The following is a 115,343-nucleotide window of genomic DNA, read 5'->3' on the forward strand; positions in this document are numbered from 1 at the left end:
ACATTTGCATGAAAAAGTTAAGTCTAACAGCCTAACTTTCATTCACTTACACTCAGAATAATTTCAATTTATTCTACTATACACTTTATAATTTGTGCAATTTTACTAACGTCCTCTAATGGTAACTCTCCATGTATTGGTAAAGTTAATACTCTATCTGAAATATACTTTGCATTTTTTAGGTTCTCATCTTTATATTTTCCTTTGTAACATTCGAAATCAGAAATTAATGGATAGAAATACTTTCTAGTAAAAATATTATACTCTTTTAATTTTTCATATAATTCATTTCTACTTATCCCTGATTTTTTTTCATCTACTATTATTGGAAAATATGAATAATTATGTTTTATTCCAACTTTATCTTCTAGAAATGATATCCCTGGTATATCCTTCAATACTTCTCTGTATGTTTCCGTTACAGCCTTTCTATTTTCAATTTGCACATCAAGATGTTTTAAATTAATTAACCCCATAGCTGCTTGAAACTCATTCATTTTAGCATTTAATCCTACTTGCTCCACACTTTCTAATCCAGTGATTCCAAAATTCTTAAAGGTATTAAAAGTTTTAATTAATTCACTTTCATTAAATGCTAAAACACCGCCCTCTATAGAGTTATATACTTTAGTCGCATGTAAAGAGAACATAGAAACATCTCCAAAATTTCCAATTCCAACGCCATCAACCTCTACTCCAAAGGCATGGGCAGCATCATAAATAACTTTTAGGTTATGTTTTTTTGCAATTTTTTCAATTTCACTAATATTACACGGATAACCAAATACATGTACAGGAATTATAGCAGATGTTTTTTCTGTTATTAATCCTTCAATTTTATCTACATCTATTGTAAAATCCTCCATATTAATATCACAAAAAACTGGTTCTAATCCATTCATTACTATTGCATGAGTAGTAGATGCAAAAGTAAATGGTGTAGTTATTACTTCTCCAGTAAGATTTAGAGACTTGATAGCTATATCTAGTGCTAAATGTCCATTAGTGAATAATATAGCATTATTGATATGTAAATAATTTGCAATTTTTTCTTGCAACTCATTATGTAAAGGACCATTATTTGTAAGCCAACTTCTCTCCCATATCTCTTTTACTAAATCTATATACTCTTCGACAGGCGGCAAAAAAGCTTTTGTAACCTGAATAGGCTCTTTAAATTTATCCATACTCCTTTATTCCTCCTATATACTGTTATTTTTTGTAATACTTTTCTTCTAGCTCTAATATGTTCTTCTTTCTTTTCTTAATAACTTTTGCTGGTGTTCCCACGGAAATAGTCCACGGTTCACATTTTTCGGTCACTAACGAACATGCACCAATGGCTGCTCCTTCACCAATGTCTACACCTGGTAGAATAACTGATGATGCACCTATTTGTACATATTTACCTAGTCTCACTTCTTCGCTGTAAACTTTCCTACATTCGTCATATACCATTGGATTAGTCATTGCTTCTCCAGTAAAGTCATCTGAAATGGCATATATAGTAGTTCTTGATGAAATTCCTGAAAAGTCTTCCATTACAATCCCTTTGTCTCCACCATACAACACTGAATATGCAGAAATGTGTACAAAGCTACCAACCTCTATTTTTCCACTTAAAATACAAAAATCATCAATTCTAACATGGCTTCCTAAAGCAATATTCTCCGCTCCATATATACTCGTTTTTCTACTTATAAGAACATTTTCACCAATACTTTTAAAACCTATATCCTTTAACTCTTGTTCGTTATAAAAGCTATTCATTTCCACACTATCCCTTCAAATTAAACTCTTCCTTTTTGTAGTAAATTGTAAATTGAATATAATTAATAAATATTGTTGATATTGTCGCTATAGCCGCTCCTATTGATAAATACTTAGGAATTAGTATAAAGTTTAAAATAACATTACCTACTGTACCAACAACATTAACCCATAAAACTTTTTTTTGTTTGCCATTTCCATTAAGGAATGTGGAAAGAAATGAGTTTACAAATATAAATGGAAATCCAACACAAAATACTCTTATAATATGATAACTGATTTCATATTCTTTTCCAAAGGCTAAAATTATAACAAACTTTGAAAATAGAAAAACCCCTATACTTACAACAACCCCAATACCAAATATATATTTAACAATTTTATTTGAATTTTTTTTTGTTATTTCTTGATTACTTATTTTAGGCAATAAAGCCATCGCAATAATTGATGGTGCCATTAAAACTATATCAATAATTTTTTTAGCAGTTGTGTAATAAGCAGTTTGCACATTTCCGCCAATATTTCCTATCATAACTACATCTAATTGAGTAGCAATCATTGTAATTGCTGTACTTAAAAAAAACGGAAATGCAATTTTAATTATATCTATGCTATCTACAAATCTTGTCTTAACCAATCTAACTTTATATTTATTAAATAACAGATAATAACTTAATACCAGGAAAATAGCACTTGAGAACAAATAAAGTGATGCGACACCAACTAATCCATAATCTAACTTCATTATTACAATTACACCAAGCAATAAAATCATTGCCCTTGCAAATTCAAACCATGCTATATACTTCAATTTTTCGATTGATTGAAAAAAGCCATCGCTCACTGTTCTAAAAGTGTCTATAATTGCTGTCAAATAAATTATTATAGCAACCTTGTCAAAAGAATAAATTGTAACAAAATTATTTAAAATAATAATGCTTAATGTTATAACAGCAATCAAAAATAATCTATTTACAATATTTATTGTAATTAACTTATTTACCTTCTCCGATTTTCTACTTTTCGATAATTGCACTATAATGTAAGTATCTGCACCCAAGGAAAATAACAATGTAATAATCCCAACAAGTGAAAAATTATATGAAATTATACCATAATCATTTGTTCCCAAATATCTTGCACATATTGACGTAAAAATAAACATAAGTCCATATCTTGTAAACCTAGCTATTGTTAGATAAATGCTATTCATTACTGCTACATTACCTTTTAATGAACTTAACATTTTACTTACTGTTTTCATATTTACCACTAATCCTATTCATATAAAATTTTACAGTTAATTTTAGTGTAGATATACTAATTCCGCTATACGCTACGGCCTTCTTATAATATTCTAATGCTGTATCATAATCAGATGCTAATTTTGCTACACTTCCATAGTAAAAAGCAAACTGTTTTTTCATTAAATTTTCATATTTATTATTGGATTCTTTATTAAATGACTCTAATATATCTGACATAACTAAATTCCATTGTGCAGTATTGCTTTTGCTAGATAATCCATTTCCATGAATTCTATACATACCAGTGAATTCATCTACAAATCCCAATTTACCATCCAAACTTCTTAATAAATGCATTGGATAATCTAATATATTATTTCTCCAAAGCCATTCTGGATAATCTTCAATATCTTTCCTTCTAAATAAACAAGTTAAATGGGGAATAAAATTTTCTCCAAACAAATCTTCTGTTGTATAATATTCTTTAATTAAAGAAGGATATATCTCTTTAATGTCTCCATTTTCAAATAACATTTTCGACTTTGTAAAGCACATGCTATAATCCTTGTTTGAATCTAGAACTTCAACCTGTCTAGCTAATTTAGTATCACTAATCCAATAGTCATCGCCCTCTAAAATAGCAATATATTCACCTCTACACATGTCTAAAGTACTTTTGAAGTTTTCAGCTGGTCCAACATTATTCTCATGGAAGTTTAACTTTATTATATCAGGATACTTCTCCCAATACTCCTTAACTATTGCTCTGGTGTTATCCGTAGAACAATCATCTCCTATAACAATCTCAATGGGAAAATCGACCTTTTGCATCAAAACACTTTCAATCGCTTCTCCTATAAACTTAGAATGATTATATGTAATCATGTGAATACTCACCTTCATATATCTTCCCCCTCTTCTTTTGTGTTCAAGCAACAAAACATTTGATATATAACCCTTCCCACAACCTATAAGTCAAATCTAGTATTTATACAATATCTCCAAACTTGAACCCTAATTTCAAATTCATAAGTTTAGAAAGAATTCATTTTCCGATATTTTTATACATAAAATTTCTCTATCATTGTTTAAGTAATAAATTTTTACATTTTACATTATAGCACTTACAACATAATTATACAATATTGTCATACGCTATAACTATTAGTTATAGCTCATTAAACATAGCATTTTACAATTATCAACTTTATTCTAATCTATTCCCAATGTATTTACATAAATATTCCTAAATGATACAATATACATTATGAAAGGACGTGTATATTATGTCAGAAGATCAGCGTAAAGTTAGAAAAAAAACTTCTACTGCTTCCAGTTCAAGAAATAAAAGAACTACTACAACTGTCAAAAATAACGCTTCTGCTAGTAAAAAGAAACGAAAAAGTAAAAAAGCGAAAAAGCGTAGAATTATAACTTATATTTTATTCACCTTAATATTTTTTATTACTATTGGATATGTGGTTATATCCAAAACCTTTGGAAAGCTTGACAATGTAGATTTAAACAAAGAAAATTTAGGGGTAACCTCTAAAGAAGAACTCTCAGTATATGATAACTATTCAAAAATTAAAAACATTGCTTTATTTGGTGTAGACTCTTCTGATGGAGTTGGTCGTTCAGATGCCATAGTAATTGCAACTGTCGATCCTGTTCATGATAAACTTAAAATCACTTCATTAATGAGAGATACTTATGTTAAAATCAAAGACAGAGGTTATGATAAGCTAAATCATGCTTATGCTTACGGTGGACCTGAATTAGCAATTAATACTCTTAACACTAACTTTGGATTAAATATTGAAGATTTCGTTTCGGTAGATTTTGCAAGCTTACCTCAAATTATAGATATTTTTGGTGGAATAGAACTAGATATAACCAATGATGAAATCTATGCAGATATAAATATTAACTCTCACATTGATCATATTAACGAAACTCTAGGTACTAATTCACCTAGAATTACTACTGCTGGCACTCAAACTGTAGACGGAGTTCAAGCACTAGCATATTCTAGAATTAGATATACCGATGGTGGAGATTATAAAAGAACTGAGAGACAACGAACAATTTTAAACAAGCTATTTGAAAAAGCATTGTCCATGCCAGTAAGCAAATACCCTAATCTAGTAAATCAAATTTTACCATTTATTCAAACAAACTTGACTTCAAGTTCAATACTTTCTCTTGCAACTAAAGTTGTAACTTTAGGAGACCATACACTAGAACAAGAACGTTTCCCAAGAGATGAGAATAGTTTAGGTGATACAATTAATGGTGTTTTCTATTTAACGCACGATGAAGAAATAACTAAAAAGCAAATAATGGATTATATTTTTGATGATAAAAAATAAAATACTATTTACTATGATAAAATCCCAGTGGAATTTCCACTGGGATTTTATCATTCATACACACTTATTACTTAATCATTTCATACAATTTCTCTAATTGATTTGTTATTGTAAATTTCCCAACATACCTTTTAGCCTCTTCTAATAATTCGATATGCTTCAAATTGTTTAAATTAACCAGTACTTCTTCAATTTTTTCAGCATAATTTACTGCATTCCATTCAGCCACTTTACAATACTTATAGTTATCAGTAATTTCTCGTATGCCTGCAACATCTGTTGAAATCAGTGCTGCTTTTAATCTAAGTGCCTCAATTGCGACTGTTGGAAACCCTTCATTGTATGAAGTAATCGCTAAAATATCAGCTCTTTTCACATATGGATAAGGATTATTTACATATCCAATCCATATCACATCATTATCCATCCCAATACTATTGCAGTACTTTTTCAATTCATGTTCATCTTCACCAGTTCCAGCAAACACTAAATTGAAACTGTATCCCTTCTGCTTCAATAAGAGAGCTGCATCTAGAATTAACTTTTGATTTTTATTAGCATCCATTCTTCCCACACTAAGAATTAATGGTTTATCCGTAGGTAAATCAACAGTTTCATAACTCATTCTTTCAATCTTATCAAGATCAAATCCATTATATATTATTTTACTCTTATATTTCATTTCTGGATAAACATCACAAAATGATTTATAATTCTTCTCTGATATAGCAACAATTTCATCACAATTAATGAATGCTTTTTTCTGAGCTTTATAATTTGTATAACTTTTTAACTTTTTAAGTTTAGATTTTTCTTTATTATAATCCAAATCATTTAACTCACAATGATTCCATGCAATTTTCTTTACATTATTCTGTTTTGACAATAAGAATGTAGGTATCATATAATTAAAAGCTATTTCAACATCATACTTATCTTTTATATAAAGCTTTCGAAATATATATGGAAAATATTTTACACTTACTCTTGCAAATTTAACTTTCAATTTGTTAATAAGTAATTTCATTTTATTGGTTCCATTATACTCTACTATTATAGGAGGTAACACTTTTATATCCGGAGGTATAACTTCCTTTTTCATATCAAATTTATGATACTCTAATATTGTCACATCATATTTTTGTGTATCAATTCCATTTAATATCTCTGCCAATACTTTTTCTGCTCCACCGCCCATACTAAATGTCCAAATTATAAATAAAAGCTTTTTCATCTTCTATCCTACCTTTACAAGCTTACGTTTAGCAATTGCCGATAACTTACCATATACTAAATTAAAGTTATATTTGCTTTTAAAAGAAAAACATAATAATCTAAAAATATTATTTGCTGAAAATTTTTCTTCAAGTTTCTCTACTATCATTAAATACCTTTCAGTATTTTTTAATAGATCTTCATTTTTTAATATATTCTCTAATTCAGTATTATCAAATTCACAGTTATCGCCCTTTAAGTTTTTATTATATATTTGCTTTATGTATTGGCTTACTAAAAATTGTTTTTCCTTATTTTCTTTAGATATTCCACCTTCTCTAACCCTATACATCAATAATGTTTCCTCTAAATTTGCTACTTTATATCCTTTTGTAATAACTTCTGTTGCTAAATAATAGTCCTCTGCTAAAGGAACCTCTTTATATCCACCAATATCCATTATCATATCTTTTCTATACATTAATGTTGGATGTGCAAAAGCATTCCCATGACGCAAGTGAGATTTTATTTCTTCATAAGAAGTAGGTCTATACTTATCTTTTGATAAACCTCTTCCATTGCCATCTATAAACTCTACTTTTGTTCCAACCATTGCAACATCTTTATTTTCCTCCATAAATTTCACTTGTATTGAAAATCTATTTTTTAACGCTATGTCATCAGCATCCATTCTAGCTATTAAATCTCCTGTACAATAGTTTAACGCTTTATTTAGAGTCTTAACTAAACCTAAATTCTCCTCATTTTTTACAACTACAATCCTCGAATCCTGCTTTTGCACATTTTCTATATATTTTTTCAACTCTTCATTATTAGGATTATCTAATACAATTATAAATTCAATGTTTTTATAAGTTTGTGTAAGAATTGAATTAATACATTCCTCTACCCATTGAATCTTTTCATTATATGTTCCCATAATTACAGAAACTTTAACCTTTTCCAATACTAATTACCTCCACAACGAACATTAGTTTAAAAGCTCATTTAATTTTTATACTGAATATATCCTTTTATTCTTCCTTTAATAGCAATTAAACTCTTTTTAAATTGTTCACTATTTCCTTTAAGTAAATTGATCATAGCTTTTACACTATGAAATCCAATAACTTTTAAGCTTAAAAAAGCAGTATCCAGATGTAAATTACTTTTTACAAATCCTCCAAAGCCTAAAGCATAATTATATATTTTTTCCTCAGTCATATTTTTCTTTGAATCATAGTGAGGATGATATATAGCTATACTCGGATTATAAATAACCTTACTTCCATTCGATAAACTTCTATATAAAATATCTGTATCTTCACAAGAACCAAAATAATTTCCTACACCTAATTTTTCATTCAACTTTAATTTTCCATTATTTTTGAAGAACATTGTAATTGAAGAACATCTTGTATAAAAATTTAATTTATTTATTTTATGAGTCTCCTTTGGCCAGCTTCTCAAAGAATCACTGCCATCCCTCTCAACAATACGGCCCATCACAATATCACATTTTTCTTTTTCAAATACCTTATCCACGTTAAACAAAGTTTCCATCAAATATTCACAGTCATCATCTGGAAATGCAATTATTTCTCCAGTTGCCTTTGCTATGCCGATATTTCTATTTTGTGAAAGCCCTTTAATTTTAGATTTAACATGAATAATATTTAGGTTTTTAAATTCATTCACTATTGCATCCAATTTTGAAGTTTCATTTTGATCTACAATAATAATTTCTATGTCTTTATTATCATAATTACATTGCTCTACACTTTTTAAAAAGTTTCCTACCTCTTCAAATCTTCCAAGTGTAGCAACAATTAAACTAAATTTCATATTTTTCACCATACTCTTTACTAATATTATTATAATGCATAGTTGCCACACTTAAAATTATCCATAATGGATAGTTAATAAATGTGTCTACATTCATTCCACTTATTAAACAACCAATAACACTTACGCCTATAACTAATGTATAAATATTATCTTTTTTGAAATACATTTTTACCAATCTAAATAATACTTTTCCCCATAAGATGCACCATAATGCAAAACCTACAAATCCTAATTCTCCAAATATCCTAGCATGCAATGAAAACACTGTTGGCCAATACTGAGTTTGAGTCTCATCTAACCAAAGAGTAATTTCATTTGATCTATATGCATCCTTATCAATATGTTCTTTAATACTAAATGCAAATTGTCCTATCCCTACACCAGTAATAGGATTATCCAGCCCCATACTTATTGCACCTTCTTGCAAGCTAAATCTTGCAACATTTGATAAATTATTAGGGTCCTTTAATGAGTTAATCAATGATGATATACTTACTCGAGATACTGTATTCTGATATGTGTTATTACTATAAAAAACAGTGTTAACAACCCCTACTAAAACTAATAAAAGAATAGCAATTCCAACTGTAATTTTTCTATGCTCTTTATTTTTTTTAATTAATAATCCAACAAGTAGTATCAAAAACTCTGCTGCAAATATAGCTAAACCCACTCTAGACCTACTTAAAAATATCAAGCTAATAAAATACATATTATATACAGAAAATAAAATCTTATTTTTAGCTTTTTTCTCAGTATATATATAACTAAAGATCCATGGGAAAACAAAAGCAGCATACATAGAGAAATATGAGGCCTCTCCTGTTACACTTCTTACACCTCTGCTATAGACTTCACCCCTACTATAAAGCTGAATAACCGATGAAACTTTTTCTAAAATAAAGCTTGTATCTACAATATTTAATAAATATAATACTTCAAAAACTGAATATACTGCTACAATTATCGTAGATATTAATATATATTTTCTAATTTTAAAAACACTAATTTTTTCTTTACTTAAAAAGTAATATACACAATAAGAAAAAACAAATACATACACTAGCATTGGATATTGGAAAATGAAGCGCTTTAAGCCTGATTTGCCCTTAAATGTATTGTTCATTATATTAGAAAAGTTAAATATACCACTAGCTAAAGCCCAAACAACAAACACGAGGAATATATTATAAACCCTATCATTAAACCTTAAAACATCTCTGTCTTTCAATAGTCGGTAGAAAAAAATACCAATCAATACTAAAGCTGCATAGGATGCACCACTATATGATAACTCCTTTAACACATTATTCAAGTAAGGCAAATTATCAAATGGTACTAGCACTAATACTAATGCTATCAATATTTCTATATAGTTTTTCTTAATAAAACTTTTCACATTCATATTATTTAATCTACCTCCATATATGATAAATGTTATAACATTTAGTTATAACATTTATCATAGTACTTATTATAGTAATTTTCGTATTCACCCGAAGTTATATTTTCCATCCATTTCTTATTATCTAAATACCATTGAATAGTCTTTTTTATTCCTACTTCAAATGTAGTTTCTGGATACCAACCTAATTCGTTTTTTATCTTTGTTGGATCAATTCCATATCTTCTATCATGACCTTTTCTATCTTCAACATATGTAATTAATTTTTCAGTTATTGCTTCATCAACATTTTCTTTTAGGTACTCAATAACAGTTTTTACTATTGTAATGTTTGTTCTTTCATTATGACCACCAACATTATATACTTCACCATTTTTTCCATTATTTATAACCATATCAATTGCTTTAGCATGATCTTCAACATATAACCAATCCCTTACATTCATTCCATCACCATACACTGGTAAATTTTTGTGTGATAAACAGTTATTGATTAATAAAGGTATTAACTTTTCTGGAAATTGGAATGGTCCATAATTATTTGAACATCTAGTAATGTTTATCGGCATTTTATATGTATCATGGTAAGCTTTCACCATTAAATCAGAGCCTGCTTTACTTGATGAATATGGACTATGTGGATCTATAGGTGTTGTTTCCATGAAATATCCTGTATCTCCTAATGAACCATATACTTCATCTGTGGATACATGTAAGAATTTAACTCCTTCTCTCCATGTACCATCTTCATTTTCCCATGAATTTTTTGCACAATTTAATAAATTTACTGTACCTAGCACATTTGTTTTAACAAATATTTCTGGTTCCCTTATACTTCTATCCACATGGGATTCAGCTGCAAAATGTGCTACGTAATCTATATGATATTTTTCAAATAAACTTTCAACTAAATCTTTATCGCATATATCACCTTGAACAAATATATGTCTATCATCATTTTCAATTGATTTTAAGTTTTCTAAATTCCCAGCATATGTAAGTTTATCTAAATTTATTATCTTTATATCTTTATATTTTTCTAACATATACAACACAAAGTTTGATCCAATAAATCCTGCTCCACCTGTAACTAAGTAAGTTTTCATTTTAATTCTCCTTTGATTTCATAAAACTTTTATAGGTTTTATGTATTTTTAATCTCTATTTTTCAAAAAACCTTTAAGTGCATCTTGCCAAGGTCTCATTTCATCGCCAATTGTATTTCTAAGCATCATATTATCTAATGAAGAATACTCTGGTCTTTTGGCTGGAGTTTTATACTCTTCTGAAGTACAAGGATGTACTTCGCATTCTTCACCAGATAGCTCCATAATTAATTTTGCAAATTCATACCATGTACACTCACCATTTCCAGTGCAATGATATACTCCATATTCCTCTGTTAAAATTAGTTTAAGTATATGATATGCTAAATCATTCGCATTTGTTGGATTACCTTTTTGATCATTTACAACTTGAATTTCATTCCTTTGTTTTCCTAAATTTATCATTGTATAAACAAAATTCTTACCTACATGCCCATAAAGCCATGCTGTTCTAACTATAAAATATTTTGTAGAGAAGTCTTTTACAAAATTTTCCCCCATCAATTTTGTTTTACCATAAATGCTATTAGGCATAGGTATATCAAATTCACTTAATGGTGTATCTCCAACTCCACTAAACACATAATCAGTAGATACTTGCACTACTTTAGCTCCAATTTCCTCAGCAACCATTGCTAAGTTTCTTGGTCCTAATGCATTTATTTTAAAAGCTAAGTCTCTATTTGATTCACAACCATCTACATTAGTAGCAGCTGCACAGTTAATCAAAACATCTGGCTTCTCTCTCCATAAAACAGCTTTAACCATATCTAAATTTGTTATATCTAAACCCTCAACATCTAGAGCTACAACTTCTGAGTTTTTTACTTCATGGCTAATCTCTCCAATTTCAGCTTTACCACTTCTTATTATACTCTTTAATTCATTTCCTAATTGTCCATTAGCTCCTGTTATTAGTATTTTCATATCTTTCTCCTATTCTATGTAAACAAAAGGCAACTCTAATTCTTTAAGCTTTTTCTGTTTCTTATCTTTTTCAGATAAAATTACTTCTTCAATATTATCTAAAGGCCATTCAATTCCAATATCAGGATCATCCCATAATACCCCACTATCATACTCTGGAGCATAAAAATTGGTACATTTATAATTAAAGATTGCTTCATTTGATAAAACTAGAAATCCATGTGCAAACCCCTCTGGAATATAAAATTGCTTTTTATTTTCCTCACTTAAAAGAACACCTTCCCATTTCCCAAATGTTGGAGAACCTTTTCTTAAATCTACAGCCACATCATAAACTGCACCTGAAGTTACTCTTACTAATTTACCTTGAGTGAATTTTGTTTGAAAATGCATACCTCTAAGTACACCTTTTCTAGATTTAGATTCATTATCTTGAACAAACTCCATTTTAAGTCCAGCTTCAAAAAAATCTTTTTTATTATAAGATTCCATAAAATAACCTCTATCATCCCCAAACAATTTAGGTTCGACTATATACAAATCTTTTATTTTCGTTTTAACAAAATTGAAATTTCCCATTTGACACCTCTCACACTACTTATCTAAAATAAATAGTAGTTACTTATTTGATTTCGCCTTCAAACTCCTCAACAACTTCCATTAAATACTTTCCATAACCTGTTTTCATTAAAGGTTTAGCAAGTTTCTTAACTTGTTCAGCTGTTATCCAACCTTTTCTGTATGCAATTTCTTCAAGACATGCAATATAAGTTCCTTGTGTGTTTTGTATAGCCTCCACAAAATTAGATGCTTGTAGCATTGAACTATGTGTTCCTGTATCTAACCATGCCATGCCTCTACCAAGTAAATTCACACTTAGCTTTCCATCATTCATATAAGCTTTATTCAAATCAGTTATTTCTAACTCACCTCTAGCTGATGGTTTTAAAGCTTTTGCCTTTGCAACTACCGAGTTATCATAGAAGTATAGTCCTGGAACTGCGTACTTTGACTTTGGTTTATCTGGTTTTTCTTCTAAGGAAATTACTTTACCATCTTTATCAAACTCTACAACTCCAAAAGACTTAGGATCTTGAACATAATATCCAAATACCACCGCTCCACTTTCAAGGCTTGCTGCCTCTCTTAAATGCTCTGAAAAGCTTTGGCCATAAAAAATATTATCCCCTAAAACCATTGCCACATTTTCTTCACCAATAAATTCCTCACCAATTATAAATGCTTCTGCCAATCCATTAGGTGATTCTTGTATAGCATATTGAATATTTAATCCTAATTCAGAACCATCTTGAAATAATTCTTGAAAATTAACTACATCTCTTGGTGTTGATATTATTAATATATCTTTAATCCCCGATAACATTAATACTGACATTGGATAATATATCATCGGCTTGTCGTATATTGGTACCATTTGCTTTGACATTGCCTTAGTTACAGGATATAACCTTGTTCCTGATCCTCCTGCTAAAATTATTCCTCTCATTTTAACAACTCCTATGTTACTTATTTATTTTACCTACAGTCATCCCTATCAATCTGGACGAAAAATTCACAAACAAATCTACAATTATTTTATAATTTTTATCTTGGATAGCTCTTTTTAGTACGTATTTTAACACACCCGCACCTTTCTTTGTTGCTTTAAAATCTCCAATATGAGGATTTTCAGCAAAAAACTTTCCAATACTTTTATATCTTGAATACACTTCCTTAGCCGAATATTCATGAGAATGGATTATCCTTGATTCAGCTTCATACTTTATTCTATATCCATTCATAATTAATTTATAGGCAAAGTACATATCCTCATTAGTAGGAAGTTTCTTTCCATCGTATCCATTTAGCTCTACAAAAACATCTTTTTTTATGGCACTTGATGCATCTGAAAAGAAAAAACACATTATTCCTAATTCTTCAACATCCATTTTGCTAACAATTCTAGATTGGTTAGGATAATTTACTTCCCTTATATATCTTTCCAAGCCGTGATTTTTATAACCAATCTGTCTACTAAAACTTGCTTCACATTCACCTTTAATAATTCCTTGAACTAATTTTTCTAGCCATTCTTCTCCATCTAACTGTATATCTTGAGTTATAAATACAATTATATCTCCCTTAGCTTCCATCGCTGACTTTTCTCTAACTAAGCTATGAGAAAAATCTTTTTTCTTAACAACTTCGTAGCTAGCTCCTATTTCATTTAGTATGAATTCAGTCTTATCCACAGATTCAGTTAATACAAATTTAATTTCTTCAATTTCAACATTTTTTTGCTTTAGTATACTCTCATACAAGTCTCCAACATATGCTTCAGCATTATATAATGGACATATTATTGAAACTTTCATAAGTCTTCTCCCCAATCTTATATAGTATTTTTAAACAGCACCGTCTTTTTTCACAACTGCAACTATAGTTTTCAATATTATTTTAAAATCCATTAAAAGTGAACGATTATCTATATAGTACATATCCATTTGAACCCTTTCATCATAGGTAGTATCACTTCTGCCATTAGCCTGCCAATACCCAGTTAACCCTGGCACAACAGAAAACATTTTGTTAGCATATATACCATACTTATCAATTTCTTTTTCAACTATCGGTCTAGGACCTACTATACTCATATCACCTTTTATGATATTTATTAATTGTGGTAATTCATCTAAGCTTGTCTTTCTTAAGAAGCTACCTATTTTGGTAATTCTAGGGTCATTATCTAATTTAAAGTTAATATAATACTCCCTTTTCTGTTCTTCTGAAAAATTCTCAAATATTTCACTAGCATTTTCATACATTGTTCTAAATTTATAAACCTTTATCGGTTTCCCATTTTTACCTATTCTCATATGCCCAAAAACTATCGGACCTTTTGAATCGACTCTTATTGCTAATGCAACGATTAAAAGAATAGGACTACCTAAAACTAACGCCAACAATGAACAAACTAAGTCAAGTACTCTCTTTACAAAAACATACATTCTTTTTTCGTCATTTCTTACTGCTTCATACTTTTCATTTAGCAGACTATATCTTTCCATTTTTACCTCCATTATACATCCCCAACTTGAACTATATTATTTTCATTCTATAAATTACAATAATTTTAGTTATATACAGTATATTTAATATAGTTGTATATTGAACTACTTGTCCTTTTAAAATAATACCATAATTCGAGTACACTTACCACATATTTACCTTTTTTTATCTGTCCTCTATCAATATCCTATAATCATGTCATATTTATACCATTAACAAATTTACACATAAAAAAACACCAAAGTAAACTTTAAAAGCCTCCTTCAGTGTTTTTTTACGAGATAAGTCTATAAGCCGAGTTCTGTATTTGACAATCATCTATCTAGGCCTATTATTACTAATAAGCTCAAGCGATACACCCGGGGACGAGACGGGCAGCCTCATAATGTCCCGCTTTCGATCTTGCTCCAGATGGGGTTTACATAGCCGCAAAGTCACCAATGCGCTGGTGAGCTCTTACCTCACCTTTCCACCCTTACCCTACAAGGGTTACCCCTTGCACGGCGGTATCTCTCTGTTGCACTTTCCTTAGAGTCGCCTCCACTGGGAGTTACCCAGCACCCTGCCCTATGGAGCTCGGACTTTCCTCTCCTGATTTCTCAGCAGCGATTGTCTGGCTTACTCGCAAGATTCATATTACCACAGATTATTTCATTTTGCAACAAAGATTTAATACAGTTTAAATTTATTGCAGTAAATCACAATTATTTTATATTTTTTCTTATTTATTCTACAATGTTATGCCACCATCATAAACTACAGTTGCAGAAATATTCAACGCTCATTCCTTTATTATATTTCTCATACACAAATAATTTCTTATTTATTAAAATCATAGTGCTAATAATTGTTTATTTTAGAATCTAGCTGCTGCCTGTTATATCATACTTATTAAATCTACACTCCAATCATAAAACTTTTCTTCTTTAAATTGTAAAATTTTAAAATGTCAAAGCTCATAATAAAAAAATAAGAAACCCAGCACCACTGGATTTCTATCTAAATCTTTTATTTTTAATCTTTCACTTATCACTAATAAAAATTGTACGGATCTCTTACCTTTTTAGAAATAACCACTTCAACACCTTCACTCTCAACCTGCTTCTTTATCTGCTTTGATAAATTCACAACTATTGGCCACTCAGAATTAAAATGTCCTACATCCATTATACAAAGACCCATCTCACTGTAATCAGAAACAAAATGATAAGTGGTATCCCCTGTTATAATTAAATCTGCACCTCTTTTAGCCGCCATATCCATAAAATCTTGGCCACTTCCATTTACAAAGGCAATTGATTTAATTGTTTTATTTAAATCTCCTGCAAAGCGTATAGTGTTTAAATCAAGCTTTTCCTTCACTGTTTCTATAACTTCACTTAAAGTCATTTCTTTGTCAAGGTTCACCATTCTTCCTATCCCTGCAGTAGGCTCCACAGGATTCTTAGCCATGATTTCACCTTTACCAAAGCCAAGATAAGCAACAAACTCATCATTTATTCCAGCACTCACCGAATCCCAGTTAGTGTGGCTTGAATAAAGAGCTATATCATTTTTTATAAGCTCTATGATTTTTCTTCCTAATAAAGTATCTGTTGTTATAGTAGAAGGCTTTCTAAATAAAAGAGGGTGATGACTTAATATTAAATCAGCTCCTAAGGCCTTAGCTTCCTCAATAACCTCTAAGGTGCAGTCTAAAGCCACAAGGATTTTTGCCACATCTGCTTCTCTATCTCCAACCATCAAACCAACATTATCATAGCTTTCCTTTAAATTAGGTGGAGCAATAGTCTCCATTATTTTAATTAACTTATCTATCTTCATGGTTCTCCTCCTAAACTACCTTAAAACTCCTTTAGAAATCCTTCAAGAGCCTCTAATTTTACCTTCAGTTCATTTTTTCTTGCTTTTGCATTCTCAGTATCTTCCTTTAACCCTTCATAGATTCTAGAATACTTTGCTACCTTATGCATTAAATACTCTTTATATACTGAATCCTTTTTCTTTAAAAGAATTTCACTTACTTCATTATATATTGGCTCCACAGTCTTAGGATTAGTTCCATAGCTCACCTTGAAGATTTCATAATACTTATCTTCATCAAAAATGATCCACTCATCCTCCAGGTTCCAACCTAGCTTATACACGTATTCTCTCAAAACTTCAGGATTTTGCACTGGCTGCACAATGACATAATTCAGCTGTTTAAACACTTCTTCACTTTCTAAAAGTATATCCCTGATTAAGTTTCCACCCATGCCAGCAATTACTGCTGCCTGAACTTCACCAGGCTTAACAGTTGTTAATCCACCGCCTAATCTGCACTCTATCTTATCACTTAAATTATGATCAGCCACATTCTTTCTTGCTCTTTCTACTGGCCCTTTATTTATATCACTGGCAATAGCCTTCTTAACTCTGCCTTCCTTTAATAAATCAATAACCACATATCCATGGTCTGTCCCAACATCAACAACGCTGTCCACATCTTTAACTAAATCGCTTATTAACTTTAATCTTCTGCTTATTATCATCTTTATCTCCTAAACTCTACTCACTTTATTTCATTAATCACTATTATTATTTACTTCTAATTATATATCATTACCATTTTATTTAAAACATTTTAACATATAAATACTAAAGCCCTCTAAAATAAAAAATGAACCCCTTCAAATTTCCACTAAAAGAATTTAACTACTTTCTAAACAGTAACTTTCACTATGACCAGCATATCCACATTTTCTCACTGAAACAAGTTCCTTAATTTAAAATTAATCATCCTTTTCAAAATTAAAGCTTCTCCAAGCAAGGCAAAGAGAAGCATCCATAATTCTTAATTTCAATTATACTCTATATGTTATTAAAACTAACTGTAAATATAAAAATGTTAGCGCAACCACAGCTGCTGCATAAATATAATTATATGCAGATTTCTTATCATATTTAGCACAAAATTGAGCTGCATAATATAAACAAAAGAACACTGCCATATTTAAAAGTCCATAGGTCATTTGACTAAAAGCAAACTGCTTATCTGTTCCTAGCTCTGATGCAACTCCTAATGCATCCAAAGATAAGGGAATAACATCAGGAAGCTTATTTAAAATATAAAGAAGTATTGGTCCAAAGGTAATCCAAAGAATACTTACAGCACATACAGCTATAGGCACCATGAACTTCCAGTCCTTATACATCTTCGGAGCCGTATTATAAGTTTTCTCCCATACATCATCTGGTATATTTAAAGCCTTTAACTTCTCTTCAAAAGCCTTTGGATTTATAGGCGAAATTCCATAGTTTAAATCCTTAGTTTCAATATAAATAACCTTAGAACTGTTTGTAACGAACATTCTTGTGGTTCCCAATCCCTTTACAGCTATTCTTCCAACAGCAAATTTGTTAGAAAATAAACCTGAAAGACCAATTCCTTTAATTTTCCCTTCTTCAGTGGTATAACTTAGCACATCTTCAATAGGAATTACTACCTTTTTAAAGCCTCCTAGTGCTGTTATTCTGATTTCTTCATCTGATATGAAATATTGAACTGTCAGCCATACACCTATATTATATATAAAAAATATATTACATATTAACAAAACTAATTTAGTTAAATTCAACATTATATATGAATCAATTGCATAAATCACAAATATTCCAATCAGATTTATCCCAATACAAGATAAAATTGAAGGAATTATCTCTAATCTCTTTCTTCCATGGAATCTTTCCAAAAAAATCCCCTCCTTAAGTGAGTATCCAAATCTTTGATTTGGTTAATACGAACTTACTCCACCGAATGTATATGAGGCGGAGTTTCCTATTCACCGTAAATCTATGATTTGGGTAGTGGAACTTACTCCTTCGAATGTATATGAGAAGGAGTTTCCTTATTAACTGCTTAATCTTAGATTTTGGTGCTCGATTTTACTCCGCTTAGTAAACCAAGTCGAAGCTTCCTAAAAATACATATATACATTTTATTATAATCTACCACACTTTGTCTATTGTTTTTCCTGTTTTTCATTTTATATCCAAGGAAAAAGTATTTTGTTCTTATATTTTTCGACATAAAATAAAGCCAAGAACTAAATAATTCCTGGCTTTGTTTATTAATCCAAATAATCTTTAAGTTTTTTACTTCTGCTTGGATGTCTTAATTTACGAAGAGCTTTAGCTTCTATTTGTCTAATTCTCTCTCTTGTTACGTTGAACTCTTTACCAACTTCTTCAAGAGTTCTTGCTCTTCCATCATCAAGTCCAAATCTTAATCTTAAAACCTTCTCTTCTCTTGGAGTAAGTGTTCTAAGCTGGCTAATCAGCTGCTCTTTTAACATTGTGAAGGCTGCTGCTTCAGCTGGAGCTAAAGCGTCATCATCTGGTATGAAGTCTCCAAGATGTGAATCTTCCTCTTCTCCAATTGGTGTTTCTAAAGATACTGGCTCTTGAGCAATCTTCATGATTTCTCTAACCTTATCAACACTCATATCCATTTCTTTTGCAATTTCTTCTGGAAGTGGTTCTCTTCCTAACTCTTGAAGTAATTGTCTAGAAACTCTAATTAATTTATTTATAGTTTCAACCATGTGAACTGGAATTCTAATTGTTCTGGCTTGGTCGGCTATAGCTCTTGTAATCGCCTGTCTTATCCACCATGTTGCATAAGTACTAAATTTAAACCCCTTACTATAGTCAAACTTTTCAACTGCTTTTATAAGTCCAAGGTTACCTTCTTGGATAAGGTCTAGGAATAACATTCCTCTTCCAACATATCTCTTTGCTATACTAACAACAAGTCTTAGGTTTGCTTCAGCAAGTTTCTTCTTTGCATACTCATCTCCATTTTCGATAAGCTTTGCAAGTCTCATTTCTTCATCTGCTGATAAAAGAGGTACCTTTCCTATTTCTTTAAGATACATTCTTACTGGGTCATCTATTGCAATCCCTTCTGGTATGGAGATATCAAGTTCTAATTCCTCTTCTTCTTCCTCTTGAGGGTCACCTATAACGTCTATTCCCATAGACTCTAATACTTCGTAGATTTTTTCTATTTGTTCAGGACTTAGTTCTATCCCTTCAACTTCTTCCATTAACTCTTTATAAGTTAAACTTCCTTTTTTCTTACCTTTTTCAATAAGCTTCTTTACTAATGTTACTTTTCCTACTTTATCTTTCATCCCTCTACCTCCTTTCAGTTTCTTACAGTTTTGCTATTTCCTTTTGTATATCCATAAGTTCTTTAGCTAATGCTAAAGTTTCTTCTACCAAACCTTTAGATTCACATTTTTTGATTTCATTCATAACTTTCCGCTTTGACTCCTCTAACTTGTATTTTTTAATCTTACCTATACAGTCACTTACCATTTTATCAAGGTCGGACTTATCTATATTAATTTTACTTCCTTGAATATTAACCCATTCTTTTGTAAAATCACTATCTTGTATAGTTTTCATTTCAATAATTTTCATAAGTTCTTCTTCAGCTATTCCTTGATTTTCAACAATAGTGTCAAAAATCATTGCATGTGAATTTAAGCTAAAATCTTTTGAGTTTACACTATTTAAAATCTTATCTCTAAGCTCTTTGTTTAAACTCAATTTTAATATAGTTCTACCGGCTTTAATGTATCCGGGCTCTAAATATAATTTTTGCCCAAATTTTTCATTAATATTATGATTTTCGCTATTTTTTAAAGAATTTGAACGATTTTCGCCCATAGTTCTTAAAATTGCCTCTTCATTCACTCCACTTCTTTCTGAAACCTGCTTAATATATACAGCTCTTTCAAGTGAATCTAGCTCTTTAAGTATAGGGCATACTATTTTCAAGTATTTCACAATCATTTCTTTTCTTCGAAAATCAATACCTATTTCGGCTGCCTTAAGTCTAAAATCAATAAGCCCTAAAGCATCATCTACAAGTCTTAAAAAAGCTTCTCTTCCATTTACCCTTATATACTCATCAGGGTCTTTTCCTTTTGGGATTTGAAGAATCTTTATTTCAAAACCTGCCTTTAGAAGTATATCCATTCCTCTTGCAGTAGCTTTTTGTCCTGCGGCGTCGGAGTCAAAGGATACAATTACCGTATCCACATATCTTCTTAAAAGTTTACACTGGCCTTCAGTTAATGCTGTACCTAGTGTTGCCACTACATTAGTAACGCCTTGCTGAGCTAGTGATATTACATCCATATAACCTTCAACCATAATGATAGTTCTACTGAAATTATTCTTAATAGCTAAGTTTAATCCATAGAGATTGGTTCCCTTATGGAAAATTGGTGTTTCTGGTGAGTTTAGGTATTTTGGCTTTGAATCATCAAGAACTCTTCCACCGAAGCCTATTACCCTTCCAGTAACATCAAACACGGGAAAAATGACTCTGTTTCTAAATCTATCGTAAATATTCCCTTTGTCGTTTTTTGTTGTCAAACCTAATTCTAAAATTTCATCTTCTTTAAATCCTATCTTTTTCAAGTAGTTTCTAGTGCCATGCCAATCATTTAAAGCAAAACCAAGGCCGAATTTTTTAATTGTTTCATCACTTATTCCTCTACGCTTTAAATAATCATATGGTTCTTTATTTTTCTTTAGGTTTGTATAAAAGAATCTACCTGCTTGAATATTCAAATCATACATTCTTTTATATTTTTCTTGAGTCTGAGAATTCTTTTTACTATATTCCTCATCCTCTAATTCAATGCCAACTCTTCTTCCTAAAAACTTTACAGCTTCCGGAAATGAGAAGTTTTTAGTCTTCATAACGAAACTTATGACATTTCCTGCTTCACCACATCCAAAGCATTTATATATCTGCTTTTCACTTGATACGGTAAAAGAGGGAGTCTTTTCATTATGAAATGGACATCTTCCCGAATAATTTTTACCTGTTTTTTTCAAGGATACAGTTTCCGAAACAATGTCCACTATATTATTTTCTTCCTTAATCCTTTGTATAATTTCTTCTGAAAACATTGTATCCCACCTTACGAGCAAGTGCTTTCTTTAAGTTTCATTCTTGATGTCAATTTCAATAATTCTTGAAATTTCTTCTTAATTTTCATCAAGGTTTTTAAATTTACATGCACCTTTCTACAAACTTAATCAATTCCCAGCACTTATAATTCGACATATATTTCGTATTTCCTTCTAATTTTCAAAAAATTTTTTTATTAATATATTGTTAACTATTCTTTCTATAATTATTTGAAGTATGCTTTTTAGTAAACTCCTCCTCAAAAACGGTACAAGAAGTATTCTCCTGAGCAAGTTCAATATCTAAATCAAAGATACATACTGTGAAAATTCTGCTTGCCAAATCAAAGATTTGAATGCTTACAGGGAAACTCCTTCTCACGAACAGTCGAAGGAGTAAGTTCGCCTTAGCCAAATCAAAGATTTGGAGGCTTACTTAAGGAATAAAAATATCTTTGAAAATACTTATACAATATTCATCACTCATTCCGCTTAAGTAATCTGCCACTCCTTGATGTTTTCCTTCATTTATAGATATATTTCTATAAAACTCTGGAAGCTTATCTTGGTGATTGTAAAAATACTTAAATAACTGTTCTAATATAAATTTTGCTTTATCTCTTTCATTTCTGAGAAGTTTACCATTATAAACCTCTTTAAACATAAAATTTCTAAGTTCTTTAAAACTTTCATCTATCTTTTTCGATAAGCCAACTTGAAGCTTTCCTTCTTCAATATTGGAGTTGGTCTGCTTTATACAATCCCTAACAAGGGTATCAATCCTTCTTCCATGAGTATCTCCTAAAACCTCCAATATATTCCTAGGTATGTCCTCCATAAAAAGTATCTTAGCTCTTAAAGAATCATCAATATCATGATTAACATAAGCTATCTTATCACTGTATTTAACTACTTGTCCTTCCAAAGTGTGTGACTTTTGTTCAGTGGACGAAAAACCACTATGAAATAATATGCCATCCAAAACTTCCTTCGATAAGTTTAGGCCTGTACCATTATTTTCAAGTTTGGTTAACACCCTTATGCTGTTCTCATTATGACTAAATCCATTAGGTAGAATTTCATTTAAAACTTCTTCACCGCTATGTGCAAAAGCAACATGTCCAATATCATGTCCTAAAGCAATAGCTTCAATTAAATCTTCATTAAGTCCTAATCCTCTTCCAATGGTTCTGCCAACTTGAGCCACTTCTAATGTATGTGTCAGCCTTGTCCTGTAATGGTCATTCCAGGTTTTAATATACACTTGAGTTTTTCGCTTCAATCTCCGAAAAGACTTACAATGTATAATTCTATCTCTGTCTACCATATAACAGGTTCGAACCTCATCCAGTTCTTCAAAGCTTTGTCGTCCCAAGGAGTCTTTAGATTTAGCGCCTGCGGGAATTATAAACTTTTCTTCTCGCTGCTCAATAATATTTCTAACATTCATACTCCATCACACTCCATTAATTTTAACAGAAGGCTCTTAATATATTTTTAGTATTCTATGTATTTTTATTCGCACTTTTAGAAAATATGAATACACAACATTATATACTAAACCACCCTCAAACTTCTATGGTAATTTATTCATGCTTGATATAAGACTATCTCGATCTTCTATTAATATATATTTCTTTATTCACCCTTAATTTCCTTTTTTTAAGATTTAAATATAATATTCTTATCAAATAAGCACACTGAATTAACAAATTACAAATATTTTTAAAATTATTGTAGAAAACTCCATAAATATTTTTCAATTCTAATTACTTCATTTTTAGCATACACATAAGATATAAGTTTATGTAAATATACATAAGTGAGAGTCTAAATCTATGAGTTACCAATTTAATTTATGATTATAAATCATTTTAAGGAGAGATGAGAAATGAGCAACCTAAATCTAGACACCTCCAATGCAGTCTTTTTAAGTCCTTCTAACATAAAAAAAAATGTATTACCTTACTATGGCCTTGAAGGTGCTAAGAACATTTTACAAGTTAAATTTAAAGATACGGATAAACAAAGAGCCGTATACCGTATTGAAACAGACCATGGTGATTACTGTTTAAAAAAAGTATACTATCCCGTTGAAGAACTTCTCTTTATTTATTCTGTAATCGAATGGCTTTACAGAAACAACATTAATGTTCCAAGAATTCTTTCAACAAAAAATCATGGAAGATATGTAACTTATAATGATATGCTTTTTATACTTACTCCATGGATAAACGGGGACAAGTGTGACTTTGACAATCTCGATCATTTAAATATGACTTCAAGAAATCTTGGACTTCTTCACCAAGTTTCTGAAGGGTTTATGCCAATTTTGGGCAGTAAAAACAAAATGGGTTTTAGTAATCTAACAGACTCTTTAAATAAACATAGACAACAACTTATCAATACCGAGGATTTAGCTAAAAAATATAATGATTATTTTTCTAAAATATTTCTTGCAAATCTTCCAAGCTCCATGATGCTGGCAAACATATCTATCTCAGTAGTTAATACTATCAACCTAGACAACCTTTCAAGGGCTATCTGCCATAATGACTATGTTAGTAAAAATCTTATAGTTAAGGATTCTGAAATTTATGTAATAGATTTTGATAAATGCAAATATGACTATAGTGCTTTTGATATATCCTACTGCTTGAGAAGACTTTTAAGAAGAGATTCAACCTGTTGGAATACTGACCTGGCTATTAACTATCTTCAGCAATATGAACAGACTAATTCCCTAACCCTTGATGACTACAAATATATTCTTGCTTATCTGGCTTTTCCTCAAAAATTCTGGAAGCTTTCAAGGGATTATTACAATAATATTCAAAGATGTAATAAGAAATCGTTTATTTCTTTATTAAATAAAGCAATCGCTGCAGATAAAGAACAAATTGAATTCAGTGAAAAACTTCTTAAATATGTTGAGCATAAATTTGATACAAAAATAATTTAGAATTTAAAATTATGGTGGAAATCCAGCTTTGCTGGATTTCTTTTTTTGTTAAGTAACAACTTCTAATCAAGTTATTACTTTTATGTAATATATATGAAGTAATTTCATTTCACATTGTACATTTTTCAATACAATTGTATACATTCATCTGAATCTGTTGACAATTTAAAATATGATAGTATAATTCAAGTATAAGTATCAAATTATGAAACCTTGTTTCACATTGTGAAACTTCTTTGAAGCATGAGGGGGTAAATTTTATCATGTCAACACAAAAGGAATTCGACTTATTAGCACTTGGCGAACTATTGCTTCGTTTATCGCCACCAAACAATGAACGTATTGTTAGAGGAGATTCTCTTCAAAAGCAAGCAGGTGGTGCTGAACTAAACGTAGTATCAGGTGTATCCTTACTAGGTCTTCGTACAGGAATAATTTCTAAGCTTCCTGATAACGATTTAGGTACATATATAAAAAATCGTATCCGTTTCTGTGGAGTAAGTGATGACTATCTTGTATATGACGGCAGCCGTGATGCAAGATTAGGAGTATATTATTACGAAAATGGAGCTCATCCTAGAAAGCCTAGAATAGTGTATGATAGAATGCATACTTCAATTAATAAAATAAGTACTGATGATTACGATGATAATCTTTACAGATCAACGCGCTGTTTCCACACTAGTGGTATAACTCTTGCGCTAAGTGAGCAGACTTATAAGACATCAGTTGCGATGATAAAAAAATTCAAAGAAAATGGTACAATCATTTCCTTTGATGTAAATTTCCGTAGTAATCTATGGGAGACTGCTGAAGCTAAAGCTAAAATCGAAGAAATTCTTCCTTATGTGGATATTTTCTTCTGCTCTGAAGACACAGCAAGACTTACCTTTGGAAAAGAAGGTACTATTGAAGAGATCATGAGAAGCTTCACAGAGGAGTATCCAATATCCATTGTCGCTTCAACTCAACGCACTGTACACACACCTAAGGTTCACTCTTTTAACTCTGTAATATACAGTGCTAAAGAAGATAAATTCTATCAAGAGAAGCCTTATGAAAATATAGATGTAGTAGACCGTATTGGTAGTGGAGATGCTTATATCTCAGGAGTTCTTTATGGACTTTTAACTCACCCTGGTGATTATCAAAAAATGCTTGAATATGGAAACGCTACAAGCTCAATAAAAAATACTATACCTGGAGATTTACCTTCTTCAGATTTAGCCGAAATTGAAAATATCATTAAAGGTCATAAAGCTACTGGAAAGCAGCTGGAGATGGACCGCTAATTACCTATATACAATTCGAAATATCCTAGCTAAAAAAACATCTATGTAGCTCTTGTTACATAGATGTTTTTTTATTAAGAAACAAAAGAAATCCAGCACCGCTGGATTTCCTCCTTCATTCTAAATTCTACATGCCACTTAAGTATATTCCTGCATTTTGATGATTCATATCAAGTTCAAGAGTCTTTTCTAAATACTCTTTCCCCTTCTCTTCATACCAAGTCCTATATTTTCAAGACCCATTAAATGGTAGTGGTGTGTTTTATTTCTTCTATTCCAATCTTCATTAAAAATCATGTCAGCATACTGGTCATTATAATACATCATTCCATCTGGTTCATCTGTTCAAATAGTTGCTGCCTCAAAGGCTTTCTTTGCCTTAGGATCTTGTCCTAAAGCTTCATAATAACTTCTACTCTCACCATAATCCCTTGCAATTTGAAGGAAGTTTTCATGGAAATTTCTCATCAATGAATTTAATTCTTCTAATTCTTCCTTCTTATCTCCACCTCTTAAAAGAATTCCTTCATATATATACATGTAATCAAATGGATCTATAGCTATCTCTTCTGGTTTTTCTCCTTAAATTTTAACTCCTAATTCAAAAAAGAAATCCCTAAGGATTTCTTTTTAGCTATGCTTATTTCTATATTCATTTGCTGAACATCCAGCAAATTTTTTAAACACTCTAGAAAAGTGAGCCATATCCATGAAGCCAACCTCTTCGGCAATATCCCCAATACGCATGGAAGGATTTTTTAGCAAATCTCTTGCTACATTTATTCGGGTTTGGTTAAGGATATCGGAAAAACTTTTACCTGTATGCTTATTTAAAAGCTTGCTTAAATACCATTGACTTACATATGTCTTTTCGGCAACCTCTCCTAAAGTAAGTTTTCGCGTATAATTTTCTTGAATATACTTAAGTGCATTTTTAACTATAAAGCTGCTTGCACCATTTACATCCACATCACATTCTTCAGCATCAGTATGTACATTCTTCTTTTTCAAATTGCCGACCATGGTACTAACAGCTTCTTCAATTTCTTTCATGCTTGAAGGCTTTAGAATTAATCTCGTTACCCCTAGCTGTATAGCCTTCTGTGCATATTCAAACTCTCTAAAACCAGTTAGAATTGAAATTTCCAGATCTGGAAACTCAGCTTTTAATCCAGCAATCATATTTAAACCGTTCATCCCCGGCATAGAAATGTCTGTTATAACTAAATTGGGCTTTACATTTCGTATAAGTTTCTGTCCTTCTATTCCATCGTAAGCTGTACCAGCCACAAGACATTCCCACTTATCCCAAGGCATTGTTCTTGTTAAACCTTCAACAATAATCGGTTCATCATCAATTATTACTATTTTATACATACCTTTCCCCCAATTAATTCAATGCTACCATAACAATTTTATCCTTTTATAGCACCAGCTGTCAATCCTTTGATAATGTTCTTTTGGAGTAGAATGTAAACAATGAATACTGGAACTAGGATAATAGTTACAGATGCAGCCATTAGACCATAGTCAGTTCCATATTTTGAACTAATCTCATTCAAAAGTGCACATACTGGATATTTTGTTCTTTTACTTATCATTGTAGTTTGAACAAATAGGTCATTATAAGACCACAAGAAGCTAAATATTGCTACTGTAGATATAGATGGCTTGCTGATTGGCACTATAATTCTGCTAAATACAGTAAATACTCCAGCACCTTCTATATATGCAGCCTCCTCCATATCAAGAGGAATAGCTCTCATAAATCCCATCATTACTATTGTTGCAAAACTTAAGTTGCTTGCTATCTGTGGAAATACCACTGAAGGTACAGTATTTAACAATCCCCACTTAATCATCATTTGATAAACTGGTATGATTGTTGAAAATACTGGAAACATTAAGCTTGCAACTAAAAGCGCATCTAATACGCCTTTCCCTTTAAAATTATATCTTGTTAAAGCAAAGGCCATCATTGAAGCCAATACTATAACTCCTATAGTTACACTTCCTGAAATAAGAAAACTCATTCCATATGCTTTTAATATGTTTAAATTATTAAAAGCATTTTCATAGTTTGCTAAAGTAAACTCCTTTGGAAGGCTAAAGGAAGAAGATAGCAGCTCTGCCGAAGGTTTAAATGAGTTTATTATAACCCATATAAAAGGAAATATAGTTGTTATAGCCCATACAATTAAAACTGCATATATGACAAACTTACCAAAACTAAAAGACTTCTCTTTTTTGTTTTTTAATGCTCTTGTTTTCTTACTTATATTGCTTTCTACCATATCTATCCTCCTATCTATCCTTATCTGGCTTAACTACAGCGTTAATTACCTTAGAAACTGCAATACCAAGAATAACTATAAGTACTGCTAGAGCTGAACCATAGTCAAAGTTATTCATTCCAAAGGTACTTTGATACATATAGGTTCCCAAGAAGTGTGTAAGTCCTTGTGGTGCTCCATTTGGAACTAATACCCACGGTAAGTCGAATACCTTTAATGCTCCAGTTACTGCTAAAACTATACAAGTACAAAGCACTCCTCTTAGCATAGGAATAGTAATATAAAATACCTGCTTAACTTTACTGCATCCATCAATTGAAGCTGCCTCATAGATATCATCTGGAATATCACTTAGTCCAGTTAAAATAATTACAAAATAAAACCCTACATAACTCCAAAGGGTTGGTATCGAAACCATAAAGAAAGCTAGTGTTGGCTTAAGCCAGTTAACTGGGTCTTGTCCAAACACAGCAAGAAGCTGGTTAAGCATTCCCCCATTATAGTTATAAAATAACTTGAATATTAAACCTATTGCAGTTGCAGATATAACTATTGGGAAGAAGTATACTGTTCTAAAGAACTGTTGTCCACGCTTAACATTGCTAACTAAAACTGCTAATACAAAGGCAATGCCAACTTGGAATATAATTGTTAGGCCCATCATTTTTAATGAGTTCCAAACAGCAATTTTTAAATCCGGGTCTGTAAACATTTTCTTATAATTTTCGAGTCCAATAAATTTCCATGTCTGTCCTGGCATTAATACAGGTGTAGTCATATCAAATAAACTGTTTTTTATATTTTGTAAAAATGGTATATATAAAAATACAACTAAAAATATAAGACTAGGTACTAAGAAGATTATAAGTGGCCATTTTTTCTTGTATAGCATCTATTTCCCACCTTTCCGCCCTTATTTGGGGTAAAAAACAGAGGGGTGGTTTCAGTACCCCTCTGCCACTGTCTTATTTTTTATTTTGCTCTTTCAGCACTCATTTTTAATGCTTCGTTAAGAACATCTTCTGCTTTAGCTGCTCCTGTTGAAATCTTAACTACATTAGCAATGATAGATTTGTAAGCTTCTGGATCAATTCTTGAATCTGTTGGTCCTGAAATTGATGTAGCAGATTTGCTGTACTCTAGTCCTGATTTTCCAAGTGCTGTCATGTCAGCTGGTGGATCTACTGCTACTGCAGCTTGACCTGTTGCTCCGCCTGCTTCCCAATACTTAGTAACTCCAGCCTTATCAGTGTGAGCTGTTACAAATTTAACTGCTGCTTCCCTCTTAGCTTCATCTTCCCATGCCTTTTTAGTGATATAGAATCCTGAAGACATTCCTCCAACCATTGCGCCCTTTTGAGCTTTTTGGTCTTCAACTCCTGGGAATGAAGTTACAACTGTGTTTTCTTGATCTGTAACTCCACCAATTCTCCAGTTACCATCTAAAATCATAGCTGCTTTTTTATCATTGAACAATTGAATAACATATGCTTCATCAACTGTATCTGTATCTTCTGGGAATGCGCCCATATCTCTTAAAGTTTTAATAGTCTCAAGTCCTTTTACCCATTCTGCTGGTGCCTTCTCTGGAATAGATGTATAACCTTCTTCACCTGCAGTGTAAAGCATTAAGAACTCAACGAAGTAGTGAGGTACATTGTTTAAAGATACTGCAAATGGAATGATTCCATTAGCTTTGAAAGTTTCTATAGCCTTAACTAAAGATGCCCAATCTGTTGGGATTTCAACTTTATATTGTTCAAATAAATCCTTGTTGCAGAATAACCCTTCCCAGTATCCTGTAGTTGGTACAGCTCTCTTAACACCGTCTGTGTTAGTTACTGCATCTAATGCAGCAGGAAGTGTATCCTTAGCATAATCTGGATATTCCTTTTGAATATCTGCAATTGACATTAATTTGTCTGTTTGTACAACAGCGTTTGCAGTTGCATCTGTGAAGAATTGGATTACATCTGGTTCATTTCCTGAAGCGAAGTCTGTAGCAACCTTAGCTTTCCACTCTTCATCTGAAGATTGTGAATTATCTTCGATTGTTATGTTTTTATTTGCTGCCATAAATTCTTTGTTGATTTCTTGATAAGTTGCAGCATTAGGGTCTGTTCCACCAAACATTGATACTGTATTTAAAGTAACCTTCTGTGATCCAGCTTCTCCGCCTTGTTCCTGTGAGCTTCCTCCATCTGCTGGTTTCTCTTCTGAATCTTTGCTAGAACATCCAGCAACCATAGTAGCAAGCATTGTTGTAGTAATAACTGCTGCTAATATTTTTTTCAATTTAACCATTCTGTTTTCCCTCCCCATTATTAAGTACCCCTGATTTAAATGTTTTCATTGGGTAACCTTATAATATAATTATACTAACTCTTGGAAATATTATCATTGAACCGACTTGACATTATTTGTTTAATTTTGCTATATTTGAAATTATTTCCTCTCGAGCCTCGTCATCTTCCTCAGTATAAGGAATAGTAATTAGGGACCTGGTCTTATCCTCTGCTATGGGCTCAATAGTCAACCCATACCTTTTACCGTATATAAGCTTAATTCTTTCATTCACATTTCTAATGCCAAGGGATGCATGTTTTCCTGGAACTGGCTTTATAGCATCTGGATCACCAGATAGAATTTTCTTCACTCTCTCCTTATCCTCTTCAGTCATCGGCTTTCCTGTGTTCACAACTTGCACATATATTTTTTTATCATCATGATATATTTTTATTTCTATTACTCCTGTACTAACTGTCTCAATTCCATGAACAACAGCATTTTCAAGAATAGGCTGAAGAATTAATTGAGGCACCATTGCCTGAAGTAAATCCTCATCAATTTCCTTTTCAACCACAAGTCTTTTACCAAACCTCATAGATATAATATACAGATAGGCATCTGCACATCTTAATTCTTCAGATAGTCTTATTAATCTTTTATCTTCTCTATCCATATGATAATCAAGGACAGTACCAAGTGATTCTATCATCTTTGAAAGAGTAACATCTCCAGACATACGAGCCTGCCAGTTCATAATTTCTAAGGTATTATTTAAGAAGTGTGGATTAATTTGTGCCTGTAAAGCTAAAATCTTTGCATCCTTCCTTGCCAGTTTTTCATCATAAGCATAATCAAACAGGTATTGAACCTGCTTGGACATCCTATTAAAGGAATTCTGAAGATACTGGAACTGATGATTAGGCATATCTTCTCCATCAATAGCAACACCAAGCTTTCCACTTTCCATCTCCCTAGAAGCCTCCACCAGCTTACTAATTGGTGCCGTAATCTGCTTTTTTAGAAAATATATAATAAAAATCAGTATTGGTCCCATTATTAAAATAAGTATATAAATCATACTGTATAAATGATTAAGCTCTGCATCAATTACAGCCTTATCCACCATAAGTAAAAGCCCTAAATGATAATCATCATGCTTTTCCTCTAGAAAATAAGCATAATAATCATTGTCTTGTTTAATTATCAATTTATCTCTATAAATCGAAGAGTATTCCTCAAGCACTTCTTTCGCTAGATTAAATCGTTTCTTCTCCTCTGTAAAACCTGGTTTTAATACTAATCCATCTGCATCATTTATGCATAACCCCAAAAACTGACCTTCATCTAATGTAATATCTGAAAACATATTTTTTCTATTTAACTCAAGAACAAGGGTTCCAAACTTTTCGTAAGAGCTTATTGTGTAAACATTACGAACAATAAATATTCTTCCATCAACAACAATAACCTCAGCATAAGAAGAATCCACTTCTCTTAATTCATTAATAGCATCATGAACCTCTTCCATATAGCTTCCCATAGGATAATTATTGCTTGATAAATATGTAAAAGGATTATCTTTACCCTCTAAATAGAAAGCACATATATCGAACCTCTTATCCCAAAAGAACTTATTCCTTAAATTGCTGCTAATATTCATATAACAATCATTTCGTCCTTCGTTACCATCTGCTTTATATTGTTCCCAAGCCCTTTCAAGATAGTATTCATAGGATGGTTTTCTTGCGGCATCAATAGCCTCATCTAAATAATTAGAAATGAATACATCTGTACTTCTCAGCTTTTCAACAAACATATTTCTAAGTTTTCCTTGTATATTGTCCTTATAGGACGTTGTCATTGATAAATAAATAATAGTTATAGGCACTAACCAACAAAATATGCAAAACAATACAATATTTCTATTTAATGATTTTTTTCTAACCATCTTTTTTTCTTCCATAATTACCCTCCACAACCTTAATTATACGAATTATTTCCTTTATTTTCAATCATAAGGAATACCGTAAAGACTCTGGCATTCTAAAATTAAAAGCATCTACCCTCGGCAGATGCTCCCAACTTTAAATATTAATATATTTTACTTATTATTTTATTCCTAAAAACTCTACAAACTTATCACACATAGCTTCTGCTTCTTCTGGTGATTCCATCTCACAGAAGATTCTTAGAAGTGGCTCTGTGCCTGAAAATCTACAGATTATCCAGTCCCCATTTTTAAAGTAAACCTTGCAACCATCAAGATAAGAGACTCTTTCAATTTCTCTATCTATTTGTGGAAGGTGTTTTTGCACTAATAAAGTATTATAAATTTCAGATTTCTTTTCATGACTGAATTTATAATCACGCTCTGCCATATAAAGTGCTCCAAATTCCTCTTGAATATATTTTGCTATTTCAGAAAGCTTCTTTCCTGTTACAGCTATCATTTCAACTAAAAGAGCTGCAGCATAGATACCATCCTTACCATTAATATGACCACGAACCGTTAATCCTCCTGAAGACTCTCCTCCTATGATTGCATTAGTTTCCTGCATTTTTGATGAGATATGTTTAAATCCTACTGGAACTTCATAGCATTTTTCCCCTAGTTTTGCAGCTACTTTGTCCAGCATATGAGTTGTAGCTACGTTTCTAACAACTGGGCCAGTCCATCCTTTGTACTTAACTAGATAGTAGTAAAGAAGAACTAGTATTTCATTGGGATGAAGGAATCTCCCTGTATCATCAATAACTCCAATACGGTCAGCATCTCCATCCGTTGCAATTCCAATATCATATTTACGATCCATAACATAGTTTTGTAAGGTATGCAAAGTACTGGCTGAAGGTGATGGAAGTTTGCCTCCAAATAGTGTATCATGTCTCTCATTTATAACATCTAATTCACATCTTGCAATGGACAGGATAGTTTTTAAGGAAGTTTGGCTGACCCCATACATTGGATCAAGAGCAATTCTAAGTCCCTTATCTTTTATTGCATCAATATTAATAGCTTTTATTATATTGTCAATATACTCATTAAATGGATTGAATTCAACTACTAAGCCTTCCTCTAAGGCTTTATCATAGTCCATAGCTTCCACTTTATTTCCTTTAGCACATTCCTTTTCAACTATATCAATGTAACCTTCAATTTCTTTTGTCTGAACTTCATTTGCATCTCTGCCCCCTGCAGTAAAGACTTTAATTCCATTATATATTGCTGGATTGTGGCTAGCAGTTACCATCATTCCATAGGGCATTTCATGCTCCATTACATAATACATTACTAGTGGTGTTGGTGATGATCTATTAACAAAGTAACATTTTATTCCCTCATGAGCAAATACCTCACAACACCACATAACAGCTTCCTTGGAAAGGAATCTTCTGTCATAACCAATACATATCCCTTTGTCAGTTGCATCTTCATCCTGCATCTTCATAGCTAAAGCCTTTGCAAGCTTTTGAATATTTTCTCTTGTAAACTCATCCCCAATGACAGCTCTCCAACCACCAGTACCAAACTTAACCATTTATCATCATTCCCTTCTAACCCATAACTACTTTAATGTCATACTTCTTACCAGCTTCTCCTGGAAGAATCTTTGATGCTCTAACTCCATCTACATAAATTTCTTTAACTCCCTTTTCCACATGGTTTGGATTTTCAACTTGAATATTGAATGTTGCCCCTCTCCATTGTCTTTGAACGCTGAAACCATCCCAATCTCCTGGTATGCATGGATCAATTAAAAGCTCCTCAAGCTGCGGCCTGATTCCTAGCATATATCTTGTTGCTGAGAAGTATGCCCATCCACCTGTACCTGTCATAAATGGGTGTCTAGCCCTACCAAAGGCACTGTGAGCTTTACCTATAACGAACTGGCAGTATGAATATGGTTCAGCTTCTCTAATTTCTATCATATCATTTTGATAATATGGACAAAGTGCATTATAAAACTCCATAGCTCTGCTTCCACGTCCTAACATACACTCAGCAGCCCATGCCCATGGATTAGGATGGCTGAAAACTGCACCATTTTCCTTTAATCCTGGATAAACTCTAGTTACAAAACCTATATCCTCATTTGGAACTGTATAGGCTGGTGAGTTAAGCATTATTCCATATGGTGTAAATAGATGCTCGTAAACTGAATCCATGGCTTTAATACCTTTTTCATGAGATGCAGCTCCTGATAAAACTGCCCAAGCATTTGATTCAAGGTGTATTCTTCCCTCTACATCTTCAGCGGTTCCAATCTTTGAACCATTCTTTGTGATTCCACGAATATACCAATCCTTATCCCAAAGAACTTCTTCTCCAACAGCCTTAACCTTAGCTGCCATCGCTTCGTATTTTTCTATATCATCCTTTTTATCAACTATTCTTGCTAAATCTAAGAAGTTTTGAATTGCCCAATAATGTAAGAAGGATACCATAGCACTTTCTCCACCACCAAGGTTTAAGCAATCATTCCAGTCAGCACGAAGTCCCTTACAAACTCCTGTTGCTCCAACCTGCTCTGCAGAGAAATCTAAGATACGTGTCATATGCTCATACACAGTACCTTCTCCTCCATCAGCATAGGTTAAAACTCTATTAAGAAAATCTATATCTCCAGTTTCCTTAATAAATTCAGTGATAGCAGACACTAACCATAGTGCATCATCTGAACAGGTATCCTCTAAGCCATGAATCATATCCTTCACATTTGGTGTAGGAATCACTGTTGGAGATTTAAATGGTTTTACTTCATGATCTGGATCAAACCATTCTGGTTGGAATAAATGTAATCCATACCCCTGCGATACTAGACCTCTTAAAAGCTCCTCAAGTCTTTGTTTACACTTCTCTGGATTTGAGTGTGGAATTGTCATGGCATCTTGAGATGTATCTCTATAGCCAAGACCTGTTCTTCCTCCAACTTCAATGAAAGAAGCAAATCTTGAGAACATTACATTTATCTCTGCTTGGTATAAAGTCCAAGTGTTTATTAGTGTATTCATTCCTTCATTTGGAGTTTCAATCTGAAGTGCTTGCTGCTTCTTGTGCCAGAACTCTTTAAGGTCCGCATATGCAGCATCCACATTTTCAAAGTTACTGTACTTCTCACGAATAGCTCTTCCAGCATTTCTATTTCCTTCTCCAAGCATGAATACTAAACGTACTTCTTCTCCTGGCTGAAGCTCTATTCTTTTATGAAGAGATCCACAGTGATTGTTTCCAAGCTCAAAACTTCCGCTGCACTGCCCTCTTTCCACAGCTACTGGATTATCCTCAGTGTGGTAAAGTCCAAGAAATTTATCTCTTAAACAATCAAAGCTATCTGGTTGGAAGCTCGCTGTGAAATACTGATATCCAAACTCCTCATAGAATAAATCGTGTTCTATAATTCCATCTTCATAAGAAGAACCTGCAGCATACATACTCATTTGGAAGTTCTTATTATCCATATCAATATGGTGGAAGGAAAACTCTAAGTATGAGAATACACTAAGCTTTCTTGCCTTATCACCTGTATTCTTAATCTTTACATCCCAAAGCTCCACTGGATCAGCTATTGGAATAGAAAGCTTCTGCTCTGCATGAATTCCTGCATAATCACACTCATATACAGTGTAAGACATACCATGACGGCACTTATACTGCGCTTCCTCCAAGGATTTACCCACTGGCTGCCAGGATACACTCCAATAATCTGCTGTTTCATCATCTCTTAAATATACATAATGACCTGGTCTGTCCATTGGTACAGAGTTTCCTCTAAATCTTGTAACTCTGTGATACTCCGGTGATTTGTAAAATGTATAACCTCCAGCAGTATGGTTTATTACCGTACACATGTCTTTAACTCCTAAGTAGTTTGTCCATGATGTAGGTAAATCTAATCTGTCTATAACATATTCCCTTTTGTCATTATCAAAATATCCGTAACGCATGAAATACCCCCGCATAAAATTTTTTTATACTTTTTATATTTTCATATTATTTAATTGTAACTTCTCTTAAAAACCGTAAAGAAATACTCAAAGAGTAAGTTTGACTTAACCAAATCATAGATTTGGAATCTTAGATAAGGAAACTCCGCCTCACATTCGTTGGTGGAGTAAGTTCGAGTATCTAAATCATAGATTTAGACTCTCACTTAGTTTGTTATTGTTAATTCCGTTTCTTTATCAAACACATGAACTCTTTCCATATCTATTGCAAACTTAACCTTTTGACCTTGCTTCACATTAGCATGAGCATCAACTCTTGAAGTTACTGAAATCCCTTCTAAATCAAAGTAAAGGTAAGACTCTGCTCCAATTAACTCATAAACCTTAATTTCAGCTTCGAAAGAACTTTCTGGCATTTTATCAACAAAAACCTCATTTGCAAGAACGTTTTCTGGTCTTATTCCCATAACCACTGTCTTTCCATTGTAGCCTCCAGCAATAAGTTTTTTAGCCTTTTCTTCTGGTAATTTAAACTCTGACTTACCAATTACAAGGATCACTTCTTTTCCATTAACCTTAACTACTGCATCAAAGAAATTCATTTGTGGAGAACCTATAAAGCCCGCAACGAACAAGTTTTTAGGTGAATTATAAAGATTTAAAGGCGTGTCTACCTGCTTTATCTCTCCATCCTTCATAACAACAATTCTTGTTCCAAGAGTCATTGCCTCTGTTTGGTCGTGAGTTACATAAATAATTGTTGCTCCTAATCTTTCATGAAGCTTAGCAATCTCAATACGCATTTGAACTCTTAGCTTAGCATCAAGATTTGAAAGAGGCTCATCCATAAGGAATACCTTTGGATCACGAACTATAGCACGTCCCATAGCAACACGCTGTCTTTGTCCTCCTGATAAAGCCTTTGGCTTTCTCTCTAATAATGACTCTAAGTCAAGGATTCTTGCGGCTTCCCTAACCATTGTATCTATTTCATTCTTTGGAGTCTTTCTAAGTTTTAATCCAAAGGCTAAATTATCATATACTGTCATATGAGGATATAAAGCATAGTTTTGGAATACCATTGCGATATCCCTATCCTTTGGTTCTAGATTATTTACCACCTTATCCCCTATCTTAAGCTCACCGCCTGAAATCTCTTCAAGTCCAGCAATCATACGAAGAGTAGTAGACTTACCACAGCCTGATGGTCCTACAAAGATAATAAACTCCTTTTCCTCAATATCAAGGTTAAAGTCTTTTACAGCCTCAAACCCATTTGGATATACCTTTTTAATGTCTTTCAAAGATAAACTATTTGCCAATTAAATCTCCTCCTTAAATGAGTGTCCAAATCTATGATTTGGTTTACACGAATTTACTCCTTCGAATGCATATGAGAAGGAGTTTCCTTTAATAAATGTCCAAATTTTATATTTGGTTTACACGAAGTTAAGTGATAGTCTAAATTCTTGATTTAACTACTCGAACTTACTCCTTGGAACACTTCTCCGACTTCTTTTGAGAAAGAGTTTCCTTATTAAATGAAATATAATCAATATACATAATTCCTCAAACATCTTCATATTTATGTATATTGCTACAAAATATACCTTTAAAAATTTTTCATTTGAATTTTATGTCCTAGTAATTTATACTAAAATTAGATAATTTGGAAGGAAGTGCATATAATGAAACAATTCTTCAGCATGGACAATAAGTTCTTTGGCATAATGACTAGAATCGCTGATTTACTTATACTAAACTTTTTATTTCTAATCTGTTCTATGCCACTCATAACTGTTGGGGCATCTTTCACAGCCCTATATAGTGTAACTTTAAAGATGTCTACCAATGATGAAACTTATATGTTCAAAGGCTTCATGAAAGCATTTAAAGAAAACTTTAAAGCTTCAACTATTGTCTGGCTAATCTTCATTGCTATAGGACTAGTTCTTAGTGTAGACTTTTTCTTTGCTAACCTTTTCAGCAACCTGAAAATAAGTAGCATACTTAGAGTCATCTTCACCGGACTAGTAATACTAGCTTTTATAATGATTTCTTATGTATTTCCTTTAGTAGCTCAGTTCTATAACACTACTTTCAACTACATAAAAAACTCATTCTTAATGGCAATTTGTCACATTCCTCAAACCCTTGGAATTTTCATAATAAATGCTTTTCCTATAATTTGCTTCTTAGTTGGTTCTTACCTGCTTGCTTTAGGAACTGTATTCTACTTATTTATAGGCTTTTCTCTAAGTGCCTTTATTAACTCATTTATATTTAATAAAGTATTTGCAAACTATAAGTGACACTCCAAATCTTTGATTTGGTTAGTGAACTTACTCCTTCGAATGTATACGTAAAATAGTTTTCCTTAAAATTAAACTCAACCAGAAATTCAATGGTTGAGTAATATTTACTAATCAAATATCTGAGTATATCCTCAAGGGGGTCCCCCACACATAAACTGCTGACTTGATATGTAGGGGATTATTTAATGAAGTCACCTTGTAATGTCATTATACTTTTATAAAGATTTATTTTTAACTGTCAGTTGTGGGAATTTTTGAACATAATTGTTCTATTATTTGTAATTTATTATTTTGTAAAAAAATAAGACTATTTAGAGATATAAATCTTTACTTTAAAAAGCATAATCAATTAAAAAGAGTGATACAAAATAATTAAAATCATTTTGTATCACTCTTTTCTTATATACTTACATACTTATATACTTATCTCTTCTGCTTTCATAATACAATTACCTATTATGTTAAATCACAAAATCTAGAAGTAACTTACAGCTTTATAACTCTCTTTGCTCTTTCAGCCAAATCCAAATCATGAGTTACAAATACAATAGTTTTACCTTCATCATTTAGTCTTTTAAGTATTTCAAACACTATATCTCTATTTTCTTTATCCAAATTACCTGCAGGTTCATCTGCAAATATTATTTCGCATTTTTTTAATATAACTCTTGCTAAAACGACTCTCTGCTGCTCTCCTCCACTTAGCTCATATATCTTTTTCTTATTATGTCCTTTAGCCCTACAGACTCAAGGGCTTCATTTATTTTTTTAGTATGATTGATATTCTTTTGATACTTTAAAGCAATTTTTAATGCTCTCCTTTTATAATTTTACTAAATGAACTATTTGAGATAATTCTATCTAATAAAATAGCTATAACTATTTCTACAAATAAAATTAGTAGCCCAAATATGGCAATATTAGTTTTTACACTTATTATACTTGCTGCAATAGTTATCGAAATAGTATTTACTAAAACCAATGAAAGTATCAGTAATATATTTCTTGATATTGCTGAATATCCAAATAGCTTCTTGATATAGAGCTTATATTTATTTCTTTCATAGTAGCTAACAACTATGTTATAAGTAATCATCAGGTTTGAAACAGCAATTATTATTATTGTGAAAATTTCACTTCTTATCTCATTTTCTAATCTATCTATTCCTAATCCATATTCATTATAAACTGTGTACAGACTTTGTATATTTGCTTCTACACTTTAAGCCTTAATAATATTCCCTATATCTGCAAAGGCGTCTAGCTCTTTAGATTTAAAATATACACATCTAGATATATATGAAAAATAAGATGATTCATTAACATTATCTGTACCAATTATCGCTATAGGATCATCAATTAGATTTCTATTATCACTCATAATACTTGAATCATAGGTGAAATAACTTTGATTATTGTCTCAATATATTATATTTACTTCTAAATCTGACTTTTGTATATTATTTAGCTCAATATTTAACTCTCACTATACATGTTATCTACTTCTACTTTTTTAAAGTAAAATAAATCTATGAACTCTTCTTTTATTATATCTTCGTATTCTTGAAATTTTTTAGGTACTAATAAGTTTATAGTATTATCATTATGGTCTATTAAATCAAATACCCCCTTTACATTTACATAAATAGGATTAACCTCAAGATAATTTTTATTAATGGTTATATTCTTTCCATATTGACTTATATCCTAATTTTTCCCTTCAGAGTTAATCTCATATAAATAGATTCCATCTTCATCAAGTGAAAAATTTGATGTATCAATTAAGAAAGCATCTCTTCCATCTACCGCTGTTTGTAAAATTGGTAATCTTAACATTTCTAATTACTTCTTCCTTACTTAAAAATTCTTCCCCGGTATATTTAAGTTGAATATTATAAATATTTTTTGCTTTCTCCCATTCAGATAGATTTTCTAGTTGTGTTTGTAATATTTTATAATTTAAAACACAACTATTTATAGACAATATAAGAAATATCACACACACAAACTTCAAAGTGAATTACATTATATTATTAATACCCTAAGATTTTTTCCCCTTTAGAGCTAATACATACTTAGACTTTCTAGTATTTAAACTTACTACTAATGTTGATACAATAATGTTAATTAAAATACATATCATTGCAAACATGATAAAATACGCTGATACCCTAATGAACATATTTAACTTAAACGTATAAATAACATACACTGACTATATAATTCTTCTGTAGCTTAAAGTAATTTTCAAATATTATAACTATACTTGTAGTATCTTTATACAAAATACCATTAGTTTCATTATCTTTTACTATATTGAATACTAATATAGTAACTACAAGTAATTCAATTGTGAATAATACATATATTATTTTTTTCAATGCTACTTTTCACCCTATAGTTGGTTTTCTATAGCCCATAAGACCTTTCGTTAATTTAATAAAATTATAACACCATCAACTTTCTATAACCACTTACGATACTGTCACAATTCTTCTGTCATATGGCACTTTTGTCATAAATCAAAAAATTTAAAAGACCAATACTATCTTGTACAAAGTTCAAAGTATTATCCACAACACTTTAATCTTCAAATTAATACACATATTAAAGTGTATTAAAAGCAGATGCCTCTTTTAAATAATTTCCAAAAACACCTGCCAAGTTTCTAAAAAATGAATTCTTGTCGTCACATAAAAACTCACCTCATATATATGATTATTACCTAGTATAAATTAGTATAAAAAAAGAGCCCCGCTTCGCAAAGAAGCAAGAACTCTTTCAAACTATCAGTATATCTAATGAAATGCCTTCTCATATTCATTCGAAGGAATGTTCAAAAATTAAGTTCCCATTAGCCAAATCATAGATTTGGAGTGACTTTTTATAGGAAACTCCACCTCACATGCGTTCGGTGGAGTAAGTTCGAGCAACCAAATCATAGATTTGGTCTCTCACTTATAGTCTAGTATCCCACATACCGCAGAATGCATCCACTGGGTCAACCCCAACGAATTCGCTTTCTCCAGTTAACTTAGCAACTAGCGCATCTATTGTTACTTCATTTGCATCATATGTGTTAATGTAAGTCTTAGCTTGTGGCACGTCAGCTAAAAGGAATGGACTCTTGAATGAAACAACGATTGTTGGTATTTCATGTACATACCATGGAATCTCTTTTCCACCTTTAGAGAAGCCCCAACCTACTCTTTCAACAGTCATTCCAGTTCCATTTACAGCAGCTGCTGTGATAATAAGGTCATACTTATTCACAAACTCTCCAACTGGACTCTTTCCTAAGAAGTACTTCATAACTGCAAGGTTCTTCTCAGCACCCTCTTTTTTAGCTAACTCCTCTAATGGAGAAACATATATCTCAACGTCGAAGCCTTTAGCTCTTAATTTTTCTGCTAACTTATCTGCTGGTGATGGTCCTTTTGGCATGATAAGATTAAATAATGATCCACCGCTTGATGTTACTCCACCAACTGGTACCACTAATATTCTTTTATGCTTTTCTACGCATAAAGGTAATACATCTTGCTTATTTTTAACTAAAGTTATAGCTTTATCAGCAACTTCTTTAGCTATTTTCTTGTGCTCTTCACATCCAACTACAGATAAACCTTCTACTGGTGGAACAAGTTCCTCTTTAGCTTTTTTATGTAAGCCAAGTCCTGCTTTAGCTCCTAAAATTCTAGTTAAAGCATCATGAAGTCTTTCATCTGTAATTACTCCATTCTTGTATCCATCCATCATGTATCCAAAGTCTTCATCTAAATCATTGAAGAATAAGAACATATCACAACCAGCAGCTATAGCTTGTGGTAATACATCTTTACGTCTTAATGCACAAGTCATTCCAACCATGTGAGAAGCATCTGTAACTACAAGACCGTTAAAGCCTAATTTACCTCTTAATAAATCTGTAGTTATTTCTTTACATAAAGATGCTGGTAATATTTCTTCATCCTTTATTGTTGGATTAAAGTGTTTTGTGTATGCTGGGAATAAGAAGTGTCCTATCATAACACTTTGAATTCCTTCTTCTATAAGACCTTTATATATTATACCGTAAGATTTATCCCACTCTTCACATCCAAGACTCATTACAGCATTAGAAATGTGGTGGTCTCTTTCATCAATTCCATCTCCTGGGAAATGCTTCATTGCACAAATCATGTTACTTTCACTAACACCTTTGAAATATCCTAAAGCATTAGCTAATACCTTTTCAGCTTCATTAGAGAAACATCTAGAAGATATTATTGGGTTTCTCCAGTTTAAGTTTATATCAACAAGTGGGGCAAATGTCCAGTTACTTCCTGTAGCAGCTCCCTCTATTCCACTGATTCTTCCCATTTCATAAGCATATTTAGGATCATTAGTAGCTCCAATTTTAACTGGAAGACCAACTTCTGTTCCCCCACCACATGCTCCATTTCCACCACCTTCAAGGTTTGAAGCTATAAATAGTGGAATTTTGCTGTTTGTTTGAAGAATAACATTTTGCTGATGTATTTCAGCTGCTGAACCTGGGTTGTATCTTGCAGCACCAATGTGGTAGTTGTTAACTACATCTTTAAGATATTCTTCATCTCTTGTTATTCCTAAGTTTACAAATAGTTGTCCAATTTTTTCTTCAATTGTCATGCTAGCAATTGTTTCTTCTACCCATTTAATTGCCTCATCGTCAAGGTTAAATGGTTTTGCTTTTAAGTTTACCATAATTCTTTCCTCCAAAATTCCGTTAATTTTTAACTATCTATCAAGAACTGAATAGTATTCTTCTATCCAGGCATCTTGCAACTCTTTGGTAAGCTTCCCCTCAACTAAAGCTGGTAATACTTCATCCTTGAATCTTTTCCAGCTCTGTGCTTCTTTCCCAACAATAATAGGGTAACACCAAACACCATTGTCCTCTGCAGCTTTTATATCTCCAGGAGCATCACCTATCATAACTACCTTATCTTTGTCATAACCTTTTTCTAATAAACCATTTATGCAGAAGGCTTTGCTTCCTTCCTCTTGTGAAAGCAGTCCATGTACAAAACCTGTGAAGTTATGCTTCTCCCACTCGTGTTCTAAAGCCATCTTATTGGCACTGCTTACTGCTGCTATATCCGCAACTTTAGATGCCTCTTTTAAAGCTTCATAAGCATTTTCAAAAGGATAACCACCTTCAGTTAATTTTTTAATTTCCTTATTTGTATCTTCACTCCACTGCAGTACAGTTCTCATGCAAGGGTTATCATTAGTTTTTAATAATTCTTCGATAGCTCTATTTGAAAGCTCAGGACTATTATTGCAGAAGTCTTCAAAAACTTCTAGGCCTTCAACTTCAACCTTTAAGGCCTTAAGTGTTAATAAACAAGCTTTAAATCTATTTATTCCTCTTGTCCTTGAAAATAAGTTAACCTTTAACCAAGTCTCATAAGCTTCTGTACATCTATGGTTTAAGTCAAAACTTTCAATGAAGCATGGTGCAAAACACTTCTCATGCTTTGCATCCATAACATCCATAACACAGCCATCACTATCTGCACATACTAAAAATTCTTTTTCTTTTTTTAATTCAGATAATATACTCATTATTCATCCCTCTTCGTTTAATTTATTTGTTAATTCTTGTGATTACCTTCTTCCAGGCATTTTAACGATCATTATTTTTTTTGATTTCGCTTACAAATTCCTTAGGACTTATACCATATTCAGATTTAAAAGCCCTGTAAAAGTTTGCATAATCGCCAAATCCACACTTTTGATATACATCTGTTGGAGACATATCTTCATATAACATCTGTTTTGCTATTAAAAGTCTTTTTTGAATTATATACCTATATATACTAGTACCAACTACACGGTTAAATTCATGACTTAAATGATATTTACTCATAAAGAATTTTGCAGCTAGTGCTTCTAAAGATATCTTTTCTTGATAATGAGTATTAATGTAATTTACTACTTCACTAGCTAATGCACTACCCTTGTCCTGAGGTTTATACATATGAGGTGTTTCCCTCATTAGTCTGTTTATTTCCACAAGAAGCTGTCCCAAAAAGCAGCTTTTTAAAAATTCACTACCATATAAATCATTTTCATTTTCAAAAATCATTAATTTAAGAAGTTTTAAAATATTATTTTGACGTTGTGTTCCAACCCTTAATAAATTTGATCTCTTATGATCGCTTGAATCAAAGCATTCTGTCAAATCTTCCCTTTGTGTTTTAAACCTTTCCATACAGCTTTTTCTTACCCATAGAACAATTCTCTCATAAGGAGCATCTCCTGGGCCAAACTTTGGTTGATGTAGTTCTTTAGGATTGATTAATAAAACATCTCCTGGAAGGAGTACATACTGCTTACTTTCAATACTAAAGGTAACATCTCCTGAAATAAAAAAGTATATTTCATAAAAATCATGGTGATGCAAGTCTACATTAAATTCTTCCCCATCTATATCTTTATAATGTTTATAATGATATATTTCAAAGTCATTAGCAGTCATAAGCTGACTATGATTAAACTTTTGATATTTTTCATCCATAATAATTACCTTCCTCTGTGTAATAATTATTGAAACCTAAGTGTCACTTCAGAAATATTACTCCAAATCTTTCCCCATTAGCACAGGTGATTTGATAAGCAAAACTTCCACAAAGTAATCCTTGAATTTAAAAGTGTAACTTACCCCTTCAACTCAAAGGAGAATTAGTTTCCTTGATGCTAAAATTTGTTTTGTAAGATTAGTATTAATTTATAATTACAATGTAGAATAATGTTAACTTTTCCTCAAAACCAACTTTCGTCTTTATCCGCTTAATTTTTAAACAATTGCAGAAATTCTGAAGAAACTTCATGTTATATATGCCCTATTCCACATTTTCTAATTAAAGAATATAACAACATTGACAATGTGTCAAAACTTTCAGAAACTGTCGCAATATTTGCAATGTTTTTTCGCAATATTAACATATAAATATGCTATTTGAATATGATATCATCGAAATATAGCAAAGTTTCATAAATATTTTTCAATTGTTGGACAATGAAATCACAATGAAAATGTTTAAATACATTGCTAAAATTTACAAAAGCTATATAAAAATGAGGTGATTTAGATAATGAATAAAATTATTATCTCAGGCTTTAGTGACGAAATTGATAAGTGTTTCGATACTCAATTAAAAACAGCTACTACTTTAGGTATGGATCATATCTGCTTAAGAAGTGCTGACGGTAAAGGTATCGCTGAATATACACTTGAAGAATTCAAAAGTTCACTTATGCCTCAATTGGACAAGTACAACGTAAAAGTATCAAGTCTTGGAAGCCCAATTGGTAAAGTAAAAATTGACGACGAAGAAGGATTCAAAAAACAATTAGAGCAACTTCACACACTTTGTCAAATAGCAAAGGAAGTTAATTGTAAATATATAAGAGTATTCAGCTTTTATATTCCAGAGGGTGATGACTTCACAAAATACACATCTGAAGTTATCAGAAAATTAACTCAGTTCGTTGATATTGCTGCTCAATATGAAATCGTTCTTATTCATGAAAATGAAAAAGATATATATGGTGACATAAAAGAAAGATGCTTAGAAATATTATCTACTATTAACAGTCCTTATTTCAAAGCTGCTTTCGACTTCGCTAACTTTGTACAATGCGGTGAAGACACAAAGGCATGTTACGATCTTCTTAAAGATTTCGTAGCTTACATCCACATAAAGGATGCTGTTTCATCAGATAACGATAACGTTCCTTGTGGTACTGGTGAAGGTAAAATTGCTGAAATATTAAGACAAGCTATTAAGGAAGATGATTATGAAGGTTTCTTAACTTTAGAACCACACCTAGTAATATTTGATTCTCTGAAAGATCTTGAAATAAAAGATACTAGTGAAATCATTAAGGAAGCTAAAGCTAAAGATGGTGCTGACGGATATAGAATCCAATATGAGGCACTTACAAATATATTAAACAATATATAAATAGGGATTTTGAAAGGAGAAATTATCATGAAAAAAATTAAATTAGGTATCATTGGTGTTGGTGCTCAAGGTGGCGCTTACGCAGGGTTTATAACAGGAAAAGGCGGCTTCCCAGGAATGCCAGCTCCAAGACAACCAGAATACGTAGAGCTAGGTGCAATCTGTGATACAGACCCAGCTAAAAAAGCTATGTGCGAAGAAAAATATCCTGAGATTCCTTTCTTCACAGACTACAAAGAAATGATAGCTTCTGGAAAAGTTGACTCTATCGTTACTTGTGTACCTCACTATTTACACCACGAAATGGCTATATATGCTATGGAGCACGGAATCAACGTTCTTGGCGAAAAGCCAGCTGGAGTTAGAGCTAAAGACGTTAGATTAATGAACGAGTGTGCAGCTGCTCACCCAGAAGTAACTTTCGGAATTATGTTCAACCAAAGAACAAACAAATTATACCAACAAATTAAAGCTTTAATAGCTTCAGGAGAACTTGGAGAAATCAGAAGAACTAACTGGATCATCAACTCTTGGTGGAGACCAGACAGCTACTATCAACAATCTGATTGGAGAGCAACTTGGGGCGGCGAAGGCGGCGGAGTTCTAGTTAACCAAGCTCCACACCAATTAGACTTATGGTTATGGATGTGCGGACTTCCATCAAAAGTTTACGCTAAAATAATAAACGGAGCTCACAGAGATATAAACGTTGATAACGATGTAACAGTTGTTGTTGAGTATCCAAACGGAGCTACAGGTTCATTCGTTACTTGTACTCACGACCCAGTAGGAACAGACAGACTTGAAATAGACCTAGACGGTGGAAAAATCGTAGTTGAAGACAGTAAGAAAGCTACAGTTTACAGATTCAAAAACAACGAAGCTCACTTAAATGCAAACATGAGCATGATGGATCTTATGAAGCTTACTATGGGTAACTCATCTGGTGGAGACGGACTTTATACTGTTGAAACTTTCGAAAACACAGATGGATGGGGCTTCCAACACACAACAGTTATGGACAACTTTGCTCAAAACATATTAGAAGGAACTCCTCTTCTTGCACCTGGTTCTGAAGGAATCAACGGAGTTAACCTTGCAAATGCTATTCACTTATCAGCTTGGACTGGAAGAGAAGTTTCATTCCCAGTATGCGAAGAAGAATACAATGCAGAATTAAATAAGAGAATTGAAGAAGAAGGAAAATTCCCAGTAAGAGCATAATTACAACTCTTATTAAGGGTTAAGGAGACAGGTTATGAAAAGAGCGGCAGTTATTGGTCTTGGTGATATTTCTATGGTTCACATCCCTGCATTACTTGCTCATCCTGAAATCGAGCTAGTTGCAGTATGCGATGTGGTTAAAGAAAACAGAAGTTGGGTGCCTGAAGAGATCCCATTCTATACAGATTATGTTGAAATGGTTAAGGCAGAAAAACCAGACTGTGTGCATATTTGCCTACCACATTATCTTCATTATCCTGTTGCAAAGGAGCTTGCATCACTTGGTGTAGATATATTTTGCGAAAAGCCTCTAGCTTTAAATACAGAGGAGGCTTTCGCCTTTGCAAAGTTAGAAGAAGAATACAATGTTAAAATATGCATTTCTCTACAAAACAGAAGAAATGAAACCGTTGAGACCCTAAAGGAAATCATTGATAGTAAAAAATATGGAAATGTAGTAGGAATTAAGGGCCATGTATTCTGGTACCGCCCAAAATCTTACTATGATATAAAACCATGGAGAGGTAAACTCTCTACTGCTGGTGGAGGCTGCATGATAAACCAAAGTGTTCATACTCTTGATTTAATGCAGTACCTAACTGGAGACAAGGTTAAATCTATTAAGGGATCAGTTTCTCAAATCTTAGATTACGGCATTGAAGTTGAAGATACAGCTAGTGCACGTCTATACTTTGAGAACGGTGCAGTAGGTATGTTCTTTGCTACTGTTGCAAACTACGAAAACCACAGTGTAGAGCTTCATGTTAAGTGTGAAAATAAAGAGTTTTTAATTAGAAATAGTATTTTATATCGTATAGAAGAAGATGGACTTGTTCAAATCATTGAAGATGCCCGTCTGCCTGGAACTAAGTTCTATTATGGTGCTTCTCACTCTAAACTTATAGCTGAATTTTATGAAGTTTTAGAAGGCAGAAGTACAACTTACATCCACCCTGCTGATGCAGTTATGTCAATAAGACTTATTGACTCTATTGTACAAAGTAGCAAAACAAATAAAGAGATTGAATTATAAGGAGATGACTACCATGAAAAAAGGTTTAGTAGGCGTTCAAATGATGATGCTTAAGAAAAAAGTTGACGAAATGGGAGTATATGAGGTATTCAGAAAATTATCTGAAATGGGTTTCCACTGTGTAGAGGTTAGCCAAATACCAATGACTCCAGAAAACGTTGCTGAAATGAAAAGAGGATGTGCTGATTTCGGTATTAAAATAGCTGCTCTTTCTGCTGCTGTTGAGCCAATGCCAGGAATGCCAGGAGAGTCTTTACAAACTGACTTCGATAAAATCGTTGCTGACTGTAAAGAACTTAACTGTAACTTCTTAAGAGTTGGAATGCTTCCATTCCACTACATGTCTAGCAAAGAAGGCGCTATGACTTTCGTTGGTAAAATGGAAGAGTTAGCTGGAAGACTTGCAGAGCATGACATTGAGCTATACTACCACAACCACCACTGTGAATTCAGAAAATATGATGGAGAATACTTACTTGACATAATCAAAAACAACACTTCTCACATCGGATTTGAGCTTGACGTTCACTGGATTCAAAGAGGAGGAGAAAACCCAATCACTTTCGTTAAGAAATACACTGACAGAGTTAAACTTCTTCACCTTAAAGACTACAGAACTGGTAAGTTTGTAATGCCAGAAGTTAAAGGACCAGAAGACTTCATGAAAGTTATGGAAAACTTCGGTAAAATCACTGAGTTTGCTGAACTTGGACAAGGTTCATTACCAATGAAAGAAATAGTTGAAGCTGGTTTAGAAGCTGGAAGTGAATACTTCCTAATCGAGCAAGATGATACTTATGGAAGAGATCCATTCGAAAGCTTAGAAATGAGCAGAGATCACTTATACTCTCTTGGATTCAAGGATATGTTTAACCTATAATCAATATAAAGAAAGGTTGTTCAATGCGAACAACCTTTTTATTTTTTCTTCTTTTATTTATCTCTTTTGGAGTATTTCATCACTGTAATCCCTTCTTCCACATAATAAGCTTGAAGTTTTAAATCTATTTTGGGATTATTTCCTAAGAATAACTTTCTTCCCTTTCCTAGAATAGTTGGTATTATCCCTATAATATATTCATCTATAATGTCAGCTTTAACAAAAGGATCTATAACACTACCACCACCAAATAAAAATATATTTTTACCTTCTTTTTTCAATTCACTTATAGTTCTGCATATATTTCCTCTTATAAAATGATAGTTCTCATAATTATCTTTTTCCTCTGAAGTTGCTATATAAACTTCTTTTCTTTGATAATCCTTATGAAAATTTTGATCATAGCACTTCTTGCCCATAAGCACAACATCAATCTCTTCTAAAAACTCTGCAAAGTCCCATTTGTTTTCTGTGTTCAATGTAGCATTACCATCTCCTACTATCCAATCAAACCCTCCATCTTCATCTGCTATATATCCATCTAAGCTTATAGCTAAATTTAATATTATTTTTCCACTCATAAAGTAGTCCTCCTTTGCCATCTTAACTCTAGTATTCTATAACTATTAAATTCATATCCTTACTACGGAATATATTATACAATATAATAACTAGCATCTATACCATATTAAACTGTATCAGCCGGTGGAGTATTGTCGTCTATATAGATTATAAGAACTGATATCTATATCATATTAAAAAGGTATATTATGAAAGCATACAGATTGATTTCCATACTCATGTTATTACAGCATATGCACTTTTAAAAGCAAGTGATTTAGCTGCAAGACAAAGATATCACTTTAAAATATAATGAGCATACAGACGCTTTAACAGCCTAGAGATACCTATTCTGCCGATAGGAGGGGTAACTGCATAACAAGGTTATTAGGCACTCTATACTTAGTCTAAATGATATGAATAAAGGTGCACTTCCTACTTGTAATCTAAAATACTAAAAGCCGGAGAAATTAGTTCCCCGGCTTATCATCTTATAAAATATTTATTTAACTTGCTATGCGATGTTCTTGCTTTTAATTTCAGCTATAGCTTCTTGAATTTCTTCCATTTTTTCCTTTGTTAATGGATAGAATTTCATTGCTATTACATTACATACAAGCCCGAAAATTGTAAGTCCAAACATTAAAGCTAATGATATTCCTAATATTGCTGTAGTATATGGTGTATCAGCAGTTGGCTGAGTTGTTGTAAATCCAATTGCAGCAATAGAAAGTGATACTATTGTTGTTCCAAAAGATGAGATTATCTTATCAACAAAACTGAATAAAGTACCCATTAAACCTGGAACGTATTTTCCACTTCTATAAGTTTCATAATCCGCACAGTCAGCAGTCATTGGTATAACGATTGATCCTGCCACTCCTGCAGCTCCTTTTCCGAGTATTGTGAATGTTAAGAATAAAACTGTAAATAAGCTAATATTAGTTAAACTTAGAGTTGTTGGATCACCTAAAATAAATAGTAAAACTAAGGCAACGTTAAATATTATTCCACCTAATGAACCATAAATCATAGCTTTTCTTTGTCCAAGTTTTCTAGCAATATATCCAACTCCAAAGAACATTATTAACATATTTGGAATCATCATTACCATTCCTAATTGTCCACCAATACCTACATCTCCACAAACTACTCCATATAACATAACTGTAACTATAGAGTTTTGTGCTATTGTTCCTGCTAATTTATCTGAAGAAGCTGAAACTACTAGCATTTGAATAGCTCTATTATGTTTAAGCACTTCCCAGTAATCTTTAAATGTAACTTTTACAGGCTCACCTGTACCAAAGTATTCAGTTCTATCTTTACTCCAGATTGCAATAACTGCTAAAATAGTGAACAATGCAGAAAGTACAACTGTAAACTTAAGGAAAGTGTCAAATAATTCTAAAGTAAACCCATTATATTGCTTGTACCAAACGTTCATAACCACATAACCAATAACTGTGAATAATACAGTATTGTATACACCATCAAATAGTGCAAATATAGGTCTTTGACTTGGATCATTTGTTAAGCAGCTTTGTGCTGATTTAGTAACAACACATTGTAATGTGTATCCAACTATGTAAATTGCATAAACAAATATAAAGTATATTAGACTAAACTTCTTAGGAACTAAATGAGTAGTCTTAAATATTATTATAGCCATTACAGCAAGAGTTATATTACCTAAAACCATAAATGGTCTATTCTTTCCAAACCTACCATTTGTTTTATCAAGTATAAATCCTATGATTGGGTCAGTAACACCATCCCAAATTCTCATTGCAGTCATAATTGTTCCAGCTACTACAACTCCTATACCAGCAAAACCAACAAGATAGTATGAGATATATCCCATAAGTGTCATGTAAAGGTTTGTTGCTGTGTTGTTAAGCGGGAATAAGGCTAGTTGCCACCACTTAGCACGGTGATATTTACTGTTTGTTGCGTTGTTTTTCATTTTTTAATCCTCCATCTTATGATTGATACAAGTATCAAGTAAATATTCTGTAAATTCATAATACTCCTTTTTTTAACGTTTTCATATTGTAAATATAGGGTAAATCATTGCAGAATTTGTTGTAAATATTTTAATAATTTACATTATTTCTTAAAATATTTTAATTTTTTTTTCAGTTTTATCCATTATAACCTTAATTTATTTAATTTATTCGCTATAGGTTATCCTTCATATTACAATGAGTTAATTTTTAACTCTTTTAAGAAATTAATATAAAATATAGATTTTTCGTGAACATTTATGTTTTGTTCATAAAATAAAATTAAAAGGTATGACTTCGATAGAATACCGAAATCATACCTCTTAAATATATTATATTAATCACTTACACGCCATCTTATCATAGAAATTTTTAAATAGAATTCACTTATTTATTTCAATCCATTACATTTACTTTAAACACCACTATAAGCTAAAAATCCACCATCTATAGGTATTACAACTCCTGTAACAAAACTCGATGCTTCTTCACTTAGTAAATATAATAAAGTTCCACTTAACTCTTCACTTTTACCGAATCTCCCCATTGGAGTGGCACTTAAAATCTTATTAGTTCTTTCAGTAGGGGTTCCATCTTCATTAAATAAAAGTCTCTCATTTTGAGCTGATACAAAGAATCCTGGTGCAATAGCGTTACATCTAATTCCAACCTTAGAGAAATGTACTGCTAACCACTGAGTAAAATTCGATGTAGCTGCCTTAGCTCCCGAATAAGCCGGAATTTTAGTTAAAGGCTTATATGCATTCATAGAAGAAATATTTATAATTGAACACCCTTCCTTACCAAGCATCTGAGCTGCAAACACCTGAGTTGGTATTAAGGTGCCAATAAAGTTTAAATTAAATACCTGCTCTACTCCATTTCCATCAAGATCAAAGAAAGTTTTAGTATCCCCTTCTAAGTCTCCCAAATTAAAATATTCCTTATCTGTTGTTGCAGAAGGATGATTACCACCAGCTCCATTTATTAATATGTCACAAGCCCCTAAATCGTTTTTAACAGCCTCCGCAACTTCAACACAATTAGCCTTATCTAATACATTGCATTTATATACCTTAGCCTCTCCGCCTCTTTCATTTATTCTATCAGCATAATATTGTGCCTTGTCCACACTTCTGTTTAATAAAGCCACCTTAGCACCACACTTAGCTACAACCTCTGCAAGCTGCCCACAAAGAACCCCACCAGCTCCAGTTATTACAGCTACCTTCCCACTTAAATCAACATTTAAAGGCAATTTCATTTTCCTTCCTCCTCTTTTCTTCATTTTCTTTCATTTTAAATATTTTATATCCAACCTTACAGCATTATTCATCTTATTCATTTTAAATCTTCATTTTAAGTTAAGCCCTGCATTGGATTCCTCCATTTTTACATTTACTAAGAATAAAGAAATTATCAACTTTTTAAGCTAATAATTTCTTTACTTTTAGAAACTAAATCAAAGATTTAGACTCTCACTTATTGGACTTACCATTAATTAAATTTTACACTTATTTATATTCAAAATACATTGTTTTTTCTGCTTTGATTATTGTATATATTGCTGTTAACTTTATATCATTCGCAATGTTATTTTTATAACATGAATATTGATAAACCTAGTTAATAAGCCATATTATTATTTTTAATATATATCATTTTTATGTATTTTTATAGTATTTATCAATAAATACTCCTTTACTTTTACAATGTTTTTACAATGCATTTTTGAGTAGATTTTTAAAAATTCTTTTCAAAATATAAAAAAGCAGGCTCAAACGAACCTGCTTAAGAATATATTTTTTTAATTCTACTTCGGATTAAACACCGCTATAAGCCGAGAATCCACCATCTATTGGAATAACTACTCCAGTGATGAAACTTGCTGCTTCTTCATTTAGAAGGAATAATAATGTTCCATTTAACTCTTCTGATTTACCGAAACGTCCCATTGGAGTTGCAGCTATGATTTTACCAGTTCTAGCTGTTGGAGTTCCATCAGCATTGAAAAGTAATTTTTCATTTTGAGCTGTAGCAAAGAATCCTGGTGCTATAGCATTACATCTAATACCTACTTTAGAGAAGTGAACTGCTAACCATTGAGTAAAGTTAGATATAGCAGCTTTTGCTCCTGAGTAAGCAGGAATCTTAGTTAATGGGCAGTATGCATTCATTGAAGATATGTTTATTATGTTACATCCTTCTCTTCCAACCATTTGAGCTGCGAACGCTTGAGTTGGTATAAGTGTTCCTAAGAAGTTTAGGTTGAATACGAACTCAACACCAGAAGCATCTAAATCAAAGAAACTCTTAGTATCTGCTTCTAAATCACCAACTTCAAAGTATTCTTTATCAGTTGTAGCTTTCGGATTGTTTCCACCAGCTCCATTAATTAAGATATCGCATGGTCCGAAATCAGCTTTAACTGCTTCAGCAACTTCCATACAGCTTACCTTATCTAAAACATTACATTTGTAAGCTTTTGCTACTCCACCTAAAGCATTGATAGCTTCAGCATTTTTTGTAGCCGCTTCTTCATTTATATCAAGTAAAGCTACTTTAGCTCCGCTTAAAGCTAGAACTTCAGCAAACTGGCTGCAAAGAACTCCGCCTGCTCCAGTAACAACAGCAACTTTTCCTTTTAAATCAACATTTATTGGTAATTTCATAATAATACCCTCCTAAGTTTAAAACTACTTATTTTTCTCTAACGCTTCAAATATCCCTGTTAAATATGCAGCACCTAATGCTCTGTCATATAATCCATATCCTGGCTTACCAGTTTCTCCCCAGATCATTCTTCCATGGTCTGGTCTCATGTATCCGTCGAATCCTGTTTCAACAAGTGCCTTAACTATTTCATACATATCTAAGCTTCCACAAGAAGATAAGTGAGCTGATTCTTCAAATGAACCATCTTCAAAGTTCTTAACGTTTCTGATGTGCATGAATGGAATTCTGTTCATAGCACTATACTTTCTAACCATTCTTGGAATGTCATTGAAGTTAGCACATCCGTAAGAACCTGTACAGAATGTTAATCCATTGTACTCACTATCATATAAACTTAAGAATCTATCTACGTTTTCTTCACAAGTTATGATTCTTGGAAGTCCAAATATTGGGTATGGAGGATCGTCTGGGTGGATAGCCATCTTAACACCACATTCCTCAGCAACCGGAATAACTTCTTTTAAGAAGTACTCAAGATTTTTCCATAATCCTTCTTCTCCAACTACAGCATATTTCTTGAATAATTCTTTAACTTCTTCTCTTGTGTAGCTAGCATCCCAGCCTGGAAGAGAAACGTCATCATTTAATGGGTCAATACCTTTTAATTGATCCATGTACATAACAAGGCTTGTAGAACCATCTTTAGCCATTTTGTCTAATTGAGTTCTAGTCCAGTCAAATACAGGCATGAAGTTGTAACATACAACTTTAACTCCGTACTTAGCAACTCTTCTGATGTTTTCTTTGTAAACTTCTATATATTTATCTCTAGTAGGTTCCCCTAATTTTATATCTTCGTGAACTGGTATACTTTCAACTACGTCGAAAATTAAACCTGCTTTTTCACACTCATCTTTTATATGTTTAATGCTTTCTTCTGGCCAAACCTCACCTGGTTTAACATCATAAACTGCACCTACTATGCTTCTCATTGCAGGTATTTGTGAAATGTACTGTAATGAAACTGGATCGCTATCGCCATACCATCTGAATGATAATTTCATTTGTTCTTCCTCCTATTTTAAACCGAAATATCTTACGGCATTATTATAACTTATATTTTGAACCATGTTACCTAGGTGTTCTATGTCACATGGATATTCACCATTTTCTACTAAAGCTCCAATTGTATCACAAAGGATTCTTCTGTAGTAATCATGTCTTGCAAAGCTTGTGAAGCTTCTTGAGTCAGTAAGCATACCAACTGATGCGCTTATTGCTCCTGCTTCCATTATCTCTATGATTTGGTTTCTGATACCTCTTACGTTATCTAGGAACCACCAAGCACTTCCTAATTGAACTTTTCCTGGTATTTCACCATTCCAGAAGTTTCCTGCCATTGATGAAAGAACCATGTTGTCTCCTGGATTTAAGTTGTAAAGAACTGTGTTTGGAAGATTACCAGCTAATTCTAAATCATCAAGATAAGCTCCTATTTCACCTGGGCTTGTAATAGCGCCTACACTATCTATCCCCTTATCAGCTCCAATTTTATTAAATAACTTAGTATTGTTATTTCTTTGTGCTCCTAAATGTAACTGCATCTTAATGTTATTCTTCTTATATAAAGAACCTAAGTATCTTAACACTTCACTCTTATATGCTGTTACTTCTTCAGAAGTTAAAGTTTCACCTGCTAAAGCTTTTGCAAATGCCGCTGCACCATCCCCTGTACGGCTGTAGCTAAATAATATAAAGCCATGGTCAGATACTAAACATCCAGCACTTACGAAGTTCTCTATAGCTTTTTCTAAAGCTATTTTTAAATCCTCAAAAGTTTTTATTTCAACTCCAGTTGAGTTAGCTAATAATCCTATACTCTCAATAAAAGGAGCTTGTTCTATGTGTAATACCTTATCTGGACGGAAAGATGGTAAAACTTTAAATGGAAGATTTTTCTCAGCCTTAATTTTCTTGTGATACTCTAATGAATCAAATGGATCATCAGTAGTACATATAGCTTTAACCTTCATCTTATCTAAAAGTCCAACCGGTCTAAAATCTTCACCTTGTAATTTTTCATTACAGATTGTCCATATTTCTTCTGCTGTTGATGGGTTAAGTGGCTTTGTTATACCAAAGTACTCTTTAAGTTCCATCGCCACCCAGTGATATACTGGACTTCCAATTATATTAGGAACAACCTCTGCAAACTTAAGAAATTTCTCCTTATCACTAGCATCTCCAGTAATATATTTTTCATCCACTCCGCAAGCACGCATTGTTCTCCACTTATAGTGGTCTGCATATAACCATACTTGAGTAATGTTTTCATATCCTTTATTTTCATAAATTTCTTTTGGTATTAAGTGGTTATGATAATCAAATATCGGCATATCTTTAGCATATTTCTCATATAGCTCAAGACCTGTCTTATTGTTGATTAAGTAGTCGTGGCCCATATATTCTTTCATTGCCCATACCCTCCATAGATTTAATTTATTCGTTAAATAAATTGTATACCTTATCACCTATAAAATAAATTGTGAATCTTGTGTCTAACTATGTATATATTGTTGTAATTTTTCGGTTTTTATATAAAATTTATTTTTCATCTTTTTTTCTGACTTTTTATTTACATATACTTGTAACCCTTCAAAACACTCACTTCTAGGATTTATTAGAAAATTTTAAATATATTTTGCCTTCCATTTTATTATGCATAAGTTTGATTTTTAAACCCTACAATTTACAATATAGCCAAATCATCAGATAACGTTTCCACACTAAATGCAAACGTGTATCTGCTTCATTTTCTCGCTCCTTTCAGCATCAAAATATACAAGAAGCCCTGCTTATAATAATGTAGAACTTCTTTTAGCACTCTTTTTACCAAAATACTATATAAAATAGATTCAACCAACTCATTCATCTATTACTAAACAGCTTCCCCTTTTTTGTTGTTTGTTTTAATAATATTTTTGTAAGTTATGATTTTTTCAGCAGTAAACCTAAAATGTATAAAATAATAACAAAAGGTGAATCCTTTCGAATCCACCTTTACATATTTCATTCTAAGCTGCTGTATGATTTTTAGCTTTAATTTTAGCGATTTCTTCTTGAATTTCTTCCATTTTTTCCTTAGTTAATGGATAGAATTTCATTGCAATTAAGTTAAGACCTAAACCAATGATTGGTACTAAGAACATTAAAGATATTCCTAATAGGAATATAGCTGATGTGTATGGGGTCTCTGCTGTAGGCTGAGTTGTAGTAAATCCTATTGCTGCAATAGATACTGCAACAATTGTACTTGCTAAAGATGATATAACCTTATCTACAAAACTGAACAGTGTTCCCATTAGTCCTGGTACATATTTACCACTTCTGTAAGTTTCGTAATCAGCACAGTCCGCTGTCATTGGAATTACTATGTTTCCAGCTACTCCAGTAGCACCTCTTGCAAGGATTGTGAATACCACGAATAAAACAGTGAACACACTAACATTTGTTAAGCTTAACGTTGTTGGATCTCCAACAATGAAAAGTGCAAATAATGCAAGATTGAAGATAATCCCACCTAAAGAACCATAAATCATCGCTTTTCTTTGACCAAGTTTTCTTGCAATATATCCAACGCCGAAGAATAGTATTATGAAGTTAGGAATCATCATTACCACACCTAACTTAGATCCTATTGTTACATCTCCACAAACTATACCATAAACCATTATTCCTATAACTGCATTTTGACCAATTGAACTGGCTAATTTATCTGAAGATGCTGAAACAACAAGCATTTGAATTGCTCTATTATGTTTAAGTACATCCCAGTAATCTCTGAAGGTTACCTTAACAGCAACACCTGTTCCAAAATACTCTTGTCTATCCTTCTTCCAGATAGCAAGTACTGCTAAAGCAGTTAGTATAGCAGAAGATATAACTGTAAATAAAACAAAGTTATCAAAGAATTCTAATGTAAAACCACCATATTTAGGATACCAAACGCTCATTACCACATATCCCATCACAGTAAATACTAAAGTATTATAAATACCATCAAATAAAGAGAATAATGGTCTTTGACTTGGGTCATTTGTTAAACAAGTCTGAGCTGATTTCGTTACAACACACTGAAGAGTGTATCCAATGATATATATACCATATACTACTATAAAGTATATTAAGCTAAATTGTTTTGGAACTAAGTGTGTAGTTTTAAATATTACTATTGCCATTATAGCCAGTATAACGTTTCCAAGCACCATAAAAGGTCTATTTTTTCCAAATTTTCCATTAGTCTTATCAACAACAAATCCTATTATTGGATCTGTAACTCCATCCCAAATTCTCATAAAAGTCATTACTGTACCTGCAAGCACAACTGCAATTCCAGCAAAGCCAACAAGATAATAAGATATATATCCCATCATCATCATGTAAAGGTTTGTAGCTGTGTTATTAAGAGGGAATAAAGCTAGTTGCCACCATTTGGCACGGTGATATTGTGTTGTTACTGTTGTTTCTTTCTTACTCATTTTATACCTCCAGATTTCTTAAAACTTTTTAATAATTTCGTTACCTTTATCTTAGGACAATTTTCAGAATATTTAAATTGTAAATGTTTAGATTGTTATTGTAATTATTGCTTATTTGTAAATTTTTTCACTAATTATCCATATTTTTTAAACATTTTTACTTTTTCCACCTATATGCATCCATTTTATAATATTTATATAATTTATCTAAAATTTTTATACACATCCACTTTTTAATATATTAAAAAAATCACTTAAAACCACAATTTATACAATAAAAAAAGAGTTTTGCACAATAGTGTTACCTATTTTACAAAGCTCTTTCACATTTACTTTAAACTAAGTCAAATCAATTCTTTTCCCCACTAAATAGCTTCATTTTTAGAATTTATTTTATCAAGCTCTTCTTGAACTTCTGACATTTTCTTTTTAGTTAATGAATAGAATTTCATCACTATTAAATTTTTATAATAGATATCATTTTTGTCCAAAAGAAAAGACAGATAAAAATATTTATCCGTCCTTTCTTTTTTTATGCTACATTTGAATTTTCAGCTTTAGCTTTGATTTCAGCTATAGCATCTTGAATTTCTTCCATTTTTTCCTTAGTTAAAGGATAGAATTTCATAGCTATTAAGTTACATACAAGTCCTATTATTGGAATTAAGAACATTAATGAAATACCTAGCCAGAATATTTCTGGAGTAAGTGGTGTTGTATCTGTTGGTTGAGTTGTTGTAAAACCTATAGCAGCTATAGCGAATGAAACTATAGTAGTTGCAAAAGAAGATATTACTTTATCAACGAAGCTGAATAAAGTTCCCATTAATCCTGGAACATATTTTCCACTTCTGTAAGTCTCATAGTCTGCACAGTCTGCAGTCATTGGTATAACTATTGAACCAGCAACTCCCGTTGCTCCCTTTCCAAGGATAGTGAATATTACAAATAGAACTGTAAAGCTTCCTATATTTGTTAAGCTTAATGATTTAGGATCTCCAATTATAAATAAAGCAAATAGAGCTAAATTAAATACTATACCCGCAACCGAACCCCAGATCATCGCTTTTCTTTGTCCTAATTTTCTCGCTATATATCCAACTCCAAAGAATAGAATGATGAAATTTGGTACCATCATAACTAATTGCAATTTAGAACCTAACGCTGCATCTCCACAAACTATCCCATAAACCATCATAATAATAATTGAGTTTTGAGCTATAGACATTGATAATTTATCTGAAGAAGCTGAAACAACAAGCATTTGAATCGCTCTGTTCTTCTTAAGAACTTCCCAGTAATCCTTAAATGTTACCTTAACTGCAACACCTGTTCCGAAGTATTCCGGTCTATCTTTACTCCAAATAGCAATTACAGCAAGAATTGTTAATATAGCAGATGCTACAACTGTGAATATTAAGAAATTATTAAAGAACTCTAATGTGAATCCACCATACTTAGGATACCAAATACTCATTACAACATATCCCATTACAGCAAATATAATTGAGTTGTATATTCCATCAAATAAAGCGAACATTGGTCTTTGTGCTGGATCATTTGTTAAACAACTTTGTGCCGACTTAGTAACAACACATTGTAAAGTATAACCAATGATATATATTGCATATATAGCTATAAAGTAAATTAAGCTGAATTTTTCTGGCACTAAATGAGTAGTTTTAAATATTACTATTGCCATTACTGCAAGTATAATGTTTCCAAGAATCATAAAAGGTCTATTTTTACCTAGTTTACCATTTGTTTTATCTAATACGAATCCTATTATTGGATCAGTAACTCCGTCCCAAATTCTCATAGCTGTCATTATTGTTCCAACTACAACTACCCCAATTCCTGCAAATCCTGTAAGATAATAAGATACATATCCCATCATCAGCATGTAAAGATTTGTTGCAGTGTTGTTAAGTGGGAATAGTGCCATCTGCCACCATTTCGCACGGTGGTATTTTGTGTTCATTTCTTTGTTTTCCATTTGTGTACCTCCTGTTTGAAAAAATTGTTATAAATCCTACAATTAAATATTATATCAATCTTCAGAATATTTAAATTGTAAATGTTTAGATTATTATTGTAATTGTTGCGTAATCGTTTAAACTCCCCTTAAAAAACCATATTTTTTTATTGAATTACATTATATTTAAATCTATTTCTTTATATTGTTAAATTATTTTAAAATTCACATCGCAATTCCTTTCAATAAGATATTTGATAACACTTCTAATTTTCAATATATTAAACTTTAATATCAAATATTTGTTTTATATTACTTTTAATCCAAAATCTACTTACATCTCTTTCGATAAGTTAAAATTTTTTAATACTCCTTAACTCCTCTCCTCCCCTATACATTGTATATTTAAAACACATCTTACCTTACAATTTCTCCACTTTTCCTTAACCCTAGCTTCAAATAAGCTTCACCATTCAGAAATATACCAATTTCTTTGCCTCTCATCACTTCTTTCGTCACCTTCATGCGGAGCATTGGGTAAAGCAAATTTATTTCAATAATCATTTTTCTAAAACCATAAATATACACGTAAAATATTTTTAGCAACTTTTGCATATAGAATATTACATATCGACATTTTTTAACATTTAGTGAATATTTTATTTCATGAATATGAATTTTAAACACTTACCTAAACAACTACCTCCCTACATTCTCAGCAAAAACTTTCACTCTAAATTCATACAAGTAATGTTTCTAAAATAAAAAGGCAGATTGCTAACAATCTACCTTTTAAATTCAATATTTATTATGCTACACTATCTTCATTAGCTTTAGCTTTTATCTTAGCAATCTCACCTTGAATCTCTTCCATCTTCTCCTTAGTTAATGGGTAGTATTTCATTGCTATTAAGTTACATACTAACCCTATAATTGGAACTATGAACATTAGAACTATAGCAACCCAGAATATCCCTGAGGTTAATGGTGTTTCCGGTGTTGGCTGAGTTGTTGTAAATCCTATTGCAGCTATAGCAAATGCTACTATTGATGTAGATAAAGACGAAATTACTTTATCTACAAAGCTGAATAGAGTTCCCATTAAACCTGGTACATATTTACCACTTCTATAAGTCTCATAATCAGCACAGTCAGCTGTCATTGGTATAACAATGTTTCCAGCAACCCCTGCTGCACCTTTTCCAATGATAGTAAATACTAAGAATAGAACTGTAAATAAGCTCATGCTACTTAAATTTAAAGTTGTTGGATCTCCAACTATGAATAGTACAAACAGAGCCAGGTTGAATATAATTCCTCCTAAAGAACCATAAATCATAGCTTTTCTTTGACCTAATTTTCTCGCTATATATCCGCAACCAAACATCATGATTAAGAAGTTAGGCACTACTAATAACATACTAAGCTGTCCATTAATTTCATAGTTTCCACAAACGATTCCATATATCATAACTGCTATTACAGAATTCGTTGCAATATTCATTGATAATTTATCAGAAGATGCTGATACAACAAGCATTTGAATAGCTCTATTATTTTTTAATACATCCCAATAATCCTTAAAGGTAACCTTTGCAGCAACTCCAGTACCATAGAACTCTTCTCTATCTTTGCTCCAGATACCAATTACAGCTAGAACAGTTAGTATAGCTGAACCTACAACAGTGAACATTAAGAATGAATCAAAGAACTCAAGAGTGAATCCACCATATTTTTTCATCCAAACATTAGATACTAAATAAGTTACCATAGCCATGAATACTGACATATATGCACCATCATATATTGAGAATACTGGTCTTTGACTAGGATCATTTGTTAAACAACTTTGAGCTGATTTAGTTACAACACATTGAAGTGTATATCCTATGATATAGATCGCGTAAACAATTACAAAATAGATAAGGCTGAATTTTTGTGGTACTAAGTGAGTAGTTTTAAAAATCACTATAGCCATTATTGCTAATATAAGATTTCCAAGTACCATGAATGGTCTATTCTTCCCAAACTTACCATTTGTCTTATCAACTATAAATCCTATAAACGGATCAGTTACCCCATCCCAAATTCTCATTGCTGTCATTATTGTACCAGCAACAACAACTGCTATTCCAGCAAAACCTACTAGATAATATGAGATATATCCCATAAGCATCATATACATGTTAGTTGCTAGATTGTTTAATGGGAATAGTGCAAGTTGCCACCATTTCGCTCTGTGATAAATTTCTTTAGTTTCTTTGTTATCCATTATTTTCTCTCCTTTGTTTAAAGTTCAGTTTCAATCTTAATGTTAATTTTAAAACAATTCCTTAATTACATATTACAAGAATCTTAAAAAATTTTAAATTGTGAAAATTAGGATTAATATTGTAATTGTTGCGTAATCGTTTACCAATCTAAATATAATTTCAATTAAAAATTTTCGTCATCTTTCTTCATATTGACATAGTGAATGTATACCTTTCCATATTTTTTATCTTTGTTTTAATTCATTAATAATTAAGAATATATTTAATTTTAAAACTACAACTTCTTAATACCATTTGTCATACAATTAACATATACTTTCCGTAACAGCACCTTTTCTTTAGCAATTTTTACATACTTTGTTTATATTAGCATGTCCTTCTTATTCCTTTACTATAATTATTTATCATTATTGATCCAAAATTTTTCATAACAAAAGAGTTTGCACCTTTAGTACAAACTCTTAAATATTATCAAATTAGTTATTTGTTGAAGCAGCCACTTCTTCAGCACTGGAATCACAAGATTTACTTCTTGGATTTTTCACCTCTGCTTGAGCAGCAGCAAGTCTAGCAACTGGAACTCTATATGGCGAACATGATACATAGTTTAATCCTACATTATGGCAGAATTCAACTGAAGATGGATCTCCACCATGTTCTCCACAAATACCAAGCTTAATATTGGGTCTTGTAGATTTACCAAGTTCTGCAGCCATTTTAATAAGCTTACCAACACCAACTTGATCTATTCTTGCAAATGGATCTGATTCATAAATACTGTTATCATAGTAGTACTTCAAGAAGTTACCAGCATCATCTCTTGAGAAACCAAATGTCATTTGAGTTAAGTCATTTGTTCCAAATGAGAAGAATTCAGCTTCGTTAGCAATCTCATCAGCTGTTAAAGCAGCTCTTGGGATCTCTATCATTGTTCCTACCATGTATTTCATTTCTATTCCAGCTTCTTTTATTATTTCATCAGCTGTTCTAGTTACTACATCTTTAACATATTTAAGCTCTTTCACTTCACCAACAAGTGGTATCATGATTTCAGGAACTATATCATAACCTAATCTGTTTTTAACATCAATAGCAGCCTCTATTACAGCTCTAGTTTGCATTTCAGCAATTTCTGGATAAGAAACAGCTAATCTACAACCTCTATGCCCCATCATTGGGTTGAACTCATGTAGAGATTCTACGGTATTCTTTAAAGCTTCAAAGGTAATTCCTAACTCCTTTGAAAGTTCTGCAATCTCATCATCTTCATGAGGTAAGAACTCATGTAGTGGTGGATCTAAGAATCTGATTGTGGCTGGTTTATCTTGTAACTCCTCATAGATACCTATGAAATCTCCCTTTTGCATTGGAAGTAATTTTTCAAGAGCTGCTCTTCTGTCAGTTTCATTTTTAGCAACTATCATTTCTCTTATTGCCATGATTCTATCTGCTTCAAAGAACATATGCTCAGTTCTACAAAGACCGATTCCTTCAGCTCCAAATCTAACTGCTTGTGCAGTATCTCTTGGATTATCAGCGTTAGTTCTAACCTTTAAGCTTCTGATATCATCAGCCCAAGCCATAAATGTTCCGAAATATCCGCTTATTTCTGGGTCAACAGTTTTAATCTGACCTGCATATACATTTCCAGTGCTTCCATCAATAGAAATAAAGTCGTCAACTCCGTAAGTAACTCCCCCTACTTCTAATGTTTTAGCTCCTTCATTTACCTTCAATTCACCACATCCAGCAACACAGCAAGTTCCCATTCCTCTGGCAACAACAGCAGCGTGAGAAGTCATTCCACCTCTTACTGTTAATATACCTTCAGCAGCGATCATACCTTCTATGTCTTCTGGAGATGTCTCTAATCTAACTAATACAACCTTTTCACCATTTTCATGTCTTTCCTTAGCTTCTTCAGCAGTGAATGCTATTTTACCGCAAGCAGCTCCAGGAGATGCTGGAAGACCTTTTGCCATAACAGCCGCAGCCTTTAATGCTTCTGTATCAAATGCAGGGTGTAAAAGTGTGTCTAATTGCTTTGGTTCAACCTTAAGGATAGCTTCTTCCTTAGTAAGTTTTCCTTCTTCCACTAGATCAACGGCAATTTTTAAAGCAGCTTGAGCTGTTCTCTTACCATTTCTAGTTTGTAGGAAGTAAAGCTTTCCCTCTTCAATAGTAAACTCCATATCTTGCATATCTTTATAGTGATCTTCTAAAGTAGCAACTATATCCATAAATTGCTCGTATACAGCTGGATTTTCTTTTGCCAGCTCTTCTATGTTTTGAGGCGTTCTAATACCTGCAACAACGTCCTCACCTTGAGCATTCATTAAGTACTCAGCAAATATTTTCTTTTCACCAGTAGATGGGTTTCTTGAGAAGGCAACTCCTGTACCAGAAGTATTTCCTTTGTTTCCAAATACCATCTCTTGAACGTTTACTGCTGTACCCCAGCTACCTGGAATATCGTTCATTCTTCTATATACAATTGCTCTAGGGTTGTTCCATGATCTAAATACAGCTTTAATTGATTCAATTAACTGTACTGTTGGGTCACTTGGAAAATCGTCCCCTTTAACAGCTTTGTAATGGGCCTTGAATTTAATAACTAGCTCTTTTAAGTCATCAGCATTAAGTTCAGTGTCTAAAGTAACACCTCTATCTGCTTTCATTTCATCCATGATGTCTTCGAAACTTCTCTTTTCGATTTCCATAACAACGTCTGCAAACATTTGAATAAATCTTCTATATGAGTCATAGGCAAATCTTGGATTGCCAGTCTTATTAGCCATAACTTCAACAGTTTGGTCATTTAATCCTAAGTTAAGTATTGTGTCCATCATTCCAGGCATTGAAGCTCTTGCTCCTGATCTTACTGAAACTAATAGTGGATTTTCTAAACTTCCGAATTTTTTACCTGATATGTTTTCTAGTTCAACCATTTTCTCATGTATTTCATTTATTATGTCTTCTGCTATTATTTTTCCATCATCGTAATACTTATTACAAGCTTCTGTAGTTACTGTGAAACCTTGTGGCACTGGAATTCCAATATTGGTCATCTCTGCCAGGTTTGCACCTTTTCCCCCTAGTAGGTTTCTCATGCTTCCATTACCTTCGCTAAAAAGGTATACATATTTTTTCTTTTCCATGTTACACAACCCCTTAATTTTTAATATATAGTTCTTATGAATACTTTATTCATTTTTACCAGAAACGAATATCTTATTCATCTTCACCCAATTTAACAAAAATTCCAGTAATGGTTGTTTTGGATATCTTACCTACAATTTTTAATACTTCTTTTCCGTCTACACCTTCCCGCCTTATTACCGGCAGACTGTCTACCTGATGCTCAATTATTTTTTTTGCTGCGACAAATGCTGAATCGTCTTCAGATACCCAAATGATATTTGGCATTCTAGTCATGATGATTCCGACAGGTACTCTATGCATGTCAGCTGTTCCCATTGCCATTTTTATAAAGTCTTTTCTTGATACAGCCCCTAAGAGCACGCCATCGTTTTCTATGAACAAGGTACCTGCATCATTGAGGAATAAAGTTAATATTGCCTCATAAACAGGTGTCTCTTCCTTGACTAGAACCGGCTTCGACATTATATCCCGAACCCTAATTTTTCTGATTTCACCACTACTTGAATTCTTCGAAGAGTTTCTCATACAGACATATCCCACTTTAGGTCTTGCCTGCAATATTCCAGTCATGGTTAGTATAGATAAATCTGGTCGTATGGCGGAGCGAGTTAGTCCTAACTCTTTGGCAATTGCTTCACTTGTTATTGGTTCATTAGCTTTCACTAGCTCTATAATCTGTTCTTGTCTCTCTGAGAGTTTAATGACAATTCGCCACCTTTCATTTCCAATACTTATGATAATATCATACTTTTATGTAAAATAAAACCACAGCATTGTTTATAATTAATCGTTTTTAATTTTTTCTTCCTTTGCTAATTTCCACTATAGGTATATTATAGCATGATATTATAAAAAGGAATATTATTTTTCAATATTTTTCTTGAAAAGAAGTAAAATTTTCACTCAATTTGGAATATTTTGTGATATCCTTGTAAACATTTTATTTCAAACAAAAAAGATGAGTTCCCCCATCTTTTTCTATTTAATCAAGTAACTCTTTACGCATTTAATATTTATCTGTTCTTATTATTCTTCATTTGATTAATCTTATCCTTAATTTTAAATGAAGTTTGAGAAAAAACCTCTTGTAGTTCATGTCCAACTTCAGATGCAACCTTTGTTGTAGTTTTAACGCCTTTTTCTACATATTTATTTACAACCTCAACTGTACCATCCTTTTTAATGATATCAATTTCCAGCTTTGTAAATACTGCGGTTGCAGCACCTAAAAGAAGAATAACAGGCTGCAGAACCATTATTACCCCAACTACAAGACCTGCATTAACTGGTATATTTACAATAACAGTATCATCCTTTCGAATAATAATTCTAGCCACATTCCCGCTTTTGATTAACTCTTTTATGTAGTTAACAAATTCGTTCTGGCTTATTTTATCATATATATTACCGAATTCATCATCATCCTTTTTCTTTTTCTCAAAATATATTAAGGCCTCAATAAGATCACCATTGAATTTTTTAAGCAATGCTTCTGCTTCTTCATTTGATAAATTAGTACGTTCTTTAAGAATTTCTATCTTTTTTAATGTATCCTGGTCCACAAATATTCCCCCTAAGCAATATTTACCCTTATTTTACATTATACCATTGGTAGTAGCCATTTGAAAACCTGTAAGCAACGATAAACTCTTAGGTTTCCTTCTATAGTTCAACTCTATAAATGTAGTTAAAATCTTGCATATTTCTTGTTTAGTTCTTTCATCTAAAGCAAGTCGCCCTGCTTTTTCTAAATCAACCTTACTAAGAAATTTAATTCCATTATATGCTGCTATAGACACATGAGTTCCATATCTCTTGTCACAATTTCCACATACTCCGCCATAAAACTGAAAAGATATGTAATCAGAGTTATTAACCTTATTTCCACAAACAGCACAGTGTTCTAAAGAAATTCCGTATCCTGTAGCTTTTAAAAGTTTTATTTCAAAAGCTCTAGCCAAAATATCTAAATCAACTGCTCCATTTCTCATAAGGAAGAAAGCCTTTATAATGTCCACGAAAATCTCATTGCATGGGTCTTCCTCTATTGCTATATCTACCAACTCATTAAAGTATGAACCATATATTAATGTATCATAATTATCTAAAATATCTTGAAAGGAGTCAATAATCCTACCTTCATTTAAAGAAAACATAGTTCTACCCTTAAATAAAACATATTCACCAAAGCAGAAAGGCAAGGTATTAGAAAAGTTTTTATTTTTACTTTTCCTTGCCCCCTTCGCAATGACCGTTACTTTTCCATACTCCTCTGTAAGTATCCAAAGCAATTTATCATTTTCTTTATAATCCTGAACTTTTAACACCATTCCTCTTGTTTTAATGGTACTCACAATTCCCACCTACAATCTACTTATATCCAAGCTCCTTAAGAAGGAAGGAGCTGTCTCTCCATTCACCCTTAACTTTAACCCAAATCTTTAAATTAACCTTTGCATTTAAGAACTTTTCTATATCTTGTCTAGCATAGGTCGATATCTTTTTTAACATAGATCCATTCTTCCCGATGATAATACCTTTATGTGAATCTTTTTCGCATAACATATTTGCTTCTATATGGTATTTACCATTTTCCTGCTGCTTCATTGAAAGAATTTCTATAGCTATTCCATGTGGTACTTCCTGAGATAATAACCTTAATGCTTTTTCTCTTATTATCTCCATTACTATGAACCTTTCCTGTTGGTCAGTTATCATATCCTCTGGATAATACTTAGGTCCCTCTGGAAGCTTATCAACTATTAATTCCAATAACTTATCAGTATTTTTCCCATTCATTGCTGATATAGGAATTATTTCTGCAAAATCAAACAGCTTTGTATATTCTTCAAGCGCTGTTGCAACTTTATTTTCTGCATTTTCATCGATCTTATTAACAACCAAAAATACAGGTGTTCCACAACCTTTAAGCTGCTCTAATATATGAAGGTCACCCTCTTTAACTCCACCATCTGGTGTTGTCAAAAATACAACCACATCAACTTCTTTCATTGAATCCTTGGCATTTTTCATCATGTAATCACCAAGCTTATTCTTTGGCTTATGCATACCTGGCGTATCAACGAATACTATCTGATAGTTATCCTTTGTTAATATTGTCTGTATGTTATTTCTAGTAGTTTGTGGTCTACTAGAAACAATAGACAACTTCTCTCCCATTAAATGATTTAACAGGGTGGATTTCCCTACATTAGGTCTTCCCACAATTGTTATAAATCCTGATTTAAACATATTTCCTCCTTACTTAAGCAAATCAGATTTTCTGAAAGCTCCTGGTAAAATTTCTTCTAAAGTTTTTACTTGATATTCCTCTTCGTTTTTCACAATTATTATTTCAATATCATCACTGGCAAATTCAGCAATAACCTGTCTACATATTCCACATGGAGAAGTGAAGGCAGACATATCTCCAACAACTGCAATCTTTTTAATTGAAGTGTGTCCTTCTGAAACTGCTTTAAATATTGCCGTTCTTTCAGCACAGTTAGCAGCACCATAGGAAGCATTCTCTATGTTACATCCTGTATAAACACTACCATCTTCCATTTCTACAGCAGCACCCACTTTAAAATTCGAATATGGTACATAAGCTTTCTCTCTTGCTTCAATACTTAGTTTTACTAATTCTTTTATCTCCATTTAATTTCCCTCCAATTATATTCGGTTGTTCTAGTATACACCATAACCAGGACTATTGTCCCTCTTTTTTTAATTATTATTACATTATAACCTTATAAATAAACAGAGTGAGTAAAGTTCCTAAAAGAGCCCCTGCAATAACCTCCCATATGGAGTGCACATCTGAATCTACTCTGCTTTGAGCAACTATAACCGCCATTAAATAAGATAACGCCATTATAAATGGAGCTGACTCCATTTCTGAGGTCATTAAAGTTATAATAGTAGCTAAAGCAAATGCTAATGAACTATGTCCACTAGGCATTCCTCCTCTTAAAGCTGTGCCTTCTCCGTATACAGCTTTTATCACCACCGTAACTATACACACTATTACAAGAACTAAAAAGATCATAAGAGGACTTGAATTTTTTATTTTATTTAACATTATTAATGATAAAGGAAACATCTTATCATAAAAGATTATGTATCCAACTAAAACTGCATTGATTGCAGTTATAAGAACAGCTCCTGCTGCTACATTTTTAGCTATTTTAGCTAAAGGATGATAAAAATTAGTGGTAGCATCTATAGCACTTTCCACTGCAGTATTAACCATCTCTGCCACAATAACCATTGTTATTGTTATTGTTAGTATTAACAGTTCAATTTTAGTTATATCAAAGAAGAAGCACGCAGTAAGAATCAATATTGCTAATATCATATGTATTCTCATATTACGCTGAGTTCTAATTGAATATATTATTCCCTCAATAGCATAATTAAAGCTATCCACCATTTTTTTTACCTTCATAACATTCCCCGCCTCACCTTAAAACCTATCGCCTTATTTCAAACTTGTTTAATATCTCCTCTTCTCTCGCTCTCATCACCTTCTTTTCCTCTTCTTCCATGTGGTCATATCCTAGAAGATGAAGAATAGAGTGAATAATTAAGTAACATACTTCTCTTTGAAAAGAATGGCCGAAATCTTCACTTTGCTCCTTTGCTCTTTCTAATGAAAGAACTATATCACCAAGAACTAGATTTCCTTCATTTAAATCAATTTGCGAAAATTCATATCCCACATAACAATCCTTAAATACATTCTTGTCATCATAATCTAACATGGGGAAAGAAAGCACATCTGTTGCTTTGTCTATACCTCTGGTTTCTTCATTAATTTCTTTTATACTTTCATTGTCTACATAAATCACACTAACCTCATAAGGAATTAGAACCTGTTCTTCCTTTAACGCATAATCTATGATTTCATCAATCAGTTTTGTCAGATCTTCATCAACCATCAGTAAACTTTGTCTATCGTCCTTGTATATCATTTTATACCTCTCATATACTATTTATACTTATTATTTATTAGTTTTCCCATAAACCTTTTTTTAACTTTCAAATTAAATTTCTTTTATTTTTATTAAAACTCCCCTTTCGGGGAGTTTTAATTCACTTCATTTTAAAGTTAAATACTATTTATCCTTAGGTTTAAACTTATCCTTTAAACCAAAAGCTCCCTTAACATAAATTTTAACCTTATCCTCATCTTCTTCAACTTCAACAACATCTTTATCTAACATAGATTTTGTTAATTTTTCCTTTGGATATTCTATTCTTTCATGATAAATTCCTGAAAGAACGGTTAAAAAGCTTTCTCTAATTTTTTCTAAATCCTTAAAAGTTAAATCTGAATTTTTAAGCTGTCCTTCATCAAGCCTTGTCTTAATAATATTATCAACCATTTTTTCAATTTTTTCTTTATCTGGCTTTTGGATGGATCTAACAGCTGCCTCAACTCCATCAGCCATCATAACAATAGTTGACTCCTTAGTTCTTGGAGGTCTTCCACTATATTTATAATCCTCTTCATTCACATCATCCGGATTTTCACTGTTATTTCTCATGGTTATATAGAAATATTTTACTGTTGAATCTCCATGATGCTCATTAATTACATCAATAATAGACCTTGGAAGATTATGTTTGTTAGCTAATTTTATTCCATCATCAACGTGAGAAAGTATTATTGCTGCACTAAGGGCAGGTGACATCCCATCATGAGGATTAATACCTATCTGGTTTTCCTTAAAGTAATAAGGTCTTTCAAGCTTACCTACATCATGATAGTAAGCTGCAGTTCTCGCCATTATTGGATTAGCCCCAACTTTTTCTGCTGCCATTTCTGCTAAATTAGCAACTAAAACTGAATGATGATAAGTCCCTGGTGCTTCTAATAATAATCTTCTCATCAACGGATTGTTAGGATTTGATAACTCAAGTAATTTCATGTTAGTAATAATATCAAAGGCATTTTCCAAGAATGGAAGTATTCCAATTGCCAATATTCCTGAAATCACAGCTCCACCACCAGCACATAATGCCTTTGATATAACACTCCTTAAATCTGAACTTAAAAAGTAACCTATTACACCTGTAGCAAAAATATTTATAACTCCGATTATCAAGCTAGAATATAATATATCACTTCTTTGCTGAACTCTTTTTAATACTATTGGTACTATTACTGCATTTAAAATTGCAATAATCATTATATGCGGACCAAAGCTTGCTAAAAGTGCAATAAACACCACATTTAAGGTTCCAAATACCAAAGAGGTCTTATCATCAATAAGAACCGTAAATAAAATATAAACACACGCAAATGGAGCGAAAAAAACATTAATAGTTACTGCTATTCTTGCTAATAGAACAGATAATATTGTTAAAATATTTATCAATGCCACCTTTGAACTATCCTTATATATATCAGGCCTCTTGTCTTTTAAATATATCCATTGAAGAGTAATTACTCCTCCAACAAGAACTGCTAAAGCTAAATATAAGTATAATCGTGTAGATTTATCATTATCCAAAAGACCCGCATCCTCCAGCAGCTGAATTTGAGCCTCTGTAACAGGCTGACCTTCAGATACAATAGTTTGGTCCTTTTTATACATAACAGGTGTCACACTTTTTATAGCTGCCTGTCTCGCTTCCTCTGTTTTTGTGTGATCAATAAAAGAACTTGCCTTTGTTTGAAGATGCCCTATAGAGGTAGCCATATCCTTAATAGCTTTAGAATAACTAGTGTTATTAAAAGCCATTTGAACCCTATTTTGAGCATTAAATATATCCTGTGAGTTTCCTTCTCTTATCTGCATATTATCATAAACATCATTAAGTGCTGCTACTAAATCATCATGAACACTTTGCAACTGAGTACTGCTAAGGGATAATAAAATCTCATAATTTTCTACTGATATTTTATCAATAGGACTTTGCTCCTTAAGTTTTTTAATCTTTTCAGCTTTCAATCTAGCTGCGTCCTGTTCTGCCGTATCAACATCTGGATCCGTGGATGTACTTGGTATTATAGATGTATTATTATTAACATCAGTTACAAGCTGAAATAACTTATCAATATTATCTATTGCCGTCTTTTTCACATCAGCATTATAGGTATATACATCTTGAAGATGGTTTAACTCCTCCTCAATCTTCTTTTGAGTTGCAACTTTATCCTCTACATCCTTTGGCGCTTTTATATCGATTTTTGCTATCTCACCAACTTCCAGATTATACTTTTTCGTTACCACTACCGAGCTTAAAATAAAATAAACAATTAAAGCAGTGGCAATAAAAGTAATATACGGTTTTATTTTTGGAAACTTAGTCTTCTTCAATAACGTATTTTTATATCCCATCTTTCCACCTTCTCTTTACGGATTAGCACTATCCTCCTCGGATTGTTCTTCAGTCTGTGGAGGCGCGATTTCACTCTTTGCTATATCCTCTTCTACCGTTACTAAAACTCTTATTCTGTTCTTCTCTCCAATATCTTCTATTTCTGGAGCAACTGATAAAACCTTTGCTGCTCTATCAAGATTTAAATATATTTTGTTCTGAAGATCCTTTACTATACCGTCAGTTTCCACAGTCTTTTCAACTTCTTCAGTTTCAAAATACTCTTCTCTAATAAAGATACCCCATTTTGTTTCTATTTTATCATAATTTACAAAGTTATTTAATGATTTTCCTAGATAAATTATTTTATTATTTACATTTATTCCATACCTAACTTTCTTATTGCCCGTTCTTTCCTTTTCTACATAAGTTTTTGGCACTTCTAAGATTTCTTCATAAAATACAGTTGAAGGCACTTTTCCTTCAGCCATAACTTGAAACTCCATGGTTTCCTTTCCCTCTTGCCCCTGTATCAAAATATCTCCAGCATTTACAACCTGTCCTGGCTTAACCACAGGAGTTCCAGAAATAGTATTTATTCTGTTTACAATTCCATTCTTTCTCGCAACTATATTACCTGTATAATCTGGTTTTTCTTTAATCTTAGGAGGCTCTTGACGTTCCTTAATTTCAACAGAAAGCTTAGAACCTTCAATTCTTACTTTAATCCACATTATTTCATCAAAATCTCTTACAAGAGCTTTTTCAACTTCTACAACGTTTATAGATGTCTTTTTCTTAGTCACATCAATGCCATACTCTTTAAGCATATTTCTTACTTCTACTGGCGCTAAATACCTTTCAGTAATTATATCCACCTTCCAAATAAAGGTGCTTAAATAGTATAATACAAAGAAAAATGCTGCTATACCCGCAACTAAAAATTTTCTTGAGTTCAGGTGCATAAAAAAGAATTTCATTCCTTTTCTATCCAAAACAACCAGCTTACCTCTAGCTTTTTTCACACCTTCTCTTAATACCTTATAATCTTTTAATTCAATTTTCAAATCTACGGAAAACTTATTATTATTTTTTATATCTCTTACATCTACGTTTTTGTTCCACAAAAAGTTCAATATCTTTTCGATCTCGACAGCTTCTATTCTAACCGTTACATAACTAGCTTTTACATCATCAAATCTCTTCATAATTATCATACACCACACCTTTAAAGTTACCCCTTAAGGTTATAGTGGTTCCCCCAACAAAAGCTATCTCAAGATTGTCTCCTTTTATTGTAAGCGCACCTAAGGATGTGTTTACCACAAGCTCTGTAGTACTAAATCTCATTACACCTTTATGATTTTCAACGGTTATTTCTTTTTTAGCTAATATAGTTATTTTTGGTACGTTTAATGTTATCTCTGCTGGCAATTCTAATGTATCCACCAGCTTTTCTCTCATTGCCCCCAATTTGTTTGCCATTCTCCTCACCTCTTACTCATATTTTTATCACAATTTAAACCTAAAGTTTTCCTTGTAAATTTTATGATGTTGGATGAAGAATAATAACCCCTTTAATAAAAATATACCTTCATTTAATATGTAACTTTATTAATTTAGAATGTAGAATGGAGAATTAAGAATAGAGTTTCAAACTCCTACGGAGTTTCTTTATTTTAATACTAAATTAAAGAAATCCCCTTAGGGATTTCCTTCAATATTCTAAATTCTATGTTTCAAATTTTAAATTATCGCAAAAGGAAAGAACTCAGTAAAACTGAGTTCCTTATTTATTCAAATATTCTTTTACTATTTGACTTACTAATTTACCATCTGCACGACCATTAGTTTGTGGTCTTACATCTGCCATTAGCTTTCCCATATCTTTCATGCTACTAGCACCTAGCTTTTCAGCTGCTTCCGTAACAATTTTTCGGATTTCATCTTCCGTTAACTGCTGAGGAAGGTAGTGTAATAGGATTTCAATTTCAGCTTTAGTTTGTTCAACTAAATCTTGTCTATTTCCTTTTTCAAATTCAACCAAAGAATCTCTTCTTTGTTTAACTTCCTTAGCTATAACCTCAATAACTTTTGTATCATCGATGTCTGTAGCACCAGATTTTTCAAGTAATAGAATAGCTGATTTTGCCATACTAATTACATTTGCCTTAAATCTGTCTTTTGATTTAATAGCATTTTTCCAGTCGTCCTGTAATGTTTCCCTTATGGATGACATTATTAAACCTTCTTTCAAATTCTACTTAAACTTTCTTTTTCTAGCAGCTTCTGATTTTTTCTTTCTTTTAACACTTGGCTTCTCGTAGTGTTCTCTCTTTCTTACTTCTGAAAGTACACCTGATCTTGCACATTTCTTTTTAAATCTTCTTAATGCATTTTCTAATGATTCGTTTTCTCCAACTTTTATCTCTGACATTTATATCCCTCCCTCCGCTAGCTCAATTTAATTTTAATTAAAAGTAGCCAATGCGAGGCCTAAATAGCACATTTTCAATTATACAATTCACTCAAGCTTATGTCAAGATTTTCATTGCTATTAATTCTATATTTTTAACCTGGTGGCCATTTCAAGTTTCTTCCACCTAGCAAATGAAAATGTAAATGCGGCACCGTTTGACCACCGTCAGCTAAGATATTAGTCACTACTCTATAGCCTGATTTGTCTATACCCAACTTTTTAGTAAGCTCAGGAATAGTGGCGAAAATGTGCGCTATAATCTGACTATTTTCATTATTAATATCATTTACACACTCAATGTGTTCCTTTGGTATTATTAGCACATGCACAGGAGCTTCTGGGCTTATATCGTGAAAACATAAAATCTTTTCATCTTCATAAACTTTATTTGAAGGAATTTCTCCTTTTGCAATTTTACAAAATATACAATCTGACATTCTTTCACCTCCATTCAAGAGTCTTAAAATTCTTCTTAAGCACCGTTTCAATTTTCATCACTCCGCAATTGAAATAGAACATAAGTAAAATACCCACTCTTTTAATTCACTATAGATTTAAAAGCAATCTTAAGCTTTCTTCTATAATATTACTTATTCTACCTAATATTATACTCCAAAATTCCTCATAGGTGTATGATTTTTCTAAATATGATTTTATATTTTACACTTCACCTATCATATGTTCAGCTTCTACAGAAATAACTTTAGTTGGAACTATTTTTCCACTTATATCTTCACTGCTGTTAGTTATAACCTTTAAATAATTTTCTGTATACCCTACATAAGAGTTTTCACTTTCACTAACTTTCTCTTCATAAAGAACACTCATAGTTCTTCCAATAAAGCCTTCCATAAATTCAACTTCATTTTTATGATTTAACTCTATTAAAGCCTTACTTCTTTCTTCTTTAAGATTTCCATCAACTTGGAATGGCATATCAGCAGCTTTTGTTCCCGCTCTTTTACTATACTTGAAGATATGCATTTTACTTAATTTGATATCACTTAAGAACTTATATGTTTCCTCAAACTCTCCAGCTGATTCTCCTGGAAAACCAACAATAATGTCAGTGGTTATTGAAACATCTTTCATATATTTTCTAAGATTATCACAAACTTCTTTGTATTCAGCAGCAGTGTATTTTCTATTCATTCTTCTTAAAGTTGCATCACATCCACTTTGAAGGGATAAGTGGAAATGAGGACACAGTTTTTTAAGTCCACAGATTCTCTCAATTACTCCTTCAGTAAAGAAGGTTGGATCTATTGAACCAATTCTTATTCTCTCTATACCTTCTATTTTATCGATTTCTTCAAGGACTCTAACTAGATTCCAATCACCTTGTATATCCACCCCGTAAGAAGCTGTATGAACTCCAGAGAGGATTATTTCCTTGAAGCCATTTCTGCTTAATTCATTAACTTCTTTTAAAATCTGTTCTGGATCTTTACTACATACTGCCCCTCTTGCAAAAGGAATTAAGCAGTAAGTACAAAATTTATTACACCCATCTTGAATTTTAAGAAAAGCCCTTGTTTTATCCTGATATTCATTAATTGAAAGCTCTTCAAACTTTTTATTTCTTAGAACATCATTAACTTCTATAACCTGCTTCTTCTCTTCTCTAGTTCTGTTTACCCAGTAAACAACCTCACCTTTATTTCTACTTCCAAGAACAACATCAACGCCCTCTATAGAAGCTACCTCATCGGAAGCAATCTGTGAATAACACCCTACTACAGCTATAATAGCTTCTGGATTTAACCTTCTTGCTCTTCCTATCATTTGTCTTGACTTCTTATCACCCATGTTAGTTACTGTACAAGTGTTAATTACATATACATCAGCAAATTCGCTGAAATCAACAACATCGTAACCTTCTTTTATAAACTGCTCTGCCATAGCCTCTGACTCATATGAGTTAACTCTGCAACCCAGTGTATATAATGCTACCTTCATTATATGTCTCCTCCTAAATCTCCAAGTTCATACATTATTAAGCTTAGAGCCACAAATCCAGCAGTTTCTGTTCTTAATATTCTAGGTCCTAAAGTCACTATATAGCTTCCAGCTGCTTTTAAAGCTTCGATTTCACTTTCTTCAAAACCGCCTTCTGGTCCTATAATAATTGCAACTTTTTTAATTTCCTTATCCTTAACTTGATTTTTGACGTAACGAATACCTTGATTTTCTTGGTTCTCATATGGAACAACAACCAAATCAAATTCTTTTAACTCTTCCATTAAAACATCAAATTCCATAGGCTGATTAATTGATGGAATTATACTTCTCTTACTTTGCTTGCAAGCTTCTAATGAAATTCTGTTCCATCTATCAACCTTTTTAAATTCTGAAGTATCATTCCCTTTAACTACAACTCTCTCTGTAATTATAGGTGTTATTTCACTTATTCCTAGCTCTGTGCACTTCTGAGCTATTAAATCCATTTTAGCAGCTTTAGGCAAACCTTGGAATAAATGAACCTCAATAGGACTTTCGTTATTAAGTTCAACCTTCTCAATAAGATTAACTTTAACTTCTTTTTTATTTACCTCAAGGATTTCACCAAAGTACTCAACACCATTACAGTTGTTGATATTTACTTTGTCTCCCTCCTTTAGTCTTAGAACTTTATAAATGTGCTTTACATCATCACCGTCAATGGTACACACATTTCCAGCTATCTTATTTCTTTCAACAAAAAACTTATGCATATTAGTGTACTCCTATCCTAAACTTGGCTTTATTATAAATAATAATCTACTTCTTTGCAACTATGCAAACCCACTCACCGTCTGCAATAACTTCTTCTATTTTAAAACCAACAGCTTCCATTTTCTCTTTTATCATTTCTTCTTGAGTATTAAGAATTCCAGATGCAATAAAGAATCCACCCTCATTTATAAACTCTTTAACTCCATCGCAAAGAATCATAACTATTGGTGCAAGTATGTTAGCAACAACAATCTCAGCTTTTCCTTTAACAACTTCCATTAAATCTCCGTATAGAATTTCAATGTTAGATAAATTATTATATCCGACGTTCTTTTTAGCTGAATCAACAGCAACTGGGTCTAAATCAACTCCAACTACATGCTTAGCTCCAAGTCTCGCTGCCGCAATAGATAAAATCCCTGAACCTGTTCCTATATCAAATACAGTGTCTTCACCTTTAACATATTTCTCTAAAGCTTTAACACACATTCTTGTAGTTTCATGAGTACCAGTACCAAAAGCCATCCCCGGGTCCATCTCAACCATTAACTCTCCTGCCTTAAGCTCATACTCTTCCCATATAGGTTTTACAACTATTTTCTCTCCTACTAAAGTTGGTTTATAGTATTTCTTCCAGTTATTTTCCCAATCTTCTTCATTAACCTTATTATAGGTAACAATTCCTTTTCCCTTATCAAGACCATATTCAGTAAGATTATTAACGCCTTCTTCTATATACTTGATTATTTCATCAAAATCATCAGTCTTCTTGAAATACCCTTTAACTATTGCATCCTTATCCTTATTCAAAACTGCCTCATCAAAAAAGTCAGCATAAGCTGGATGCTTCTTTTTAAACTCCACATCCTTAGCATCATCTATTGAAACTCCCTGAACATCAAGAGTGTAAAATATCCCTGAAACTGCTTCTGTAGCTTCACTGCTTGTTACAACGGTAACCTCTATCCAATCTTTATCCATTATGTATTCCTCCAATTAACTAATCTATGTAATATATTTTAAATTTAATATTTTCCTTACATCTAAAAATTATGCCCTTTGAAGATGTTAAGTAAACATAGCACAACCTATTATACACTAATTAAACCCTAGTGTTCAATTTAATAAAAAAACTTACTGTTATACTTTTATTCATATTTGCATATTGAATAGTCGTGTCCAACAATGACTTCCCTTTAATTTTTTCTATATATATAAGTCACAAAGAAGCCTCTTTCGTCTTTAAACTCTTCGTAATGCAGTAATTCAAAATCATTCTTTAAAGGTTCAAAATCATCAGGCTGAATTAAATCTTCTTTACGAATTTTTAAATCTGGTTTATGTTTATGACCAAAGCCGGAAACAAAGAGCACCCCACCATGACTTAAATGATTCTTCAGGTCATGCATTATACTCTTGCTTACTCTAAAGTGATTAACTAAAACATCATCAAATACACCTATATTTTTTAATGCATCATCTTCACTTAAATCAATTAACTCTGTCTCTATTTCATAATTATTTCTTGCTGCAAATTTTTCTAATCTTAATAACGCTTTAGTGCTGAAATCAACCCCCTTAACCTTAAAACCTTTTTCCAATAAAAAAAGAGAGTTTCTCCCATCACCACAGGCAATATCTAATACAGTACCATTTTTGAAATACTTCAAATTTTCAACTATAGCTTCCTCTGGATTTAAAGGTCTATCACTTCTGCATCCAAACTTATCATTCCAAAAACTTTCATCTCCCATATAAACCATCATATCCCCCCCTGCATATACTTAAATATAATATACTCATCTAAATACTTTATTAAAGTATCAAAGTTAATTAAAATTGCTTCAACATTTATCTTTTTTCATCTAGATAAATATTGAAGCAATTTACTATTTAAATATTTTATTTTCCGAATATACCCTTTTTATGCTTTTTCTTCTCTGGTGCACCTTCAACAGTTTCACCACAAGCATTCATGAAGGCTTTTAAAGCTTCTTCCTGTTCGCCATTTAATGACTTAGGAACGTCAACTATTACTTTTACATAATGATCTCCTCTTCCTGCAGAATTTACTCTAGGAACGCCTTTGCCTTTTAATCTAAATATAGTTCCTGATTGTGTTCCTGCCGGAACCTTATAGGTTACATCTCCATCAATAGTTGGAACCTTAATGTCAGTTCCAAGAACAGCTTTACCAAAGGAAATATGAGTTTCCATGTGGATATCATTTCCCTTACGCTTAAATGTTTTGTGAGTCATTACTCTGATATTGATATATAAATCTCCTGCTGGTCCACCATTTTCACCAGCTTCTCCCTGGCCTCTTAATGGCATTACATTACCAGTATCAACTCCAGCTGGAATATTTATTGTTATACTTCTTGTTTTTCTTTCCTTACCTGAACCCTTACAAGTTTGACATGGTTCCTCAATGATTTTACCTTCTCCATGACAAGCATCACAGGTAGTAGTTGTTGACATTACGCCTAGTGGAGTTCTTCTTTGAACTTGAATTCTTCCTCTTCCTCCACATTTGCTACAAGTTTTTGGAGAAGTTCCAGCCTTAGCTCCACTTCCTCCACATGTTTCACACTTTTCTCTTCTTGTAACCTTGATTTCCTTTTCGCAGCCAGTCATAGCTTCTTCAAATGTTAAGGTTAGATCATACTCTAAATCTGCACCTTTTCTTGGACCATTTTTAGCTCCGCCACCACCGAAGCCGCCAAAGCCGCCACCAAAGATATCTCCAAAGATATCACCAAAGCCGCCGAAGCCGCCAAAGTCAAAGCCATCAAAGCCACCGCCAGCTCCATTAAAGTCAGCAGTACCAAACTGATCATATCTCTGTCTTTTCTCTGGATCTGAAAGCACTTGATATGCTTCATTTATATCCTTGAATTTCTCCTCTGCTTCTGCATCACCTTGATTTCTATCAGGGTGATATTTTAAAGCAAGCTTTTTAAAAGCTCTCTTTATATCTTCATCACTTGCACTTTTATCTATTCCAAGAACTTCATAAAAATCCTTATTTGCCATATAGAAATTTTCACCACCTATTTTTCTTACTTCACTCTTTAGTCTCTTATACTTTATGCACGGTTACTAAGAGAAGTTTCCATATTATCTTAAAACATATTCATTATAATTTCAACTTTTCAAAGAAAACTACTTCTCCTATAAATTCAAATAAGTGCTCTACTGAATAAACTTGTGTTACCAAATCATAAATTTGAACACTCACTTAAATTAAGGGATGAGTTTTACGTCATCCCTTATTAAACATATTACTTTATAATTTTACTTATATTAGTCTACTTTAAAGTCAGCATCTACAACATTATCATCATCTGATCCTGCTGATTGTTGTCCTGCTCCACCCATGTTGTTAGGATCGAAGCCTTCTGGTCCTTGTGGTCCACCTTCACCTTGGTATGCTTTAGAAGAAACTGCATAGAACTCTTGAGTTAATTCTTCAGTAGCTTTCTTAATAGCTTCTAAGTCTTCTCCATCTTTAACAGATTTTAAAACTTGAACTCTTTGCTCAATCTTAGCTTTATCTTCAGCAGAAACTTTATCTCCTAAATCTGTTAAAGCTTTCTCTGTTTGATATACCATTTGGTCTGCAGTATTTTTAACTTCTATAGACTCTTTTCTCTTCTTATCTTCTTCAGCAAATCTTTCAGCTTCATTTACTGCATTTTGGATTTCATCATCACTTAAGTTAGTAGAAGCTGTAATTGTAATGTTAGCTTCCTTACCAGTTCCTTTATCCTTAGCAGAAACTTTAACGATACCGTTAGCATCTATATCAAAAGTAACTTCGATTTGTGGAATTCCTCTTGGAGCTGCTGGGATTCCAGAAAGAGTGAATCTTCCTAAAGTCTTGTTGTCAGCTGCCATTTGTCTTTCACCTTGAACAACGTGAATTTCAACTGATGTTTGACCATCTGCTGCTGTAGAGAACACTTGGCTCTTCTTAGTTGGTATAGTTGTATTTCTTTCTATTAATGGAGTAGCAACTCCTCCTAAAGTTTCAATTCCTAGAGTTAATGGTGTAACGTCAAGAAGTAATACGTCTTTAACGTCTCCAGTTAAAACTCCACCTTGAACAGCTGCACCTGCTGCAACACACTCATCTGGGTTAACTCCTTTTGAAGGCTCTTTTCCAGTGAAGTTCTTAACAGCATCAACTACTGCAGGTATTCTTGTAGATCCTCCAACAAGTACTACCTTATCTATTTCTCCAATTGAAAGTCCAGCATCGTTTAGAGCTTTTTTCATTGGCTCTATTGTTCTTTGAACTAAATCGTGAGTTAATTCGTTAAATTTAGCTCTTGTTAAAGTCATGTCGATGTGCTTTGGACCTGTAGCATCAGCTGTGATAAATGGAAGATTAATGTTTGTTTGAGTTGCAGAAGATAACTCTATTTTAGCTTTTTCTGCAGCTTCTTTTAATCTTTGTAAAGCCATCTTATCGTTCTTTAAGTCAATTCCATTTTCAGCTTTGAATGTATTTGCTATATAATCTATGATTTTATTATCAAAATCGTCTCCACCTAACTGAGTATCTCCGTTAGTAGCTTTAACTTCAAATACTCCATCACCTAATTCTAGGATAGATACGTCGAAAGTACCACCACCAAGGTCATATACGAAAATCTTTTGGTTTGTATCCATTTTATCAAGACCATAAGCAAGAGATGCTGCTGTTGGCTCGTTGATTATTCTCTTAACATCAAGACCAGCTATTCTTCCTGCGTCTTTAGTCGCTTGTCTTTCACTGTCATTGAAGTATGCAGGAACTGTGATTACAGCCTCTGTTACTGTTTCTCCAAGATAAGCCTCTGCATCAGCTTTTAATTTTTGAAGTATCATTGCTGATATTTCTTGTGGAGTATACTCTTTTCCATCTATATTTACTTTATGGTTAGTTCCCATATGTCTTTTTATTGAGATTATTGTTTTATCTGGATTTGTGATTGCTTGTCTTTTTGCTACCTGACCAACTAATCTTTCACCATTTGGCATGAAAGATACTACTGATGGAGTAGTTCTAGCGCCTTCAGCGTTAGGTATGATAACTGGATCTCCACCTTCCATAACTGATACACATGAGTTAGTTGTTCCTAAGTCAATTCCTATTATTTTTCCCATTATAATTTCCTCCTAATAATGAAATCTTAATTCATTTTCTAAAATTTATTATATTGATACTTATTTCTAAATTTATTTAGTTGGCTACTTTAACCATACTATATCTTAATACTTTTTCACCTTTTTTATATCCCTTTTGGAATACTTCAGCAACTTGATTTGCACCTAAACTTGAATCTTCAACGTGCATTACTGCATTATGATGATTTGGATCAAACTCTCCATCTGCAGCAATTTCTTCAACTCCAAGCTTATTTAAAGCTCCCATGAATTGATTAATTGTCATTTCTAAACCTTTCTTCAAATCTTCAACACTACCATCAACTGCAACAGCTCTTTCTAGATTGTCTAAAACAGGAAGCATTTCCTTTAATACATCTGCACAAGCTTCAGTATATATATTTTCTTTTTCTTTTATTGTTCTTTTTCTGAAGTTATCATATTCTGCAACAGTTCTTAAAAGTTTATCTTTTAAAGCTTCGTTTTCATCTTTAAGATCCTTAAGTTCAGCCTTGCGATTTCTAAACATCTTCATTTCATCTTCACATTCCTGTTCCTCTACTGTTTCATTAGTTTCAGCAGATTCTTCACAAGGAATTCCTTCTCCTTCACATGCTATTGTTTCAGAAGCTTCATTCTCAAGAACTTCACTTGCATCACCATTAACCGAACTATTCATTTGGTCTTTGTTTTCTTCCATATTATTATGCAATGCACTTTCCTCCAATCTATTAATTCCTTTAGCTGCATTAATAGCTAAACTTCAGGCTCATCATATATTTTTGAAATATTTTTATCTATTTCTTCAACTACAGTGTCTAATACTGCAACTACTTTATCGTAGTTCATTCTTGTTGGCCCAATAACTCCTATGGTTCCCATTACTCTGCCTTTGTAGCTGTAACTAGCTGTTATTATGCTGCAGTCTTTAGCGCATTCAATATAGTTTTCTTTACCAATACCTATATATAAAGGTTCTTCAGTGGCAGGGGTTAAAATTTGATTTAAATTTTCTTCATTGTTAATCAAACCTAGAAAAGCTTTTGCTCTGTCTATATTGTTATACTCTGGATAATCAAATATATTTGTTGTACCCTTTGTATAAATCTCACTACTGTCACCCTGAACTAAAGTTTCATGCAGTGCAGGTATAATGCTATCAAAAATCTCTTCATATCCCACAAGTTCATTCCTCAGATTCACAAGGAAATCTAAGCTTATCTGCTCTATACTTATTCCAACTAAAAGCCCGTTTAGAACATTGTTGACTCTGATGAGTTTATCATCATCTACTTCATTAGCAACTTTAATAGTATTATTTTTAATATTACCGTTATCCGTAATGATTGTAGATAAAATCAAATATTTTTCAATAGCTAAAAGCTTTATATATTTAATACTAGATTTCTGCACTGGAGCAAATTTAACTACCGATGTTAATCTAGTAAAGTTTGAAACTATATCGATTGCACCTTTAACTATGGCATCTACTTCATTAAGGGCTATTTCCCTAATCTCACGACGAATGGAATTCTGCTCCTCCTCAGTGAGGGTGGGAGTATTCATAAGTTTATCTACATAAAGTCTATACCCCTTATCTGAAGGTCTTCGTCCAGAGGATGTATGAAGTTGTTCTAAATATCCCATTTCTTCAAGGTCTGCCATTTCATTTCTGATGGTAGCAGAACTGATACCTAAATCATATCTCTTTGATATGGTTCTTGAACCCACAGGCTCTCCGTAGGTAATATAGTCAGTAATTATGGCCTGCAAGATTTTAATCTTTCTTTCATCCATATCCATATTCATCACCTCTTTGTTAGCACTCACCAACTTCGAGTGCTAATGACTATATTTAAAAAATATCACTTTCTATATGTATTGTCAATAGGGTTCATACTTTTTTTACAAAATAAAATCTGCCATAACTTGATTGCTGAATTCCATTCCCTTTGAGGTTAAGAAAAGCCTATTTTCTTCAAGGTTTAAAAGCTCCATATGAACATATTTCTCTATGATGTCCTTGTATTTATCAAAAATTGAAACTCCAAATCGATGCTGAAATTCTCTGATATCAATTCCATCATTAAGTCTTAGTCCAAGAAACATAAACTCTTCAATATCATCCTTCTCCGAATTTTTAAATTCTTCCACTACCACCGTATTCGATTCATTCATTCTTCCTATATATTTTTCTATATTACTTTCATTTCTATACCTAATTCCATTAATATAAGAATGGGAAGATGAACCACATCCAACATAATTGTTAAGCTGCCAATAAATTTTGTTATGCTTGCATTCGAATCCCTTTTTTGCGTAATTTGATATTTCATACTGCTCATATCCATTTTTCTTTAAAATATCCTTTGTAACAGCATACATATCTCGTTCCACATCTTCATTAGGTAAAATTAAACTTTCATTCTCATATAAATTATAAAACTTAGTTCCTTCTTCAATTATTAAACTATAGCAGGATAGATGTTCTGGCTTTAACTCTATAACCTGCTCAAGGCTCTCAATCCATTCCGCTAAAGTTTGATTTGGTAGTCCAAACATTAAATCTACATTAATGTTATTAAAACCATTTTCCCTAAGCATTATGTAACTTTTCTTAAAATCTTCAATAGTATGAATTCTTCCAATAGATTTCAAGTGATGCTCTTGAACTGCTTGAAGTCCCATAGAAATTCTATTCACACCCATAGTTTTAAAAATTTCAAGCTGCTCTTCGTTGAAAGAATTCGGATTTCCTTCTACTGTAAATTCAAAATCCTTACTTACAAAATTCAATTTTTTTATACTTTCAGCTATGATTTTCCAACCCTCTATACACAAATAGGTGGGAGTACCCCCACCTATAAATATTGTGCTTATTAATTTATCTTGACAAGAATTATCAATTTCTTTGCTTAATGCCTTAGCATAATCAACCATTAAAGATTCTTTGCCACTAAATGATGGAAAATCACAGTAGAAGCATTTGTTTTTACAAAATGGTATATGGATATACAATCCTACTGTGTTCATATATTTTTCTCCTCTTTTTTAATTAAGAATGTAGAATTAAGAATCTAGAATGTTTGTGGAAATTCCTGCGAATTTCCTTTGTTTTATTTCTCATTAAAGACTTCAAAGGAGTTTTTAATGTTTTTAATAAGTTATAGATTCTCCAATTGCAATGAGAAAAATCATTCTTCATTCTACACTTTGGCATTCTACACTTTAGCATTCTAAATTCTTAATTTAATAATTATTTCTATATCTATATGCTTCTAAACTAATCAACTTTCAGTACTGCCATGAATGCTTCTTGTGGTACTTCTACACTTCCCACTTGTCTCATTCTCTTCTTACCTTCTTTTTGTTTTTCAAGAAGCTTTTTCTTTCTTGATATATCTCCACCGTAACATTTAGCAAGTACGTCTTTTCTCATAGCTTTAACTGTTTCTCTTGCTATGATTTTAGCTCCTACTGCTGCTTGTATTGGAATCTCAAACATTTGTCTTGGAATTATCTCTTTAAGCTTTTCAGCCATAACTCTTCCCCTATGATAAGCTCTATCAGCTGGAACTATCATAGATAACGCGTCCACGATGTCTCCATTAAGAAGGATGTCAAGCTTAACAAGTTTAGTTTCTTTATAACCTTTAAGCTCATAATCAAAGGATGCATATCCTCTAGTTCTAGATTTTAAAGCATCAAAGAAATCATAAACAATTTCATTTAAAGGAATATCATAGTTAATTACAACCCTTGTTTCCTCGATATACTGCATATCGATAAAGGTTCCTCTCTTCTCTTGACATAACTCCATTATTGCCCCTACATAATCAGAAGGTGCAATGATTGAAGCTTTAACCTCTGGCTCCTCCATATAAGAAATCTCTGATGGATCTGGAAGATTCGTTGGGTTTGTAATTTCTAATAATTCACCATCGGTTTTAGCAACCTTATATATAACGGAAGGCGCAGTTGTGATGATATCAATGTTATATTCTCTTTCAATTCTTTCTTGAATAATCTCCATGTGAAGAAGTCCTAAAAATCCACATCTGAATCCAAAACCTAAAGCTATAGAAGTCTCTGGTTCAAAGGATAAGGCTGCATCATTTAGCTGTAGCTTTTCTAAAGCCTCTTTTAAAGTTTCATATTTAGCGCCATCAACAGGGTAGATACCACTGAATACCATCGGTATAGCAGGTTTATATCCTTCCATAGGAGTTTCTGTTGGTCTTTTAGCCTCTGTAATTGTATCTCCAGCTCTTGCATCCTTAACATTTCTGATTGCTGCAGTTAAATATCCAACATCACCAGCTCTAAGTTCTTCTGTCTTTAATGGACTTGGAGTAAATACCCCTACCTCTGTAACATCATAAACCTTATTAGTATTCATAAACTTAATCTTTGTTCCTGGTTTAACAACACCATCAAAAACTCTTATATAAGTTACAACGCCTTTATATGAGTCATAGTAAGAGTCAAATATTAACGCCTTTAAAGGTGCTTCCTCATCTCCGCTTGGTGCAGGAACCTTATCAATAACAGTTTTAATTACATCTTCAATATTAAGCCCTGTTTTTGCTGATATAAGCGGTGCATCATCAGCAGGAATTCCTATAACGTCTTCTATTTCCTGTTTAACTTCGTCTGGTCTTGCACTTTGAAGGTCAATCTTATTAATTACTGGTGCAATCTCTAAGTCGTGGTCTAAAGCAAGATAACAGTTTGCTAAAGTCTGTGCTTGAATACCTTGAGTTGCATCAACTACAAGAATTGCTCCTTCACAGGCTGCTAAACTTCTTGATACCTCGTAGTTAAAGTCTACGTGTCCTGGGGTATCAATAAGGTTTAATATATACTCTTCGCCATCTTCTGTTTTATGTATAAGTCTGGCTGCTTGAGCCTTAATTGTTATTCCTCTTTCTCTTTCAAGCTCCATGTTATCAAGAACCTGTGCTTCCATTTCTCTTTCTGTAAGCGTTCCTGTTTTTTCAAGAAGTCTATCTGCTAAAGTAGACTTACCGTGATCTATATGAGCTACTATAGAAAAATTTCTAATATGTTTTTGTCTATTAGTTTGCATTAAATTACCCCCGTAAATTTATATTAAGAAACTCCTATTCTCTCTGTTCATAGGAGTAAGTGTGGCCATACAAATCGTAGATTTGCAGCTTCACTTATATTAAACTGATTCTCTAGATTTTACTCTAAGGCTTACTCAGCTAAATTTCTAATTTATTATATTTGCCAATACAAAACAACTTATATAAAATAAATCACAGTAAATTATACCACAAGAGTTTTCATTTATGAAGAACGAAAATAAAAGATTAATTAAATTTAAAATATAGTTTCTACAATAGTATCTATACCATTAAAGAAACTCTCAAAACGCCCTCCACTAAACTTTATTTTAAAATCTCCTGCCTTTAAAGTTAATAAAAGAGGGTCTTTGTCCACGGTTACCTCAAAGGAAGAACTAGGCTTTACAACCTCTGCTAATTCAAAGTTAACTTTAAAAACTCCTATTGTTACTATTAATATTGCTGAAAGTAAAAACCACTTTGCAGAAGAACTTGTTTTACTTTTACTCATAATCCAACCCCATTTCTTACTAAAACTCTGCCTCATTTCATTGGAAGAGTAAGTTTGCATATCTAAATCAAAGATTCTCTTTTCAAAGAAACTCCCCCTTACATGCCTTCGGTGGAGTAAATTCGATTAGCTAAGTCAAAAATATCTAATCTAACTAAAAAAAGCACCTCAAATTAATGATGTACTTTTTTTAATACTTTTATACCGTAAATGACACTACAAATTTTATATTTATTCAGTTAAACTTAAGTAATAGTCTAAGTCTGTGATTTAGCCTGCAGAAATTCAACCTCAAACATCTTTATGCAATAAAGAGAGTCTTCTTCATTTAGAGTTCAAATATCCCCCTATAACCTTACTCATATATACCATAGAATTTTTAGCCTCCTGCAGATTATTAACATCTGCGCCCACTTCCATTAGAATTGCATTATCACTTAGATCCTGATTGTAAAAAGTTATACCTCCATGATTATATGCAATAAGCCCTCTTTCTCCATCTTTAAATAACCCCGGATAAAGATCATTTGCAGTATCAACTATTTCCTGCATTTTAGTTATATGAGCTTCATATCTAGGGTCACGTTTAGTTGTAACAAGTGAAAGTCTGGCTATGTTATTTCCATCTATTGTACCTGTAACACTTGGCTTTGCAGGGCCTCCATCTCTATGCAAATCTATTATAAGATCAAAATCTCCATAACTACTTAAATATTTATTAACCGTATCTCTTGAAGCATAATATGCATTATTATAATCCGCTACATCATGAACTGTTTTATCATGAATTACCGTAAACCCTAACTTTTCAAGTTCTGAAGCCAAAACATCTCCAACTCCAGCAACAGTGCTTTCAAGACCTGAATTTCCTTCTGCATAAGCCTCATTAGTATGAGTATGATAAATTAATATTCGTTTTCTTAAATTACTTGAAGGATCCCCCACAATGCTTACAGGATCTGGCGCCATGCTAATTGAACCATCATTTATTTTAAAAGGGTTAATAACTATATTTTGAACCACATTAGCATGTTCATTTGTATCTGTACTTTCAAGTAGAAAATCTCCCACTGTCAAAAAACTTATCTCATTATTTACTATATTTAATGCATTGATAGAAAATCTTCCAACAAAGCTAGTGTCATCTTTATTTCCTTCAACCTTTAATGCACTTACTGTGGAACCAATAAGTTTAAAAAATAAGTTACTTTTCATGACACTTTCCATAGTTGTATTATTACCATCATCAACTGCAATACCAGGAGTGGAAAACAACATTGAAATTGTCATGGTAATTACAACTATACATATCATCACCCTGGCTTTAACCTTACCATATTTAGCTGTCTCTTCGTTTTTCACCTTATCCCCCCTGTTTGTCCACCAAATTTATAAACCAATAAACCTAATGAAAATATATGCTTAAACTAATGAATTTATTACCCCTGAAAGGCTTTCAATATTTCACATTTTCCTAAATACAATTGCAAGGTCCTTTCCCATTGGCACTCTATATCTTGCAAAATGAAAAGAACTACAAACCAAGGTTTTCACTAGTTTATAGTTCTTTAAATAGATTTTTTACTTAGTACTTAAATATTGCGCTATTACTCTACTCATATATACCATAGAGTTTTTAGCCTCTTGAAGTCCATTAACATTTGCTCCAACTTCCATCAGAATAGCATTATCACTTAAATCCTGACTATAATAGGAAATCCCGCTTAAGTAAGTATATAAATACTTAGTTCTTAATAGTCCTGGATACATATCGTTAGCTATTGATGCAATTTGTTCTATATTTGCCATATGTGCATTGTACCTTGGATCTTGCTCAGTTGTTACAAACATTATTTTTGCAACATTATTACCTTCAATTTGTCCTGTAATACTTTCCTTCGATGGACCTGAATCTCTATGCAAGTCAATTATAAGATCAAAATCTCCATAGCTGTTTAGATACTTTGTAAAAGTTTCTCTTGAAGCCTTATATGCATTATTATAATCCGCAACGTCATGAACGGTTTTATCATGTATAACTGTGAAGCCCTGATTTTCAAGTTCATCAGTCAATGTATCTCCTACTGCTGCCACCGTACTTTCAAGACCGGTATTTCCTTCAGCGTAGGCTTCATTGGTATGAGTGTGATAAATCAATATCTTTTTCTTTGAGTTATCCTCTGGGTTACCAATTATGTTAACTGAATTATCTATTTTGTTAATTGATCCATCATTTATTTTAAATGGATTAATTACAATGTTATTAACTGTTTGAGCCTGCTGATTCACATCAGAATTACCCAATGCTAAATTATCGTAATTTAAAAAACTTATTTCCTTATTTACTATCCTCAATGCATTTATTGAAAACTGACCAATAAAGCTTTTATCATCACTATTTTCTTCAACCTTTAATGCACTTACTGTGGAGCCTATAAGCTTCAGAAAAAAATTACTTCTCATTGCGCTTTGAATAGTTGTATCACTACTATTACCTTCTGCAATCCCTGGAGTTGAAAACATCATTGTTACTGTCATAGCAATTACAACTATAAGCAGCATTATCCTTGCCTTAGTCTTTCCCTTTGTAGCATACCTTTTGTTTTTCACTTTATCCCCTCCTGTTTAGTTCATTAAATTTACCACCTGATAAACTTAATTAAAATATATGAGAAGATTTTTAATTTTATTACCCGTCATTATATGCAAGAGGCCTTTTATTGTTCCTTAAAATTTTATGAACAGCTGCTAGTTTAAATAGGTATTGATATCATCTAAAGTTAAAGCCGGCTGCAAAGCAATATTAATTCCATTTGCTATTACCTTAGAAACACTTTCAATAACCTTATCAATTTCTTTAGGGGTTACTACCATACCACCTAAGGTTGGATCTAAAACCTCCCTAATTAAAGACTGTCTTTCATCTCTATCAACTTCCTTAAGCATTTTATAGAAGCCACTGCCTTTAGTCGCAGATTCAATTAAATTATCTAAAACCAAATCTATAGTATCATTAGCCACAGTTCCCGCATCAACAACTGTTGGAACTCCAATTGCAATTACTGGTACACCTAAAGTTTTTTCACTAAGTTCTGCACGTTTGTTTCCAACACCAGCTCCAGGAGCTATTCCTGTATCTCCAATTTGGATTGTTCTGTTTACTCTCTGAGTTCTTCTTGAAGCTAGAGCATCTATACAGATTATTAAGCTTGGTTTTATTCTGTCCACGACACCTCTAACAATCTCACTTGTCTCCATTCCTGTAAGTCCTAATACCCCAGGAGCTAAAGCACATACTGGTCTAACGCCTTCATCTATTTCATCTGGAACATATTCTTTCAAATGTCTGCTCACCATAATTTTTTCTACAACCTGTGGTCCTACAGCATCAGCAGTAATATTCCAGTTTCCAAGACCAACTACTAACGCAGTCTGCTCTTCATTTAAATTAATTAATTTCGAAAGTTCCTTAGCCATTACTTCACTTAATTCAATTATTCTTTGCCCATCATAATATACAAACTCACCAAATTCTAAAGTAATATATGTTCCCTGTGGTTTACCGATTTTCTTTTCACCACTTTCATTCACAATCTTTACAACAGATACTTTAATATTTTTATCTATATATTCATCTCCCTCTATACCATCGATCTCTCCTTCATTAGTTTCATTGTACATTTCTTTTGCTTCTAAGGCTAAATCTGTTCTAACACTATATTCTAAAACACCATTTTCTTCTTGCATTCTATCGCTTCTTTTCATTGATATACCTCATTTCTTTTATATTTAAAAGTACCTAAAGTAACTATACTTAGGTTTTCCCAAAACCTTCTTACTATACTTTATTAATCTTATACTCAAATTCTACTTGAAGTGCTTCTAATTTAATGTTATAATAGCTTTTGTTATATGAAACTCATAAGCAGACTTCCCCAAAGCTGCCACTGAGATATGATAAAACTACAAGGGGGTGAATTAATAATGGCAAACATTAAATCAGCTAAGAAAAGAATAAAAATTACTCAAGCTAAGACTATGAGAAACACAATGTTAAAATCTTCTTTAAAAACAACTATAAAGAAATTCGAAGTTGCTATAGCTAGCAAAGATGCTGCAGTAGCACAAGAGAACTTCAAAAACGTAGTTAAAGCCCTTGATATGGCTGCTTCTAAAGGTATAATACATAAAAACAAAGCAGCTAAGAAGAAATCAAGATTAGCAGCTAAGTTAAACGGATTATCAGCTTAATTAAATATGCCAGTTTAATGCTGGTTATTTAAGTTGAAAGCAAACTCGGTTTGATTTATATAAACCTTCACACTTTGTGTGAAGGTTTTTTGCTAAGCTTCTTTAATTCAAAATGCTCCAATGTAGAATTTAGAATAATGGTAAAAATTCAGCAGCGCTAAACTTCTTTTATTTTACTTTAATAAAAAGAGGAACTCCCTAAGAAGTTCCCACCATAACTCTTCATTTTTCATTTTAATATAACGGATCAACCACAACCCCAATGGATGTTGCTTTTACCATTGGATTTTCTACCAACTGCTTTAACTCCTCTTTCGTTCCTTGAACAATAACCCCTAACACCTCAGCATCCTCCATCTTAGTTTTACCTCTAGCCATAATTTCCTCATAAAGCTTTTGATGTTCTGGCATATAGCTTTTTTCTAAGTTTTCAACTAACGCATCATAATACTGATCATAAGGATTAACCCAAAGCCTATCCTTGTTTGGAATAGATATCCCAATAGCTTCATCTTCTTTAATGCCATTTGCTTTACTATCATAATTAACAACTTCATTTTCATAATGCTTCATTTTTTCTTCTGTAAACTCATTTAACCATACCCAATATATCTTCGCTGGACTTAACTTGTTTTGAATGGTGAATAATTCCGTCATTTTATAGGGTTTATCAAAGGATATAGCCATTTCTATTATCTTATCATCTGGTATTTTATCTATTTCATCAAGATCATTTTGATATTCTACATACTCAATATTAGGATGGAAAAACCTCATCTTTCTGTATCCATTTTCCCATATTGAAACAGGCCATTGACCAGCATCATGATATCCAGCTCCTGTCCCCCTAAAAAAAGCAATTTGAGGTATTAATCCAAAGAATGATACTCTATCTTCTAAAATAACTGGTTTATTTCCTATATTCTTTGTTATCTTATAATTTCCATTCCCGCCTAAAAAAACAATAAAGTCTGTTGACTCACTGATATAACCCCCTGGTACTGAAACACTTACATAAGCTTCAGCAGCCTCATAACTTTTCTTGCTATACTTTATTCCTATAGCTGTATTTATAAAACTTCCTGCAATAAAAACAACTAATGATATACAAATAATTTTTATAGTTGATTTAGCCTTTGCTTTTCTCACTGACTGTTTTAACTTTTTATCATCAAATATATTATCCATATCTTTCATTACTTTTCCTCCACTCTTCTTTAAATTTATTTCTAGCCCTATACAAATAGGTCTTCACAGAGTCCTCATTTATTCCCAACAACAATCCTATTTCTTTATAACTTAGCTCCATATCATACTTCAATATCAATAATGACCTATATTCTTCCTTTAAACCATTAAGTGTCCCTCTTATTTCTTCACTAATTTCTTTACTTAATATTTCACCCTCAACAGTAAATTCTTGAGCTATTTGTTCATAAAAACTTTCTTCATTAATTGATACAGTATTTATTATCTTTTTTCTTTTATTAAAATTTTTATATTTATTAACTGCAACTCTAAACAGCCAGGATGATACATCATTAACCTTAACTCCTTCCAAATATTCAATGGCTTTTATGAAGCTATCATGGACAATATCTTCTGCATCACTTACAGAGCATCCACATTTAATTAAATATAAACTAATTATTTTATATTGTTTTTTATATAAATTTATAATTAAATCCTTGTCCATAATCCCTCCCATTTCTTAAATTAAGGCGCCTTATACTAATAAGACAATTTAGCATCCAAAATGTATACAGTAATTTTAAAAAAATCATACATATTTCCATATACCTTAAAATTAGTTATGTACAACCTTCATTTTTTTCCACTTATACAATTATATATCATTCAATTAATTATTCCCAATGAGTATTCAACCTTAAAATCTATCTTTCTAAAACAATTACCTAACTTATTTGAAATAAAAAAGAAACCCAGCACAGCTGGATTTCTATCTTCACTCTAAATCATTAAATACTTACCCTATTTTTTCATCATGGATCTAACCATCAGCATCTCTACAGCATTTTTTGTATCTACTGACTTGCTTTTAATTTCAACTTCAGTATCTAAACACAATTCTAAATTTCTTCGAAGAGTTTCCTCTGAAAATCTTTTGCTTTGAGACATCATTTTTTCTGCTATATATGGATTCAGCCTGTACTCCTTAACTAAATCATCCTTTTTAGCCCCCTTGCCCATCTTAACTCTAATAGAGAAAAGCAGCTTAAATTGACGCTCAATCATAGCTAGAATTGCATGTGGTTTTTCACCTTTATATACAAGTTCATTTAATGTATCTATGGCACCCTTTATATTTCTATCTGATAAATAGGAAACTAAATTAAATATATCGCTCTCCTTTTCATAAGGAGCCATTTTTATAATATCTTCCTTGGTTATTGATCTATCTCCTGTGTATAAAATCAGCTTTTCAACTTCATTTTCCACTATACTCATGTTATTTTCAATGATGGAGCAGAAATACGAAAGTTCAGCTTTTCCAATGGTTTTGCCTCTTGCATCAAAGAGTTCCTTAACCTTATTCTGAAATCCCATTCCTTTTAATTTATCAACCTTAACAACCTCGCAGGATTTCTCTAATTTTTTAATTCTATTTCCTGGCTTTTCTCTATCATCCTCAAAAACATAGTACATTATAAGGATAGTATATGGTGGAATATTTTTCACATAATCCCTCAAAGGATCAATTTCTTTACCTTTATCTTCTCTATTTTTATCTCTTAGAAAATTAGCTCTATATACTTCTAATACTCTATAATCACTCATAAAGGGTATAGTTTCACAGTTATTAATTACAGTATCAACATCAAGCTTCTCTCCTGACATTCTTGCATAGTTTAAATCTATAAAACCACTGCCTTCCACAGTTATCTTTTTAATTTTTTCAATACATTCTTTTATTAATCCTTCATCGGAGCCACAAAACACATAAAAGTTTTTTAACTTTTTTTGTTTTATATCCTTCTCAAATTGCTCTAGTGTAATCACTGTCTTACCTCCACTCACCTTGGCCCATGTATAATCAATATTAAATAATTATCTTATAGTTAATGGACATAGTGAGGGTAACTTCTTCCCCTTACAATTTTATAGGTTCCAAAATATCGTCCATTAACTGTGTCCTCATTTTTTTCAACTTCTATTATATCATAATTTCCATAAGAAAATACCCCTAAGGCAGATTCAGACTTTTCAGTGTTATTATCCTTTGTTATAAATTTTATTACTTCATTCCTATAATTTAAATACAATTCCAGTTTTCCATTAAGTTTAACCGCTCTAACAATATAATTATTACTTAATGGAATAATTATTTCTTTCTCAAATTCATCATAAATTCTATCTATACTTCCATAGTCTTCATATACATTTCTTAATTTAACTTTTTCAGAACTTATTAAAATATTTTTATCTTGATGTAGAACTTGAATTACATCAGCCTTCTTGCCAGAAATAAAATTTATTTCTGGATACAATATATAGCTTTCCTTTATAACTAGAACCATGAGAATTATAGGGAAAAACTTCAAAGATTTAACCCCAGCTTTTATTAATTCATAGCTTAAATATAAAAATAAAATTATTACGCCCTGAAGATATGTAAATTCCAAAGGGAGAGGAAGCTTATCTACAAGTATCCCTTCTATTCCATTTATTATGGTTAATATTGAAGTAGTAATATATATAATTATATTAAATAACATAGGAATTCTAAAAAAAATCAAAAGCCCCAAACCAGCCACCAATAAATATGTATAAAAGGGAATTAACATCAAATTAGAAATCAAGCCTCCCAAACTCACATTCCTAAAGATAAAAATCATATAAGGAAAAGTTAATACCATTGCACTTAAGGTTAAGCTCAAGGAGGAATTTATTGCTGCAGGAAGTTTATATAACTTTCTTTCAAGCTTCTTATTAAATAAAAGTATACTTAATACGGCCAAAAAGCTAAGAACATAACCAACATCTAAAAAAGCATATGGTCTCATCAAGAGAATTATAAAGGCAGCCAGAGCTAAAGCTGAAATTGGCTCATATCTTCTTTTAACATTTACACTCATAGACATGGTGACTATCATAATAAAAGCTCTCACCGTAGAGGATTTTCCTCCTGTGAAAATTACAAAGACAAGTAGAAGCAACAGTGATATTTTTTTACCTGTAAACTTCTTAAGCAAATTATATATGAGTGCTACATGAAGGCCTGAAACGCTAATAATATGAGAAATTCCAAGAAAGCTGAACTCCTCTCTTTTACTATAATCAATATAACTTGAATCCCCACAGCTTAAAGCAAGTATCACTCCAGCACCTTCTTCATCAATAGCCTTAGACACCTTTTCATAAAGCTCCTGTTTAACCTTATACCCCTTATATATTAAGTCTTCCTTTAAAGGCATAAGACTTTCACCATAGAACTCACCTGAAATCCCCTTAGTATAATCTGGCTTACTTTTAAAGTCTCCATTTATTAAGTATTTTCTACCTATCTGAATTTCCTGCTTATCACCTTGACTTCCTCCAACAAATAACTTAATGGTTTTATTTTTGTGACTTGCAATGTAATATCCTGTTCTCGCAGCTTCAATCCTAACAACTTCAATCTCCTCTGGACTGTCACTATAAAAATAAAGATGACAATTAATAAAAGAAAGCAAAGTAAAGCCCAAAATAACCGCAGTTAAATAAGCTTCAAACCTTGCTTTCATTAAAATTATTAAATATACTATCATCCATGCTGCTGCAATAAACATGCCCATATACGCATTTGCAAAATACAGTATGGATCCTGCTAAAAGTCCCATATAAAGCTGAACCATCGGTCTATCCATAAATATCACCCTTATGGATTATTACCAAATCATTCCTTATAAATTCACAATATCCAATTTTTCACTGAATTAATTGCTTTTTATAAAAACCTGTTTTCCTCTCAACAAGTTTTTCTAAAGCTGCAAGCTTCATAAAACTTGCTTCACCTTCAATTTTAAAAATTAATTTTCCATAAGCTTCAACTACTTCACTTTTCATTGCTTCATTATCCATAAGTTCACTTAATTCCTTTTTACATCGCTCCGAATAAGCTACTACACGTTGAACTTCAGCCTCAATTAATGGCTTCATTTTATGATGATATTCCTTTAAAAGCTCTGGAATCTTTGGAATATCTAAATAAGGCTTTCTATTAAAAAGTATGTGCTTAATCTTCACCATAATTTCATGAACTTCCTCAGATTCAATAAAGTCTTCATCATCATTATAGTTTTTTACTGCTTCAACAGCTTTATCGAAGATAATCCTTTGCTCACCTTTTTCTAATACATTAATTTCTTCAAAACTTCTCCTAAAGTAAAAGCCTTTAACTTCCTCAATTTCATCCATATACTCTTCAAAGTCATCCTGCAAATCATAAACTTCCTTATAAAATTTAAATTCTTCCTTCTGATCTAAAATATCCAAAATAATCTCCTGACCCAAGTCCAAAGTGTTTTTACCTGGATATCCGCTGCCGTTATGAAACTCATAAAGCATATGTTTAATCACATTGAGTTCCTCTTTACATAGTTCTTTAAAGTCTAACATAGCTTTTTCTGAATCAACATTATCTAAAGCCGTATTAAAAAGCTCCTTGGCTATATCCTTTAAAGCTTCAATATATTTTAAACTTATCTTTCCCCTTGGTTTAAAATAAATTTCATTTTCAGATTTTTTATTGATTATAAAATCATTAATATCCGTTCTATTATAATTAAAAGATTCCTCTTCTACGAAAGCTTTAATCTGTTTATCTACTATTAATTCAAGAACTATTCCTTTAATATCAATCTTCTTCCATCCATAAGGCATTTTACTAAATCTTAATAAAACATCGTTTAAAGTAACGGCCTTGCCTCTTAAAGAACTACCTTCTATAAATCCTCTTACTTCTTCTAAGGCTAAATCTCCTGCACTGTTACCTAATTCTACCTTATCTTCACTTAAAATCTTTTGAAGGTCCTGAATTTCATTTCTAAACCTCTTTACATAAGTTAGTTTAAAGTATTCTGTAGTTATCAATGACAGAAAGCCTTCATTGATTTTATCCACTCCATTTTTTTCTCCACCTTGAAGAAGATTTCCTGAAACAAATATTCTTGCTTTCTTTAAAGCTTCCTTTAAAAGTTCTTCTGCTTCTGTACTTATTTCATCCTTTTCTTTTATTTTTCTGAAAGCTGAGGTTTGAAATAACTCACTGTCTCTTCCACCCCATTTTTTTCTTAAATAAAAATCAATCTTTAAAAATCTTTCTACAGCTTCTATACAAGCTATACTCTGGGAAATATCAACTATCACTTCTTTCTCAAGCATTGATATTCTCTTTAACTCACTAACTTCATCTCCCTTTAGATCAAAATCTGAAGTTACAATTCTCACACCAATTTCACTTTTTCTGTTACCAATTATGAAATTATCTATAAATTTATTAAAATCAAACTTATACTCTTGAGAATAAGTATATTTTTGACTTTTATAAATTCTTTGAAAAATAATTTCTCCTATTTTTTTATTTACGTCCTCTTTCTCCACTGATATTTCACTTATTTCTTTATTAATCAGCTGCTCTTCTTTAGTTAAAAACACATATCCCTTGCCACTTTTTTCAACAAAGCCCTCTTCAACTAATGAAGCTAATGCATCTTTAGTTTTTTCTTGAACTTCTTTTTTAGAGTCTCTTAAATTACTTATCATTAATGAAGCAATGTTATCTCCATCTGCCTCTAATGTATTTTCATATTTAATTAAAAACAAAGTTTTTAAAACCTTTAAAGCAAACTCACTAATTGCTTTATTCTTTTCTGCCTCAACTATAACTTCTTTTATCGAAGGATTTAAGTAATTCTCTACAACTCCATAAAAACCATACAGTGGTATAACGGTTCCTATCTCTTCCCTCATAAAGTTAATTGCAGCATTCTGGTAGGCTTCTAATAAGCTTCTCTCGCCCTTTGATATATCCTTTCCTGCAGTTCCATTTGTTCTAATTCCATTTAACATCCTTTGAAGCATATTAAATTGATAATCAACAAAAGGATACGTTCCTGCAAAATCATTAATATCCTTATATCCCTTTAAGCCACTTTTCTTCGGAAATATGATTAAATTTTTTATGTTGGATTCATTTTCTTCATAATACTCTTTCAAATAAATTGCTGATTTTTTATTCTTCTTTAGAAGTCTTTCTTTAATTACTTCATCCGCATTAGTTGAAGACAAGGAAATTTTCGTATTAAATCTTCCAAGAATTTTTGAAAAATCCTTGTTATTTTCATCTACAAAAGAACTTAATTCTTCTTGGGCCGTTACAATAACCCAGCATTTCCCTTGACATTTTACAGCCAGCTCTTCAACCACTGTCTGCAAATTAAGAAGTAATTTAGTGTCCTTCCCCATATACTGGCCGATTTCGTCTACTAAAAATACAACATGATGGTTCTCACCTTTATTTTCACAATACTCCCTTACCTTTGCTGCAAAGTTCTCTATATTTAAATTAAAGTCTTCCTCACATTTTTCACACCATGTTCTTGCAGAAGCTTCACTGATGTCAGCGCTTCTTATTAAAGCTTTGATAACAGAATCCTTTTCAAAATAAAAATTTTCTCTACCTTCCTCCCAACACTTTCCTGAAAACTCCTCAAAAGAATTTTTAAAAATTTCATAAACCTTCTCTTGAATTAATTTTTCTTCTAAGGCTGCAATCCACGGCTTACTTCCACATAAACCCTTCATTTCATTAAAAGCCATGTTAAATACCCTTATAATAGCTTCCTGCTCTTTTGCTTCTTCAACTTTTGCTGCTATATTAAATAAAATTACATCTGTAGAAACCTTTTCTGCAGCCTTCATATTATCTAAAGTACTTTTTTTAAGACCTTTCCCCTTAAAATATGCTAAGACCTTCTTCCCACAGATCTCCTCATTCTTTAATACACACGATAATATTTTTAAAAAATGAGATTTACCACTGCCAAAGAATCCAGAAATCCAGACTGCATTCTTATCAGTGACTCCATTTATCCCCTTTTCATAAGCTTCAAAAAACTTATCTAAATGTTTTTTTATCTCATCAGTTATAACAAATTCTTCAAGTTCCTGCTTTAAATTATATTCATTGCTGTCCCCAGCCTTTATAACACCATTAATTTCTCTATCTATCTTTTTCTGAAAAATCGACTTCAATTTTATACTCATTGCTGCCCCCTATAACCTTCTTATATCGCTACTAAGGTTATTTTATTACTACGTTTATTATTACAATATTATATCATAAACAAATAATTTAATGTAAAGAAAAGGCTCCTTCATTTTTATATAAAAAAAGCATAGAATTTCTTCTACGCTTCTTCTATAGATATAACAAAAATAATAATACTAAAATAAAAATAATAATCAAGGCACCCTTGGCAAAGTTTTTTATATTTAAATTTATATCTGTACATGCCATAATTATAAGTGCAAAAACATTAACAACAGGAATTATTGATAAGAGTATTATCCCAACCCATGCTAATAGAGGAATAACGCCATCTTTTTCTTCCTGCCTAGCTAATTTACGAACATGGAAGTTATCCTTTATACCATAGCTTCCTATTAAATCAATTTGGTTATATCTACTTCCTTTACAACTTCCATTTAAATTAAGCTCTTTATTGTACATCTCCACACCTTCTTCCATAAATTGTAATAATTTTATTATACACCATTTTCCCAAAATATGTAATAAAAAACTTAAATTTTACTTATTGTAAACTCTAAGCTTTTATCTTTCAAACTAATTATTTTATACTACTTTATTTTTATATTACTTCTTCTTTCGCTTCAGGTTCCTTAACAGACAATTGAGATAAAATTTCATCTCTTATTCTCTTTATATCCATATCATCTTCACCCATAGATTCCCCTGCACTTACAGTTAATTTTTCACTTAATAAAAGCATAATCAAGGATTCAAAGGCATTACCTCCACCATTCTCTGTAGCACCTGAATTTACTAATGTCTTAGGAACTATATCAACCTTACCTTCCTTAATAGCATTAGTAAAGGAAGTCATTACATCACTTACAACCTTGTATTGGGGTCCGCCATAAGCATTAACCTGCTCTTTAGCTGCAATAGCTTTGGAAATACCTACTCTGGCTTCTCTATCGGCTTCAGCTTCAGCAGTAACTTTAATCTTAAAGGCTTCTGCTTCAGATTGCTTTTTAACTTTATAAGCTTCTGCTTCTGAAAGGTTTTGAATCTTTTCTGCATCCTGCTTAGCTTTCATAAGTTCAGCCTTACCTTGGTTTTCCTGAATTTTAATATTAATATCAGATTCAGTTAAAGTAGTCTGTTGCTTAGCTACTGCTTCTGCTTCTCTTAATTCTTTTTCTTTTTCAGCAGCCTTTTGTTGAGTTTCATAGGTCTCGAGCTGTTCACGAGCAATCTGTCTGCTTCTTAATTGAGTTAAAATCGTTTCTATATTATTATCACTCTTAGAACCACCTGGAGTACCAATCAATACTTCTTCAAGCTCTAAATTATAATGTTCAAACTTACCTTGCATTTCTTTTGAGCTCTGCCCTTGAATTTCATTTCTTTGCTGAATAAGTTCAATTAAAGTTTTTGTTTGTCCTATATTCTTAAAATAAGCAGAAATCATAGGATCTAAAGTTTGGTCAACAAGCATCTTGATATCACCAAAGCGTTGAATTACAAGTGGTGCTTTTCTATAATCTATATGGAATACTACTGATAAAGGAAGACTTGGTTCAAAAGCATCCTTTGTTATAAGGCTAACTTCTTTTAAGTTCTCATCATACTTATGGTTTCCAGTTTGATTGGAAATCCATTTTAAAATAACGTTAGTAGTTGGAACCTTCATAATGTTTCCTGCATAAGTGTTAAATGCATATTTACCTGGCATTAAAGGCTCACTCCACACCCCTCTGCAGCCCTTTGCAACTAATTCACCATGTTTATAATCTAATCCTGAATTATCTTCACCTTTACTTCCTGTATAAGAAACTACAACTCCAACAAATCCTATTGGAATAACAACCTTTGGAATAAATTCCACTGTCATAAATAATCTATTTGCAAAATAGGTTCCGTCTGCTAAAACCTGATACTGTCTTCCTCTAAAGCCTCCAGCTCTTAAGAATGCATCAATATCTTGGAAGTTATTATGGTAATTTGGTTCATCAGCCTTGTCCCCTACAGTAGGACAAATAATACTATCTGACCCTAAAGAAGGACCGTCATGGACGGTTACTATTCCAACTAAGTCACTTGTACCTTCTATGATGATAGGTCTAAATCCATTTCTTTCTGCTATAATTCTAGACATATTTGCGATGTTCTGCTGCTCTAATTTATCCCCAAGTTTTAGGGAATAAGTTTTATTCTCTGTAATTATAACAAAAGCTGCTAGATTGAAAGCATACGTACCCTCTCTTATAATCCCTCTTTGCGGTCCCTTTTGTCCACCATTAGTTAAAAACGCTCGAACATCTTGAAAATTGTTACTTTCATGAACTACTTTAGCTAGTGTCTGTGTAGGCTCAAGCACTTGTCCGTCTCTAGCAAATACATATGCTATCTGCCCTTGCGGAACTGTAATTAAAGGCTCCACATGAACCTTATACATTAAAGGAGTTCTAAAATGTATACCTCCTCTTAATAGTTCTGGTAGATAACCTGCTTTACCATCTAAGCTTATAATCTGCTGATCCAAGCTTCCAGCAGTACTCCACCACTTTTCAACAATTCCAACCTTATCATTTGGAATAATCCTAACACCAAGTATCCATAAAAGTATAATTACACCTAATATTGAAAGAACTACTATGCCAATGGTTGATGAAAGTATTCCCATAAATAATATACCTCCCAAAATATTTATATAACTAAATATATTAAATTTAATTAGAACTATGTGCTTTTTATCATAGTTTTTATTGTCATTTTTATCTTAAAATTGCTTAAATAAAAAGCACTTGATAATAATCCAAGTGCTTATTCTTTAAGGAAATATTAACTTCTACTTTTACCACATTTAAAAACTTTGATTTTCTCCTTAATCAAAAATATAATCAAAAAGCTGTAAAACTCTAATATTAAAATTAGAGTTTTACAGCCTATCAATCTTTTGGCGGGAATATGTGAGAATCGAACTCACCCGTCTGTCCATATGGTTTCGACTGGTTTTGTCGAAAATCCGATATTACTATGTAAGCATTGGTATGACTAGCTTTAAGGCACTTTTTCAAAAACTCGCTAAACCCTTGAAAATGGCTAAAAAAAGGGTGTTTTTTAATAAATAAGCAACCTATAAGCAACCTATAAGCAACCAGAAAAGTACAAATAAACAACCTGGAATTGTATCAGATAAGCAACTAAAATTGATTTTACGCATACCAAGCATATTTACTGGAACAGGTCTTTCTTGTTTTATTATTTTTCTGGTAGGAATGGCCACATAAAAGAAAAAGGAGTAGGGTGGTCTAAACTCTATTCCCTTTATTGTTTTACAATAATTCCATATTATGTTACCATGTATTTATAACTTTTCACATTATTGTATTTATGAAAGGAGTGCCTTTATGTATCATTTAATTCTAGACACTTGTGTTTTGATAAATTTGTGTACTTCACACTCGGATCCGACACCACTTAGTCAACTTAAAGAACTTATAAATTCAAATAAAGTTAAAATATTACTACCCGATATAGTTTCAGATGAATGGACAAATATAAAATTTGAAAAAGTAATTAAACAGGAAACTGCTTCTATAAAAGGAAAATTAAAAAACTTGAAAGAACTTTTAAAAATTTTAAATTACGGAGAATCTGAAGATACCATTAGAACTGTAATTGAAAATGTTACTTCTTCAGAATCAGCTATTATAGCTAAAAATGAATTAAAATGTAAAGAAATGATTAAAAATATAGATTCATTGCTTACCTGTCAATCAACTATAAAAATTTCCCCAACTCAAGAAGTTCATAATCTAATAATTAATAGAGGAATTTCAAAAAAGGCACCTCTCCATAAGAAAAGTAGTATTTCTGATGCATTAATAATTTTTAGCTCTCTTGAATATATAAAAGAACACTCTATACAACATTCAATTTTTGTATCAAATAATACTACTGATTTTTGCGAAAGCTCAAACAATTCCTTGATTCACTCTGACCTACAATCTGAATTTGAATCAAATAACATTCAATTCTTTAATAATATCGAACAAGCTTTAAACACTATTACAGATAATCCTATTTATCATGAAAATATACTAGAGCCTGAAATTAATTCTATGAAATGCTTTAGGTGTGGTGGTCAAATGGACAATGGTTCTTGGTGTAGATCTCAGTACGGTGGATTAACATTCCAATACACTTGCATGCAATGTGGCTTCAGATGTGATACCGGAGAATTTTTTGACTAATACAATCGGAGTAGGTATAATAACCTACTCCGCTTTTTTGTCTTTTATATCATTAAAACTACCTTGTACAAGTCTTACTTCCTCAACTAGCTTGTCCTTAAAGAAAACAAGGCCAGCAATAATTACACCCCATATTATGCCACAGCCTAAGTAATGTCCTAACGCTCCTCCTATTGCAATCATAAGCATAGCTCTATACTGTGCCTTGATTGGAGGTTCCCAGTTGCTAAGAATAAGTCCTACTATAATAAGAACCAATGAAACTTGAATAATTGTTGATGTGATTTGAATGTCCATGATTAAACCTTCTTCCCTATATATCTTGTGTGATGTTTAAATAAGTAGCACTTACCCATCCTATTTTCCATACTTTTAATGGAGCATTATAATAGTAGACTTCTCTCCAGCCATCTGCCTTACCTACTATCTTAACTCTTTCATTAAGATTCAGTTCACCTTGAATGCCATAGTTAGTTCCTGCTCCATTTCTTACATTTAATACAGGAACAGTACAGTAAGCTATGCCTTCTTTTTTGCCTTCTGCTTTGTAAGCTATTCCTAATTGTCTTAATATACCCTTAGCTATTGCCACACCGAATGCTTCTTGCTCTGGTACTGTATCAATAATTTTGTTATCAACTTCATTATCAAGGAATGCACACTCAACAATTACTGCGTCCATATTTGTCTGTCTTATTACTGCATAGTAATCTCTATTATCAGCTCCTCTTCTTTCATATATCTTTACATAGTCTTGTCCAATAGCTTTCATCTCTGAACTTATCCTATTTGAAAGCTCTAGTCCTTTACCTCTGTAAACACTATGGATAACTTCGCCTCTGTCACCCTTACCAGCATTACAATGAATACTAACAAAGTATTGTGATCCACTTCTATTTGCTATGTTTGCTCTCTCATTAAGGTCTACATAAACATCACTTCTTCTAGTCATGACTACTTCTACACCATGCCTTTGAAGTTCCTTTTCGCATTTAAGTGCTACTGTTAAGTTAATAACCTTTTCTACAAGGCTTCTATAAGAAGCTCCACCATCTCTTCCACCATGTCCTGGATCTATTGTTACTCTTGCCATATATATGACCTCCTTTGTATAAATTGATATAAATAAAAAAACCTAGTTTAACTTACTAGGTTTCTCTTCATCATTTTGTGCATCTTTGAAGAAATCTACATGTTCTTTTGCATATTCATAACAAGCAGTTTCTAAATTTTCATAGTTATTACTGTTGAAATAATAATTGTATAACTTATCATTTTCACTACTTGAATCCATTAAGTCATTTACTCCAATGCACTCTATAAAAGCATTGGGATTATTATCTGCAATTTCTTTCGAATTGTATCCCATTAAGGCAAAGTTTACACGTTTCTGCCCTTTATTCTTACAGAACATATCAACTCTCCAATAATTGATAGTTGCTCCTGTGTCTAATGTTTTATTTTTAATTAAAGCCATATTATTTCCACCTTCCTATTGCTATATAAAAATATCCAAAAGCATTATTATTTTGAGTAGACGCACATACATAACTATTGAATCCAGACTTTGTAACCCCTCTTGTCTGGCCAAAACGCAATGCTCCACCATCATTCATTGTTAAAGTAACCATTGGAGTATCAACAAATTCATGTGGGAATATCCAGTTATCTGAGCTCATGAAATACCATCCACCTGATACATTTGCGAAATTACCTTTTGTGTAATTGTAAAGCCTTCTACATATTAATGTTCCATCATAGAACTTAGTCCATTCTCCATTTCCATTTGAACCTTTTTCAATTACATTCTGTCCACCACATCTAAGTCCGCCATTAGCATTAAAATAGTTAGTCATGAATTGATAGTTATTAGCCCATGCTCCAGACTTGTTATAGGTGTGAAGAGATATTCCCTCACCATTTGCTTCCATGTCTATATAAGCAAGATTTGTACCATTCTTCCTTTGGATTGATAGCACTTTCCCATCATTATCATTATTAATTGCTTTAATATTTATCGAATTATTTGCATATATAGCACTATCAGTTGATATGTTGCCAGCTACATCTAAGGTTCCGTCAACACTTACATACTCTCCAAATGTAGCTCCAACTTTAACATTCATAGAGTTAGCTGATAAGTCATGCGTTAATATACTGTTTGCATCAAATAATCCATCTGACCATGTATTCCCTTTAATGTTGAGTACATAACCATCATTAGCCTTAGCTCCACCAAGTCCTAAACCATATCTGTTAACAAAGGCTACAGGAGTATTTTCACCTACTGTTATCTCTCTATCCATTCTTGGAGATAAACCAGTATTATCTCCATAGCTTAAATCGATAGTGTAGCTTTTATTATCTGCAAGTCCAGTAAGCTCTATGATTTGCTCAATCTGTGATCCATCTAATACACCTTGCTGTCCATTGCTACAGTACCAATCTCCTACAGGTTGTACAGTCATTTCTGACCATAGAGATGTACTTGTGCTTATAACTATAGGAACTTTTGCTGTTGTACTTGCTCTTTCAATATTGTTTATCCATAATGAAGGAGCATTATAATAATGAAGTGTTACAGTATCACTTGTCTTTTCAGAGGTATAGCCATAACTTGTCTTTGTTATTACTTTAAAGGATAGTGTTTGCTTAGATGTCTGCTTATCTATATAAACATTCTCATATAGTCTATTTATATCACTTGCTATGGTTACATAAGAGCCAGCTCCGAATCTTCTTTGAACTGTATACGTAACAGCTCCTCCTAAATAATCTGAACCAGCATTCCATTCAAGTTTTATAACTCTGCCACTATCCGGTATGAAGTATTTAACATCATTAACCATTTGAATTGCAGTCGATACATTTTTATCTTTATTTATTACACAACTAGTCGGAGCCTTAGGAGCTGTCCTCATATCTGCATTTAATGATTTAGTGCTGCTTTTTTGCGTTCCATTGCTATTAGTAGTTGTCAGCGTGAATGTTAAAGTACCGTTAAAGTTACTTTTATTTAGTTTGCTGATTATATCACTTCTAAGGATATAAGCTCCAGAGGAAGGAGCTGTATCAACTATGGCTACACTAAGCTTAGATTCTGTAGTAGTGTTTCTATTGATAGTTACACCATCACAGGTTAGTGCATAATTGAATGTAGTGTTACCATTAGTATTCGAAGCTCCACTCCATGTAAATGCTAATGATGATGTTGAGTAGTTAATAGTAGATCCTCCAGCTAGAGTTGCTTGTGTGAACTTATTCTTATAAATAGCTGAACCCCAAAGTATGCTACTAGTTAATCCATAACTATCTTTAGCTTGTACACCATATTCATATTTAGTACCTTCTCCAAAGTTACCTACTGTAGTATCTGTAAAAGTAGTTGCTGGACTTATCTCCCATGAACCATTTGAAGCTCCATTTATCCATCTATGAACTTTAATCTTAGATATATTATTTTCTGCGTCACTGTAGCTCCAGCCATTGATAGTTATAGATGAAGTCTTCTCATTGAAATTATTAGCTACATTGTACTTAACTGAACCCGATATTTTAGGAGCAGTATTATATGAGCTTAGTGTAACTGTATCATATGATAAACTTGCACTATCATTGTATCTACCACTTGCTCCAGAGTTAGACTTAACCCTTAGATAGCAGCTAACTGTACCAGAGCTGTTAGTTAATCCAGTAGGATTGAGGTAGAACTCATAAGAGTGTCTACCTGTACCTTGCCATGTGGGACTATTTTCTTTAAGCCTTATGGTTTGACTAGAATTACCTATAGCTACAGTTGCGTCTAGATAGTAACCGAAGTAGTCATAAGCTGTACTCATATAAGCAGTTACAGTTACTTTATATGAAGCTCTTCCATCGCCCCTACTTGTTTGAACATATGATACATCATAATTAAATGTAGGAGCATTGTAAGGACTGACGTGTTTTCTAGCAAAATCTGCCATAGTTGTTCCTCCTTAGTTTATATAAAAGCCTATGCCAGCTTCTTCTGGTTCATTGCTCTTAATATGTCTTATTTCTATATTATGATTTTTACTGGTTATCTTAGAGGAAACAGAAAGCTCACCTTCTACAGTCACTTTAACATATTCCTTCTTATCTTTTCTTGTAAAGTAAAAGTCACCATCACTACTAGATACACCTTTGCTATCAAAGTTCAAAGTTTCACCATAAAGTTGTTTGATAACATGATGTCCTCCACCATTTCCTACAAGCTCTGTCTGGCCACTATCTTTGATATTTATATTAGTAGTGCTTCCAAAGTAATTTACTTTAGTATTTCTTATATTAAGGTTTCTTTCATCTTTAATGTATTCAATTCTTTTATCTGCACTTGTACCAATTAAGAAGTTAACGTCAAACTGAGCTTCTTCATCAGTCAAAAGTATCTTTTCAATTATGTCATTGTTATCTTTGATACTAACCTTAGCCTTAGTAGTGTTTGTATCTGATATATGAATGTTTCCTATACTAAGCTGTCCAGTAAAAGTTCCACCAAATTCTCCTCTAGTAGCACTTACTGTACCATCTTGATAGACTTTAAAAGGAGCTGTTTCTCTATCTTCATAGGAAGCTCCTGCCCATATTCTTACACTCTTATCAAGGTTTCCATAGTCAGTTATACCAGCCTTAGGAAGTATTATGTTTCCTCTTATTGTAGCTTGGTTGAAGACTGCGTTACCATCTGGAGTAATCTTATATCCAGTTTTTTCAGTAAAATTAGATGATGATAATGTGCCATCTATTAAAGTATCTCCATCTTCTGTTATCTGGAATGTAGGAGTGTTATTTTTATTGTTTACTGTAAGTCCTTTAACCTTTATCTTGTCAGCAGTAACACTTTCGGTTAGGATAGCTCCACCATTAATATAGGTTTTTCCATCAGCAGATCCATTTTTAAATATTTCATCAAAGTCAGATGAAAGTGAGCTAAAGCTTACTGCCCCTTCAAGATCAAGCATATCTCCTTTTATCTTTACATTCGATACAACTAACTGCTTAACATCTATAGTTACTGCTTGTAAGTTTTCTATGAAAGCCTTAAATGCAAATAAGTCCTTTATAATTATCTTATCTGGAGTAATGCTATCATCTTTTATCTTATCTGTGGTAACTGCATCATTCTTGATACCACCTTCATACACACCATAATCAGAATCGAAGATTACATCACCGTTTAAATCTCTAACTATGATTCCATAATGCTTTTGTGCGTCCTCCCCTATCTGTACTCTCACTATAGGAGTTTTATCTCTTATTTGAATTGTGTTACCTTCTATCGACAAGTTACCAGAAGGCGATACAACTCTTACCTTAGATGTATCTAATAAGCCAGATGTAATTTTAAGTGCTGATAAATCTCCAATTCTTGCACTATTGATTACAGCTTCTTCTGCACTAAGGTTAATTGTTTCAATAATATTAGATTTAAGAGTATTGAACTTACCTTCAAGAGCAATAAGTTGTCCTATAGTTGCCTTATCTGCTATTAACTTAGTTATATTAGCTTCAAATGCTTCAAGTTCTTCAGCACTAACTTTGTCTGCGATAAGCTTCTTAATAGTAGCAAGTTCAGCAGTAAGCTTTTCGGTTGTAACCATGTCTGCTAAAAGTTCATTGATAGTAGCCTTATATGCTTCCAGTTCCTCTATAGTTGCCTTCTTAGAAAGCATTACTTTAAATTCTGCTTTCTGTGCTTCAAACTCTTCTGCACTAACTTTTTTAGCAAGCAATTCATTAACTACTGCTTTATATGCTTCTAGCACTTCAACGGTTATTGTTGTAGCTTCTAATTTATCTACTCTGATATTAACTGCGTCTAATTCTTCAATAGAAGCTTTCTTAGCAATCAATTCTTCTAAAGTAGCTTTAACTGCATTAAGCTGTTCAACACTTATCTTCTGTGCAATTAACTCTATAATAGAAGCTTTTTCTGCTTCAAATTCTTCTACAGAAATCTTCTCAGCGATTAATTCTTTAGTCTTAATCTCAAGAGCTTTAAGTGCTTCAATAGTTGCTTTAGTAGCATTTAAGTATTGTATTTCTGCGTCAAGTGCTTCTAATTGTCCTATAGTTGCCTTATCAGCAATAAGCTTCTCAAGTTCTGCTCTAAGTGCAACAAGGTTCTCTATTGTAGCCGAGTTTACAACAAGCTCTTTTAATATGATTTGCTCCGTTACAATGTTTTCTATCTTTTGAGTTATGCTTCCCTTATACTCTGCTTTTTTCTTCTCTGGACTTTTCGCTACACTCATAAGCTCTGCCCCAAAGGAACCAGCATATCTATACTTGACTCTCATTAACGGTAGTTTTACTTTAGAGCCATCTTTTAGCGTAACTGATATGATATCACCTATATCTAGCGAAGGATCTCCTTGCATTTTGAGTGACAATGGATAAAAAGAGAGTGCTTTTAAATCGAATAATATTTCATCAAGCCTTGATTGTGTCATATATGGATTTGTTAGAACCATCTCTATTCCATCTGTAACTGTACCAGAAGCTAGAGCTTCTTCTTCACTTACGGAACAAGTTATCTTCTGAAGCTTATACAATGAATCCTGTTTGACTGGATTTGTGTATCTATCAGTATCAAGTTCATATTTAGCAGCAGACATTTTTAGAAGTTCTATCTTACCAGCTCTATTAAACCTAAAGTTACCTCCACAAAGCGAAGCAATATATCCCATCAGCTCTCTGTAGACCATGCCCTCTGGCTTTGTAACTATAGGGTAGGTAGGTATATTACCATCTATGCTTAACTTAAGCTTAGAAGCTATCTCATTCATCACCTCTGTAGTATTAGAAGGGAAGCTTAGCTCTGAAAAGTAACCAGTATTCAGTTTGTATGTGTAGTCATAACAAGTTATGGTTTTTACTGCTCCTTTTTCTTTTATATCTGCTACATAGAACTTACCCATAGGAATGTTTTCGAGATTTAGTCCGACTTTTACCTTAATAGTTGGTTCAACAGTAAAGCCAGCTCCTATGATTAATGACTTATGAACATTGAAAGTAAGTTTTGGGCAGATAACCTGTCCTATGATAAATTCATCTGCTGGAGCCATATCATATTCAAAGGTTAAGTCTTGAATATATATGTTTTCTACTACCTTACCAGCTATCTTCATTTCTAAGTCAAATTCTCTAATAGCTGACTTAATAGTTTCCTTGTATTCATCTGATGTTATATACATATCCCTACCTTACCTTTCTATGAAGTTAGCAGAGAAGGACTGATAAACTATCTTGCCATCTATTACAGAGTAAATAGAAGCTGTTCTGTCACCTACATAGAACGTTTTAGTAAGCTCTTTTCCTGCTTTTGCGTCAAAATAGGTTAGCTGAAAGAATACATCTTGCATAGCAGTAAGCAATGTACTCATGGAAGGTACGTCCATTGCATTCCAGCTACACTCTAGCTTTACTTTGCTGGTAATTCTATCTCTAATAAGCTCACCAGTTAAGCTTCGGAAAGTTTCATCTGAATCCATATCTGATATTGTGTAGGATATTTTAGAAGGATTCATAATTGCCTTCCCATTTATTTTTAGAATAGCCATATTAATGACCTCCTTTTTTGCATAATAAAAAGACTCATATCAGCAGTAACTGATACAAGCCTTTTAAAATATAATTTTAACTTTTAATTATCGATTAGTTACTTTATTGCACATAGCTTTTACGTAATCATAAAATCTCTTATCATTAAGTTTACTGTGTCTACCATCATATGTCTCACCCAATGAATTATAAAAAGATGTCTTTGCAAAAATAACAAAATCTCCTTTAAATACTCTTGTTACAATTGTGTCATCATCAGTAAACTTCTTTTCATTACCATATTCATCATAGTAATAACCTAAATTCCAAAAAGATCTATCAATGTAATATTTATGATTGATATATGCTAACTCCTCACAATCA

At 32.3% G+C, this 115,343-nt stretch carries 100 protein-coding genes, 1 other RNA gene and 1 pseudogene (1 of these 102 only partly in view); 10 read left to right on the top strand and 92 right to left on the bottom strand.

The features are described 5' to 3' along the window. Nucleotides 1-68: 68 nt before the first annotated feature. From BN1075_RS19480 to BN1075_RS19495, 4 genes are read right to left on the bottom strand one after another with little or no spacing between them, the layout of a single operon-like run. On the bottom strand, nucleotides 69-1,187 hold the full coding sequence (locus tag BN1075_RS19480) for a DegT/DnrJ/EryC1/StrS family aminotransferase (RefSeq protein WP_040194975.1): 1,119 nt from the start codon (nucleotides 1,185-1,187) through the stop codon (nucleotides 69-71). 25 nt (nucleotides 1,188-1,212) lie between these two features. Next, a complete protein-coding gene (locus BN1075_RS19485; RefSeq protein WP_040195364.1) occupies nucleotides 1,213-1,770 on the bottom strand; it encodes an acyltransferase in 558 nt (185 codons plus the stop codon). A 7-nt stretch (nucleotides 1,771-1,777) separates the two neighbouring features. Further along, nucleotides 1,778-3,034 (bottom strand): flippase, encoded by a 1,257-nt coding sequence (locus tag BN1075_RS19490; protein WP_040194976.1) that lies wholly within the window; start codon nucleotides 3,032-3,034, stop codon nucleotides 1,778-1,780. After that, nucleotides 3,018-3,920, bottom strand: coding sequence for a glycosyltransferase (locus tag BN1075_RS19495; RefSeq protein ID WP_052406657.1), 903 nt, complete (start codon nucleotides 3,918-3,920; stop codon nucleotides 3,018-3,020). The genes BN1075_RS19490 and BN1075_RS19495 overlap by 17 nt, the downstream gene beginning before the upstream one ends. A gap of 383 nt (nucleotides 3,921-4,303) precedes the next feature. Between BN1075_RS19495 and BN1075_RS19500 the strand changes: the two genes are divergently transcribed. Continuing rightward, nucleotides 4,304-5,389, top strand: coding sequence for an LCP family protein (locus BN1075_RS19500; protein WP_081911671.1), 1,086 nt, complete (start codon nucleotides 4,304-4,306; stop codon nucleotides 5,387-5,389). Nucleotides 5,390-5,456: 67 nt separating this feature from the next. On the opposite strand, the gene BN1075_RS19505 is transcribed toward BN1075_RS19500, so the two are convergent. From BN1075_RS19505 to BN1075_RS19580, 18 genes are all read right to left on the bottom strand, one after another. Then, entirely contained in the window at nucleotides 5,457-6,623 is a 1,167-nt protein-coding gene (locus BN1075_RS19505; RefSeq protein WP_040194977.1) for a glycosyltransferase, read from the bottom strand. A 3-nt stretch (nucleotides 6,624-6,626) separates the two neighbouring features. Next, nucleotides 6,627-7,571: a glycosyltransferase gene (locus tag BN1075_RS19510; protein ID WP_052406658.1), complete on the bottom strand. Its 945-nt coding sequence runs from the start codon at nucleotides 7,569-7,571 to the stop codon at nucleotides 6,627-6,629. Between the two features lie 41 nt (nucleotides 7,572-7,612). Beyond that, nucleotides 7,613-8,449, bottom strand: coding sequence for a glycosyltransferase family 2 protein (locus tag BN1075_RS19515; RefSeq protein ID WP_235777838.1), 837 nt, complete (start codon nucleotides 8,447-8,449; stop codon nucleotides 7,613-7,615). Next, entirely contained in the window at nucleotides 8,439-9,857 is a 1,419-nt protein-coding gene (locus tag BN1075_RS19520; RefSeq protein ID WP_040194979.1) for an O-antigen ligase family protein, read from the bottom strand. The genes BN1075_RS19515 and BN1075_RS19520 overlap by 11 nt, the downstream gene beginning before the upstream one ends. Before the next feature lie 41 nt (nucleotides 9,858-9,898). Next, a complete protein-coding gene (gene rfbB / locus BN1075_RS19525; protein WP_040194980.1) occupies nucleotides 9,899-10,963 on the bottom strand; it encodes a dTDP-glucose 4,6-dehydratase in 1,065 nt (354 codons plus the stop codon). Nucleotides 10,964-11,011: 48 nt separating this feature from the next. After that, on the bottom strand, nucleotides 11,012-11,890 hold the full coding sequence (rfbD, locus tag BN1075_RS19530) for a dTDP-4-dehydrorhamnose reductase (protein WP_040194981.1): 879 nt from the start codon (nucleotides 11,888-11,890) through the stop codon (nucleotides 11,012-11,014). Nucleotides 11,891-11,899: 9 nt separating this feature from the next. Further along, nucleotides 11,900-12,469, bottom strand: coding sequence for a dTDP-4-dehydrorhamnose 3,5-epimerase (gene rfbC / locus BN1075_RS19535; protein ID WP_040194982.1), 570 nt, complete (start codon nucleotides 12,467-12,469; stop codon nucleotides 11,900-11,902). Between the two features lie 43 nt (nucleotides 12,470-12,512). Further along, nucleotides 12,513-13,397, bottom strand: coding sequence for a glucose-1-phosphate thymidylyltransferase RfbA (rfbA, locus tag BN1075_RS19540; RefSeq protein WP_040194983.1), 885 nt, complete (start codon nucleotides 13,395-13,397; stop codon nucleotides 12,513-12,515). A 16-nt stretch (nucleotides 13,398-13,413) separates the two neighbouring features. Further along, nucleotides 13,414-14,265 (bottom strand): glycosyltransferase family 2 protein, encoded by an 852-nt coding sequence (locus BN1075_RS19545; RefSeq protein ID WP_040194984.1) that lies wholly within the window; start codon nucleotides 14,263-14,265, stop codon nucleotides 13,414-13,416. Between the two features lie 30 nt (nucleotides 14,266-14,295). Further along, nucleotides 14,296-14,958 carry a sugar transferase gene (locus BN1075_RS19550; RefSeq protein ID WP_081911706.1) on the bottom strand — a complete coding sequence of 221 codons (663 nt, stop codon included), beginning with the start codon at nucleotides 14,956-14,958 and terminating at the stop codon, nucleotides 14,296-14,298. A gap of 274 nt (nucleotides 14,959-15,232) precedes the next feature. Beyond that, nucleotides 15,233-15,584: RNase P RNA component class A (rnpB, locus tag BN1075_RS21030), an RNA gene on the bottom strand. A gap of 407 nt (nucleotides 15,585-15,991) precedes the next feature. Beyond that, nucleotides 15,992-16,783, bottom strand: coding sequence for a Nif3-like dinuclear metal center hexameric protein (locus BN1075_RS19555; RefSeq protein WP_040194986.1), 792 nt, complete (start codon nucleotides 16,781-16,783; stop codon nucleotides 15,992-15,994). A 20-nt stretch (nucleotides 16,784-16,803) separates the two neighbouring features. Then, nucleotides 16,804-17,493: a tRNA (adenine(22)-N(1))-methyltransferase gene (locus BN1075_RS19560; protein WP_040194987.1), complete on the bottom strand. Its 690-nt coding sequence runs from the start codon at nucleotides 17,491-17,493 to the stop codon at nucleotides 16,804-16,806. A 312-nt stretch (nucleotides 17,494-17,805) separates the two neighbouring features. Next, the gene (locus BN1075_RS19565; RefSeq protein ID WP_042387477.1) at nucleotides 17,806-18,693 is read right to left on the bottom strand and encodes a PH domain-containing protein; all 888 of its coding nucleotides are present in this window, start codon (nucleotides 18,691-18,693) and stop codon (nucleotides 17,806-17,808) included. Between the two features lie 378 nt (nucleotides 18,694-19,071). Continuing rightward, nucleotides 19,072-20,136, bottom strand: a complete 1,065-nt coding sequence (rpoD, locus tag BN1075_RS19570; RefSeq protein WP_040194988.1) for an RNA polymerase sigma factor RpoD — start codon at nucleotides 20,134-20,136, stop codon at nucleotides 19,072-19,074. 22 nt (nucleotides 20,137-20,158) lie between these two features. Beyond that, entirely contained in the window at nucleotides 20,159-21,934 is a 1,776-nt protein-coding gene (gene dnaG / locus BN1075_RS19575) for a DNA primase (RefSeq protein ID WP_040194989.1), read from the bottom strand. A 208-nt stretch (nucleotides 21,935-22,142) separates the two neighbouring features. After that, the gene (locus tag BN1075_RS21805; RefSeq protein WP_156132844.1) at nucleotides 22,143-22,316 is read right to left on the bottom strand and encodes a hypothetical protein; all 174 of its coding nucleotides are present in this window, start codon (nucleotides 22,314-22,316) and stop codon (nucleotides 22,143-22,145) included. 54 nt (nucleotides 22,317-22,370) lie between these two features. Beyond that, nucleotides 22,371-23,384 (bottom strand): deoxyguanosinetriphosphate triphosphohydrolase, encoded by a 1,014-nt coding sequence (locus BN1075_RS19580; RefSeq protein WP_040194990.1) that lies wholly within the window; start codon nucleotides 23,382-23,384, stop codon nucleotides 22,371-22,373. A 441-nt stretch (nucleotides 23,385-23,825) separates the two neighbouring features. Here BN1075_RS19580 and BN1075_RS19585 point away from each other — a divergent pair, with 441 nt between their 5' ends. Both BN1075_RS19585 and BN1075_RS19590 read left to right on the top strand, forming a co-directional pair. Then, nucleotides 23,826-24,896 (top strand): CotS family spore coat protein, encoded by a 1,071-nt coding sequence (locus BN1075_RS19585; protein ID WP_040194991.1) that lies wholly within the window; start codon nucleotides 23,826-23,828, stop codon nucleotides 24,894-24,896. A gap of 263 nt (nucleotides 24,897-25,159) precedes the next feature. Further along, a complete protein-coding gene (locus tag BN1075_RS19590; protein ID WP_040194992.1) occupies nucleotides 25,160-26,188 on the top strand; it encodes a sugar kinase in 1,029 nt (342 codons plus the stop codon). Between the two features lie 189 nt (nucleotides 26,189-26,377). Here the strand turns inward: BN1075_RS19590 and BN1075_RS21810 are convergent, their stop codons facing one another. The 10 genes from BN1075_RS21810 to BN1075_RS19635 all read right to left on the bottom strand — a co-directional run bounded on the left by BN1075_RS21810 (nucleotide 26,378) and on the right by BN1075_RS19635 (nucleotide 38,039). After that, nucleotides 26,378-26,515 (bottom strand): hypothetical protein, encoded by a 138-nt coding sequence (locus BN1075_RS21810; protein ID WP_156132846.1) that lies wholly within the window; start codon nucleotides 26,513-26,515, stop codon nucleotides 26,378-26,380. An 18-nt stretch (nucleotides 26,516-26,533) separates the two neighbouring features. Further along, on the bottom strand, nucleotides 26,534-26,728 hold the full coding sequence (locus BN1075_RS19595) for a hypothetical protein (protein ID WP_040194993.1): 195 nt from the start codon (nucleotides 26,726-26,728) through the stop codon (nucleotides 26,534-26,536). Between the two features lie 90 nt (nucleotides 26,729-26,818). Next, nucleotides 26,819-27,565 (bottom strand): response regulator transcription factor, encoded by a 747-nt coding sequence (locus tag BN1075_RS19600; RefSeq protein WP_040194994.1) that lies wholly within the window; start codon nucleotides 27,563-27,565, stop codon nucleotides 26,819-26,821. A gap of 38 nt (nucleotides 27,566-27,603) precedes the next feature. Beyond that, nucleotides 27,604-28,482 carry a carbohydrate ABC transporter permease gene (locus BN1075_RS19605; RefSeq protein ID WP_040194995.1) on the bottom strand — a complete coding sequence of 293 codons (879 nt, stop codon included), beginning with the start codon at nucleotides 28,480-28,482 and terminating at the stop codon, nucleotides 27,604-27,606. Nucleotides 28,483-28,492: 10 nt separating this feature from the next. After that, the gene (locus BN1075_RS19610) at nucleotides 28,493-29,374 is read right to left on the bottom strand and encodes a carbohydrate ABC transporter permease (protein WP_040194996.1); all 882 of its coding nucleotides are present in this window, start codon (nucleotides 29,372-29,374) and stop codon (nucleotides 28,493-28,495) included. Nucleotides 29,375-29,454: 80 nt separating this feature from the next. Beyond that, complete coding sequence (locus BN1075_RS19615) at nucleotides 29,455-30,786, bottom strand: ABC transporter substrate-binding protein (protein ID WP_040195370.1); 1,332 nt, start codon at nucleotides 30,784-30,786, stop codon at nucleotides 29,455-29,457. A gap of 112 nt (nucleotides 30,787-30,898) precedes the next feature. Next, nucleotides 30,899-32,734 carry a sensor histidine kinase gene (locus BN1075_RS19620; protein WP_040194997.1) on the bottom strand — a complete coding sequence of 612 codons (1,836 nt, stop codon included), beginning with the start codon at nucleotides 32,732-32,734 and terminating at the stop codon, nucleotides 30,899-30,901. A 145-nt stretch (nucleotides 32,735-32,879) separates the two neighbouring features. After that, nucleotides 32,880-34,310: a phosphoglucomutase/phosphomannomutase family protein gene (locus BN1075_RS19625; RefSeq protein ID WP_040194998.1), complete on the bottom strand. Its 1,431-nt coding sequence runs from the start codon at nucleotides 34,308-34,310 to the stop codon at nucleotides 32,880-32,882. A 16-nt stretch (nucleotides 34,311-34,326) separates the two neighbouring features. Then, the gene (locus BN1075_RS19630; protein ID WP_040194999.1) at nucleotides 34,327-36,717 is read right to left on the bottom strand and encodes a glycoside hydrolase family 94 protein; all 2,391 of its coding nucleotides are present in this window, start codon (nucleotides 36,715-36,717) and stop codon (nucleotides 34,327-34,329) included. 206 nt (nucleotides 36,718-36,923) lie between these two features. Beyond that, a complete protein-coding gene (locus tag BN1075_RS19635) occupies nucleotides 36,924-38,039 on the bottom strand; it encodes an ABC transporter ATP-binding protein (protein ID WP_040195000.1) in 1,116 nt (371 codons plus the stop codon). Nucleotides 38,040-38,405: 366 nt separating this feature from the next. On the opposite strand from BN1075_RS19635, the gene BN1075_RS19640 reads away from it, so the two are divergent. After that, nucleotides 38,406-39,029, top strand: a complete 624-nt coding sequence (locus BN1075_RS19640; protein WP_040195001.1) for a YesL family protein — start codon at nucleotides 38,406-38,408, stop codon at nucleotides 39,027-39,029. A gap of 489 nt (nucleotides 39,030-39,518) precedes the next feature. On the opposite strand, the gene BN1075_RS22395 is transcribed toward BN1075_RS19640, so the two are convergent. The 8 genes and pseudogenes from BN1075_RS22395 to BN1075_RS19665 form a co-directional block, all read right to left on the bottom strand. Next, entirely contained in the window at nucleotides 39,519-39,647 is a 129-nt protein-coding gene (locus BN1075_RS22395; protein ID WP_268871552.1) for a hypothetical protein, read from the bottom strand. An 18-nt stretch (nucleotides 39,648-39,665) separates the two neighbouring features. Then, nucleotides 39,666-39,746 (bottom strand): annotated as a pseudogene (locus BN1075_RS22555) (ATP-binding cassette domain-containing protein); the annotation flags it as partial. Between the two features lie 94 nt (nucleotides 39,747-39,840). Then, nucleotides 39,841-40,239, bottom strand: a complete 399-nt coding sequence (locus tag BN1075_RS22305) for a DUF1430 domain-containing protein (protein ID WP_407637985.1) — start codon at nucleotides 40,237-40,239, stop codon at nucleotides 39,841-39,843. A gap of 15 nt (nucleotides 40,240-40,254) precedes the next feature. Beyond that, complete coding sequence (locus BN1075_RS22310; protein WP_235777839.1) at nucleotides 40,255-40,413, bottom strand: hypothetical protein; 159 nt, start codon at nucleotides 40,411-40,413, stop codon at nucleotides 40,255-40,257. Nucleotides 40,414-40,739: 326 nt separating this feature from the next. Next, the gene (locus tag BN1075_RS22400; RefSeq protein WP_268871553.1) at nucleotides 40,740-40,868 is read right to left on the bottom strand and encodes a hypothetical protein; all 129 of its coding nucleotides are present in this window, start codon (nucleotides 40,866-40,868) and stop codon (nucleotides 40,740-40,742) included. 1,122 nt (nucleotides 40,869-41,990) lie between these two features. Then, nucleotides 41,991-43,760: a glycoside hydrolase family 3 protein gene (locus tag BN1075_RS19655; RefSeq protein ID WP_040195002.1), complete on the bottom strand. Its 1,770-nt coding sequence runs from the start codon at nucleotides 43,758-43,760 to the stop codon at nucleotides 41,991-41,993. 33 nt (nucleotides 43,761-43,793) lie between these two features. Next, nucleotides 43,794-44,624 (bottom strand): HAD family hydrolase, encoded by an 831-nt coding sequence (locus BN1075_RS19660; protein ID WP_040195003.1) that lies wholly within the window; start codon nucleotides 44,622-44,624, stop codon nucleotides 43,794-43,796. A gap of 61 nt (nucleotides 44,625-44,685) precedes the next feature. After that, nucleotides 44,686-45,579, bottom strand: a complete 894-nt coding sequence (locus BN1075_RS19665; RefSeq protein WP_040195004.1) for an AraC family transcriptional regulator — start codon at nucleotides 45,577-45,579, stop codon at nucleotides 44,686-44,688. Between the two features lie 577 nt (nucleotides 45,580-46,156). Here BN1075_RS19665 and BN1075_RS19670 point away from each other — a divergent pair. From BN1075_RS19670 to BN1075_RS19685, 4 genes are read left to right on the top strand one after another with little or no spacing between them, the layout of a single operon-like run. Then, the gene (locus tag BN1075_RS19670; protein WP_040195005.1) at nucleotides 46,157-47,029 is read left to right on the top strand and encodes a sugar phosphate isomerase/epimerase family protein; all 873 of its coding nucleotides are present in this window, start codon (nucleotides 46,157-46,159) and stop codon (nucleotides 47,027-47,029) included. A gap of 27 nt (nucleotides 47,030-47,056) precedes the next feature. Next, nucleotides 47,057-48,253 (top strand): Gfo/Idh/MocA family protein, encoded by a 1,197-nt coding sequence (locus tag BN1075_RS19675; protein ID WP_040195006.1) that lies wholly within the window; start codon nucleotides 47,057-47,059, stop codon nucleotides 48,251-48,253. Between the two features lie 34 nt (nucleotides 48,254-48,287). Further along, on the top strand, nucleotides 48,288-49,286 hold the full coding sequence (locus BN1075_RS19680; RefSeq protein WP_040195007.1) for a Gfo/Idh/MocA family protein: 999 nt from the start codon (nucleotides 48,288-48,290) through the stop codon (nucleotides 49,284-49,286). Nucleotides 49,287-49,299: 13 nt separating this feature from the next. Then, nucleotides 49,300-50,166 carry a sugar phosphate isomerase/epimerase family protein gene (locus BN1075_RS19685; RefSeq protein WP_040195009.1) on the top strand — a complete coding sequence of 289 codons (867 nt, stop codon included), beginning with the start codon at nucleotides 49,300-49,302 and terminating at the stop codon, nucleotides 50,164-50,166. A gap of 53 nt (nucleotides 50,167-50,219) precedes the next feature. Here the strand turns inward: BN1075_RS19685 and BN1075_RS19690 are convergent, their stop codons facing one another. From BN1075_RS19690 to gpr, 38 genes are all read right to left on the bottom strand, one after another. Next, nucleotides 50,220-50,747, bottom strand: a complete 528-nt coding sequence (locus tag BN1075_RS19690) for a dihydrofolate reductase family protein (RefSeq protein WP_040195010.1) — start codon at nucleotides 50,745-50,747, stop codon at nucleotides 50,220-50,222. 494 nt (nucleotides 50,748-51,241) lie between these two features. Next, on the bottom strand, nucleotides 51,242-52,693 hold the full coding sequence (locus tag BN1075_RS19695) for an MFS transporter (protein ID WP_040195011.1): 1,452 nt from the start codon (nucleotides 52,691-52,693) through the stop codon (nucleotides 51,242-51,244). Nucleotides 52,694-53,148: 455 nt separating this feature from the next. Then, a complete protein-coding gene (locus tag BN1075_RS19700) occupies nucleotides 53,149-53,997 on the bottom strand; it encodes an SDR family oxidoreductase (protein WP_040195012.1) in 849 nt (282 codons plus the stop codon). Between the two features lie 559 nt (nucleotides 53,998-54,556). Next, complete coding sequence (locus BN1075_RS19705) at nucleotides 54,557-55,405, bottom strand: SDR family oxidoreductase (protein WP_040195013.1); 849 nt, start codon at nucleotides 55,403-55,405, stop codon at nucleotides 54,557-54,559. Between the two features lie 24 nt (nucleotides 55,406-55,429). Beyond that, nucleotides 55,430-56,473: a mannonate dehydratase gene (uxuA, locus tag BN1075_RS19710; RefSeq protein ID WP_040195014.1), complete on the bottom strand. Its 1,044-nt coding sequence runs from the start codon at nucleotides 56,471-56,473 to the stop codon at nucleotides 55,430-55,432. Between the two features lie 12 nt (nucleotides 56,474-56,485). Further along, a complete protein-coding gene (gene uxaC, locus BN1075_RS19715; protein ID WP_040195015.1) occupies nucleotides 56,486-57,883 on the bottom strand; it encodes a glucuronate isomerase in 1,398 nt (465 codons plus the stop codon). Nucleotides 57,884-58,483: 600 nt separating this feature from the next. Continuing rightward, nucleotides 58,484-59,947: an MFS transporter gene (locus BN1075_RS19720; protein WP_040195016.1), complete on the bottom strand. Its 1,464-nt coding sequence runs from the start codon at nucleotides 59,945-59,947 to the stop codon at nucleotides 58,484-58,486. A 365-nt stretch (nucleotides 59,948-60,312) separates the two neighbouring features. Next, on the bottom strand, nucleotides 60,313-60,438 hold the full coding sequence (locus tag BN1075_RS22405) for a hypothetical protein (RefSeq protein WP_268871554.1): 126 nt from the start codon (nucleotides 60,436-60,438) through the stop codon (nucleotides 60,313-60,315). 41 nt (nucleotides 60,439-60,479) lie between these two features. Next, a complete protein-coding gene (locus BN1075_RS19725) occupies nucleotides 60,480-61,943 on the bottom strand; it encodes an MFS transporter (protein ID WP_040195017.1) in 1,464 nt (487 codons plus the stop codon). A gap of 787 nt (nucleotides 61,944-62,730) precedes the next feature. After that, the gene (locus BN1075_RS19735) at nucleotides 62,731-64,194 is read right to left on the bottom strand and encodes an MFS transporter (protein ID WP_040195019.1); all 1,464 of its coding nucleotides are present in this window, start codon (nucleotides 64,192-64,194) and stop codon (nucleotides 62,731-62,733) included. A gap of 477 nt (nucleotides 64,195-64,671) precedes the next feature. Beyond that, entirely contained in the window at nucleotides 64,672-67,353 is a 2,682-nt protein-coding gene (ppdK, locus tag BN1075_RS19740; RefSeq protein ID WP_042387482.1) for a pyruvate, phosphate dikinase, read from the bottom strand. 73 nt (nucleotides 67,354-67,426) lie between these two features. Then, a complete protein-coding gene (locus BN1075_RS19745) occupies nucleotides 67,427-68,059 on the bottom strand; it encodes a helix-turn-helix transcriptional regulator (RefSeq protein ID WP_040195020.1) in 633 nt (210 codons plus the stop codon). A 311-nt stretch (nucleotides 68,060-68,370) separates the two neighbouring features. Then, entirely contained in the window at nucleotides 68,371-68,919 is a 549-nt protein-coding gene (locus BN1075_RS19750) for a DUF4342 domain-containing protein (protein ID WP_042387484.1), read from the bottom strand. Nucleotides 68,920-68,952: 33 nt separating this feature from the next. After that, nucleotides 68,953-69,711, bottom strand: coding sequence for a DNA repair protein RecO (recO, locus tag BN1075_RS19755; protein WP_081911674.1), 759 nt, complete (start codon nucleotides 69,709-69,711; stop codon nucleotides 68,953-68,955). A gap of 16 nt (nucleotides 69,712-69,727) precedes the next feature. Further along, nucleotides 69,728-70,609: a GTPase Era gene (era, locus tag BN1075_RS19760; protein ID WP_040195021.1), complete on the bottom strand. Its 882-nt coding sequence runs from the start codon at nucleotides 70,607-70,609 to the stop codon at nucleotides 69,728-69,730. A 9-nt stretch (nucleotides 70,610-70,618) separates the two neighbouring features. Then, nucleotides 70,619-71,017 carry a cytidine deaminase gene (locus tag BN1075_RS19765; RefSeq protein WP_040195022.1) on the bottom strand — a complete coding sequence of 133 codons (399 nt, stop codon included), beginning with the start codon at nucleotides 71,015-71,017 and terminating at the stop codon, nucleotides 70,619-70,621. A gap of 79 nt (nucleotides 71,018-71,096) precedes the next feature. Further along, a complete protein-coding gene (locus BN1075_RS19770) occupies nucleotides 71,097-71,807 on the bottom strand; it encodes a diacylglycerol kinase (RefSeq protein WP_040195023.1) in 711 nt (236 codons plus the stop codon). Between the two features lie 25 nt (nucleotides 71,808-71,832). Further along, nucleotides 71,833-72,333, bottom strand: a complete 501-nt coding sequence (gene ybeY / locus BN1075_RS19775) for an rRNA maturation RNase YbeY (protein WP_040195024.1) — start codon at nucleotides 72,331-72,333, stop codon at nucleotides 71,833-71,835. 144 nt (nucleotides 72,334-72,477) lie between these two features. Next, nucleotides 72,478-74,709: an HD family phosphohydrolase gene (locus tag BN1075_RS19780; protein ID WP_081911676.1), complete on the bottom strand. Its 2,232-nt coding sequence runs from the start codon at nucleotides 74,707-74,709 to the stop codon at nucleotides 72,478-72,480. A 15-nt stretch (nucleotides 74,710-74,724) separates the two neighbouring features. Further along, nucleotides 74,725-75,897 (bottom strand): sporulation protein YqfD, encoded by a 1,173-nt coding sequence (gene yqfD, locus BN1075_RS19785; protein ID WP_197072351.1) that lies wholly within the window; start codon nucleotides 75,895-75,897, stop codon nucleotides 74,725-74,727. Next, nucleotides 75,884-76,174, bottom strand: coding sequence for a sporulation protein YqfC (gene yqfC / locus BN1075_RS19790; RefSeq protein ID WP_040195026.1), 291 nt, complete (start codon nucleotides 76,172-76,174; stop codon nucleotides 75,884-75,886). Before yqfC ends, yqfD begins: the two co-directional genes overlap by 14 nt. Nucleotides 76,175-76,478: 304 nt before the next feature. Beyond that, on the bottom strand, nucleotides 76,479-76,928 hold the full coding sequence (locus BN1075_RS19795) for a GatB/YqeY domain-containing protein (RefSeq protein WP_040195027.1): 450 nt from the start codon (nucleotides 76,926-76,928) through the stop codon (nucleotides 76,479-76,481). Between the two features lie 21 nt (nucleotides 76,929-76,949). After that, nucleotides 76,950-77,126: a 30S ribosomal protein S21 gene (gene rpsU / locus BN1075_RS19800; RefSeq protein WP_035128888.1), complete on the bottom strand. Its 177-nt coding sequence runs from the start codon at nucleotides 77,124-77,126 to the stop codon at nucleotides 76,950-76,952. A gap of 134 nt (nucleotides 77,127-77,260) precedes the next feature. Further along, nucleotides 77,261-77,605 (bottom strand): histidine triad nucleotide-binding protein, encoded by a 345-nt coding sequence (locus tag BN1075_RS19805; protein ID WP_040195029.1) that lies wholly within the window; start codon nucleotides 77,603-77,605, stop codon nucleotides 77,261-77,263. Between the two features lie 223 nt (nucleotides 77,606-77,828). Then, complete coding sequence (gene mtaB / locus BN1075_RS19810; RefSeq protein WP_040195030.1) at nucleotides 77,829-79,127, bottom strand: tRNA (N(6)-L-threonylcarbamoyladenosine(37)-C(2))-methylthiotransferase MtaB; 1,299 nt, start codon at nucleotides 79,125-79,127, stop codon at nucleotides 77,829-77,831. After that, nucleotides 79,127-79,882, bottom strand: a complete 756-nt coding sequence (locus BN1075_RS19815; protein WP_040195031.1) for a 16S rRNA (uracil(1498)-N(3))-methyltransferase — start codon at nucleotides 79,880-79,882, stop codon at nucleotides 79,127-79,129. Before BN1075_RS19815 ends, mtaB begins: the two co-directional genes overlap by 1 nt. A gap of 46 nt (nucleotides 79,883-79,928) precedes the next feature. Beyond that, a complete protein-coding gene (prmA, locus tag BN1075_RS19820; RefSeq protein WP_040195032.1) occupies nucleotides 79,929-80,864 on the bottom strand; it encodes a 50S ribosomal protein L11 methyltransferase in 936 nt (311 codons plus the stop codon). 215 nt (nucleotides 80,865-81,079) lie between these two features. Next, nucleotides 81,080-81,649: a class I SAM-dependent methyltransferase gene (locus BN1075_RS19825; protein ID WP_235777840.1), complete on the bottom strand. Its 570-nt coding sequence runs from the start codon at nucleotides 81,647-81,649 to the stop codon at nucleotides 81,080-81,082. A gap of 136 nt (nucleotides 81,650-81,785) precedes the next feature. Then, on the bottom strand, nucleotides 81,786-82,919 hold the full coding sequence (gene dnaJ / locus BN1075_RS19830; RefSeq protein WP_040195035.1) for a molecular chaperone DnaJ: 1,134 nt from the start codon (nucleotides 82,917-82,919) through the stop codon (nucleotides 81,786-81,788). 270 nt (nucleotides 82,920-83,189) lie between these two features. Beyond that, on the bottom strand, nucleotides 83,190-85,037 hold the full coding sequence (dnaK, locus tag BN1075_RS19835; protein ID WP_040195036.1) for a molecular chaperone DnaK: 1,848 nt from the start codon (nucleotides 85,035-85,037) through the stop codon (nucleotides 83,190-83,192). Between the two features lie 76 nt (nucleotides 85,038-85,113). Next, nucleotides 85,114-85,737, bottom strand: coding sequence for a nucleotide exchange factor GrpE (gene grpE, locus BN1075_RS19840; RefSeq protein ID WP_040195375.1), 624 nt, complete (start codon nucleotides 85,735-85,737; stop codon nucleotides 85,114-85,116). 56 nt (nucleotides 85,738-85,793) lie between these two features. Next, nucleotides 85,794-86,840: a heat-inducible transcriptional repressor HrcA gene (gene hrcA / locus BN1075_RS19845; protein WP_040195037.1), complete on the bottom strand. Its 1,047-nt coding sequence runs from the start codon at nucleotides 86,838-86,840 to the stop codon at nucleotides 85,794-85,796. A gap of 102 nt (nucleotides 86,841-86,942) precedes the next feature. Next, complete coding sequence (hemW, locus tag BN1075_RS19850; RefSeq protein WP_040195038.1) at nucleotides 86,943-88,070, bottom strand: radical SAM family heme chaperone HemW; 1,128 nt, start codon at nucleotides 88,068-88,070, stop codon at nucleotides 86,943-86,945. A 250-nt stretch (nucleotides 88,071-88,320) separates the two neighbouring features. Continuing rightward, nucleotides 88,321-90,126 carry a translation elongation factor 4 gene (gene lepA / locus BN1075_RS19855; protein WP_040195039.1) on the bottom strand — a complete coding sequence of 602 codons (1,806 nt, stop codon included), beginning with the start codon at nucleotides 90,124-90,126 and terminating at the stop codon, nucleotides 88,321-88,323. A gap of 257 nt (nucleotides 90,127-90,383) precedes the next feature. Then, nucleotides 90,384-90,638, bottom strand: coding sequence for a hypothetical protein (locus BN1075_RS19860; RefSeq protein WP_040195040.1), 255 nt, complete (start codon nucleotides 90,636-90,638; stop codon nucleotides 90,384-90,386). A gap of 324 nt (nucleotides 90,639-90,962) precedes the next feature. After that, the gene (locus tag BN1075_RS21020) at nucleotides 90,963-92,000 is read right to left on the bottom strand and encodes a stage II sporulation protein P (protein WP_052406660.1); all 1,038 of its coding nucleotides are present in this window, start codon (nucleotides 91,998-92,000) and stop codon (nucleotides 90,963-90,965) included. Between the two features lie 219 nt (nucleotides 92,001-92,219). After that, nucleotides 92,220-93,248 carry a stage II sporulation protein P gene (locus BN1075_RS19870; protein ID WP_052406661.1) on the bottom strand — a complete coding sequence of 343 codons (1,029 nt, stop codon included), beginning with the start codon at nucleotides 93,246-93,248 and terminating at the stop codon, nucleotides 92,220-92,222. 138 nt (nucleotides 93,249-93,386) lie between these two features. Next, nucleotides 93,387-94,403 (bottom strand): GPR endopeptidase, encoded by a 1,017-nt coding sequence (gene gpr / locus BN1075_RS19875; RefSeq protein ID WP_235777842.1) that lies wholly within the window; start codon nucleotides 94,401-94,403, stop codon nucleotides 93,387-93,389. A 219-nt stretch (nucleotides 94,404-94,622) separates the two neighbouring features. Here gpr and rpsT point away from each other — a divergent pair, with 219 nt between their 5' ends. Beyond that, the gene (gene rpsT / locus BN1075_RS19880) at nucleotides 94,623-94,889 is read left to right on the top strand and encodes a 30S ribosomal protein S20 (protein ID WP_040195041.1); all 267 of its coding nucleotides are present in this window, start codon (nucleotides 94,623-94,625) and stop codon (nucleotides 94,887-94,889) included. A 234-nt stretch (nucleotides 94,890-95,123) separates the two neighbouring features. On the opposite strand, the gene BN1075_RS19885 is transcribed toward rpsT, so the two are convergent. The 7 genes from BN1075_RS19885 to BN1075_RS19915 form a co-directional block, all read right to left on the bottom strand. Next, nucleotides 95,124-96,086: an anti sigma factor C-terminal domain-containing protein gene (locus BN1075_RS19885; protein ID WP_040195042.1), complete on the bottom strand. Its 963-nt coding sequence runs from the start codon at nucleotides 96,084-96,086 to the stop codon at nucleotides 95,124-95,126. Next, nucleotides 96,070-96,585, bottom strand: a complete 516-nt coding sequence (locus BN1075_RS19890) for an RNA polymerase sigma factor (RefSeq protein WP_040195043.1) — start codon at nucleotides 96,583-96,585, stop codon at nucleotides 96,070-96,072. The genes BN1075_RS19885 and BN1075_RS19890 overlap by 17 nt, the downstream gene beginning before the upstream one ends. 296 nt (nucleotides 96,586-96,881) lie before the next feature. Beyond that, nucleotides 96,882-97,910, bottom strand: coding sequence for a DNA polymerase III subunit delta (holA, locus tag BN1075_RS19895; RefSeq protein WP_040195044.1), 1,029 nt, complete (start codon nucleotides 97,908-97,910; stop codon nucleotides 96,882-96,884). Between the two features lie 59 nt (nucleotides 97,911-97,969). After that, nucleotides 97,970-99,757, bottom strand: coding sequence for a ComEC/Rec2 family competence protein (locus tag BN1075_RS21025; protein ID WP_052406662.1), 1,788 nt, complete (start codon nucleotides 99,755-99,757; stop codon nucleotides 97,970-97,972). Between the two features lie 61 nt (nucleotides 99,758-99,818). Next, nucleotides 99,819-103,157 carry a BREX system P-loop protein BrxC gene (gene brxC, locus BN1075_RS19905; RefSeq protein WP_052406663.1) on the bottom strand — a complete coding sequence of 1,113 codons (3,339 nt, stop codon included), beginning with the start codon at nucleotides 103,155-103,157 and terminating at the stop codon, nucleotides 99,819-99,821. A gap of 154 nt (nucleotides 103,158-103,311) precedes the next feature. Beyond that, a complete protein-coding gene (locus BN1075_RS19910) occupies nucleotides 103,312-103,641 on the bottom strand; it encodes a hypothetical protein (RefSeq protein WP_197072352.1) in 330 nt (109 codons plus the stop codon). A gap of 121 nt (nucleotides 103,642-103,762) precedes the next feature. Next, nucleotides 103,763-105,823 (bottom strand): SPFH domain-containing protein, encoded by a 2,061-nt coding sequence (locus tag BN1075_RS19915; RefSeq protein ID WP_040195046.1) that lies wholly within the window; start codon nucleotides 105,821-105,823, stop codon nucleotides 103,763-103,765. A gap of 727 nt (nucleotides 105,824-106,550) precedes the next feature. Between BN1075_RS19915 and BN1075_RS19920 the strand changes: the two genes are divergently transcribed. After that, on the top strand, nucleotides 106,551-107,396 hold the full coding sequence (locus BN1075_RS19920; RefSeq protein WP_040195047.1) for a PIN domain-containing protein: 846 nt from the start codon (nucleotides 106,551-106,553) through the stop codon (nucleotides 107,394-107,396). A gap of 24 nt (nucleotides 107,397-107,420) precedes the next feature. On the opposite strand, the gene BN1075_RS19925 is transcribed toward BN1075_RS19920, so the two are convergent. From BN1075_RS19925 to BN1075_RS19955, 7 genes are all read right to left on the bottom strand, one after another. Beyond that, complete coding sequence (locus BN1075_RS19925) at nucleotides 107,421-107,693, bottom strand: hypothetical protein (protein ID WP_040195048.1); 273 nt, start codon at nucleotides 107,691-107,693, stop codon at nucleotides 107,421-107,423. Between the two features lie 16 nt (nucleotides 107,694-107,709). Beyond that, entirely contained in the window at nucleotides 107,710-108,489 is a 780-nt protein-coding gene (locus BN1075_RS19930; RefSeq protein ID WP_052406664.1) for an N-acetylmuramoyl-L-alanine amidase, read from the bottom strand. Between the two features lie 42 nt (nucleotides 108,490-108,531). Then, a complete protein-coding gene (locus tag BN1075_RS19935; protein WP_040195049.1) occupies nucleotides 108,532-108,873 on the bottom strand; it encodes a hypothetical protein in 342 nt (113 codons plus the stop codon). Between the two features lies 1 nt (nucleotide 108,874). Next, nucleotides 108,875-111,361 carry a hypothetical protein gene (locus BN1075_RS19940; protein WP_040195050.1) on the bottom strand — a complete coding sequence of 829 codons (2,487 nt, stop codon included), beginning with the start codon at nucleotides 111,359-111,361 and terminating at the stop codon, nucleotides 108,875-108,877. A gap of 12 nt (nucleotides 111,362-111,373) precedes the next feature. Then, nucleotides 111,374-114,613 (bottom strand): coiled-coil domain-containing protein, encoded by a 3,240-nt coding sequence (locus BN1075_RS19945; RefSeq protein ID WP_040195051.1) that lies wholly within the window; start codon nucleotides 114,611-114,613, stop codon nucleotides 111,374-111,376. 9 nt (nucleotides 114,614-114,622) lie between these two features. Next, the gene (locus BN1075_RS19950) at nucleotides 114,623-114,979 is read right to left on the bottom strand and encodes a DUF6711 family protein (protein WP_040195052.1); all 357 of its coding nucleotides are present in this window, start codon (nucleotides 114,977-114,979) and stop codon (nucleotides 114,623-114,625) included. Between the two features lie 87 nt (nucleotides 114,980-115,066). After that, a protein-coding gene (locus BN1075_RS19955; protein WP_052406665.1) for a hypothetical protein crosses the window boundary here: on the bottom strand, nucleotides 115,067-115,343 show its 3' end. 368 nt of this gene lie beyond the right edge of the window; 277 of the gene's 645 nt are visible here — the last part of the coding sequence; the start codon falls outside the window, past its right edge — the gene reads right to left on this strand; it ends in the stop codon at nucleotides 115,067-115,069.

It is taken from the genome of Clostridium culturomicium (assembly GCF_000821305.1).
Lineage (GTDB): Bacteria > Bacillota > Clostridia > Clostridiales > Clostridiaceae > Clostridium_J > Clostridium_J culturomicium.

Coding starts and splice junctions, on each gene's coding strand:
- BN1075_RS19480 (WP_040194975.1), bottom strand. CDS start 1,187: ATGGATAAATTTAAAGAGCCTATTCAGGTTACAAAAGCTTTTTTGCCG.
- BN1075_RS19485 (WP_040195364.1), bottom strand. CDS start 1,770: ATGAATAGCTTTTATAACGAACAAGAGTTAAAGGATATAGGTTTTAAA.
- BN1075_RS19490 (WP_040194976.1), bottom strand. CDS start 3,034: ATGAAAACAGTAAGTAAAATGTTAAGTTCATTAAAAGGTAATGTAGCA.
- BN1075_RS19495 (WP_052406657.1), bottom strand. CDS start 3,920: ATGAAGGTGAGTATTCACATGATTACATATAATCATTCTAAGTTTATA.
- BN1075_RS19500 (WP_081911671.1), top strand. CDS start 4,304: ATGTCAGAAGATCAGCGTAAAGTTAGAAAAAAAACTTCTACTGCTTCC.
- BN1075_RS19505 (WP_040194977.1), bottom strand. CDS start 6,623: ATGAAAAAGCTTTTATTTATAATTTGGACATTTAGTATGGGCGGTGGA.
- BN1075_RS19515 (WP_235777838.1), bottom strand. CDS start 8,449: ATGAAATTTAGTTTAATTGTTGCTACACTTGGAAGATTTGAAGAGGTA.
- BN1075_RS19520 (WP_040194979.1), bottom strand. CDS start 9,857: ATGAATGTGAAAAGTTTTATTAAGAAAAACTATATAGAAATATTGATA.
- rfbB (WP_040194980.1), bottom strand. CDS start 10,963: ATGAAAACTTACTTAGTTACAGGTGGAGCAGGATTTATTGGATCAAAC.
- rfbD (WP_040194981.1), bottom strand. CDS start 11,890: ATGAAAATACTAATAACAGGAGCTAATGGACAATTAGGAAATGAATTA.
- rfbC (WP_040194982.1), bottom strand. CDS start 12,469: ATGGGAAATTTCAATTTTGTTAAAACGAAAATAAAAGATTTGTATATA.
- rfbA (WP_040194983.1), bottom strand. CDS start 13,397: ATGAGAGGAATAATTTTAGCAGGAGGATCAGGAACAAGGTTATATCCT.
- BN1075_RS19545 (WP_040194984.1), bottom strand. CDS start 14,265: ATGAAAGTTTCAATAATATGTCCATTATATAATGCTGAAGCATATGTT.
- BN1075_RS19550 (WP_081911706.1), bottom strand. CDS start 14,958: ATGGAAAGATATAGTCTGCTAAATGAAAAGTATGAAGCAGTAAGAAAT.
- BN1075_RS19555 (WP_040194986.1), bottom strand. CDS start 16,783: ATGAAGATAGATAAGTTAATTAAAATAATGGAGACTATTGCTCCACCT.
- BN1075_RS19560 (WP_040194987.1), bottom strand. CDS start 17,493: ATGATAATAAGCAGAAGATTAAAGTTAATAAGCGATTTAGTTAAAGAT.
- rpoD (WP_040194988.1), bottom strand. CDS start 20,136: ATGAAAGATAAAGTAGGAAAAGTAACATTAGTAAAGAAGCTTATTGAA.
- dnaG (WP_040194989.1), bottom strand. CDS start 21,934: ATGTTTTCAGAAGAAATTATACAAAGGATTAAGGAAGAAAATAATATA.
- BN1075_RS19580 (WP_040194990.1), bottom strand. CDS start 23,384: ATGAATGTTAGAAATATTATTGAGCAGCGAGAAGAAAAGTTTATAATT.
- BN1075_RS19585 (WP_040194991.1), top strand. CDS start 23,826: ATGAGCAACCTAAATCTAGACACCTCCAATGCAGTCTTTTTAAGTCCT.
- BN1075_RS19590 (WP_040194992.1), top strand. CDS start 25,160: ATGTCAACACAAAAGGAATTCGACTTATTAGCACTTGGCGAACTATTG.
- BN1075_RS21810 (WP_156132846.1), bottom strand. CDS start 26,515: ATGATGTATTATAATGACCAGTATGCTGACATGATTTTTAATGAAGAT.
- BN1075_RS19595 (WP_040194993.1), bottom strand. CDS start 26,728: ATGTATATATATGAAGGAATTCTTTTAAGAGGTGGAGATAAGAAGGAA.
- BN1075_RS19600 (WP_040194994.1), bottom strand. CDS start 27,565: ATGTATAAAATAGTAATAATTGATGATGAACCGATTATTGTTGAAGGT.
- BN1075_RS19605 (WP_040194995.1), bottom strand. CDS start 28,482: ATGGTAGAAAGCAATATAAGTAAGAAAACAAGAGCATTAAAAAACAAA.
- BN1075_RS19610 (WP_040194996.1), bottom strand. CDS start 29,374: ATGCTATACAAGAAAAAATGGCCACTTATAATCTTCTTAGTACCTAGT.
- BN1075_RS19615 (WP_040195370.1), bottom strand. CDS start 30,786: ATGGTTAAATTGAAAAAAATATTAGCAGCAGTTATTACTACAACAATG.
- BN1075_RS19620 (WP_040194997.1), bottom strand. CDS start 32,734: ATGGAAGAAAAAAAGATGGTTAGAAAAAAATCATTAAATAGAAATATT.
- BN1075_RS19625 (WP_040194998.1), bottom strand. CDS start 34,310: ATGGTTAAGTTTGGTACTGGTGGTTGGAGAGCTGTCATTGGGGATGAG.
- BN1075_RS19630 (WP_040194999.1), bottom strand. CDS start 36,717: ATGCGTTACGGATATTTTGATAATGACAAAAGGGAATATGTTATAGAC.
- BN1075_RS19640 (WP_040195001.1), top strand. CDS start 38,406: ATGAAACAATTCTTCAGCATGGACAATAAGTTCTTTGGCATAATGACT.
- BN1075_RS22310 (WP_235777839.1), bottom strand. CDS start 40,413: ATGAGTGATAATAGAAATCTAATTGATGATCCTATAGCGATAATTGGT.
- BN1075_RS22400 (WP_268871553.1), bottom strand. CDS start 40,868: ATGTTAAGATTACCAATTTTACAAACAGCGGTAGATGGAAGAGATGCT.
- BN1075_RS19655 (WP_040195002.1), bottom strand. CDS start 43,760: ATGGTAAACTTAAAAGCAAAACCATTTAACCTTGACGATGAGGCAATT.
- BN1075_RS19660 (WP_040195003.1), bottom strand. CDS start 44,624: ATGAGTATATTATCTGAATTAAAAAAAGAAAAAGAATTTTTAGTATGT.
- BN1075_RS19665 (WP_040195004.1), bottom strand. CDS start 45,579: ATGGATGAAAAATATCAAAAGTTTAATCATAGTCAGCTTATGACTGCT.
- BN1075_RS19670 (WP_040195005.1), top strand. CDS start 46,157: ATGAATAAAATTATTATCTCAGGCTTTAGTGACGAAATTGATAAGTGT.
- BN1075_RS19675 (WP_040195006.1), top strand. CDS start 47,057: ATGAAAAAAATTAAATTAGGTATCATTGGTGTTGGTGCTCAAGGTGGC.
- BN1075_RS19680 (WP_040195007.1), top strand. CDS start 48,288: ATGAAAAGAGCGGCAGTTATTGGTCTTGGTGATATTTCTATGGTTCAC.
- BN1075_RS19685 (WP_040195009.1), top strand. CDS start 49,300: ATGAAAAAAGGTTTAGTAGGCGTTCAAATGATGATGCTTAAGAAAAAA.
- BN1075_RS19690 (WP_040195010.1), bottom strand. CDS start 50,747: ATGAGTGGAAAAATAATATTAAATTTAGCTATAAGCTTAGATGGATAT.
- BN1075_RS19695 (WP_040195011.1), bottom strand. CDS start 52,693: ATGAAAAACAACGCAACAAACAGTAAATATCACCGTGCTAAGTGGTGG.
- BN1075_RS19700 (WP_040195012.1), bottom strand. CDS start 53,997: ATGAAATTGCCTTTAAATGTTGATTTAAGTGGGAAGGTAGCTGTAATA.
- BN1075_RS19705 (WP_040195013.1), bottom strand. CDS start 55,405: ATGAAATTACCAATAAATGTTGATTTAAAAGGAAAAGTTGCTGTTGTT.
- uxuA (WP_040195014.1), bottom strand. CDS start 56,473: ATGAAATTATCATTCAGATGGTATGGCGATAGCGATCCAGTTTCATTA.
- uxaC (WP_040195015.1), bottom strand. CDS start 57,883: ATGAAAGAATATATGGGCCACGACTACTTAATCAACAATAAGACAGGT.
- BN1075_RS19720 (WP_040195016.1), bottom strand. CDS start 59,947: ATGAGTAAGAAAGAAACAACAGTAACAACACAATATCACCGTGCCAAA.
- BN1075_RS19725 (WP_040195017.1), bottom strand. CDS start 61,943: ATGGAAAACAAAGAAATGAACACAAAATACCACCGTGCGAAATGGTGG.
- BN1075_RS19735 (WP_040195019.1), bottom strand. CDS start 64,194: ATGGATAACAAAGAAACTAAAGAAATTTATCACAGAGCGAAATGGTGG.
- ppdK (WP_042387482.1), bottom strand. CDS start 67,353: ATGGAAAAGAAAAAATATGTATACCTTTTTAGCGAAGGTAATGGAAGC.
- era (WP_040195021.1), bottom strand. CDS start 70,609: ATGTTTAAATCAGGATTTATAACAATTGTGGGAAGACCTAATGTAGGG.
- BN1075_RS19765 (WP_040195022.1), bottom strand. CDS start 71,017: ATGGAGATAAAAGAATTAGTAAAACTAAGTATTGAAGCAAGAGAGAAA.
- BN1075_RS19770 (WP_040195023.1), bottom strand. CDS start 71,807: ATGAAGGTAAAAAAAATGGTGGATAGCTTTAATTATGCTATTGAGGGA.
- ybeY (WP_040195024.1), bottom strand. CDS start 72,333: ATGATATACAAGGACGATAGACAAAGTTTACTGATGGTTGATGAAGAT.
- BN1075_RS19780 (WP_081911676.1), bottom strand. CDS start 74,709: ATGGGATATAAAAATACGTTATTGAAGAAGACTAAGTTTCCAAAAATA.
- yqfD (WP_197072351.1), bottom strand. CDS start 75,897: ATGAAGAGATTTGATGATGTAAAAGCTAGTTATGTAACGGTTAGAATA.
- yqfC (WP_040195026.1), bottom strand. CDS start 76,174: ATGGCAAACAAATTGGGGGCAATGAGAGAAAAGCTGGTGGATACATTA.
- BN1075_RS19795 (WP_040195027.1), bottom strand. CDS start 76,928: ATGTCATCCATAAGGGAAACATTACAGGACGACTGGAAAAATGCTATT.
- rpsU (WP_035128888.1), bottom strand. CDS start 77,126: ATGTCAGAGATAAAAGTTGGAGAAAACGAATCATTAGAAAATGCATTA.
- BN1075_RS19805 (WP_040195029.1), bottom strand. CDS start 77,605: ATGTCAGATTGTATATTTTGTAAAATTGCAAAAGGAGAAATTCCTTCA.
- mtaB (WP_040195030.1), bottom strand. CDS start 79,127: ATGAAGGTAGCATTATATACACTGGGTTGCAGAGTTAACTCATATGAG.
- BN1075_RS19815 (WP_040195031.1), bottom strand. CDS start 79,882: ATGCATAAGTTTTTTGTTGAAAGAAATAAGATAGCTGGAAATGTGTGT.
- prmA (WP_040195032.1), bottom strand. CDS start 80,864: ATGGATAAAGATTGGATAGAGGTTACCGTTGTAACAAGCAGTGAAGCT.
- BN1075_RS19825 (WP_235777840.1), bottom strand. CDS start 81,649: ATGATGGTTTATATGGGAGATGAAAGTTTTTGGAATGATAAGTTTGGA.
- dnaJ (WP_040195035.1), bottom strand. CDS start 82,919: ATGGCAAATAAGGATTTTTATGAAGTTCTTGGAATAGATAAAAGTGCA.
- dnaK (WP_040195036.1), bottom strand. CDS start 85,037: ATGGGAAAAATAATAGGAATTGACTTAGGAACAACTAACTCATGTGTA.
- grpE (WP_040195375.1), bottom strand. CDS start 85,737: ATGGAAGAAAACAAAGACCAAATGAATAGTTCGGTTAATGGTGATGCA.
- hrcA (WP_040195037.1), bottom strand. CDS start 86,840: ATGGATATGGATGAAAGAAAGATTAAAATCTTGCAGGCCATAATTACT.
- hemW (WP_040195038.1), bottom strand. CDS start 88,070: ATGAACACAGTAGGATTGTATATCCATATACCATTTTGTAAAAACAAA.
- lepA (WP_040195039.1), bottom strand. CDS start 90,126: ATGCAAACTAATAGACAAAAACATATTAGAAATTTTTCTATAGTAGCT.
- BN1075_RS19860 (WP_040195040.1), bottom strand. CDS start 90,638: ATGAGTAAAAGTAAAACAAGTTCTTCTGCAAAGTGGTTTTTACTTTCA.
- gpr (WP_235777842.1), bottom strand. CDS start 94,403: ATGAAAAGAAGCGATAGAATGCAAGAAGAAAATGGTGTTTTAGAATAT.
- rpsT (WP_040195041.1), top strand. CDS start 94,623: ATGGCAAACATTAAATCAGCTAAGAAAAGAATAAAAATTACTCAAGCT.
- BN1075_RS19885 (WP_040195042.1), bottom strand. CDS start 96,086: ATGAAAGATATGGATAATATATTTGATGATAAAAAGTTAAAACAGTCA.
- BN1075_RS19890 (WP_040195043.1), bottom strand. CDS start 96,585: ATGGACAAGGATTTAATTATAAATTTATATAAAAAACAATATAAAATA.
- BN1075_RS21025 (WP_052406662.1), bottom strand. CDS start 99,757: ATGGATAGACCGATGGTTCAGCTTTATATGGGACTTTTAGCAGGATCC.
- brxC (WP_052406663.1), bottom strand. CDS start 103,157: ATGAGTATAAAATTGAAGTCGATTTTTCAGAAAAAGATAGATAGAGAA.
- BN1075_RS19910 (WP_197072352.1), bottom strand. CDS start 103,641: ATGGAAGAAGGTGTGGAGATGTACAATAAAGAGCTTAATTTAAATGGA.
- BN1075_RS19915 (WP_040195046.1), bottom strand. CDS start 105,823: ATGGGAATACTTTCATCAACCATTGGCATAGTAGTTCTTTCAATATTA.
- BN1075_RS19920 (WP_040195047.1), top strand. CDS start 106,551: ATGTATCATTTAATTCTAGACACTTGTGTTTTGATAAATTTGTGTACT.
- BN1075_RS19925 (WP_040195048.1), bottom strand. CDS start 107,693: ATGGACATTCAAATCACATCAACAATTATTCAAGTTTCATTGGTTCTT.
- BN1075_RS19930 (WP_052406664.1), bottom strand. CDS start 108,489: ATGGCAAGAGTAACAATAGATCCAGGACATGGTGGAAGAGATGGTGGA.
- BN1075_RS19935 (WP_040195049.1), bottom strand. CDS start 108,873: ATGGCTTTAATTAAAAATAAAACATTAGACACAGGAGCAACTATCAAT.
- BN1075_RS19940 (WP_040195050.1), bottom strand. CDS start 111,361: ATGGCAGATTTTGCTAGAAAACACGTCAGTCCTTACAATGCTCCTACA.
- BN1075_RS19945 (WP_040195051.1), bottom strand. CDS start 114,613: ATGTATATAACATCAGATGAATACAAGGAAACTATTAAGTCAGCTATT.
- BN1075_RS19950 (WP_040195052.1), bottom strand. CDS start 114,979: ATGGCTATTCTAAAAATAAATGGGAAGGCAATTATGAATCCTTCTAAA.